At 69.3% G+C, this 115,343-nt stretch carries 93 protein-coding genes, 1 tRNA gene and 1 pseudogene (2 of these 95 cut by a window edge); 55 read left to right on the top strand and 40 right to left on the bottom strand.

Features of this window, described 5'->3' with window-relative positions; all coding sequences use genetic code 11:
- The 4 genes from coaE to HMPREF2833_RS10075 form a co-directional block, all read left to right on the top strand.
- A protein-coding gene (coaE, locus tag HMPREF2833_RS10090; RefSeq protein ID WP_052239262.1) for a dephospho-CoA kinase crosses the window boundary here: on the top strand, window positions 1-355 show its 3' portion. 272 nt of this gene lie to the left of the window's left edge; 355 of the gene's 627 nt are visible here — the last part of the coding sequence; its start codon lies off the left edge, out of view; the stop codon is at window positions 353-355.
- A 175-nt stretch (window positions 356-530) separates the two neighbouring features.
- Window positions 531-2,666, top strand: a complete 2,136-nt coding sequence (uvrB, locus tag HMPREF2833_RS10085) for an excinuclease ABC subunit UvrB (RefSeq protein WP_039101214.1) — start codon at window positions 531-533, stop codon at window positions 2,664-2,666.
- Between the two features lie 107 nt (window positions 2,667-2,773).
- Complete coding sequence (locus HMPREF2833_RS10080) at window positions 2,774-3,988, top strand: TerC family protein (RefSeq protein ID WP_070637881.1); 1,215 nt, start codon at window positions 2,774-2,776, stop codon at window positions 3,986-3,988.
- Between the two features lie 249 nt (window positions 3,989-4,237).
- Window positions 4,238-5,545, top strand: a complete 1,308-nt coding sequence (locus HMPREF2833_RS10075; RefSeq protein ID WP_070637879.1) for a TerC family protein — start codon at window positions 4,238-4,240, stop codon at window positions 5,543-5,545.
- 64 nt (window positions 5,546-5,609) lie between these two features.
- Here HMPREF2833_RS10075 and HMPREF2833_RS10070 read toward each other — a convergent pair whose 3' ends face one another.
- The 5 genes from HMPREF2833_RS10070 to HMPREF2833_RS10050 all read right to left on the bottom strand — a co-directional run bounded on the left by HMPREF2833_RS10070 (window position 5,610) and on the right by HMPREF2833_RS10050 (window position 11,225).
- Entirely contained in the window at window positions 5,610-6,110 is a 501-nt protein-coding gene (locus HMPREF2833_RS10070) for a hypothetical protein (RefSeq protein WP_053069377.1), read from the bottom strand.
- Window positions 6,107-6,835, bottom strand: a complete 729-nt coding sequence (locus tag HMPREF2833_RS10065; protein ID WP_070637877.1) for a transcriptional regulator — start codon at window positions 6,833-6,835, stop codon at window positions 6,107-6,109. Before HMPREF2833_RS10065 ends, HMPREF2833_RS10070 begins: the two co-directional genes overlap by 4 nt.
- A gap of 75 nt (window positions 6,836-6,910) precedes the next feature.
- Window positions 6,911-9,523, bottom strand: a complete 2,613-nt coding sequence (locus HMPREF2833_RS10060) for a DEAD/DEAH box helicase (protein WP_070637874.1) — start codon at window positions 9,521-9,523, stop codon at window positions 6,911-6,913.
- 44 nt (window positions 9,524-9,567) lie between these two features.
- Window positions 9,568-10,572 (bottom strand): bile acid:sodium symporter family protein, encoded by a 1,005-nt coding sequence (locus HMPREF2833_RS10055; RefSeq protein WP_070637870.1) that lies wholly within the window; start codon window positions 10,570-10,572, stop codon window positions 9,568-9,570.
- Complete coding sequence (locus tag HMPREF2833_RS10050) at window positions 10,569-11,225, bottom strand: MBL fold metallo-hydrolase (protein ID WP_070638537.1); 657 nt, start codon at window positions 11,223-11,225, stop codon at window positions 10,569-10,571. Before HMPREF2833_RS10050 ends, HMPREF2833_RS10055 begins: the two co-directional genes overlap by 4 nt.
- A 175-nt stretch (window positions 11,226-11,400) precedes the next feature.
- Here HMPREF2833_RS10050 and HMPREF2833_RS10045 point away from each other — a divergent pair, with 175 nt between their 5' ends.
- The 13 genes from HMPREF2833_RS10045 to secG all read left to right on the top strand — a co-directional run bounded on the left by HMPREF2833_RS10045 (window position 11,401) and on the right by secG (window position 27,336).
- Window positions 11,401-11,940 carry a MarR family winged helix-turn-helix transcriptional regulator gene (locus HMPREF2833_RS10045; RefSeq protein ID WP_019309153.1) on the top strand — a complete coding sequence of 180 codons (540 nt, stop codon included), beginning with the start codon at window positions 11,401-11,403 and terminating at the stop codon, window positions 11,938-11,940.
- The gene (locus tag HMPREF2833_RS10040) at window positions 11,937-13,799 is read left to right on the top strand and encodes an MDR family MFS transporter (RefSeq protein WP_070637867.1); all 1,863 of its coding nucleotides are present in this window, start codon (window positions 11,937-11,939) and stop codon (window positions 13,797-13,799) included. Before HMPREF2833_RS10045 ends, HMPREF2833_RS10040 begins: the two co-directional genes overlap by 4 nt.
- A 182-nt stretch (window positions 13,800-13,981) precedes the next feature.
- Window positions 13,982-16,912, top strand: a complete 2,931-nt coding sequence (uvrA, locus tag HMPREF2833_RS10035) for an excinuclease ABC subunit UvrA (protein WP_371441080.1) — start codon at window positions 13,982-13,984, stop codon at window positions 16,910-16,912.
- Window positions 16,909-17,598 (top strand): HAD hydrolase-like protein, encoded by a 690-nt coding sequence (locus HMPREF2833_RS10030; RefSeq protein WP_223110159.1) that lies wholly within the window; start codon window positions 16,909-16,911, stop codon window positions 17,596-17,598. Before uvrA ends, HMPREF2833_RS10030 begins: the two co-directional genes overlap by 4 nt.
- A gap of 12 nt (window positions 17,599-17,610) precedes the next feature.
- Window positions 17,611-18,300: a lysophospholipid acyltransferase family protein gene (locus tag HMPREF2833_RS10025; RefSeq protein ID WP_059281209.1), complete on the top strand. Its 690-nt coding sequence runs from the start codon at window positions 17,611-17,613 to the stop codon at window positions 18,298-18,300.
- On the top strand, window positions 18,293-20,359 hold the full coding sequence (uvrC, locus tag HMPREF2833_RS10020; RefSeq protein ID WP_059281210.1) for an excinuclease ABC subunit UvrC: 2,067 nt from the start codon (window positions 18,293-18,295) through the stop codon (window positions 20,357-20,359). The genes HMPREF2833_RS10025 and uvrC overlap by 8 nt, the downstream gene beginning before the upstream one ends.
- 57 nt (window positions 20,360-20,416) lie before the next feature.
- The gene (rapZ, locus tag HMPREF2833_RS10015; RefSeq protein WP_019309159.1) at window positions 20,417-21,334 is read left to right on the top strand and encodes an RNase adapter RapZ; all 918 of its coding nucleotides are present in this window, start codon (window positions 20,417-20,419) and stop codon (window positions 21,332-21,334) included.
- A 25-nt stretch (window positions 21,335-21,359) separates the two neighbouring features.
- Window positions 21,360-22,433: a gluconeogenesis factor YvcK family protein gene (gene yvcK / locus HMPREF2833_RS10010; protein ID WP_019309160.1), complete on the top strand. Its 1,074-nt coding sequence runs from the start codon at window positions 21,360-21,362 to the stop codon at window positions 22,431-22,433.
- Window positions 22,434-22,481: 48 nt separating this feature from the next.
- The gene (gene whiA, locus HMPREF2833_RS10005; protein ID WP_047978254.1) at window positions 22,482-23,471 is read left to right on the top strand and encodes a DNA-binding protein WhiA; all 990 of its coding nucleotides are present in this window, start codon (window positions 22,482-22,484) and stop codon (window positions 23,469-23,471) included.
- 237 nt (window positions 23,472-23,708) lie between these two features.
- The gene (gap, locus tag HMPREF2833_RS10000) at window positions 23,709-24,716 is read left to right on the top strand and encodes a type I glyceraldehyde-3-phosphate dehydrogenase (RefSeq protein WP_019309162.1); all 1,008 of its coding nucleotides are present in this window, start codon (window positions 23,709-23,711) and stop codon (window positions 24,714-24,716) included.
- An 88-nt stretch (window positions 24,717-24,804) separates the two neighbouring features.
- Window positions 24,805-26,028, top strand: coding sequence for a phosphoglycerate kinase (gene pgk, locus HMPREF2833_RS09995; protein ID WP_082141990.1), 1,224 nt, complete (start codon window positions 24,805-24,807; stop codon window positions 26,026-26,028).
- Between the two features lie 41 nt (window positions 26,029-26,069).
- A complete protein-coding gene (gene tpiA / locus HMPREF2833_RS09990) occupies window positions 26,070-26,885 on the top strand; it encodes a triose-phosphate isomerase (RefSeq protein WP_047978252.1) in 816 nt (271 codons plus the stop codon).
- A 196-nt stretch (window positions 26,886-27,081) separates the two neighbouring features.
- Window positions 27,082-27,336, top strand: a complete 255-nt coding sequence (gene secG, locus HMPREF2833_RS09985) for a preprotein translocase subunit SecG (RefSeq protein ID WP_039101201.1) — start codon at window positions 27,082-27,084, stop codon at window positions 27,334-27,336.
- Window positions 27,337-27,641: 305 nt separating this feature from the next.
- On the opposite strand, the gene pgl is transcribed toward secG, so the two are convergent.
- The 6 genes and pseudogenes from pgl to tkt form a co-directional block, all read right to left on the bottom strand.
- Entirely contained in the window at window positions 27,642-28,433 is a 792-nt protein-coding gene (gene pgl, locus HMPREF2833_RS09980) for a 6-phosphogluconolactonase (protein ID WP_083311006.1), read from the bottom strand.
- A gap of 191 nt (window positions 28,434-28,624) precedes the next feature.
- Window positions 28,625-29,539 (bottom strand): annotated as a pseudogene (locus tag HMPREF2833_RS09975) (glucose-6-phosphate dehydrogenase assembly protein OpcA); the annotation flags it as partial.
- Complete coding sequence (zwf, locus tag HMPREF2833_RS09970) at window positions 29,536-31,074, bottom strand: glucose-6-phosphate dehydrogenase (RefSeq protein ID WP_019309168.1); 1,539 nt, start codon at window positions 31,072-31,074, stop codon at window positions 29,536-29,538. The pseudogene HMPREF2833_RS09975 and the gene zwf, both read right to left, overlap by 4 nt.
- 36 nt (window positions 31,075-31,110) lie before the next feature.
- Entirely contained in the window at window positions 31,111-32,715 is a 1,605-nt protein-coding gene (locus HMPREF2833_RS09965; protein ID WP_070637860.1) for a glucose-6-phosphate isomerase, read from the bottom strand.
- Window positions 32,716-32,839: 124 nt separating this feature from the next.
- Entirely contained in the window at window positions 32,840-33,946 is a 1,107-nt protein-coding gene (gene tal, locus HMPREF2833_RS09960; RefSeq protein WP_070637858.1) for a transaldolase, read from the bottom strand.
- An 85-nt stretch (window positions 33,947-34,031) separates the two neighbouring features.
- Window positions 34,032-36,143 (bottom strand): transketolase, encoded by a 2,112-nt coding sequence (gene tkt, locus HMPREF2833_RS09955; protein WP_070637856.1) that lies wholly within the window; start codon window positions 36,141-36,143, stop codon window positions 34,032-34,034.
- A gap of 414 nt (window positions 36,144-36,557) precedes the next feature.
- Here tkt and HMPREF2833_RS09950 point away from each other — a divergent pair, with 414 nt between their 5' ends.
- Window positions 36,558-37,454 carry a heme o synthase gene (locus tag HMPREF2833_RS09950; protein WP_070638531.1) on the top strand — a complete coding sequence of 299 codons (897 nt, stop codon included), beginning with the start codon at window positions 36,558-36,560 and terminating at the stop codon, window positions 37,452-37,454.
- A 113-nt stretch (window positions 37,455-37,567) separates the two neighbouring features.
- Window positions 37,568-38,485 carry a dihydrodipicolinate synthase family protein gene (locus HMPREF2833_RS09945; protein WP_039101197.1) on the top strand — a complete coding sequence of 306 codons (918 nt, stop codon included), beginning with the start codon at window positions 37,568-37,570 and terminating at the stop codon, window positions 38,483-38,485.
- A 168-nt stretch (window positions 38,486-38,653) separates the two neighbouring features.
- Here HMPREF2833_RS09945 and HMPREF2833_RS09940 read toward each other — a convergent pair whose 3' ends face one another.
- The 3 genes from HMPREF2833_RS09940 to HMPREF2833_RS09930 all read right to left on the bottom strand — a co-directional run bounded on the left by HMPREF2833_RS09940 (window position 38,654) and on the right by HMPREF2833_RS09930 (window position 41,561).
- Window positions 38,654-39,676 carry a COX15/CtaA family protein gene (locus tag HMPREF2833_RS09940; RefSeq protein ID WP_047978249.1) on the bottom strand — a complete coding sequence of 341 codons (1,023 nt, stop codon included), beginning with the start codon at window positions 39,674-39,676 and terminating at the stop codon, window positions 38,654-38,656.
- Between the two features lie 92 nt (window positions 39,677-39,768).
- A complete protein-coding gene (locus HMPREF2833_RS09935; protein ID WP_047978248.1) occupies window positions 39,769-40,566 on the bottom strand; it encodes an ABC transporter permease in 798 nt (265 codons plus the stop codon).
- The gene (locus HMPREF2833_RS09930) at window positions 40,563-41,561 is read right to left on the bottom strand and encodes an ABC transporter ATP-binding protein (protein WP_059281215.1); all 999 of its coding nucleotides are present in this window, start codon (window positions 41,559-41,561) and stop codon (window positions 40,563-40,565) included. Before HMPREF2833_RS09930 ends, HMPREF2833_RS09935 begins: the two co-directional genes overlap by 4 nt.
- Before the next feature lie 236 nt (window positions 41,562-41,797).
- On the opposite strand from HMPREF2833_RS09930, the gene HMPREF2833_RS09925 reads away from it, so the two are divergent.
- The 6 genes from HMPREF2833_RS09925 to HMPREF2833_RS09900 all read left to right on the top strand — a co-directional run bounded on the left by HMPREF2833_RS09925 (window position 41,798) and on the right by HMPREF2833_RS09900 (window position 48,095).
- A complete protein-coding gene (locus HMPREF2833_RS09925; protein WP_059281216.1) occupies window positions 41,798-42,562 on the top strand; it encodes a helix-turn-helix transcriptional regulator in 765 nt (254 codons plus the stop codon).
- Window positions 42,559-44,034, top strand: a complete 1,476-nt coding sequence (gene sufB / locus HMPREF2833_RS09920) for a Fe-S cluster assembly protein SufB (protein ID WP_039101192.1) — start codon at window positions 42,559-42,561, stop codon at window positions 44,032-44,034. The genes HMPREF2833_RS09925 and sufB overlap by 4 nt, the downstream gene beginning before the upstream one ends.
- A gap of 1 nt (window position 44,035) precedes the next feature.
- The gene (gene sufD / locus HMPREF2833_RS09915; RefSeq protein ID WP_235005059.1) at window positions 44,036-45,337 is read left to right on the top strand and encodes a Fe-S cluster assembly protein SufD; all 1,302 of its coding nucleotides are present in this window, start codon (window positions 44,036-44,038) and stop codon (window positions 45,335-45,337) included.
- 91 nt (window positions 45,338-45,428) lie between these two features.
- Window positions 45,429-46,193 (top strand): Fe-S cluster assembly ATPase SufC, encoded by a 765-nt coding sequence (gene sufC / locus HMPREF2833_RS09910; protein ID WP_047978246.1) that lies wholly within the window; start codon window positions 45,429-45,431, stop codon window positions 46,191-46,193.
- Between the two features lie 32 nt (window positions 46,194-46,225).
- Window positions 46,226-46,585, top strand: a complete 360-nt coding sequence (locus HMPREF2833_RS09905) for a metal-sulfur cluster assembly factor (RefSeq protein WP_019309181.1) — start codon at window positions 46,226-46,228, stop codon at window positions 46,583-46,585.
- Window positions 46,586-46,853: 268 nt separating this feature from the next.
- Entirely contained in the window at window positions 46,854-48,095 is a 1,242-nt protein-coding gene (locus HMPREF2833_RS09900) for an alpha-hydroxy acid oxidase (protein WP_070637855.1), read from the top strand.
- 12 nt (window positions 48,096-48,107) lie between these two features.
- On the opposite strand, the gene HMPREF2833_RS09895 is transcribed toward HMPREF2833_RS09900, so the two are convergent.
- The 4 genes from HMPREF2833_RS09895 to HMPREF2833_RS09880 form a co-directional block, all read right to left on the bottom strand.
- Window positions 48,108-49,016, bottom strand: a complete 909-nt coding sequence (locus HMPREF2833_RS09895; protein WP_070637854.1) for a KPN_02809 family neutral zinc metallopeptidase — start codon at window positions 49,014-49,016, stop codon at window positions 48,108-48,110.
- Between the two features lie 69 nt (window positions 49,017-49,085).
- Window positions 49,086-49,709, bottom strand: a complete 624-nt coding sequence (locus HMPREF2833_RS09890; RefSeq protein ID WP_070637853.1) for an energy-coupling factor transporter transmembrane component T family protein — start codon at window positions 49,707-49,709, stop codon at window positions 49,086-49,088.
- A 46-nt stretch (window positions 49,710-49,755) separates the two neighbouring features.
- Window positions 49,756-50,499, bottom strand: coding sequence for an energy-coupling factor ABC transporter ATP-binding protein (locus HMPREF2833_RS09885; protein WP_082141988.1), 744 nt, complete (start codon window positions 50,497-50,499; stop codon window positions 49,756-49,758).
- The gene (locus HMPREF2833_RS09880) at window positions 50,500-51,132 is read right to left on the bottom strand and encodes a biotin transporter BioY (protein ID WP_070637851.1); all 633 of its coding nucleotides are present in this window, start codon (window positions 51,130-51,132) and stop codon (window positions 50,500-50,502) included.
- A gap of 187 nt (window positions 51,133-51,319) precedes the next feature.
- On the opposite strand from HMPREF2833_RS09880, the gene HMPREF2833_RS09875 reads away from it, so the two are divergent.
- A complete protein-coding gene (locus tag HMPREF2833_RS09875) occupies window positions 51,320-52,918 on the top strand; it encodes an ABC-F family ATP-binding cassette domain-containing protein (RefSeq protein ID WP_070637849.1) in 1,599 nt (532 codons plus the stop codon).
- 175 nt (window positions 52,919-53,093) lie between these two features.
- Here HMPREF2833_RS09875 and HMPREF2833_RS09870 read toward each other — a convergent pair whose 3' ends face one another.
- Genes HMPREF2833_RS09870 through HMPREF2833_RS09855 form a run of 4 tightly spaced genes read right to left on the bottom strand, consistent with a single transcriptional unit; the run spans window position 53,094 to window position 56,052 of the window.
- The gene (locus HMPREF2833_RS09870) at window positions 53,094-54,203 is read right to left on the bottom strand and encodes an alcohol dehydrogenase catalytic domain-containing protein (RefSeq protein WP_070637848.1); all 1,110 of its coding nucleotides are present in this window, start codon (window positions 54,201-54,203) and stop codon (window positions 53,094-53,096) included.
- A gap of 55 nt (window positions 54,204-54,258) precedes the next feature.
- Window positions 54,259-55,233 (bottom strand): SURF1 family cytochrome oxidase biogenesis protein, encoded by a 975-nt coding sequence (locus HMPREF2833_RS09865; RefSeq protein ID WP_070637846.1) that lies wholly within the window; start codon window positions 55,231-55,233, stop codon window positions 54,259-54,261.
- Complete coding sequence (locus HMPREF2833_RS09860; RefSeq protein WP_070637844.1) at window positions 55,233-55,628, bottom strand: hypothetical protein; 396 nt, start codon at window positions 55,626-55,628, stop codon at window positions 55,233-55,235. Before HMPREF2833_RS09860 ends, HMPREF2833_RS09865 begins: the two co-directional genes overlap by 1 nt.
- A gap of 49 nt (window positions 55,629-55,677) precedes the next feature.
- Window positions 55,678-56,052, bottom strand: coding sequence for a DUF3099 domain-containing protein (locus HMPREF2833_RS09855; protein WP_047978240.1), 375 nt, complete (start codon window positions 56,050-56,052; stop codon window positions 55,678-55,680).
- Between the two features lie 263 nt (window positions 56,053-56,315).
- Here HMPREF2833_RS09855 and HMPREF2833_RS09850 point away from each other — a divergent pair, with 263 nt between their 5' ends.
- The 3 genes from HMPREF2833_RS09850 (at window position 56,316) to HMPREF2833_RS09840 (ending at window position 58,115) form a co-directional block, all read left to right on the top strand.
- Complete coding sequence (locus HMPREF2833_RS09850; RefSeq protein ID WP_070637833.1) at window positions 56,316-57,041, top strand: beta-ketoacyl-ACP reductase; 726 nt, start codon at window positions 56,316-56,318, stop codon at window positions 57,039-57,041.
- 47 nt (window positions 57,042-57,088) lie between these two features.
- A complete protein-coding gene (locus HMPREF2833_RS09845; RefSeq protein ID WP_047978238.1) occupies window positions 57,089-57,844 on the top strand; it encodes an SDR family oxidoreductase in 756 nt (251 codons plus the stop codon).
- A 185-nt stretch (window positions 57,845-58,029) separates the two neighbouring features.
- A tRNA-Leu gene (locus tag HMPREF2833_RS09840) sits at window positions 58,030-58,115 on the top strand.
- A gap of 77 nt (window positions 58,116-58,192) precedes the next feature.
- On the opposite strand, the gene HMPREF2833_RS09835 is transcribed toward HMPREF2833_RS09840, so the two are convergent.
- A complete protein-coding gene (locus tag HMPREF2833_RS09835; RefSeq protein ID WP_070637831.1) occupies window positions 58,193-58,966 on the bottom strand; it encodes an Ltp family lipoprotein in 774 nt (257 codons plus the stop codon).
- Between the two features lie 278 nt (window positions 58,967-59,244).
- Here HMPREF2833_RS09835 and HMPREF2833_RS09830 point away from each other — a divergent pair, with 278 nt between their 5' ends.
- From HMPREF2833_RS09830 to HMPREF2833_RS09805, 6 genes are all read left to right on the top strand, one after another.
- Entirely contained in the window at window positions 59,245-61,587 is a 2,343-nt protein-coding gene (locus HMPREF2833_RS09830; RefSeq protein WP_246829114.1) for an MMPL family transporter, read from the top strand.
- 55 nt (window positions 61,588-61,642) lie between these two features.
- Entirely contained in the window at window positions 61,643-62,572 is a 930-nt protein-coding gene (gene serB / locus HMPREF2833_RS09825) for a phosphoserine phosphatase SerB (RefSeq protein ID WP_070637827.1), read from the top strand.
- A 79-nt stretch (window positions 62,573-62,651) separates the two neighbouring features.
- Entirely contained in the window at window positions 62,652-63,434 is a 783-nt protein-coding gene (locus tag HMPREF2833_RS09820; protein ID WP_047978263.1) for an ABC transporter ATP-binding protein, read from the top strand.
- Between the two features lie 7 nt (window positions 63,435-63,441).
- On the top strand, window positions 63,442-64,416 hold the full coding sequence (locus tag HMPREF2833_RS09815; protein WP_070637825.1) for a sulfite exporter TauE/SafE family protein: 975 nt from the start codon (window positions 63,442-63,444) through the stop codon (window positions 64,414-64,416).
- A 135-nt stretch (window positions 64,417-64,551) separates the two neighbouring features.
- Window positions 64,552-65,379, top strand: a complete 828-nt coding sequence (locus HMPREF2833_RS09810; RefSeq protein ID WP_047978235.1) for a TrmH family RNA methyltransferase — start codon at window positions 64,552-64,554, stop codon at window positions 65,377-65,379.
- Window positions 65,380-65,486: 107 nt separating this feature from the next.
- Window positions 65,487-67,607 (top strand): GmrSD restriction endonuclease domain-containing protein, encoded by a 2,121-nt coding sequence (locus HMPREF2833_RS09805; RefSeq protein WP_070637824.1) that lies wholly within the window; start codon window positions 65,487-65,489, stop codon window positions 67,605-67,607.
- A gap of 115 nt (window positions 67,608-67,722) precedes the next feature.
- Here the strand turns inward: HMPREF2833_RS09805 and HMPREF2833_RS09800 are convergent, their stop codons facing one another.
- Window positions 67,723-69,771 carry a S8 family serine peptidase gene (locus HMPREF2833_RS09800; protein ID WP_059281219.1) on the bottom strand — a complete coding sequence of 683 codons (2,049 nt, stop codon included), beginning with the start codon at window positions 69,769-69,771 and terminating at the stop codon, window positions 67,723-67,725.
- A gap of 223 nt (window positions 69,772-69,994) precedes the next feature.
- Window positions 69,995-70,252, bottom strand: a complete 258-nt coding sequence (locus HMPREF2833_RS09795) for a type B 50S ribosomal protein L31 (protein WP_019309201.1) — start codon at window positions 70,250-70,252, stop codon at window positions 69,995-69,997.
- Between the two features lie 237 nt (window positions 70,253-70,489).
- Here HMPREF2833_RS09795 and HMPREF2833_RS09790 point away from each other — a divergent pair, with 237 nt between their 5' ends.
- From HMPREF2833_RS09790 to HMPREF2833_RS09745, 10 genes are all read left to right on the top strand, one after another.
- On the top strand, window positions 70,490-71,554 hold the full coding sequence (locus HMPREF2833_RS09790) for a lipoate-protein ligase LplAB (RefSeq protein ID WP_039101178.1): 1,065 nt from the start codon (window positions 70,490-70,492) through the stop codon (window positions 71,552-71,554).
- A 129-nt stretch (window positions 71,555-71,683) separates the two neighbouring features.
- A complete protein-coding gene (locus HMPREF2833_RS09785) occupies window positions 71,684-72,712 on the top strand; it encodes an LCP family protein (RefSeq protein ID WP_047978233.1) in 1,029 nt (342 codons plus the stop codon).
- A 133-nt stretch (window positions 72,713-72,845) separates the two neighbouring features.
- On the top strand, window positions 72,846-74,291 hold the full coding sequence (locus tag HMPREF2833_RS09780; RefSeq protein WP_246829113.1) for a glycosyltransferase family 4 protein: 1,446 nt from the start codon (window positions 72,846-72,848) through the stop codon (window positions 74,289-74,291).
- Window positions 74,288-76,147, top strand: a complete 1,860-nt coding sequence (locus HMPREF2833_RS09775) for a glycosyltransferase family 4 protein (protein ID WP_070637822.1) — start codon at window positions 74,288-74,290, stop codon at window positions 76,145-76,147. The genes HMPREF2833_RS09780 and HMPREF2833_RS09775 overlap by 4 nt, the downstream gene beginning before the upstream one ends.
- Window positions 76,144-77,070 (top strand): ABC transporter permease, encoded by a 927-nt coding sequence (locus HMPREF2833_RS09770; protein WP_235586626.1) that lies wholly within the window; start codon window positions 76,144-76,146, stop codon window positions 77,068-77,070. The genes HMPREF2833_RS09775 and HMPREF2833_RS09770 overlap by 4 nt, the downstream gene beginning before the upstream one ends.
- A 118-nt stretch (window positions 77,071-77,188) precedes the next feature.
- Window positions 77,189-78,016 (top strand): ABC transporter ATP-binding protein, encoded by an 828-nt coding sequence (locus HMPREF2833_RS09765; protein ID WP_053069489.1) that lies wholly within the window; start codon window positions 77,189-77,191, stop codon window positions 78,014-78,016.
- Window positions 78,013-79,926 carry a glycosyltransferase family protein gene (locus tag HMPREF2833_RS09760; protein WP_070637821.1) on the top strand — a complete coding sequence of 638 codons (1,914 nt, stop codon included), beginning with the start codon at window positions 78,013-78,015 and terminating at the stop codon, window positions 79,924-79,926. The genes HMPREF2833_RS09765 and HMPREF2833_RS09760 overlap by 4 nt, the downstream gene beginning before the upstream one ends.
- A gap of 77 nt (window positions 79,927-80,003) precedes the next feature.
- Complete coding sequence (wecC, locus tag HMPREF2833_RS09755) at window positions 80,004-81,251, top strand: UDP-N-acetyl-D-mannosamine dehydrogenase (protein WP_070637819.1); 1,248 nt, start codon at window positions 80,004-80,006, stop codon at window positions 81,249-81,251.
- A 19-nt stretch (window positions 81,252-81,270) separates the two neighbouring features.
- Window positions 81,271-82,266, top strand: a complete 996-nt coding sequence (locus tag HMPREF2833_RS09750) for a hypothetical protein (RefSeq protein WP_070637814.1) — start codon at window positions 81,271-81,273, stop codon at window positions 82,264-82,266.
- Window positions 82,263-84,488, top strand: a complete 2,226-nt coding sequence (locus HMPREF2833_RS09745) for a glycosyltransferase family protein (protein WP_070637812.1) — start codon at window positions 82,263-82,265, stop codon at window positions 84,486-84,488. Before HMPREF2833_RS09750 ends, HMPREF2833_RS09745 begins: the two co-directional genes overlap by 4 nt.
- Before the next feature lie 70 nt (window positions 84,489-84,558).
- Here HMPREF2833_RS09745 and HMPREF2833_RS09740 read toward each other — a convergent pair whose 3' ends face one another.
- The 4 genes from HMPREF2833_RS09740 to wecB form a co-directional block, all read right to left on the bottom strand.
- Window positions 84,559-85,509 carry a hypothetical protein gene (locus HMPREF2833_RS09740; RefSeq protein WP_141756182.1) on the bottom strand — a complete coding sequence of 317 codons (951 nt, stop codon included), beginning with the start codon at window positions 85,507-85,509 and terminating at the stop codon, window positions 84,559-84,561.
- A 9-nt stretch (window positions 85,510-85,518) separates the two neighbouring features.
- The gene (locus HMPREF2833_RS12415) at window positions 85,519-86,250 is read right to left on the bottom strand and encodes a hypothetical protein (RefSeq protein ID WP_141756181.1); all 732 of its coding nucleotides are present in this window, start codon (window positions 86,248-86,250) and stop codon (window positions 85,519-85,521) included.
- 113 nt (window positions 86,251-86,363) lie between these two features.
- Window positions 86,364-87,710 (bottom strand): UDP-glucose dehydrogenase family protein, encoded by a 1,347-nt coding sequence (locus tag HMPREF2833_RS09735; RefSeq protein ID WP_070637808.1) that lies wholly within the window; start codon window positions 87,708-87,710, stop codon window positions 86,364-86,366.
- A gap of 29 nt (window positions 87,711-87,739) precedes the next feature.
- Entirely contained in the window at window positions 87,740-88,897 is a 1,158-nt protein-coding gene (wecB, locus tag HMPREF2833_RS09730; protein WP_070637807.1) for a non-hydrolyzing UDP-N-acetylglucosamine 2-epimerase, read from the bottom strand.
- Window positions 88,898-89,234: 337 nt separating this feature from the next.
- On the opposite strand from wecB, the gene HMPREF2833_RS09725 reads away from it, so the two are divergent.
- Window positions 89,235-89,990: a hypothetical protein gene (locus HMPREF2833_RS09725; protein WP_070637805.1), complete on the top strand. Its 756-nt coding sequence runs from the start codon at window positions 89,235-89,237 to the stop codon at window positions 89,988-89,990.
- A 172-nt stretch (window positions 89,991-90,162) separates the two neighbouring features.
- Here HMPREF2833_RS09725 and HMPREF2833_RS09720 read toward each other — a convergent pair whose 3' ends face one another.
- From HMPREF2833_RS09720 to glgC, 4 genes are all read right to left on the bottom strand, one after another.
- The gene (locus HMPREF2833_RS09720; RefSeq protein ID WP_070637803.1) at window positions 90,163-91,860 is read right to left on the bottom strand and encodes an ABC1 kinase family protein; all 1,698 of its coding nucleotides are present in this window, start codon (window positions 91,858-91,860) and stop codon (window positions 90,163-90,165) included.
- 17 nt (window positions 91,861-91,877) lie between these two features.
- Window positions 91,878-93,164 (bottom strand): hypothetical protein, encoded by a 1,287-nt coding sequence (locus HMPREF2833_RS09715; protein WP_019309207.1) that lies wholly within the window; start codon window positions 93,162-93,164, stop codon window positions 91,878-91,880.
- Between the two features lie 114 nt (window positions 93,165-93,278).
- A complete protein-coding gene (gene pepN, locus HMPREF2833_RS09710; protein WP_070637801.1) occupies window positions 93,279-96,032 on the bottom strand; it encodes an aminopeptidase N in 2,754 nt (917 codons plus the stop codon).
- 63 nt (window positions 96,033-96,095) lie between these two features.
- Window positions 96,096-97,340, bottom strand: coding sequence for a glucose-1-phosphate adenylyltransferase (glgC, locus tag HMPREF2833_RS09705; RefSeq protein WP_047978853.1), 1,245 nt, complete (start codon window positions 97,338-97,340; stop codon window positions 96,096-96,098).
- Between the two features lie 473 nt (window positions 97,341-97,813).
- Between glgC and glgA the strand changes: the two genes are divergently transcribed.
- Complete coding sequence (gene glgA / locus HMPREF2833_RS09700; protein WP_070638525.1) at window positions 97,814-99,007, top strand: glycogen synthase; 1,194 nt, start codon at window positions 97,814-97,816, stop codon at window positions 99,005-99,007.
- A 204-nt stretch (window positions 99,008-99,211) separates the two neighbouring features.
- Here the strand turns inward: glgA and HMPREF2833_RS09695 are convergent, their stop codons facing one another.
- Window positions 99,212-99,853 carry a TetR/AcrR family transcriptional regulator gene (locus tag HMPREF2833_RS09695; protein WP_235005061.1) on the bottom strand — a complete coding sequence of 214 codons (642 nt, stop codon included), beginning with the start codon at window positions 99,851-99,853 and terminating at the stop codon, window positions 99,212-99,214.
- A gap of 94 nt (window positions 99,854-99,947) precedes the next feature.
- On the opposite strand from HMPREF2833_RS09695, the gene HMPREF2833_RS09690 reads away from it, so the two are divergent.
- From HMPREF2833_RS09690 to HMPREF2833_RS09680, 3 genes are all read left to right on the top strand, one after another.
- A complete protein-coding gene (locus HMPREF2833_RS09690) occupies window positions 99,948-101,078 on the top strand; it encodes a YhgE/Pip domain-containing protein (RefSeq protein ID WP_070637799.1) in 1,131 nt (376 codons plus the stop codon).
- Between the two features lie 968 nt (window positions 101,079-102,046).
- Window positions 102,047-102,487 carry a DUF3054 domain-containing protein gene (locus HMPREF2833_RS09685; protein WP_019309213.1) on the top strand — a complete coding sequence of 147 codons (441 nt, stop codon included), beginning with the start codon at window positions 102,047-102,049 and terminating at the stop codon, window positions 102,485-102,487.
- A 102-nt stretch (window positions 102,488-102,589) separates the two neighbouring features.
- Window positions 102,590-102,871, top strand: a complete 282-nt coding sequence (locus tag HMPREF2833_RS09680; protein WP_029603117.1) for an Lrp/AsnC family transcriptional regulator — start codon at window positions 102,590-102,592, stop codon at window positions 102,869-102,871.
- 85 nt (window positions 102,872-102,956) lie between these two features.
- On the opposite strand, the gene trpD is transcribed toward HMPREF2833_RS09680, so the two are convergent.
- Window positions 102,957-103,958: an anthranilate phosphoribosyltransferase gene (trpD, locus tag HMPREF2833_RS09675; protein ID WP_180956189.1), complete on the bottom strand. Its 1,002-nt coding sequence runs from the start codon at window positions 103,956-103,958 to the stop codon at window positions 102,957-102,959.
- A 236-nt stretch (window positions 103,959-104,194) separates the two neighbouring features.
- Here trpD and HMPREF2833_RS09670 point away from each other — a divergent pair, with 236 nt between their 5' ends.
- Genes HMPREF2833_RS09670 through HMPREF2833_RS09655 form a run of 4 tightly spaced genes read left to right on the top strand, consistent with a single transcriptional unit; the run spans window position 104,195 to window position 108,516 of the window.
- Window positions 104,195-104,833: an aa3-type cytochrome oxidase subunit III gene (locus HMPREF2833_RS09670; RefSeq protein WP_019309216.1), complete on the top strand. Its 639-nt coding sequence runs from the start codon at window positions 104,195-104,197 to the stop codon at window positions 104,831-104,833.
- Between the two features lie 59 nt (window positions 104,834-104,892).
- Window positions 104,893-105,684 carry a cytochrome bc1 complex diheme cytochrome c subunit gene (locus tag HMPREF2833_RS09665; RefSeq protein ID WP_039101168.1) on the top strand — a complete coding sequence of 264 codons (792 nt, stop codon included), beginning with the start codon at window positions 104,893-104,895 and terminating at the stop codon, window positions 105,682-105,684.
- 58 nt (window positions 105,685-105,742) lie between these two features.
- Window positions 105,743-106,849 (top strand): cytochrome bc1 complex Rieske iron-sulfur subunit, encoded by a 1,107-nt coding sequence (locus tag HMPREF2833_RS09660; protein WP_082019268.1) that lies wholly within the window; start codon window positions 105,743-105,745, stop codon window positions 106,847-106,849.
- Window positions 106,849-108,516: a cytochrome bc1 complex cytochrome b subunit gene (locus tag HMPREF2833_RS09655; RefSeq protein WP_019309219.1), complete on the top strand. Its 1,668-nt coding sequence runs from the start codon at window positions 106,849-106,851 to the stop codon at window positions 108,514-108,516. The genes HMPREF2833_RS09660 and HMPREF2833_RS09655 overlap by 1 nt, the downstream gene beginning before the upstream one ends.
- Window positions 108,517-110,015: 1,499 nt before the next feature.
- On the opposite strand, the gene HMPREF2833_RS09650 is transcribed toward HMPREF2833_RS09655, so the two are convergent.
- From HMPREF2833_RS09650 to HMPREF2833_RS09630, 5 genes are all read right to left on the bottom strand, one after another.
- Window positions 110,016-110,420: a cytochrome c oxidase subunit 4 gene (locus HMPREF2833_RS09650; protein ID WP_019309220.1), complete on the bottom strand. Its 405-nt coding sequence runs from the start codon at window positions 110,418-110,420 to the stop codon at window positions 110,016-110,018.
- Window positions 110,417-112,138 (bottom strand): aa3-type cytochrome oxidase subunit I, encoded by a 1,722-nt coding sequence (ctaD, locus tag HMPREF2833_RS09645; protein ID WP_019309221.1) that lies wholly within the window; start codon window positions 112,136-112,138, stop codon window positions 110,417-110,419. Before ctaD ends, HMPREF2833_RS09650 begins: the two co-directional genes overlap by 4 nt.
- Window positions 112,139-112,148: 10 nt before the next feature.
- Complete coding sequence (gene coxB, locus HMPREF2833_RS09640) at window positions 112,149-112,955, bottom strand: aa3-type cytochrome oxidase subunit II (RefSeq protein WP_019309222.1); 807 nt, start codon at window positions 112,953-112,955, stop codon at window positions 112,149-112,151.
- A 395-nt stretch (window positions 112,956-113,350) separates the two neighbouring features.
- On the bottom strand, window positions 113,351-113,719 hold the full coding sequence (locus HMPREF2833_RS09635; protein ID WP_019309223.1) for a HesB/IscA family protein: 369 nt from the start codon (window positions 113,717-113,719) through the stop codon (window positions 113,351-113,353).
- A gap of 84 nt (window positions 113,720-113,803) precedes the next feature.
- Complete coding sequence (locus tag HMPREF2833_RS09630; protein ID WP_019309224.1) at window positions 113,804-115,216, bottom strand: dipeptidase; 1,413 nt, start codon at window positions 115,214-115,216, stop codon at window positions 113,804-113,806.
- A gap of 80 nt (window positions 115,217-115,296) precedes the next feature.
- On the opposite strand from HMPREF2833_RS09630, the gene HMPREF2833_RS09625 reads away from it, so the two are divergent.
- Window positions 115,297-115,343: the beginning of a DUF3043 domain-containing protein gene (locus HMPREF2833_RS09625; protein ID WP_029603120.1), read on the top strand. The gene runs 571 nt beyond the window's last position; only the first 47 of its 618 coding nucleotides appear in the window; its start codon is at window positions 115,297-115,299; its stop codon lies beyond the right edge, outside the window.

The raw sequence follows: 115,343 nt of genomic DNA, 5'->3' as shown, positions 1-115,343 counted from the left end.
TCGGCTCGCGGAGCTCAACGCCATCATGCACCCCCTGGTGCGGGCCGAGGCCGCGCGGCTCGCGGACGCCGTCCCGCCGGGGGGCGTGCTCGTGCAGGACATCCCGCTGCTCGTGGAGACCGGCCAGCACGCGGACATGGACCGCGTGCTGGTGGTTGAGGCCCCCGAGGCCGAGCGGGTCCGGCGCATGGTCGCCGACCGCGGCATGGACCCGGACGACGCACGACGCCGCATCGCCGCCCAGGCCTCGGACGCGCAACGCCGCGCCGTGGCCACCACGGTGTTCGACAACTCCGGTACGCGTGAGGACCTCGTGCGCCAGGTGCACGAGTGGTGGTCGGAGCAGACGGGCTGAGCCGGGGTCCGCACCGCGGTCGCCGCTGTCCCGCCGTGGCCAGGGGTAAGCCGGGCCAACGTGGTGGGCCCGACCGGTGGAGCCCGACCTGTGGTGCACGCCCGGGTGCGGTGGGGCACCCGGGCGGCCCTGCGGCGTCGTCGTGCGTGTCGGAGGGCCCGCGTAGCCTGGTGCCATGTCGCTCGCCCAGAAGATCAACCGTGTGGTCGCGCCGTTCGAGGTCGTGTCCGAGTTCCAGCCCGCCGGGGACCAGCCCAAGGCCATTGCGGAGCTCTCGGAGCGGATCCAGGGCGGGGAGAAGGACGTGGTGCTCATGGGCGCCACGGGCACCGGCAAGTCCGCCACGGCGGCCTGGCTGATCGAGGCCGTGCAGCGGCCCACGCTGCTGCTCGTGCAGAACAAGACGCTCGCGGCGCAGCTGGCCAACGAGCTGCGGGAGCTGCTGCCGAACAACGCCGTGGAGTACTTCGTCTCCTACTACGACTACTACCAGCCCGAGGCCTACGTCCCGCAGACGGACACCTTCATCGAGAAGGACTCCTCCATCAACGAGGAGGTGGAGCGGCTGCGGCACTCCGCCACCAACGCGCTGCTGACCCGCCGGGACACCGTGGTGGTCTCCACCGTGTCCTGCATCTACGGCCTGGGCACGCCCGAGGAGTACGTCAAGCAGATGGTCACCCTGGCCGTGGGCCAGGAGATGGACCGGGACGCCCTGCTGCGCCAGTTCGTGAACATGCAGTACGTGCGCAACGACGTCGACTTCCACCGCGGCACGTTCCGTGTGCGGGGGGACACCGTGGAGATCATCCCCATGTACGAGGAGAACGCCCTGCGCATCGAGTTCTTCGGGGACGAGATCGAGGCCATCTACACCCTGCACCCGCTCACCGGGGAGGTCATCAACGAGGAGCAGGAGATGTACGTGTTCCCGGCCTCCCACTACGTGGCCGGTGCGGAACGGATGGCCACGGCCATCGAGTCCATCCAGAACGAGCTGCAGGAGCGGCTGCAGGAGCTCGAGTCCCAGAACAAGCTTGTGGAGGCCCAGCGGCTGCGCATGCGCACCCAGTACGACCTCGAGATGATGGAGCAGATGGGGTACTGCAACGGCATCGAGAACTATTCGCTGCACATCGACGGCCGTCCGCGCGGGTCCGCCCCCCACTGTCTGCTGGACTACTTCCCGGACGACTTCCTGCTGATCATCGACGAGTCCCACGTGACCGTCCCGCAGATCGGCGGCATGTACGAGGGGGACATGTCCCGCAAGCGCACCCTGGTGGACCACGGCTTCCGGCTGCCCTCCGCCATGGACAACCGCCCGCTGAAGTGGGACGAGTTCCTGGAGCGGATTGGGCAGACCATGTACATGTCCGCCACCCCCGGTCCGTACGAGATGTCCAAGGTGGACTCGGTGGTGGAGCAGATCATCCGCCCCACGGGGCTGGTGGACCCGCAGGTGGTCGTGAAGCCCACCAAGGGCCAGATCGACGACCTCCTGGAGCAGATCGAGCTGCGCGTGGAGCGGGACGAGCGTGTCCTGGTGACCACCCTGACCAAGCGCATGGCCGAGGACCTCACCGAGTACCTCATGGAGCACGGGGTCAAGGTGCAGTACCTGCACTCGGACGTGGACACCCTGCGTCGTGTGGAGCTGCTGCGCGAGCTGCGCATGGGCACGTTCGACGTCCTCGTGGGCATCAACCTGCTGCGTGAGGGCCTGGACCTCCCCGAGGTGTCCCTGGTGGCCATCCTGGACGCGGACAAGGAGGGTTTCCTGCGCTCCACCACCTCCCTGATCCAGACCATCGGTCGCGCGGCCCGCAATGTCTCGGGCGAGGTGCACATGTACGCGGACAAGATCACCCGCTCCATGGACGTGGCCATCGAGGAGACCAACCGGCGCCGCGAGATCCAGGTGGCGTACAACACCGAGCACGGGATCGATCCGCAGCCGCTGCGCAAGAAGATCGCGGACATCACGGACCAGCTGGCCCGCGAGGACGAGGACACCAGGACCCTGCTGGCCCAGCGCTCCGCGGCCAACAACCACACCGCCCCCGTCAAGGGCGGCAAGGGGAAGAACTCGGAGAAGGACCAGGCGGCGGCCGCTGCGGAGTCCAAGCTGCTGCGGGACGGGGTGGCCGCGGCGCCCGCAGAGGACCTCGTCCAGCTCATCGAGGACCTCAGCGAGCAGATGCGCAATGCCGCCGCGGAGCTGAAGTTCGAGCTGGCCGGGCGGCTCCGGGACGAGATCGCGGACCTCAAGAAGGAGCTGCGGCGCATGAAGGACGCCGGGCACGCGTGAGCGGGGCCACGTCCCTCCTGGCCACACCAGGGGGTCGGGTAAACTGGCGGTCCTGTACGGCCCGCACCCGGGTTGTTCCCTGTCGTCTTCTCACCTAAGGGGTACCCGTGGACATCTCCAGTCTGCAGTGGGGTCTCACCATTGCACTGATCGTGGGGCTGCTGGCCTACGACTTCATCTTCCACGCCCGCAAGCCGCACGAGCCGACCGTCAAGGAAGCGGCCATGTGGACGGGGTTGTACGTGTCCCTCGCGCTGCTGTTCGGTCTGCTGATCCTCTTCTGGGACGGGCCCACCTACGCGGCGGAGTACTACGCCGGCTTTGTCACGGAGCAGGCGCTGTCCGTGGACAACCTCTTCGTGTTCCTCATCATCATGGCGTCCTTCAAGGTGCCCCGCGCGGACCAGCAGAAGGTCCTGCTGTTCGGCATCGTGGTGGCGCTGATCGCCCGCACGGTGTTCATCTTCGTGGGCGCGGCCGCCATCAACCGCTGGTCCGCACTGTTCTACGTGTTCGGCCTCTTCCTCATCTACACCGCGGGCAACCTGGTCAAGGGTGAGGTCACGGACTCCGCGGAGGACGACGACGCCAACAACATCATGGTCCGGCTGGCCAAGCGCTTCCTCAAGACCACGGACGAGTACGACGGCGACAAGCTCTTCACCCAGGTCGACGGCAAGCGCGTGATGACGCCCATGCTGCTGGTCATGGTCGCGATCGGTCTCACGGACATCATGTTCGCGCTGGACTCGATCCCGGCGATCTTCGGTCTGACCCAGGAGACCTACATTGTCTTCACGGCCACGGCGTTCTCCCTCATGGGCCTGCGCCAGCTGTACTTCCTCATCGACGGTCTGCTGGACCGGCTCATCTACCTCTCGTGGGGCCTGGCCATCATCTTGGGCTTCATCGGCGTGAAGCTCATCCTGCACGCACTGCACGAGAACACACTGTCGTTCATCAACGACGGTGAGCCGGTGCACGTGGTCGAGGTGACCACCGGGTTCTCCCTGGCCGTGATCGTGGGCGTGCTGGTCCTCACGGTCCTGGCGTCCCTGCTCAGCCCCAAGGGTCGCGCGGTGCGGATCATCAACGGTGCACGCGACTGGTCGGAGCGCTACCTCGAGATGCCGGAGTCGGCGCCCGTGGAGGAGCGCACCAAGGCGGCCGAGAAGATGAAGAAGTACCGCGAGCAGCTGCCCACCGTGAAGGCCAAGTACCGGGACGAGCTCATCGAGTCCGAGGCCCGCTACCACGACCTGCTGGAGCGTGCCCACGGTCTGCGGGAAGAGCGGCTGGCCGAGGCTCACCGCCAGCACTGACCCGTCTGCCTCGACGCCCCTCCGGTACCGTGCCGGAGGGGCGTCGTCGTCTTCCGTCTTCCCCTGTGCCAACGGGCCGGTCACCGGTATGATGAGTGACGATCAAGGGAGTATCCCTCACCTCCGTGCACGTCAGTACGTCCAGCGCCGTCGCTGGGCCGGGCACGGACCACGTTCCTGCCGCCCCCGGGTTGCAGAGCGTGGGGGAGAGACTTGTGCGGTTCACCCCACCCACAAGGAGTTCCCACCGTGGAAATCACCACGCTGCAGTGGTCTGTCACCATTGCTTTCATCCTGGGCCTGCTGGCCTACGACTTCATCTTCCACGTGCGCAAGGCGCACGAGCCCACCATCAAGGAAGCGGCCGTCTGGTCCGCCGTGTACGTGGGCATCGCCCTGCTGTTCGGCCTCGTGATCCTGTGGCTGGACGGCCCCACCATGATGGCCGAGTACTACGGGGGCTACGTCACGGAGAAGGCGCTGTCCGTGGACAACCTCTTCGTGTTCCTGATCATCATGGGCTCGTTCGCGGTGCCCCGGGCGGACCAGCAGAAGGTGCTGCTGTTCGGCATCATCTTCGCGCTCGTGGCCCGCACCGTGTTCATCTTCGCGGGCGCCGCGGCCATCAACGCGTTCTCGTGGGTGTTCTACATCTTCGGCTTCATCCTGGTCTTCACCGCGGGCAACCTCATCAAGGGGGAGATGTCGGAGAACGCCTCCAACGAGGCGGACAACATCGTGGTGCGACTGGCGCGGAAGATGTTCCACACCACGGACTACTACGACGGCGACAAGCTCTTCACCGTGCACAACGGCAAGCGCGCCCTGACCCCCATGCTCCTGGTCATGGTGGCGATCGGCGGGACGGACATCCTCTTCGCCCTGGACTCGATCCCCGCGATCTTCGGGCTCACGCAGGAGCCGTACATCGTGTTCACGGCCACCGCGTTCTCCCTCATGGGTCTGCGCCAGCTGTACTTCCTGATCGACGGTCTGCTGGACCGCCTGATCTACCTGTCGTGGGGTCTGTCGATCATCCTCGCGTTCATCGGCGTGAAGCTCATCCTGCACGCGCTGCACGAGAACACGCTGCCGTTCATCAACAACGGTGAGCACGTGGCCGTGGTGGAGATCGGCATCGGCCTGTCCCTCGCGGTGATCATCACGGTCCTCGTGGTCACGGTCCTGGCGTCCCTCTACAGCCCCAAGGGCCGGGCACTGCGCACGATCCAGAAGACCCAGGACCTCACCGAGCAGTACCTGGCTCTTCCGGCGGACGCCCCTGCGGAGCAGCGCAACCGGATCGACGCCGAGCTCGCCGAGCTGCAGGCCCACTTCCCCAAGATGTCCGAGAAGCACAAGAACGAGCTCATCGAGCACCGGGCCCGGTTCCGGACCATGCTCGAGACCGCCCGCGGCCAGCACCGGGAGTTCGCGGAGACCGGGGCGGTGCAGACACCTTCCCCGGACTTCACTCCGGACGGCGAGCGGCGGGACCGGGGCCACGAGGCATCACCTGCCGATCGCGGGAACGGGACCGGCTCCTCACCCGCCTAGTTCGTGGGCCCCGGCCTGACCCGCCGGGCTCGACGCCGCACGGAGACCTGACCGGGCCCGTTCCCTACCCGGGGAACGGGCCCGGTGGCGTGGTGCACCACAGGGCGGCACCGGCGAACAGCGCGGCCCACAGGAGCGACACGAGCGTGCCGATGATGAACTGCTCCCGCTGCTGCGCGTTGGTGAACTCGCCGTAGCGGGCGAGGCCCTTCACGGCCACGACCACCCCGATGCCCGCGACCATCCCGGTGAGCAGCGAGGCGATGGCGGCGGTGCGTTCCAGCGCACCGATCACGAGGCCGCCGCGCAGAGGCGGATCCACGGGTTCCGCGGCGGCCTCGGAATCCGCCCAGGGACTCTCGGAGGGCTGGGCGCGCACGGCGGAGAGGTCCGCGAAGCGGAAGACGGCACGGACCACGGGGTCCCCGGACAGGGTCCCCGCCACGAGCAGGGCGGGGAAGGCCCACGCACTGGGCACGGTTCCGGCCGCGAGCGTCCACGCGGCGGTGACGAGCACCAGTGCGAGGGGCAGCACCACGGTGGTGAGCGGGCGGATGTGGGTCATGGGCGCGTGCCTCCCTGGGCGGACGATGCGTTGGTGCCCTCGTCGGGGGCGTCCTGTCGCGCGGACCGCCCGTGCCCGCCGGAGGCGGCGGTGGCACGCGGGGAGGCGGTCCGGGTGGGGGAACCTCGGGGCGGTGCCGCGGTGCCGTCCGCGAGTGCCAGCACGGCGGTGAGGGCCTCACGGGCCGCGTGCTCCTGGTGCCACAGGGCGGCGTCCAGGCGCCGGGACACGGAGGACTGCGTGATGCCCAGGTGCTCGGCCATCTGCTGCTGGGTCATCCCGGTCTCGGCCAGGGCCACGGCCGCGGCACCGGAGTCCGTGCGGCGCGCACGCACGGCACACAGCAGACCCAGCAGGGCGCCCGCGCGTTCGGCCCACTCGCCGCCGCGCACGGCGGGGCCACCGGCGTCCTTTGCGGCCTGGACCGCCTCGCGGGCCGCCACGAAGGCCGCCCCGGTGTTCTCCCGCGCCGCGTCGGCGAGCGGACGGTCCACCTCTCCGACGCCGAGTCCCACGTGCCACGAGCCGTCGTCGGCCAGGGTGACGGCGGCCTGCAGGGCGGCCGCGGCATCGTCGTAGAGGGCTTGGAGCTCGTCCCCGGCGGTGATGTCCCACGCCACCAGCGGGCGGGGCAGGTCCCGGCGGCACGCGTCGAGGTGCTCACGCATGTCCAGCCGCTCGGCGTCCGCGCGGGAGTCGCGACGGTCCACGGTCAGTGCAAACACGAGCCGCTCCTCTCGGTCATGCGGTCCCACATGCATAGTAGGTGATGATGCATCTCTGACTGCATGGTTGGGGTGTCAGCGGCCCGTGTCCGTCACCGGACCCACGTTGTCCACGAGTACGGCGGGAAAGCCGTCCTCGTCGGAGGCGGCCAGGTCGATGCGCGCGTTGATGCCCCAGTCGTGGTGGCCGTCGGGGTCGTCGAAGACCTGCACCACGGTCCAGAAGCCCGGCAGACCCTCGGGATGCTCGGTGATGCGGATCAGGGAGGGGCCGCGGGACTGGGCGTCGGTGTAGATGTCCTCGTACTCGTCGAAGTACGCGTCCATGGCGTCCGCCCAGCGGTCGCGGTCCCAGCCGGACTTCTCGTCCAGGGCTCCGAGCACCTTGTCCTTCTCCTGCGCGAAGAGCTCCACGCGCTGGAAGAGCGCGTTGCGCACCATCACACGGAACGCCCGCGGGTTGGAGGTCACGCCCTCGGGCTGCTCCGCGACAAGCTCCGCGAGGGAGTCGGCGCTGGTCCCGGAAGGGGACTCCTCGCCGGAGGCGAGCTTCTCCCACTCGTCCAGCAGGGAGTTGTCGGTCTGGCGGATGCTCTCGCCGAGCCACTCCACGAGGTCCGTGAGGGTCTCGGTGGTGGCATCCACGGGCACCGTCTGGCGAAGGGCCTTGTAGGCGTCCGAGAGGTAGCGCAGCAGGATCCCCTCGGAGCGCGCCAGCCCGTAGTACTGCACGTAGTCCCCGAAAGTCATGGCGCGCTCGTACATGTCCCGCACGATCGACTTGGGGGACAGCTCGAACTGGGACACCCACGGGGCGGAACCCCGGTAGGTCTCGAAGGCCTGGTCCAGCAGCTCCTTCAACGGCTGCGGGTAGGTGATCTCGTCCAGTTCGCGCATGCGCTCCATGTACTCGAGGCCCTCGGCCTTCATGGTGGCCAGCGCCTCGCCCTTGACCTTCTTCTCCTGCATGTTCAGCACCTGGCGGGGCTTCTCCAGGGTGGCCTCCATGACCGAGACCACGTCCAGTGCATAGGTCTCGGACTCGGGGTCCAGCAGGCCCAGGGCCGCGAGCGCAAAGGGGGAGAGGGGCTGGTTGAGCGCGAAGTTCTCCTGCAGCTCCACGGTGAGGCGGTAGCGGCGCCCGGTCTCGTCCGGTTCGGGCAGGCGTACGACCACCCCGGCGCGCAGCAGCTCCTTGAGGATGGACAGGGCGTGGCGCAGCAGGGCGCGCTGCCGGGCGCGGGGCTCGTCCACCGAGGTGAGCAGCCGGTACCCCGCGGCAATGTTGTCCCCGGGGCGCTGCAGCATGTTGAGCACCATGGAGTGCGTGATGGCGAAGGACGAGCTCAGCTGCTCCGGGGTGGCCTCCACGAGGTGGTCGAAGGTCTTGCGGCTCCACGACACGAAGCCCTCGGGCGCCTTTTTTCTGGGGACCTGGCGCAGCTTCTTCTGGTCGTCGCCGTGCTTGGCACGTGCCTTGGCCATGGCGCGCTCGTTCTCGATCACGTGCTCGGGGGCCTGGACCACCACGGTCCCGGCGGTGTCGTAGCCGGCCCGCCCGGCGCGGCCGGCGATCTGGTGGAACTCGCGCGCGCTGAGCCGGCGGGTGCGGCGGCCGTCGTACTTGGACAGCGCGGTGATCAGCACCGTGCGGATGGGCACGTTGATGCCCACGCCCAGGGTGTCCGTGCCGCAGATGACCTTGAGCAGCCCGGTCTGCGCCAGCTGCTCCACGAGCCGGCGGTACTTGGGCAGCATGCCCGCGTGGTGCACGCCGATCCCGTGGCGCACGAGCCGGTTGAGGGTCTTGCCGAAGCCCGCCGAAAAGCGGAAGTCTTTGATCAGCTCCGCGACCTGTTCCTTCTCCGCCTTGCTGAGCACGTCCACGGACATGAGGCTCTGCGCCTGCTCCGCGGCCGCCAGCTGGGAGAAGTGCACCACGTACACGGGAGCCTGGTGTGTGGTGAGCAGCTCCTCCAGCTCCTCGTGGATGGGCCGTTCGGAGTAGTAGAAGTGCAGCGGGATGGGCCGCTCGCCCGAAGAGACCAGGGACGTGGCCCGGCCCGTGGTGTCGGTGAGCCGCTGCTCGATGCGGGTGACGTCCCCCAGGGTGGCGCTCATGAGGAGGAACTGCGCCTGCGGCAGCTCGATGAGCGGCGCCTGCCACGCCCAGCCGCGCTGGGGGTCGGAGTAGAAGTGGAACTCGTCCATGACCACCAGGCCGAGGTCCGCGTCCGGGCCTTCACGCAGCGCCACGTTCGCGAGGATCTCCGCGGTGCAGCACACGATGGGCGCCTCCGCGTTCACGGCGGAGTCCCCGGTGACCATGCCCACGTTCTCCGCCCCGAAGATCTCGCAGAGGTCGAAGAACTTCTCGGACACGAGCGCCTTGATGGGGGCGGTGTAGTAGGAGCGCTGCCCCCGGGCAAGCCCGGCGAAGTGCGCGGCCACGGCCACGGTGGACTTCCCGGAGCCCGTGGGCGTTGCGAGGATCACGTTGGACCCGTTGGCCACCTCCAGCACGGCCTCGTCCTGCGCCGGGTACAGCTCCATGTCCCGGGAGGCGATCCAGCCGAGGAACCCCTCGTAGATCTCGTCCTCGCTCAGCGGGTTGGACGCGAAGTCGCCGCGCAGGTACTGGTGACCGGGGGCGGAGAGGTCTGGTGCCAGGGAGTCGAGGAGTTTCATCCCCGCCAGCCTATCCGCCGCCGGGGACACCCACACGGGACGCGTCAGTCCACGACGACGCCGCGCGCGGCCTTCGCGTCCGCGCGGCGGCACAGCAGCGCGAACACGGCCCCGGAGAGGTTGTGCCAGACCGAGAACACCGCACCGGGCAGGGCGGCGAGCGGGGACATGTACTGGGCGGCCAGCCCGGCGGCGAGCCCCGAGTTCTGCATGCCCACCTCGATCGCGGTGGTGCGTCGGACGGCCGCGGGCTGTCCGGACAAACGCCCCACGAGCCAGCCGAGTGCCATGCCCAGCGCGTTGTGCACCGCCACGGCCACCAGGACAATCAGTCCCGCCTGCAGAATCTTCTCCGCGGACCCGGAGACCACGATGGCCACGATCACCGAGATCGCGAGCACCGAGAGCCACGGCAGCACGGGCAGCAGCCGGGTGATCATCCGGGGCAGCAGGAGACGCACCACCAGGCCGGCGAGCACGGGCAGCAGCACCACCACGGCGATGGAGCGGGCCATGGCCGCCCCGTTCAACGGCATGTACGCGCCGGCGAGCCACAGCGTCAGCAGGGGAGTGAGCAGAGGCGCCAGCAGGGTGGAGATCGAGGTCATGGTCACGGACACCGCCACGTCCCCGCGGGCCAGGTAGGACACCACGTTGGAGGCGGTGCCCCCGGGCGCGCAGCCCACCAGGATGACCCCGGCCGCGATCTCGGGCGGCAGCTGCAGGGCCCACGTGACGAGCACGGCGATCCCGGGCATGAGCACGTACTGCGCCAGGACCCCCAGCACGATCGGCACCGGCCGCCTGGCCACCAGCGCGAAGTCCGCGGGGCGCAGGGTGAGCCCCATCCCGAACATCACGAGTCCGAGCAGGGGGTTGGTCCAGCTCGCGGCCTGGTGGACGGTCGGTGCGAACAGGTACCCGCCCAGTCCGCCCGCGAGCACGAGCAGTGGGAACACCAGGACCGCCACGTAGGCGGCGCGGTCCGCGGAGGACTGCGCGGCGGCGTCGTGGCCGGTGGCATCCGCGGGCGAGGCGGGTGAGCTCACCAGCCGCGCTCTTCCCACTCCCGCAGGTGCGGCCGCTCGGCGCCCAGGGTGGTGGGCTCGCCGTGGCCCGGGTGGATCACGGTGTCGTCGTCGAACCGGTCGAAGATGCGCTCGGTGACGTCCCGGAAGAGCTGGCGGAAGTCCTCGGGGGAGTTCGTCTTCCCCAGCCCGCCGGGGAACAGGGAGTCCCCGGTGAAGATGTGGGCGGGACCCTCGGGATCCCGGTAGACCAGGGCGATCGAGCCGGGGGTGTGCCCGCGCAGCTCGAGAACCTCCAGCTCGATGCCGTCCAGCTCGGCGGTGTCACCGTTCTCGAAGGTGAGGTCCATGGGCACGGCGATGTCGGCCTCGTCCGAGGCGCCGCACGCGGTCATGGCCTCGGCGTGGGTGGCCACGGCCTCCAGCGCGCGCACGTGGTCCCAGTGCGAGTGCGTGGTGACGATCAGCTGCAGGTTGCCCCAGTCCGAGCAGTCCCCGGAGCCGGCGGCGACCATGCCCGCGATTGCACGGGCGTCGTCGGCGGCGTCGATGAGCACCTGGGTGCCCTCGGACTTGGAGGTGAGCAGGTAGACGTTGTTGTCCATCTCGCTCACCGAGATGCGGCGGATGGTGATCCGGGCGAGTTCAATGACCTCGGTCTGCGTGGCGATCATGCCCACGAGTGTAGGCGCCGGGAGCGGTGCGGGCGAATACCACGGGGGCCTGGGAGGCCGCCCGGGGGAGGGGGGAACACGGTGGACAGCGTGCGGCGGAATATATATAGTTGAGTGAAGCAAATAATTGATGGGGAGTGGTGCGCCCACCGGCCAACTCCCGGAGGGGACAGGCATGGGCGTCTCGCACAAAACCGCCGAGGACCTGGTCCGCGACCTGCTGGAGCTGCAGCGGGCCACCCGAAGGGTGGTCAAGGCCACCGAGGCCCACCGGGGGCTGAGCGTGGTGCAGACCAACATCCTCACGCTGCTCAGCTGCGTGCCCGGACGGCGCGCCAAGGACATCGTGGCGGAGTCCACGCTCGGCGCCTCGGGGCTGAGCCGACACCTCGCCACCCTCGAGCAGCTCGGCCTCGTGTCCCGCGCTCCGGACCCCGAGGACGGACGCGCGCAGATCGTGTCCATCACGGAGGCGGGCCGGCACGCGCTGGACACCAACCTGCGGGCGGACGCGGAGAACCTCGTGTCGCGCCTCGGGGACCTCAGCGAGGAGGAGGCGGCGCGCGCGAGCGCGTCCCTGAACCGGATCACCGAGCTGTTCCTCGACTCGCTCGGGATGTCCCGGATGACCTCGCCGCCGTGGTCCGACCGCCCCCGAACCCCACAGACCAGCGCGCCCCGCGGCACCGGGTGCGGAGAGGAGCCCACCCCGTGACGCCACCCCACGACACCGCGCCCAGCACGCGCCCGGCACGCACGAGCCAGCAGGAGCACCGAGACGTCCTGCGGGCGCTGACCGGCATCCTGTCCGCCTTCTTCATGGCCATGGTCACGCTGACGATCATCGGCACCGCCCTGCCCGTGATCATGGCGGACCTGGGCGGGGACCAGACGGCGCTGTCCTGGACGGTGACCGGAACCCTGCTGGCCAACGCGGTCACCACGCCCATGTGGGGCAAGCTCGCGGATCTCTTCGACAAGAAGAAGCTCCTGCTGATGGCCATCGTGATCTTCGTGATCGGCTCCGGCGCGGCGGGTCTGGCACCGAGCATCGGCATGCTCGTGGTGGCCCGTGTGATCCAGGGTGTGGGGATGGGTGGGCTGATGGCTCTGGCCCAGACCATCCTGGGCACCATCATCCCGCCGCGTGAGCGCGGTCGCTACGCCGGGTACATGGGCGCCGTCATGGCCGTGGCCACGTCCGTGGGTCCGCTGCTGGGCGGGCTCATCGTGGACGCCTTCGGGTGGCGGTGGTGCTTCCTCATCCCGGTTCCCCTGTCCATCCTCGCGGCCATCCTGATCGTGAAGACCCTGCACCTGCCCGAGGTCACCCGGGACCGCACGCCCCAGGTGGACTTCCTGGGCATGGGGCTGCTCGCCGTGGCCACGTCCGCGCTGCTGCTGTGGGTCTCGTTCGCCGGGAAGCTCTTCGACTGGGGCTCGTGGGAGTCCGTCCTCCTGGCTGTCGTGGCGGTGCTGGGCGCTGTCGCGTTCGTGGCGGTCGAGCGCCGCGCGAGCGAACCCACCATGCCTCTGCACGTGATCACGGAGCGCACCACGGTGCTCGCGATCATCGCGGCGATCGCCACGGGTGCCGCGATGTTCGCCTCCACCACGTACCTGGGCCAGTACTTCCAGCTCGGCCAGGGGTACAGCCCCACCGAGTCGGGTCTGCTCACGCTCCCGCAGGTCGTGGGGTCCTTCCTGGGCTCGATGGTCGCCGGGCAGCTGATCTCCCGCTTCGGGCGGTGGAAGCGGATCCTCGTGATCGGCGCCGTGGTCCTGGCCGTGGGCCTGTTCCTCGGCTCGCAGCTGACCCACACCACCCCCGCGTGGCTCGTGGGCGTCTACATCTGCCTGGTGGGCCTGGGTGTGGGCACGCTCAACCAGAACCTCGTGCTCGCCGTCCAGAACACCGTGGGCCTCAAGGACATGGGCTCCGCGTCCTCCGCCGTGGCCTTCTTCCGCACCGTGGGCGGCGCCGTGGCCGTCTCGCTGTTCGGTGCGCTGCTCACGCGCCACCTCACCACGGAGATGGCCGGCTTCGCCGCCGAGCACGGCATCGACGCCTCGGCCGCGCCCGACGCCGCGTCGATCGACTTCGCGGGTCTGCCCCCTTCCGCCCTCGAGGCCGTGCGCGAGGCGTACGGCACGGGCACCGGGCTGCTGTTCCTGGTGGCGGGCATCGCCTCGCTCGTGACCCTGCTGTGCGTGCTCCTCATGAAGGAGGTCCCGCTGCGCACCACCGTGGACGTGGCGGAGGTGGACCCGGACACGGGCGAGATCACCGTGGTGACCCGGCAGGTGGACCCGGTGGAGGCCGCCGGGCTGCGCATGCAGCGTGCGGAGACGGGGCAGATCCCCGTGATCGACCCGGACGCCACGGGTCTGCGCCGCGGCCGCGGCGAGCAGCACGTGGGCCCCGCGCGGGCGCCCCGGGCGGCGTCGGCCGCGGAGGAGGTGGCCGTTGAGAACCCGGCGCCGGAGCACTCGGGCCCCGGGCGTCACGCGCAGGGCGGGGTGGCCGACGACGCCGCCGGTCGTCCCACGGGCCGGGCTCGCCACCGCGCGTGAACCCGCACCGGGGCCGGGCGGCTGCTGCCGTGTCGGGGCCGGGTACTAGAGTTGCAGCCGTGTCAGAGCGAACCCACGAAACGTCCAGCGAACGCCCCTCCACGTCCGTTCTCGCGGAACGGACCGCGCAGGAGCACGCCCCCGCCACCCGCGCCTCAGGGGTCTCCGACCTCACGGAGATCGTGGTCCAGGGTGCCCGCGAGCACAACCTCAAGAACGTGGACCTCACCATTCCGCGGGACTCCATGGTGGTGTTCACGGGTCTGTCCGGATCCGGGAAGTCCTCCCTCGCGTTCGACACCATCTTCGCGGAGGGCCAGCGGCGCTACGTGGAGTCCCTGTCCTCCTACGCCCGCATGTTCCTGGGCCGGGTGGACAAGCCGGACGTCGACTTCATCGAGGGGCTGTCCCCGGCGGTGTCGATCGACCAGAAGTCCACGTCTCGCAACCCGCGCTCCACGGTGGGCACCATCACCGAGATCTACGACTACATGCGCCTGCTCTGGGCCCGCATCGGCCGGGCCCACTGCCCGGTGTGCGGCGAGCCCATCACCCGGCAGACCCCCCAGCAGATCGTGGACCAGCTGCTCGAGCTGCCGGAGCGCACCCGCTTCATGGTGCTGGCGCCCGTGGTCAAGGGCCGCAAGGGCGAGTTCCAGGACCTCTTCCAGCAGCTGAGCCAGCAGGGCTACGCGCGGGCCGTCGTGGACGGCGAGACCGTGCAGCTCGAGGACGCCCCGAAGCTCAAGAAGCAGTACAAGCACACCATCGACGTGGTGGTGGACCGCCTCACCGCCAAGCCGGATGCCCGCCAGCGGCTCACGGACTCCGTGGAGACCGCGCTGAACCTCGCGGACGGCCGCGTGGTCGTGGAGCTCGTGACCCGCGAGGGGGAGGAGTCCCCGTGGCAGGACGTGCGGCGCACGTTCTCCGAGAACCTCGCGTGCCCCAACGAGCACGAGCTGCAGACGGACGAGATCGAGCCCCGCTCGTTCTCCTTCAACGCGCCCTTCGGCGCGTGCCCCGAGTGCGACGGCATCGGCTCGCGGCTCGAGGTGGACGAGGACCTCGTGGTGCCCAACCCGGATCTCTCCCTCGTGGAGGGCGCCATCGCCCCGTGGTCCCTCGGCAAGGCCACGAGCGAGTACTGGAACCGGCTGCTCGCGGGCCTCGGCAAGGAGGTGGGCTTCGACATGGTCACACCGTGGAAGGATCTTCCCGCCAAGGCGCGCAGGGCCGTGCTCGAGGGCAAGGACCACAAGGTCACCGTGGCCTACCGCAACCGGTGGGGCCGCGAGCGCAAGTACTCGCAGGGCTTCGAGGGCGTGTACGGCTACATCAAGCGCAAGCACGAGGAGACCGAGTCCGACCACGCCAAGGACCGCTACGAGCAGTACATGCGCCAGGTGGCGTGCCCCGCGTGCGGCGGTGCCCGGCTGAACCCCACCATTCTGGGCGTGACCGTGGGCGGGAAGAGCATTGCGGAGGCCACCCGGCTGCCCATGCGGGAGTCACTCACGTTCTTCGAGGAGCTCGAGCTCAGCGACCGTGACGCGCAGATCGGCGACCAGGTGCTCAAGGAGATCGTCGCGCGCCTGACGTTCCTGATCGACGTGGGGCTCGACTACCTCAACCTCGAGCGCGCGGCGGCCACGCTGTCCGGCGGCGAGGCGCAGCGCATCCGCCTGGCCACGCAGATCGGTGCGGGACTCGTCGGGGTGCTCTACGTCCTGGACGAGCCCTCGATCGGTCTGCACCAGCGTGACAACCGCCGCCTCATCGACACCCTCCTGCGGCTGCGGGACATGGGGAACACGCTCATCGTGGTCGAGCACGACGAGGACACCATGCGCGAGGCCGACTGGATCGTGGACGTGGGCCCGGGTGCGGGCATCCACGGCGGCGACGTGGTGCACTCCGGGACCTACGAGCAGCTTCTCGAGAACCGGAAGTCGATCACCGCGGACTACCTCACCGGCCGGTCACTGATCGAGGTGCCCGCCCGGCGTCGTCCGGTGGACCGCAAGCGGCAGCTCACCGTGGTGGGGGCCAAGGAGAACAACCTCCAGAACCTCACGGTGGACTTCCCCCTGGGCGTCTTCGTGGCGGTCACCGGAGTCTCCGGGTCCGGCAAGTCCACGCTGGTCAACGACATCCTCTACACCAGCCTGGCCAACCAGCTCAACGGCGCCAAGCAGGTGCCCGGGCGGCACCGGCGCATCGACGGCCTGGAGCACCTGGACAAGGTGGTGCACGTGGACCAGAGCCCGATCGGGCGCACCCCGCGCTCCAACCCCGCCACCTACACCGGGGTGTTCGACCGGATCCGCAAGCTGTTCGCGGAGACCCAGGAGGCCAAGGTGCGCGGCTACCAGCAGGGCCGCTTCTCCTTCAACGTCAAGGGCGGGCGCTGCGAGGCGTGCTCCGGGGACGGCACCCTGAAGATCGAGATGAACTTCCTCCCGGACGTCTACGTGCCCTGCGAGGTGTGCAAGGGCGCCCGGTACAACCGGGAGACCCTGGAGGTGCACTACAAGGGCAAGAACATCGCCGAGGTGCTCGACATGCCCATCGAGGAGGCCGCGGAGTTCTTCGCGCCCTTCACCGCGATCGCGCGCTACCTCAACACCCTCGTGGAGGTGGGTCTGGGCTACGTGCGCCTCGGCCAGCCCGCCACCACGCTCTCCGGCGGTGAGGCGCAGCGAGTGAAGCTCGCCGCCGAGCTGCAGAAGCGCTCCAACGGCCGCACCATCTACGTGCTGGACGAGCCCACCACGGGGCTGCACTTCGAGGACATCCGCAAGCTGCTGAAGGTGCTGCAGAGCCTCGTGGACAAGGGCAACAGCGTGATGACCATCGAGCACAACCTGGACGTGGTGAAATCCGCGGACTGGATCGTGGACCTCGGACCGAACGGCGGTTCCGGGGGCGGCACCGTGGTGGCGCAGGGCACCCCGGAGGAGGTGGCCGAGAACGAGGACAGCTTCACCGGGCAGTTCCTGCGCGAGGTGCTGGAGAACTCGGCGGCCCGTGAGAGCGCCCACCGGGCCGGCTCCCCGGAACCCGTGGCGGCCGCCACGGGGCAGGGCGGGGCCCACGGGGCGTCGTCGTGAGCGGTCAGCGTCCCGTGGTGCTGTGGGACCTGGACGGAACGGTCCTGGACCCGGCCGGCGCCATCACGGAGGGCATCGCCGAGGCGCTGTGGGCGTGCGGCTTCGAGGCGCCCGAGAACCTGGAGCGGTTCGTGGGCCCGCCCATCGGAGAGTCGCTGCGGCGCTTCACGGACGTCCCCGAGGAGCAGATCCCCCAGGTGGTCTCCGTCTACCGTTCCGGCTACCTCACGGAGGGGCTCGAACGGACACGCATCTATCCGGGGATCGGGGAGATCCTGCAGTCGCTGCACGCGAGCGGGGTGCGCCAGGCCGTGGCGACCCAGAAGCCGGAGCACATCGCGGTGGAGGTCGTGTCCAGGTTCGGGCTGGGGGAGTACTTCGAGACCGTGAGCGGCGCCTCGGACGACCTCGCCCCGCCCACGAGCGGTGCCGGGCAGATGCACGACAAGCCCGCCATCGTGGGTGAGGCCCTGCGTCGGCTGGGTGCCCTGCCGCCGGATCCGGCGCGCACGGTCATGATCGGTGACCGCAGCTACGACGCCGACGGCGCGCGCAGCCACGGCATCGACTGCCTGGGCGCGGGGTGGGGTTTCGCACAGCCCGGCGAGCTGGACACGGGGTGTGCCGCGCTCGCCCGTGAGCCTGGTGATTTGGCACACTTGCTCAGTCGGTACACGGACCTCTAGGGAGCACGGGCAATGATCACCAAGTACGACCTGACCAAGGCCACGGTGGCGCGGGCCCTGCGTGTCGTGTGCCGCCCCGTGGTCACCGGCCTGGACCGGCTGCCCGAGACCGGCCCCGTGATCATCGCGTCCAACCACCTCACCTTTCTGGACTCGGTCATCATCTCGGCGTTCATGCCGCGGCGCGTGAAGTTCATCGCCAAGGCGGAGTACGTCAACAGCCCCGGGATCAAGGGGAAGTTGATGCGCGAGGCCTTCGAGTTCATAGACATCATCCCCGTGGCCCGCGGCCAGCAGAGCGAGTCCGTGGCGGCCCTGCAGCCCGCGGTGGAGCACCTGCGGGAGGGCAAGGTCTTCGGCATCTACCCCGAGGGCACCCGCTCGCGGGACGGCTACCTGTACCGCGGCCACTCCGGGGTGGCGTACCTGGCCTACCTCACGGGCGCCCCCGTGGTCCCCGTGGGAATGATCGGGACCCAGCGGCTGCAGCCGCCGGGCGCCACGATGATCCGCCCCGCCAAGTTCGAGATGCACGTGGGCGAACCCATCACGGTGGCCCACGCGGGGGAGCAGCAGACGGGCAGGATGCGCAAGGAGCTCGTGGCGCAGGTCATGGACACGATCGCGGAGCTCTCCGGCCAGCCCCGCAAGGACGTGTACAACGTCTCGCCGTCCGCGGGGAGGGATCTGGGGCGTGGCTGACCCGGCCAGCTACCGGCCGGCGCGCCAGGACATCCCCACCAACCCGGGGGTGTACCGCTTCCGCGACGAGCACGGCCGCGTGATCTACGTGGGCAAGGCCAAGAACCTGCGCAACAGGCTGTCCTCGTACTTCGCGCCGCTGCACCAGCTCGCTCCCAAGACCCGTGCCATGGTCACCACGGCCGCCGCGGTGCAGTGGACCGTGGTGGGCTCCGAGTTCGAGTCCCTGCAGCTCGAGTACACGTGGATCAAGGAGTTCGCCCCGCGGTTCAACATCGCCTACCGGGACGACAAGTCCTATCCGTACCTTGCGGTCACCATGTCCGAGGACGTGCCGCGCGCCATGGTGACGCGCGGTGAGAAGAAGCCCGGCAACCGCTACTTCGGCCCGTACTCCCAGGCGTGGGCCATCCGGGACTCCCTCGACGCCCTGCTGCGGGTGTTTCCCGTGCGCACGTGCACCAAGGGCGTGTACCAGCGTGCCGAGCGCAGCGGCCGGCCGTGCCTGCTGGGCTACATCGACAAGTGCTCCGCGCCGTGCGTGGGCGAGATCTCCCAGGAGGACCACCGGGCCCTCGCGGACGACCTCTGCCGCTTCATGGCCGGGCACGCCAAGCCGTACATCCGGGAGCTCACCCGTCAGATGAACGAGGCCGCCGAGGCCATGGACTTCGAGACCGCCGCGGCGCGCCGCGACGACATCGGGGCGCTCGAGCGGGTGTTCGAGCGCAACACGGTGGTGCTGCCCGACTCCACGGACGCGGACTTCTTCGCGATCGCGGAGGATGAGCTGGAGGCCGCCGTGCAGGTGTTCCACGTCCGCGGGGGACGCATCCGGGGCCAGCGCGGCTGGATCACGGAGAAGGTGGAGGACGTCACCACCCCCCAGCTGATGACCCACCTGCTGCGGCAGGTCTACGGCGAGGTGCACTCGGAACTGGCCCCGGCGGCGTCGGGCCGCAGACGGAGCGCGCGGCAGGGCAGCGAGGACGTGGTGGGTCAGCACCGGCGCACCTCGGAGCTCGCGTACCGCCAGGACACCGTCCCGCGCGCTGTCCACGTGAGCGTGGAGCCGGACGAGGCGGACGAGATCGCCGGGTGGCTCAGCGAGCTGCGCGGCTCCCAGGTCACGGTGCAGCGCCCGCAGCGCGGGGACAAGGCGCAGCTGCTCGAGACGGTCGCGGAGAACGCCCGGCAGGCGCTGACCCTGCACAAGTCCCGCCGGGCCGGGGACCTGACCACGCGCTCGGCGTCCCTGCAGCAGCTGCAGGAGGCCCTGGACCTCCCGGACGCCCTCATGCGCATCGAGTGCTACGACATCTCCCACGTGCAGGGCACCAACGTGGTGGCGTCCATGGTGGTGTTCGAGGACGGGCTGCCGCGCAAGTCCGAGTACCGCAAGTTCTCGATCACCGGGGACGCCGCCCGGGACGACACAGCCTCCATGTACGACGTGATCCACCGGCGCTTCTCGCGCCACGTGGAGCAGCAGAAGCGTGCGGCGGAGAAGGGCGTGAGCACGGGGGAGGTGGCCGCCCAGGAGGAGGAGCCCACGTCCCGCGCGTTCGCGTACCCGCCCAACCTGGTGGTGGTGGACGGCGGCCCTCCCCAGGTGGCCGCGGCGCAGCGTGCGCTGGACGACCTCGGCGTCACGGACGTCCACGTGGTGGGCCTGGCGAAGCGCCTCGAGGAGGTCTGGATCCCGGACGACGAGTTCCCCGTGATCCTGCCCCGCGCCTCCGAGGGCCTGTTCCTCATGCAGCGCATCCGGGACGAGGCCCACCGCTTCGCCATCACTTTCCACCGGCAGAAGCGCTCCAAGGCCATGACCGTCTCCGCGCTGGACGAGATCCCCGGACTGGGCCCCGCCAAGCAGAGGGCGCTGCTCAAGCACTTCGGCTCCGTCAAGAAGCTGCGGGCCGCCGCACCGGAGGACATGCTCGCGGTCAAGGGCGTGGGACCGGCACTGGCCGTCAAGGTGGCGCAGGCCCTGGGAGGGCAGGCGGCGGCGTCGTCCGGGCCCGCGGTCGACACGGAGACGGGCGAACTGCTCGACTGATCTGGTCTACCCTGGAGGGGAACCTTGCAGTCGGCAGATCAGGCGGTCCGTCACCCCATGAGCACCCCACCCCCGGATGCCTCGGCCCCCGCGCTGGAGCCGGTGAAGCCCCCCACGGCCGAGCTGCTGATCGTTACGGGGATGTCCGGTGCCGGCCGCTCCACCGCGGCCCATGCCCTGGAAGACCTCGGGTGGTACGTGGTGGACAACCTGCCGCCGCAGATGCTGGGGACCCTCGCGGACCTGGCCTCCCGCACCCCGCAGACGCTGCCCAAGCTCGCCGTGGTGATCGACGTGCGAGGCAAGGCCCTGTTCAACGACATGCGCGAGACGCTGGCCGCCCTGGAGACCTCGGGCGTGGACTTCTCGGTGCTGTTCCTGGAGGCCTCGGACGAGGTCCTGGTGTCCCGCTACGAGCTCCAGCGCCGCCCGCACCCGCTGCAGGCCGGCGGGCGGATCCTGGACGGCATCAAGGCGGAGCGGGAGCTGCTGCGCGATCTGCGCGAGACCGCGGACTCCGTGCTGGACACCACGTCCTTCAACGTCCACGCCCTGACCAAGGCCGTGGCGGACATGTTCTCCACGAGCGGGCCCGTGGTGCTGCGCCTCACCGTGATGAGCTTCGGCTTCAAGTACGGAGTGCCGGCGGACGCCAACTACGTGGCGGACGTCCGCTTCATCCCCAACCCGCACTGGGTGCCCGCCCTGCGCCCACGCACGGGCAAGGACCCCGAGGTGCGGGACTACGTCTTCGGCAACGACGGCGCGCGGACGTTCGTGGACCGCTTCGTGTCCATGCTCGAACCGGTCTTCGCCGGCTACCGCAACGAGAGCAAGCACTACGCCACCATCGCCATCGGGTGCACGGGCGGCAAGCACCGCTCCGTGGCCATCACCGAGGAGGTCGCCCGGCGGCTCAGCAAGTCGCCCCGGGTGACCGTCAACATCCAGCACCGGGACATGGGCCGCGAGTAGCCTGCCCCCAGACATGACGGAATCGATGAGTTCACTTCCCACCACGGGTGCCCTGCCCCGGTTGCCGCTGAGCAGCCGGCGTGACGTGGACCCCTACCACTCCCTGGACCCCTCCGCCCGGGACGCTCTGACCGACGCGGACTCGGTGGTGGCCCTCGGCGGCGGCCACGGGCTCTCCGCGAGCCTCTCCGCGCTGCGGCTGCTGGCCCCCGCCCTGACCGCCGTGGTCACGGTCGCGGACGACGGCGGGTCGTCCGGTCGGCTGCGCAACGACCTCGGCGTGCTGCCGCCGGGCGATCTGCGGATGGCGCTGGCGGCCCTGTGCGACGACTCCCAGTGGGGCCGCACCTGGAGCGACGTGATGCAGCACCGCTTCAGCATCGAGGGGCACCCGGACGAGGGACTGGATAACCACGCCCTGGGCAACCTGCTTATCGTGACCCTGTGGGAGCTGCTGGGAGACCCCGTGGAGGGACTGCGCTGGGCGGGGGCCCTGCTCGGGGCACGCGGTCAGGTGCTGCCCATGAGCTGCACTCCGCTCGTGATCGAGGGGGACGTCTCCCCGGGCAGCAGCCCCACGGTCGCCTGCCCGCCCGAGGCCGTCACGCGCACGGTCACGGGGCAGGCGCGCCTCGCCAAGGAGGCGGACGTGTGCAACGTGCGTCTCTGCCCGGCAGACGCCGAGGCGTGCCCGGAGGCCGTCACCGCGATCGAGGAGGCGGCCTGGGTGGTGCTCGGCCCCGGCTCGTGGCACACGTCCGTGCTTCCGCACCTGCTGCTGCCTCAGCTGCGGGATGCCATCTGTGCTTCTCCCGCCAAACGGCTGGTCACGCTCAACCTCTCCCGCGACTCGGAGACCCTCAGCATGGGCTCGGGGGACCAGCTGCGGGTCCTCAAACGCTACGCCCCGGAGCTGCGCCTGGACGTGGTGCTCGCGGACCCGTCCGCGGCCGAGTCCCCCAAGGACGTGGAGGCCGCCGCGGCGCAGCTCGGCGCGGTGGTGCACTGGGACTCCCTCCGGGACAAGGACGGCGGCTCGGTGCACAACCCCTTCAAACTGGCCGCGGCCTACCAGCAGATCATGAACGCGGAGCACTGACCGGGGCAGCCCCGGCCCCGCCCGAGCACGACAAGGAGATCGACGTCTATGGCATTGACCGCCTCGGTCAAGGAAGAACTCGCCCACCTGCAGGTGCGCAAGTCCGCGGTGCGCGCGGCGGAGCTGTCGGCCCTGCTGCGCTTCGCGGGCGGGCTGCACATCGTGGGCGGGCGAATCGTGGTGGAGGCGGAGCTGGACACGGAGTCCGTGGCACGCCGCGCAGCACGCACGGTGGGGGAGGTCTTCGGCCACGACTGCGAGCTCGGGGTGATCAGCGGCGGCGGTCTGCGCCGGGACCGCACCTGGGTGGTGCGGGTCGCCCGCGACGGCGAGGCCCTCGCCCGGCGCACGGGACTGCTGGACGCCCACGGCCGGCCCGTGCGCGGGCTGCCCCCCACGGTGGTCAACGGCAGCGTGGAGGAGTCCGCGGCCGTGATCCGCGGCGCGTTCCTGGCGCACGGCTCCCTCACGGAGCCCGGTCGCGCGGCCGCCATGGAGTTCACGTGCCCGGGACCGGAGGCGGCCCTCGCGCTCGTGGGCTCCGCGCGCCGTCTGGACGTCCTCGCCAAGGCGCGGCAGGTGCGCGGCGTGGACCGCGTCGTCGTGCGCGACGGCGACACGATCGCCGCGCTGCTCACGCGCCTGGGCGCCCACCGCGCCCTGCTCCAGTGGGAGGACCGGCGCATGCGAAAGGAGGTGCGGGCCACGGCCAACCGGCTCGCGAACTTCGACGACGCCAACCTGCGGCGTTCCGCGCAGGCCGCCGTCACGGCGGGAGCCAAGGTGGAGCGCGCCCTCGACATCCTGGGCGAGGACGCCCCCGAGCACCTGCGCGCGGCCGGGCGGCTGCGCGTGGCCAACAAGCAGGCGAGCCTGGACGAGCTGGGCCGGCTTTCAGACCCGCCGCTGACCAAGGACGCGATCGCGGGCCGGATCCGCCGGCTGCTGGCCATGGCCGACCGCCGCGCGGAGGAGCTCGGCGTGGCCACCACCACGGAGTTCGCGGCCCAGGCGGGCGGGGAGCGGCGGCGCGGATAGTACCAGCCGCCCGTGACCCCGCAGTGAATGTTGGTTCATGTGGGGTTTGCGAACAAGTGGCGCGTCGGTCCCCGCAGCACTGTCCTCGCGACGCCGGACGCGCTAGAATGGACACGGAAGAGCAGGTGGGCCCGTTGGTCGCCGAGCACTCCGGGTGTGGGAATCATGCCGAATGGTTTTGATCCCACATCCAGGCGATCACCGTCCGCCGCACACCCACACGCAGAGGAGAACGCAGTGACAGTCAAGGTTGCCATCAACGGATTCGGACGCATCGGCCGTTGCTTCGCGCGGGCCCTGTACACCCACCACGGCCACGACATCGAGCTGGTGGCCGTGAACGACCTCACCGCCCCGGAGACCTTGAAGCACCTGTTCGAGTTCGACTCCGTCATGGGTCGGCTGGGCTCCAAGGTCACCCTGGACGGTGACGTGATGTCGGTGGACGGCCACCAGGTGAAGTTCTTCGCCGAGGCCGATCCCTCCAAGCTGCCGTGGGGCGAGCTCGGGGTGGACATCGTGGTCGAGTCCACGGGCAAGTTCACCACCGGCCCCAAGATGCAGGCCCACCTGGACGCCGGCGCCAAGAAGGTCGTCCTCTCCGCCCCGGGCAAGGAGGTGGACGGCACCTTCGTGTACGGCGTGAACCACGAGAGCTACGATCCCGCCACCATGAACCTGGTGTCCGCGGCGTCCTGCACCACCAACTGCCTGGCCCCGCTGGCCAAGGTCATCAACGACGAGTTCGGCATCGAGCGCGGCCTGATGACCACCATTCACGCGTACACCGGCGACCAGCGCCTGCACGACGCCCCGCACAAGGACCTGCGCCGCGCCCGCGCCGCGGCCCTGAGCATGATTCCCACCACCACCGGTGCCGCCGCGGCCGTGGGCCTCGTGCTCCCGGAGCTCAAGGGCAAGCTGGACGGCTTCGCCGTGCGCGTCCCGGTCCCCACGGGCTCGCTCGTGGACCTCACCGTGGACGTCCGCGAGGACGTCACGGTCGAGTCCGTGAACGCCGCCGTCAAGAAGGCCGCGGAGGGCCCCTTCCAGGGCATCATCGAGTACTCCGAGGAAGCGCTGGTGTCCAAGGACATCGAGGGCTACGACGTCTCCACCGTGTTCGACGCGCCGCTGACCAAGGTGATCGACAACCAGGTCAAGGTCATCGCGTGGTACGACAACGAGTGGGGCTACACCATCCGCCTCGTGGACTTCGTGTCCTACGTGGCCGATAAGCTCTGAGACAGACCGCTCAGTGGCGCCGGTGCCCCGAGGGTGCCGGCGCCATTGTCGTCAGCAAGCGTTCACCACAGGGAAAGGGATGACAGACATGGCCAAGTCTTTGGACGATCTCATTGCGGAGGGGGTCGCGGGTCGCCGCGTCCTGGTGCGTTCGGACCTCAACGTCCCGCTGGACGGCTCCACCGTGACGGACGACGGTCGCGTGCGGGCCTCGCTGCCGGTGCTGGAGAAGCTCGCCGACGCCGGGGCGCGGGTCATCGTCATGGCCCACCTCGGCCGCCCCAAGGGCACCGTGGACCCCAAGTACTCGATCAAGCCGGCCGCGGACCGTCTCGCTGAGCTCTCCGAGGCGCCGGTTCTGGTGGCCGCCGACGTGGTGGGCGAGGACGCCCGGGCCAAGGCGGAAGCGCTGCAGGACGGTCAGATCCTCGTGTTGGAGAACGTCCGCTACGATCCCCGCGAGACCTCCAAGGACGACGCCGAACGGGGCGAGTTCGCGGCCGAGCTCGCGGCCCTGACCGGTGAAAACGGCGCCTACGTGGACGACGCCTTCGGGGCGGTTCACCGCAAGCACGCCTCCGTGTACGACATCGCGCAGAAGCTCCCGGGCTACCTGGGTGACCTCGTCAAGACCGAGGTGGACGTGCTGAGCAAGGTGATCTCCGATCCCGAGCGCCCGTTCGTGGTGGTAATGGGCGGTTCCAAGGTCTCCGACAAGCTCGCGGTGATCGACAACCTGATCGGCAAGGCGGACTCCCTGCTGATCGGCGGCGGCATGGTGTTCACGTTCCTCGCCGCCCAGGGCCACGCCGTGGGGTCCTCCCTGCTGGAGAAGGACCAGATCGAGACGGTCAAGGGCTACCTGGACCGGGCCGAGAGCGCGGGCACCGAGATCGTGCTGCCGGTCGACGTCGTCTACGCCTCCCGCTTCGCCGAGGACGCCGAGCACGAGGTGCGCCCCGTGGCGGACATCGAGGGTGGCTCGATCGGCGACTCCGGACTGGGTCTGGACATCGGGCCCGAGTCCGCCAAGCTCTTCGCAGAGCGGATCGGGCAGGCCAGGACCGTGTTCTGGAACGGTCCCGTGGGCGTGTTCGAGATGGCGGCGTTCGCCGGAGGCACCAAGGCCGTGGCCGAGGCGCTGGCCACCTCGGACGCCATGAGCGTGATCGGCGGCGGCGACTCCGCCTCCGCCGTGCGCAACCTGGGGTACCGGGACGAGCAGTTCGGTCACATCTCCACCGGGGGCGGCGCCTCCCTGGAGTTTATCGAGGGCAAGGAGCTGCCGGGCGTCGTCGCGCTCGGAGCCTGAGCACCCCTCGGCGGTCCGTCCCACAGCGAAGGAGAACCAGCATGACCACGCAGACCAACGGTGCTTTCGACCGCACGCCCCTGATCGCGGGCAACTGGAAGATGAACATGGACCACACGCAGGGCATCGCCCTGCTGCAGAAGCTCGCCTGGACGCTCAAGGACGCCAAGCACGACTTCTCGCGCGTGGAGGTGGCGGTGTTCCCGCCCTTCACGGACCTGCGCTCGGTGCAGTCCGTGGTGGAGGGGGACGGGCTGCAGGTCCGCTACGGTGCCCAGGACCTCTCGGACCAGGACTCCGGCGCCTACACGGGTGACGTGTCCGGGCAGTTCCTGGCCAAGCTCGGGTGCACCTACGCCCTCGTGGGCCACTCGGAGCGCCGGGCCATCCACGAGGAGTCGGACGAGACGTGCCGGGACAAGGTCCGCGCGGCCATCCGCCACGGGCTGACCCCGGTGCTGTGCGTGGGGGAGGGCCTCGAGGAGCGCCAGGCCGGTAACCACGTGTCCTACACCCTCGAGCAGCTGCGCGGGAGCCTTGCCGAGCTCTCGGAGGGTGAGCTCGAGGGTCTCGTGGTGGCGTACGAGCCCGTGTGGGCCATCGGTACCGGGGAGGTGGCCGGGCCGGAGGACGCGCAGGAGATGTGCCACGCCATCCGTGACGAGCTGAGCTCGCTGCACAGCAAGGGCTTTTCCGACGCCACGCGCATCCTGTACGGGGGGTCGGTCAAGTCCTCCAACGTGGCGTCCATCCTCTCCGGCGCGGACGTGGACGGTGCCCTGGTGGGCGGCGCGAGCCTCGACGCGGAGGAGTTCGCCAAGATCGCGCGCTTCGAGCAGCACCTGGTCACCGGCTGACCGGCGCGCGGGCGGACCAGGGAGGAAGCTCTTCCCGGGGCCGGTTCGGCACCCCTCGTGCTCGCGCGAGGGGTTTCCCAGTGTCCGTCTGTAAACTGTCCCGAGAATCCGTGTCTGTGCCCCGGGCCGGAAGTCGCTCACGCGGCCGCGGGGGCACCCGCGCAGCAGTCCCAGCCATCGTGAAGTGAGGCAATTCGTGGAGATCCTCCAGATCGCCCTGCAGGTCGTCATCGTGGTGACCAGCATCCTGTGCATCATGTTCGTCCTGCTCAACAAGGGCAAGGGAGGCGGGCTCTCCGACATGTTCGGTGGCGGCATGACGCAGTCCCTGAACACCTCGGGCGCCGCCCAGAAGAACGTGGTGCGCATCACCACGGTGCTCGCCATCGTGTGGGCCCTGTCGATCGTGTGCTACGCGCTCGTGCTGCGCTTCGGCCCTCCGGCCGCCTGAGCACGGCGCACCGCACGCGGGCCGGCAACCGGCCACGCCCGGCGCGGCGCCCCGGGGTGGAACGACCCGGCAACGCGGTCGAGGTGGACGCACTTATGACGAAGGCCCGGACCTGAGGTCCGGGCCTTCGTCGTGCTCGGGGGTTCTGCCCCACACGGCCCGGGTCTCAGGACTGGCGCAGCTCGGACCGCACCGCGCTGTGTTCCTCACGGCCGGGGAGTGACGACGTGGGGATCACGGACTGCGGGTGACGAGCTGCGGCGGTGCACCGGCCTGGCCGGCCGCCGCCGGAGCCGCCTGCACTGTCAGCCGATGTCCTCCGCAGGATCCTGCGGGACACCTGGCAGCGCGTCCTCCGTGACCAGCCACAGGGTCTCGTGCATGCCCCGCACGGCGCTCCCGGGCGCGGCCACCGGCGAGGTCCCACGGCGGATGTGCGCGAGCGCGTCCGCCTTGGCGGCACCGGAGACGAGGAGCCACACACGGTCCGCCGAGTTGATGGTGGCCAACGACATGGTCACCCGCTCGGGCGGGGGCTTGGGGGAGTCCGTCACGGCGAACACCGGTTCGTCGTGGCGCAGCACGTCCTGCCGTCCGGGGAACAGAGACGCCACGTGGGTGTCCGGGCCCAGGCTCAGCAGCGCGAGGTCGACGTACGGCAACCCGGTGAGCGAGTCCTCCGCGGCGGCTGCCGCCGCCAGCTCGTCCCGGTAGTCCGCGGCCGCGGCATCCACCGTGTCGATCTCGTCCGCACCGGCCACCGGGTGGACACGGTCCCACGTCAGCGCAAGGGACTCGTTCCACGCGTCGGCGGCCTGCACGCCGTTGCGCTCGGGATCGGTGCCCGGCAGGAAACGCTCGTCCGACCACCACACGTTCACGCGTGACCAGTCGACGAGCTGGGCGTCCGGGTGCGTGGCAACCTCCCGGATCACCCGGGTTCCCATTCCTCCGCCCGTCAGGGCGATCGTTGCCTCACCCCGTTCGTCCTGGGCCCGTTCCAGCACCTCCAGGATCCGCCGGGCGGTGTCCTCGGCCAGACGGTCGTCGTCCGCGTGGGGCACGAGCCGGGGGACCGGCCGGTCGTGCGCCCTCACGACCGTTCCCCTGCGCCGGTGGTCCGAGTTCCTGACCCGGGGTCCCCGGCGGGCGAGGTCCCCGGCGCCGACAACGCGGGCGCGCCGTCGGTCTCGTCCGGAACCGTGGCCGATTCGCCGGTGTCGTCCGCCTCGGCCATGGCCTCGTCGAGCGGGTCCTCCACGCCGGGCTCGTCCGACGAGCGCGTGGTGATCCGAGCCCTGGACAGGCCCTGAGTGATGACCTCTCCGTAGATCTCGTCCGCGTCCAGGCGGCGCAGCTCCTCGGCCAGGCACGCGTTCAGGTCGCGGACGGGCATGGCGATCTGCTGCTGCGGCTGACCCGGCTGGGTCAGGACGGCCACGGTGCGCCCCGGGCGGTCGAGCTCCACGGGCCCGTGCTCGGTGACCAGGCACACCCGGTCGAGGGCACGGCGGGAGTCGTCGCTCACGATCGTGGCGGGCGCGTCCAGCCGGCACGAGAGCCACACACCGAGCAGCACCATGGACGGGGCCACCGCGGCGCCCTCGAGGATGATCTCCCGCACGTCCACGGGGCCCACCTGGTCGAGCACGGCGGCGAGCTGGACGCGCCAGTTGGTGATGCGCGTCCACGCGAGATCCGTGTCCCCGGGGGTGTACTGCCGGGACAGCTGCTCGAGCGACTCGAACGGCTCATCGGCCCGGGACGAGTCCGTGATGCGGCGGTGGGCGATCCGCCCGATCGAGCTGCCGCTCGGGTTCGCCGGGAAGTCGTGCGGCCACCACGCGACGATCGGGGCGTCGGGCAGCAGCAGGGCGGAGACCAGGGTCTCCGTGGGCTCCGCGAGCTCGCCGTAGCCGTGCATGAGGATGACCTCCGAGGCACCGGCGTCACCGCCCATGCGCAGCTGGGCGTCCAACCGGGTCTCGTCCGAGGAGGAGTGCGCCACGTGCACGATGATCCGGCAGGGGTGCTCGTGGCTCGCGTAGTTGGCCGCCTCGATGGCCATCTCCGAGTGCCCCGCCTGCGCCAGGATCACGAGGGTGAGCACGCGCCCGAGGGTCACCACGCCGTTCTCGTCCCGCAGCTCGTTGAGCTTCTTCTCGATGCTCGCGGCGGTGGTGTTCTCCATGTCAACTATCACGGTCGCCTCCAGACGCGTCCGTCACGAGCCATGAGCTCGTGCGCCGATGCGGGGCCCCAGGAGCCCGGTTCGTAGGGCTCAGGGGTCACCCGGTGCTCGCTCCAGTACTGCTCGAAGGGGTCCAGGATCTTCCAGGACTGCTCCACCTCCGAGTGGTCGGGGAACAGCGGCGGCTCCCCGAGCAGGACGTCGAAGATCAGCCGTTCGTAGGCCTCGGGGCTCGACTCCGTGAACGCGTGTCCGTAGCCGAAGTCCATGGTCACGTCCCGGATCTCCGACTGCGTGCCGGGGACCTTGGAGCCGAAGCGGATGGTCACGCCCTCGTCCGGCTGGATCCTGATCACGATGGCGTTCTGGCCGAACTCCTCGTGGTCCGTGTCCCGGAACAGCAGGTTGGGGGACTTCTTGAACGCCACGGCGATCTCCGTGACCCTGCGGCCCAGCCGTTTGCCGGCCCGCAGGTAGAAGGGCACCCCGGCCCAGCGGCGATTGTTGATGTCCACGCGCAGGGCAGCGAACGTCTCCGTCCGCGAGTCCGCCGGGATGTCCGACTCCTCGTGGAAGCCCTTGACGAACTCCCCGCCCTGCAGCCCCGAGGTGTACTGGCCCAGGGCCGAGTGCTCGCCGAGGTCCTCGGGCAGCACCACCGACTCCAGCACCTTGGCCTTCTCCCGCCTCAGGTGGCTGGCGCTGAACGAGGCGGGCTCCTCCATGGCGGTCAGGGCGAGCAGCTGGAGCAGGTGGTTCTGGATCACGTCCCGGGCCGCGCCCACGCCGTCGTAGTACCCCGCACGGGAACCGATCCCGATCTCCTCGGCCATGGTGATCTGCACGTGGTCCACGGAACGGGCGTCCCACAGCGGCTCGAACATCTGGTTGGCGAAGCGCAGCGCCAGGATGTTCTGCACCGTCTCCTTGCCCAGGTAGTGGTCGATGCGGAAGACGCTGTCCGCGCGGAACACGCGTTCCACGATCGCGTTGAGCTCGCGCGCGGACTCGAGGTCGTGACCGAACGGCTTCTCGATGACCACACGGCGCCAGCCCGTGCTGTTCTCGCTGTCCGCGAGGTCCCGGTCCGCGAGCTGCTGGCACACCGTCTCGAAGGCCTTGGGCGGGATCGAGAGGTAGAACGCGTGGTTGCCGCGGGTGCCCCGGTCCCGGTCCAGCTCCTCGAGGGTCTGCGCGAGACGGTCGTAGGCGTCGTCGTCGTCGAACTCACCCTGCACGAACCGCAGGCCGGAGGCGAACTGGTTCCACAGGTCCTCGTTGTACGGCGTGCGGGCGTGCTGCGTGACGTTCTCCTTGACGTACTCCGCGAACTGGGCGTCGTCCCAGTCCCGCCGCCCGAAGCCCACGAGCGAGAACGCCGGGGGCAGCAGGCTGCGGTTCGCGAGGTCGTACATCGCGGGCAGCAGCTTCTTCTTGGCGAGATCGCCGGTCACGCCGAACAGCACGAGGGCCGACGGCGCCGCCACGCGCGTGAGCCGCCGGTCGCGCGGGTCCCGCAGGGGGTTGGGATTCTTGGTGTCAGGCACGGGACTTCCTGTCCGGTCGCTGGTGGGTGGCGGGTGTCAGAGAGCCGACGCCGCCTCGAGCAGCTGGGCCACTCCCGCCGCGCGGTCGGTGAGACGCAGCCGCAGGACAGGGCGGTCGTGCTCGCCCAGCACGGCCGCGTCCCCGTCCGCCTGGGCGCTGATGAGCTCTCCGAACGTGAAGGGGATCCCGGGGATGTCCACGTCCGTGCCGGTGGCCGCCGTGATCTGCAGGTACACGCCCTGGGCGGGCCCACCCTTGTGGTACTGCCCGGTGGAGTGCAGGAAGCGCGGACCCCAGCCGAACGTCACGGGACGGCCGGTGTGCCGCGCCAGCTGGTCACGGATAGCCTCGAGCTGCGTCCACTGCAGGCGGTCGAAGTAGGCCTGCACGCTCACGTAGCCGTCCTCGGGGAGCTGCTCGAGCAGAGCCGTGAGCGCGTCCTGCACGGTGGTGGCGCCGTGGAGCAGGGACTCGTCGCCCCGGATCTCCACGTTCCCGTCCGTGGCCACGGCCGGGGAGGGCTCGGGGGAGGAGGCCAGCAGCTCGCGCGTGGCGGCCTTGGCGGACTCCACGTCCGGCTGGTTGTAGGGGTCGATGCCGAGCAGGCGCCCGGCCACGGCGGTGGCCACCTCGAAGGTCAGCATGAGCCCGCTGAGAGAACCGGCCACGCGCACGCCGTCACCGGAGCCGGTCTCCACGGACTCCTCGTCCACGAGGGACACCACCAGCACGTCCTGCGCACCGGAGGTCAGTTCGGGTGCGGCCTCGTCCACCACCACGGGCAGGACACCGGTGCCCGACTTGCCGGTGGACTCCGCGATCAGCTGCTCGGCCCAGTCCGCGAATCCCACGAACGGTGCGCCCTGGTTCACCAGGACGATCTTGTCGCGCAGCGGATCGGTTCCGCCGAGCGCCGCGCCCAGCTGCAGGCCGATGTTGTTCTCGTCGTCCTCGCGCAGCATCTCCGCGGCCTCCTCGGCGTCGTCGAGCAGCGCGGCGACGTCCACCCCGGCGAGCCCCGAGGGAACCAGCCCGAAGGCGGTGAGCGCGGAGAAGCGGCCGCCCACGTTCGGATCGGCGTTGAAGGTCTTGCGGTAGCCGGCCTCGCGCGAGGCCGAGTCCATGGGGGAGCCCGGGTCGGTGACCACCACGACGCGCGACGGGCCGTCGATGCCGGCCCGTTCGAACGCCTCGAGGAACACGCGGCGGGCGGAGTCCGTCTCCACGGTGGAACCTGACTTCGAGGAGACCACCAGGGCGGTGTGCTCGAGGTCCTGGAGGGCCGTGGAGACCATCTCGGGATCGGTGGAGTCCAGCACGAACAGCTCCACACCGGCGCTGCGCGTGATGACCTCGGGGGCCAGCGAGGAGCCGCCCATGCCGGCGAGCACGAAGCGGGTGACGCCCTCGCGGGCGAAGTCGTCGCGCAGCTCCATGATCTCCGGGATCAGGGGACGGGAGACGGTTGCGGCGTCCGTCCATCCCAGCCGGACCGCAGCCTCCTCCTCTGCCGCGGCACCCCAGAGCGTGGGATCCTGCGCGAAGAGCTTGGAGGCGAAGTTGTCGGCGACGAGACGGGGCACGTGGGTGTCCACGGCGTCGCGCGCGGATCCTGCGGCCTGCAATGACAATGAGCTCACGGGGAGCCTCCTCGGACTGGTCGAGCTGGCGGTGTGGTGGATCGTGGGACCGTCCGCCGCGCCCTGCCGGGGAACCCGACGGGACGCGGCGCACGGGCAGGCCCGGCCGCTGCCGGGCGGGGACTCAGCGGGCGTCGTCGAGCGCGGTGCGCACGGTGGCGAGCAGCTCGTCCCAGGACGCGTCGAACTTCTGGAGACCCTCGGTCTCCAGCTGCTCCACGACCTCCTGGTAGGAGACGCCCAGCGCGCCGATCTCGTCGAGGATCCGGGACGACTCCTCGTACGTGGCGGTCACGGTGTCCGCGGTGACCTCCGCGTGGTCGAACGTGGCGTCCAGGGTCTTCTCCGGCATGGTGTTCACGGTGTTCGGCGCCACCAGCTCGGTCACGTAGAGGGTGTCGGGCAGCTCAGGGTCCTTGACTCCCGTGGAGGCCCACAGCGGGCGCTGCGGGTTGGCGCCCGCGGCCGCGAGACGCTTCCAGCGCTCCGTGTCCAGGGACTGCTCGTAGACCTGGTAGGCGAGGCGGGCGTTGGCGAGCCCCGCCTTCCCCTTCAGTGCCGCAGCTTCACTCGAGCCGACGGCGTCCAGGCGCTTGTCGATCTCCGTGTCCACGCGGGACACGAAGAAGGACGCCACGGAGTGGATGGTGGAGAGGTCCTTGCCGTTCTCGAGAGCCTTCTCCAGCCCCTCCATGTAGGCGTTGATGACGTTGCGGTAGCGCTCGAGCGAGAAGATCAGGGTCACGTTGACCGAGATGCCCTCGGCGATCGTGGCCGCGATCGAGGGCAGGCCCTTCTCCGTGGCCGGGATCTTGATGAGCGCGTTCGGCCGGTCGATCGTCTGCGAGAGCTTCTGGGCCATGGTCGAGGTCGCGTCGGCGTCCTGGGCGAGCCGCGGGTCCACCTCGATGGACACGCGCCCGTCCTGGCCCTGCGTGGCCTCGGCGATCGGGGCGAAGAGGTCGCACGCGTCACGGACGTCGTCGGTGGTGATGCGGAACACGGCGTCGTCCACCGAGGTGCCGGCCGCGGCGAGCTCGGCCACCTGCTCGCGGTAGGACTCGCCGTCGGCGAGGGCCGCCGCGAAGATCGTGGGGTTGGTGGTCACGCCCACCACGTTCTTGGTGTCGATCAGCTCTCGCAGGTTGCCGCTCGTGAGCCGCTGGCGGGAGAGGTCGTCCAGCCAGATGGAGACGCCGGCGTCCGAGAGCTTCTGAGTGGGAGTGGTCATGTCTGTGTCCTCCGGTCGCGTGGGAAATCTGGGGCCGTTGCGGGCGGCGGGTCCGCCGCCCGCAACGGGTGCAGGGGTGTGGGGCTCAGCGCGCGGCGGCGATGGAGTCCAGGGCGGCCTCCGTCACGGCCTCTGCGGTGATGCCGAACTCGCGGTAGAGCGTCTCGTAGTCCGCGGACTCGCCGAAGTGCTCCAGGGAGACGGCCCGCCCGGCATCGCCGAGGAGGTCGTTCCAGGACATCCGGATGCCGGCCTCGACCGTGACCCGGGCCTTGACGCCCGCGGGGACCACGGACTCGCGGTACTGCGCGTCCTGGGCGTCGAACCACTCGCGGCACGGCATGGAGACCACGCGGGCGGACACGCCCTGTGCCTTGAGCTGCTCGCGGGCCTGCAGTGCGAGCTGCACCTCCGAGCCGGTGCCGATCAGCACCACGTCCGGCGTGCCCTCGCTGTCGGCCAGCACGTAGCCGCCGCGCGCCACGCCCTCGGCGGAGGCGAACTTCTCGCCCTCCGCGTCCGGGTGCAGGTCCTCACGGGCCAGCGTGGGCAGGTCCTGGCGCGTGAGCGCGATGCCCGCCGGGTGCTCGTGGCTCTCCAGGATGGTCCGCCACGCCACCGCGGTCTCGTTGGCGTCCGCGGGGCGCACGACGTCGAGTCCCGGGATCGCGCGCAGCGAGGACAGCTGCTCCACGGGCTGGTGCGTGGGTCCGTCCTCGCCCAGACCGATGGAGTCGTGGGTCCAGACGTAGATGGAGGGCACCTTCATGAGCGCACCCAGGCGCACGGCCGGGCGCTGGTAGTCGGAGAAGATGAGGAACGTCCCCGAGAAGGCGCGGGTCTGGCTGCTCATCACGATGCCGTTGACGATCGCCGCCGCCGCGTGCTCACGGATGCCGAAGTGCAGCACCCGGCCGTACGGGGAGCCCGTCCACTTCTCGGTGGAGCGCTTCTCCGGGATGAAGGACGGGGCGGAGTCGATCGTGGTGTTGTTGGAGCCCGCGAGGTCCGCGGAGCCGCCCCACAGCTCGGGGAAGGTGTCCGCGATCGCGTTGATGACCTGCCCGGAGGCCTTGCGGGTGGCCATGGCCTTGCCCGCCGGGAACGTGGGGAACGCCGCGCGGTAGTCCTCGGGCAGCTCCTGGTTCTTGATGCGGTCGTAGAGGGCCGCCTTGTCCGGGTGGGCGCTGCGCCACTGCTCGAAGGACTTCTCCCACTCGGCGCGCTCGGCCTTGCCGCGCTGGGCGACCTCGCGCACGTGGTCCATGATCTCGGGCTCGATCTGGAAGGACTTCTCGGGATCGAAGCCCAGGATCTTCTTGGTCGCGGCGACCTCGTCCGCGCCGAGCGCGGAGCCGTGGATGCCGCCGGTGTTCTGCTTGGTGGGGGAGGGCCAGCCGATGATGGTGCTGAGCGCGATCAGGGACGGCTTGTCCGTGACCTTGGTGGCGGCCACGATCGCGTCGTAGAGGCCCTGGACGTCCTCCTGGTACTGCCCGCCGTTGCGCCAGTCCACGCGGGTGGTGTCCCAGCCGTAGGCCTCGTAGCGGGCCAGCACGTCCTCGTTGAACGCCACGTTGGTGTCGTCCTCGATGGAGATCTTGTTGTCGTCGTAGATCACCACCAGGTTGCCCAGCTCCTGGGTGCCGGCCAGGGACGAGGCCTCGGAGGTGATGCCCTCCTGGAGGTCCCCGTCCGAGGCGATCACGAACACGTGGTGGTCGAACGGGGAGGTGCCCTGGGCGGCGTCGGCGTCGAAGAGCCCGCGCGTGTAGCGCTGGGCGTACGCGAAGCCCACGGAGGAGGCGAGCCCCTGGCCCAGCGGTCCGGTGGTGATCTCCACGCCCGTGGTGTGCCGGTACTCGGGGTGGCCCGGGACCTTGGAGCCCCACGTGCGCAGCGACTCCAGGTCCGACATCTCCAGGCCGTAGCCCGAGAAGAAGAGCTGCAGGTAGAGCGTCAGCGAGGTGTGCCCGGGGGAGAGGATGAACCGGTCGCGCCCGGTCCAGCGGTCGTCCGAGGGGTCGTGGCGCATGACCTTCTGGAACAGCAGGTAGGCCACGGGTGCCAGGGACATGGCCGTGCCGGGGTGGCCGTTGCCGACCTTCTGCACGGCGTCCGCCGCGAGGACACGCGCGGTGTCCACGGCGCGGGCATCCTGTTCGGTCCAGTTCAGCGGTTGATCGAGGTTCGGCACGGTGGCGCGCCCCTTTCCTGTGGGGATGTGCGATGCGAACCGCCGCCCGACCGGCCGCAAGGCCTCCGGGTGCCGCGGAACGCGAGTTCCGCGCTCAACCTTAGTCCCGAGAGGCCGTGCCCGTCAGGGACGTACGCTGTGAGCGCGAACGGCCACCGGGCACCGGGTCGGGCGCCATCCGGGTGTCAATCCCGGCGGCTATACTGTTGACCGGGTGTCCCCGCGCGCAGTGCCGCGCCGGGCACCGCAGGACTCCCGCCCGTGCGGGCCGCACACGTTCTTTGGAGCATCGATTCCGTGAATCACCTCGATACCGCGACGCACCCGGATTCCTCGGGATCCCCCGCGACGCAAGGACACGGAGTGACCGGGACCCGCATCGGGGAGGTCGCCCCGGTGGGGTACCAGGGCCCGATGACCGCGCGCCGCAAGCTCAAGGCGTACGTGGCGCTCACCAAGCCCCGGATCATCGAGCTGCTCCTCGTGGCCACCGTGCCCACCATGTTCTTCGCCCAGCAGGGCGTCCCTGATTTCTGGCTCGTGCTCAACACCCTGGTGGGTGGCACCCTCGCGGCGGGCGCCGCGGGAGCCTTCAACTGCTACATCGACCGCAACGAGGACCGTCTCATGCGGCGCACGGCCAAGCGCCCCCTGGTCACCGGAGAGGTCAGCGACCGTGAGGCCCTGGTGTTCGCGTGGCTGCTGTCCGCGGTGGCCGTGGCCTGGCTGACCCTCGGGGTGAGCGTGCTGTGCGGTGTGCTGGGCGTGGTGGCCATCGCCCTCTACGCCGTCTTCTACTCGATCATCCTCAAGCGCCGCACCGCGCAGAACATCGTGTGGGGCGGGATCGCCGGGTGCATGCCCGTGCTGATCGGCTGGGCCGCGGTGCGCGGCACGCTCGAGTGGCCCGCGTTCGTGCTCTTCGCGTTCATCTTCCTGTGGACCCCGCCGCACTACTGGCCGCTGTCCATGAAGTACGCGGAGGACTACTCCCGCGCGGGGGTTCCCATGCTGGGCGCGGTGGACACTGCGCGGACCGTGGGTGCGCAGGTGGTGCTGTACGCGTGGGCCACCGTGATCTGCTCGTTGCTGCTGATCCCCGTGGGCGGTGCGGGCTGGGTCTACGGGATCATCGCGCTGCTCTCCGGCGCGTGGTTCACCTACCACTGCCACAAGCTCTACGGCCTGGCCCGGGCCGGGCGGCCCACGCTCAAGCAGGCCATGTACGTCTTCCACGGCTCGATCGCCTACATCACGTTCGTGTTCGTGGGCGTGGCCCTGGATCCGTTCCTCGGCGGTCCCATTCTCTGACCGGCGTGTCCGGTCCGTTGCCTCCTGTGCGTCCCGTCCACCGGCCGTCTTGCGGTGCCCGGGGACGACGCCGCTCGGCCGGCTCGGTCGCGGTGCTCGCCTAAACTGGGCCCATGCTCTCGATGGACTTCTCCGGTGTGATCGCCTACCCCGTGACTCCGCTGCATCCCGGCGGAGCCCTGGACCTGGATTCCCTGGAGAGCAGCATCGCCCGGCTGGCACGCAGCGGTGTGGACGGGATCGTGGTGCTCGGCACCTCGGGACTGTTCGCCTACCTCGACGCCGCCGAGCGGTCCGAGGTGGTGCGCACCGCCGTCCGCGCGGCCTCCGGCTCGGGAACCCCCGTGGGAGTCGGCATCTCGGCCATCACCACGCGTGAGGTTCTCCAGCACGCCTACGCCGCGGAGAACAACGGCGCGGACGGGCTCGTGCTCAGCCCCGTGAGCTACATCCCGCTCGTGTCGCAGGAGATCGCGGACCAGGTGGAGACGGTGTCCTCGGCCGTGTCGCTGCCCGTGTGCCTCTACAACAACCCCTCCACCACCGGGTTCACGTACCCGGTGGAGCTCGCGGCGGAGCTGTCCTGGCTGGACACCGTGGTGGCGTTCAAGGATACGGCGAGCTCCGGGCGGCTGTTCCACTCACGCCAGCTGCTGTTCGCCCAGCAGGCGGAACCCGGCACGGTCCACGGTGTGAGCCGGGACCAGCTGATCGTGGAGGAGTACCCACCGGCGGCGTGGCACAGCGGGATGGCCGCCCTGCTCGCTCCGGAGTTCGTGGAGTTCCACCGGGCGGTGAGAGAGGGCCGGGCGGAGGATGCGGCGGCCTGGAGCTCCGCGCTGCGCCCCCTCATGCAGCTCATGGGGCACGAACGTCCCCTGTCCGTGCTGTACGCCCTCGCGGAGGTCTGCGGCGTGCGCACGAGCGCACCGCGGCGTCCGCTGCTGCCCATTCCCTCGAGCGGCAAGCGCGCACTCGCGGACGCCGTGGCACAGCTGCGCGGCCGGCCCGCGGCGCCGTCGGATGCCTGAGCGACTGCGCCACGGGACGTCGTCGGGGGCATGAGCACCCGCGTGGCCGCGAGCCTGAGGTCCAGCTGCGCCGGGCGGCGTCGGGAGCCCGTGCACCAGCGGCACAGGACGGAAAAACGTCTGCCCCCGGGATGACCGGGGGCAGACGGCGTACGGGGAGGCGCGCGGTCAGCGCACCGGCTGTGCGGGCGCGGAGGCGGGTGAAGCCTCGCCCAGGTCCACGGGCGCCGCGTGCTCGTGGTGGTCGTCCGCGAGGTAGAAGCTGATGGAGACCACGCGGGTGGCCGCCCAGATCAGCACTGCCGAGAGCACCATGTGCAGGGACACGGCGGCCTCCGGAACGCCGTTGAAGTACTGGTAGTAGCCCACGGCGCCCTGGGCCATGATCACCAGGATCATGATGGCGTACGCGTTGCGCAGCACACGGGGCAGGGACTTCACCGTGGTCACCACGATGCCCGTCACGGCCGTGAGGGTGAGCAGGTAGACGGGGACCGCGTGGGCGCGGGCGATGACCACGGAGTCGAAGGCCAGCCGCGCGCTGTCCTGGTCCCCGGCGTGGGGGCCGGTGCCGGTCACCAGGGTGCCGAGGTAGAGCACCACGGCCGCGATAACGCCCGTGGCGACCGCGAGGCCGCGCACCAGGGTGGTGTGGCCGTGCAGCTGGCCGGGGCGCTGGTCGTGGGCCACTCGCGAGAGGCCCTCGCGCCGGGTGTTGAGCACCAGCAGCGTGGACAGCGCGATCATGATGGCTGAGAGGAAGTAGTGCGCACCCACGAGCAGCGGGTGCAGCTCCAGGTGCACCAGCACGCCGCCCACCACGGCCTGCACGGGGATCCCGAGCAGCAGGAGCAGCGCCAGCCGGAACAGCTTGGGGTGCTCTTCGCGCAGCTTCAGCACGGACAGGAACGTCAGGACCGCCACCACGGTGAGTACGAACGTGAGCAGGCGGTTGCCGAACTCGATGATCCCGTGCACACCCATCTCCGCCGTGTTCGTCCAGGAGTCGGGCGTACAGCGGGGCCACGTGGGGCACCCCAGGCCGGAACCGGTCAGCCGGACGAGACCGCCCGTGAAGATCAGCAGCGCGTTGGCCACCAGGGACGCCACCGCGAGGAAGCGCACCCAGGGGGTCACGGTGCTGGGCCACCAGAACGAATCGACGGCGGTGCGGGGAGCGGTGTCAGACATGGCGGGGCATCCAGGGGCAGAGGGGACGGGTCCCCCTCAGTGTAGCGATCCCGCGGTGGGAGCATCCTGGACGGGACCGCGCGCTCAGGGGGTCAGACCCACTTGAACCACCGCGCGGTGGCCGCCCAGCTCGCCACCGCCCATGCGGCGAGGACCAGCAGGGGAGCGGCACTCACCCGGCCGTGCAGGAAGCACTCCCGCAGCACCTCACCCGCGGCCGAGGAGGGCAGCCAGGACACGATCCCGGCGAGCCAGCCGGGCAGCGCGGACGCGGGGAAGAGCACACCACCGCCCGCGGCGAGCGCCACCCACACCACGTTGAGCACCGCCAGGGTGGCCTCGGCGCGCAGGGTTCCGGCGATCAGCAGGCCCAGCCCGGTGAACGCCACGGCGACCAGCACGAGCAGGGGGAGGGAGCCGAGCACGGAGGCCACGGTGGGGTGCCAGCCCAGCCAGAGGGCCACGGCCGCCACGATCACGTACTGCACGGCGAGCACGGCCAGCACGGCGAGCAGCTTGCCCGCGATCAGACCGGAGCGTCCCAGGGGAGTGGTCGAGAGCTGGCGCAGCACCCCGTAGCGGCGGTCGAAGCCGGTCTGGATGCCCTGCCCCGAGAAGGCGCTGGAGAGCACGCACAGCACCAGGATGCCGGGCACGGCCACGTCCGCACGGGAGGCCCCGTCCACGCGGTAGGGGTCCAGCAGGTCGGTCATGGTCAGGGCCACGAGTGCCATGACGGGCAGGATCACGAGCAGCAGCAGCTGCTCCCCGTTGCGCAGCATCGTGGTGGCCTCGAAGCGCGCCTGGGACACCACGCGCCGGGGCAGGGACGCGGCACGACGCCGCCCGTCCGGGTGGGGTGCCGAGGTGACGGCGTCTGCGGGGGTCACCGGGCATCCCTCCCGGCCACGTCCAGGAACACGTCTTCGAGGGAACGGGGTTGCACGCTCAGCGCCTCCGGCAGGGTGTCGTTGCGGGTGGCCCACGCGGTCAGCTCACGGACGCGGGTGGCGTCGAGCGGGCCGGTAAGGGTGACGGTGCGGTCCTTGACGACCCAGCGGACGTCGTCGTAGTCGGGGCGGCGCCAGGGCGGGTCCGCGCGCAGCACGGGACGCTGCTCCGGCGTGACGGTGATGGTCATGACCAGGGACGAGTCCCGGCCGGTGCGCACGAGGTCGGCCACGGTGCCCTGGGCGGCCACCGTGCCGTGGTCCACGATGTACACGTAGTCGGCGAGCCGGGCGGCGTCGTCCATGAGGTGCGTGGTGAGGATGATGCAGGTTCCCTGGTCCCGCAGGCGCTGGACCACGTCGAACACGAGCTGGCGCGAGCGCGGGTCCAGCCCGGCGGACGGCTCGTCCAGGAACAGCACGTCCGGGCGGCCCACGAGCGCCGCCGCGAGCGCCACGCGCTGGCGCTGGCCGCCGGAGAGCCGACGGACGGGCGTGTGGAGGAAGGACCGGATGCCGAGGCGCTCCACCAGCTCGGTCACGGGGACCGGGTCCGCGTAGAGGTTGCTGAGGTGGCGCAGCAGCTCTGCGGGTCGCACGGCCTGCGGGAGCCCGCCGTCCTGGAGCATGACGCCCACGCGGGCGCGCAGCTCCGGGGAGGCCCGCCAGGGGTCCTGGCCGAGCAGGCGGACCGTGCCCGAGGTGGGCTGCTGGAGGCCCTGGGCGCACTGCAGCGTGGTGGTCTTGCCCGCGCCGTTGGCCCCGAGCAGGGCCGTGACGCGCCCGGCGTGGGCCGCCATGCTGAGACCGCGGACCGCGCGGACGGGCTCACCGCGCCCGGGGAACGTCTTGACCAGGTCGCTGATGTGCAGGGCCGCGGTCCCCGGATCGGGGGCGGCAGCGGGGACTGAGGAAAATTCTGGGGGCGTCTGCACCCGGACAGTCTAGGACGGCCCGTGCCGTGACGCCCGGTGGGGGACTCCCGCCCGCGCCTCCGTGGGCGCCTCCCCGGGGCGTGCTCCGGGCGTTTGTCGGGGAATGGATTACCGCATACCCTCGTTATGTATTGCGTGCCTCACCGGTGAACCCAGTTCCCGTGGGGCCCGGGCCGCACGGAGCTGCACCGGCTCGGCCACCTCCCCGACTCGCCGCGAAGGATGTTGCACCCAGCATGAGTTCACCGGCCACGGACCGCACGAGCGCGGTGCGCACGGACCAGGATGACACCACCCGCTCGCGGGTGCTCTCGCTGGTGCTCGCCCACGGGCCCATCTCCGCCGCGCAGATCGCCAAGGACCTCGGCCTCACGCCCGCCGCCGTCCGGCGTCACCTGGACGCCCTGGAGTCCGAGCAGTTCGTGGAGGTTTCCATGGTGCGCAGCACCGCCTCGGGAGCTGGTCGGCCGGCGCGTCGCTACGTGGTGGCACCGGGCGGGCACGAGCAGCTGGCGCAGGACTACCGGGGGCTTGCCAGCCGTGCGCTGGCCACCATGGCCCGGGTGGGTGGTGAGGATCTCGTGCACGGGTTCGTGACCGAGGAGGTCGAGCGGTGGCGTGAGCGCTACCGGCCCAGCGTGGAGGCCGCGGGTCCGGACGTGGAGGACCGCCTCAACGCGCTGACCGCCGCCATGAGCCACGACGGCTTCGTGGCGTCCCACACCACGGTCACCCCCCGTGGTCCCAAGGGCGTGACTCTGCGCTCCGCCCAGCTGTGCCAGGGCCACTGCCCCATCCAGGACATCGCGAACGAGTACCCCGAGTTCTGCGAGCAGGAGACCGCCATGATCGCCGAGCTGCTGGACGTCGACGTCCGCAGGCTCTCCACCATGGCCGCGGGCGCCCACGTCTGCACCACACACGTCCCGCTGCAGCTGCGCGCGGCGGGTTCCAAGAACTCCACCAACCACACAACCGCACGACAGGGAGGGTTGTCATGACCGAGCGCATCGAACCCGCGGACACCGCGGGCACCATGACAGGCGACACCACGATTTCCGAGATCCTGGAGATGAACCCGGAGCTCGAGGGGATCGGCCAGTACCAGTACGGCTGGGCCGACAAGAACGACGCCGGCGCCTCGGCGCGCCGCGGCGTGAACGAAGAGGTGGTCCGGGACATCTCGGCCAAGAAGAGCGAGCCGGACTGGATGACGCAGCTGCGTCTGAAGGGCCTGAAGTTCTTCGACCGCAAGCCCATGCCCACGTGGGGCGCGGACCTGTCGGGCATCGACTTCGACAACATCAAGTACTTCGTGCGCTCCACGGAGCAGCAGGCGGGCTCCTGGGAGGAGCTGCCCGAGGACATCCGCAACACGTACGAGAAGCTCGGCATCCCCGAGGCTGAGCGCAACCGCCTGGTGGCCGGTGTGGCCGCGCAGTACGAGTCCGAGGTGGTCTACCACCAGATCCGCGAGGACCTCGAGGCCCAGGGCGTGATCTTCATGGACACGGACACCGCCCTGAAGGAGCACCCCGAGTTCTTCGAGGAGTACTTCGGCACCGTGATCCCCGTGGGCGACAACAAGTTCGCCGCGCTGAACACGGCCGTGTGGTCCGGCGGCTCGTTCGTGTACGTCCCCAAGGGTGTGCACGTGGACATCCCGCTGCAGGCGTACTTCCGCATCAACACCGAGAACATGGGCCAGTTCGAGCGCACGCTGATCATCGCGGACGAGGACTCCTACGTCCACTACATCGAGGGCTGCACCGCGCCGATCTACAAGACCGACTCGCTGCACTCCGCCGTGGTGGAGATCATCTGCAAGAAGAACGCCCGGGTGCGCTACACGACCATCCAGAACTGGTCCAACAACGTGTACAACCTGGTGACCAAGCGCGCCATCGCCCACGAGGGCGCCACCATGGAGTGGGTGGACGGCAACATCGGCTCCAAGGTCACCCAGAAGTACCCCGCGGTCTACATGACCGGCGAGCACGCGCGCGGTGAGACCCTGTCCATCGCCTTCGCGGGCGAGGGCCAGCACCAGGACACCGGGTCCAAGATGGTGCACATCGCCCCGAACACGTCCTCGTCGATCGTGTCGAAGTCGGTGGCCCGCAACGGCGGCCGCTCCGCCTACCGCGGCCTCGTGCAGGTGCGCGAGGGCGCCACGCACTCCAAGTCCAACGTGGTGTGCGACGCCCTGCTGGTGGACACGATCTCCCGCTCGGACACGTACCCCTACGTGGACATCCGCGAGGACGACGTCACCATGGGCCACGAGGCCACTGTTTCCCGCGTGTCCGAGGAGCAGCTGTTCTACCTCATGCAGCGCGGCATGCCCGAGGAGGAGGCCATGGCCATGATCGTGCGCGGCTTCGTGGAGCCGATCGCGCGTGAGCTGCCCATGGAGTACGCGCTCGAGCTCAACCGTCTCATCGAACTGCAAATGGAAGGATCCGTTGGCTGATATGTCCACCACTGATCAGACCGCCCGTGCCGCACAGGACGCCGACGAGCAGGTGAACGGAGTGCCCACCGGCGAGGACCGCGTCGCCATCCCGGGCATGAGCCAGGAGGGCGAGACCCTGCAGGAGGGCCGCAATCAGGCCGGTGAGCCCGAGATCCGCCACACCCAGCACGGGGACATCTCCGGCGTGCCGGACTCCTCCCGCGCGGGCCGCACCACGTCCTACGACGTGGCCGACTTCCCGCCGCTGAGCAGCAAGCTCGAGGACTGGCGCTTCACGCCCATCAAGCGGCTGCGCGGGCTCGACGACGCCGCCCTGCAGGGCCCCGCGCCCGCCGTCTCCGTCTCGGGGGACGACGCCGTGCAGATCACCTCCGTGGGCCGCGACGACTCCCGCGTGGGCTCGGCCGGCATCCCGGAGGACCGGGTCTCGGCGAACGCGTGGTCCTCGTTCCGCGAGGCCACCGTGATCTCCGTGCCGCGCGACGCCCAGGTGGCGGAGCCCGTGATCGTGACGCTCACCGGTGAGTCCGAGGAACCCGCGGCTCAGCACATCGTGGTGGACGCCGGGGCGAACTCCAAGGCGCTCGTGGTGCTGCGCCACGTGGGCACCGCCGTGCTGGCCCAGAACATCGAGTTCTCGGTGGCGGACGGCGCCAACCTCACCGTGGTCTCGCTGCAGGAGTGGACGGACGACTCCGTGCACGCGTCCTCGCAGCAGGCCAAGCTGGGCCGCGACGCCACGTTCAAGCATGTGCTCGTGAGCCTGGGCGGTGACCTGGTGCGCGTCACCCCGTCCACCCGCTTCACCGCTCCCGGCGGCGACGTGGAGATGTACGGCCTCACGTTCGTGGACGACGGCCAGCACCTGGAGTCCCGGCTGTTCGTGGACCACTCCGTGCCGCGCTGCCGGTCGCGCGTGAACTACAAGTCCGCGCTGCAGGGCGAGAACGCCCACGGTGTGTGGGTGGGCGACGTCCTGATCCGCGCCGAGGCCGAGGGCACGGACACCTACGAGCTCAACCGCAACCTGATCCTCAACGACGGTCCGCGCATGGACTCCGTGCCGAACCTGGAGATCGAGACCGGCCTGATCGCCGGTGCAGGTCACGCCTCCACCACGGGGCAGCTGGACGACGAGCACCTGTACTACCTCATGTCCCGCGGCATCCCGGAGGACCAGGCACGCCGCCTGGTGGTCCGCGGATTCCTGTTCGAGATCATCCAGCAGGTGGGCGTGGAGGCCCTCGAGGAGCAGCTGCGCGCTTCCCTGGAGGACGAGCTCGCCCGCACCGACAGCTGAGACCCCGGCCCAGCGCCGTCGTCAGACCCGAGAATTCCGCACCGCGCCCGAGAGCGGGCCGGTGCCCACGAGACCCAAGGAGAAACACCGCATGTCAACTCTGGAGATCAAGGACCTCCACGCGTCCGTCATCCTGGACGACGAGAGCACCAAGCCCATCCTCAAGGGCGTGAACCTGACCATCAACTCCGGTGAGGTGCACGCGATCATGGGCCCCAACGGCTCGGGCAAGTCCACGCTGGCGTCCACGATCGCCGGCCACCCCAAGTACCAGGTGGACTCCGGCTCCGTGACCCTGGACGGGCAGGACGTGCTGGAGATGTCCGTGGACGAGCGCGCCCGCGCCGGTCTCTTCCTGGCCATGCAGTACCCGGTGGAGATCCCCGGCGTGACCACCTCCAACTTCCTGCGCTCCGCGAAGACCGCGATCGACGGCGAGGCACCCTCCCTGCGCACGTGGACCAAGGACGTCCGCACCGCCATGGACAAGCTGAAGATCGACAACGACATGCTCCTGCGCAACGTCAACGAGGGCTTCTCCGGCGGCGAGAAGAAGCGCCACGAGATCCTGCAGCTGGAGATCCTCAAGCCGAAGATCGCCCTGCTGGACGAGACGGACTCCGGCCTGGACGTGGACGCGCTGAAGATCGTGTCCGAGGGTGTGAACCGCGCGCTGTCCGAGGACAACACGGGCATCATGCTGATCACGCACTACACGCGCATCCTGCGCTACATCAAGCCGCAGTTCGTGCACGTGTTCTCCGACGGCCGCGTGGTGGACCAGGGCGGTCCGGAGCTCGCGGAGCAGCTGGAGAACGAGGGCTACGACCGCTACGTCCAGGCCGCTGCCAAGTAGACACCGGCGCACCACTTCCTGAGGAGGTCGCCATGAGCGAATCCACCGGCACCGCCGCGGCGGAGACCACCGGGCCCAACGGCCAGGCCTCAGTCGAGGAGATCACGGACCTGCTGAAGAACGTGATCGACCCCGAGCTGGGCGTGAACATCGTGGACCTGGGCCTGCTCTACGGCCTGGAGTACCAGGACGACGCCTCCCTGCGCCTGGACATGACGCTCACCACGGCGGCGTGCCCGCTGCAGGACGTCATCGAGGAGCAGGTCTCCCAGAACCTCTCGCCCGCCGTGGACGAGTGGCACGTGAACTGGATCTGGATGCCCCCGTGGGGTCCGGAGCGGATCACGGAGGACGGCCGGGACCAGATGAGGGCCCTGGGCTTCAACATCTGATCCCACCGGGTCCGCCACGCGCGGGTCACGGTGGCCGCCGTTCTGGAAACGGGGCACGGGAAGGGCACGATCCACAGGGATCGTGCCCTTCCTGCCGTTCGCCGAGGGGACAGACGCCCCCTGCAGACGCCGGAGCGTGCGGCGGCGTCCGTGCGCACCGGACGTGACGGCACGCGGGCCGACCGTGGGGGCGGACGCGGGGGCCCTGCGGAACCTGGTCTGGGTGCCCTGGTAGTTTCGAGCGAGAATCCGCGACCGGGAGGACCCCATGGAACGCCATCTGCCGCAACTGTCCGAACTCACACCGCTCATGAAGTTCGGCTCCTTCAATCCGGACCGGCGCACCGCGAGGCTCGCGAAGGCCGCGGACGTGGAGGCGCTGCGGCGGATCGCGCGGCGTCGTACGCCCCGCCCGGCCTTCGACTACGTGGACGGCGCGGCCGGGCAGGAGATCACCCACCGGCGCAACCGGGAGGCGTTCGAGTCCGTGGAGCTGCTGCCGCGGATCCTGCACGGCACGGACACCGCGGACCTGAGCACGGAGATCGCGGGTGCCCGCAGCGCTCTGCCGTTCGGGATCGCCCCCACGGGATTCACCCGCTTCATGCACTCGGAGGGCGAGATCGGGGGAGTGCGCGCCGCTCGGCGCGCCGGCATCCCGTTCTCCCTGTCCACCATGGGCACCCGCTCCATCGAGGAGGTCCGGGACGCCGCTCCGGACGCCCAGAGATGGTTTCAGCTCTACCTCTGGCGTGAGCACGATGCGTCCCTGGACCTGCTGCGGCGCGCCAAGGCCGCGGGCACGACCACGCTGCTGGTCACGGTGGACACACCCGTGCCCGGTCAGCGGCTGCGGGACACCCGCAACGGCATGACCATCCCGCCCAGGATCACGCCGAAGACCGTTCTGGACGCCTCCTACCGCCCGGAGTGGTGGTTCAACTTCCTGACCACGGACTCGCTGAAGTTCGCGTCGCTCTCGGACACCTCCGGTGCCCTGGCGGAGCTGATCTCCACGATGTTCGACCCCGGACTGAACCTGGAGCACCTCGCGTGGATCCGGGAGAACTGGGACGGGCAGCTGTTCGTCAAGGGCATCCTCACGCGCGAGGATGCCCGGCGCGCCCTGAGCATTGGCGCGGACGGGCTGGTGGTCTCCAACCACGGCGGGCGTCAGCTGGACCGCGCACCGGTCTCCCTCACCGCGCTGCCGGAGATCCGCGACGAGGTGGGTCCGGACGTTCCCCTGGTCCTGGACTCCGGGGTGATGTCCGGCGCGGACGTGGTGACGGCCCTGTGCGCGGGCGCGGACTTCGTGCTGATCGGTCGCGCGTACCTCTACGGCCTCATGGCCGGGGGAGAGCAGGGGGTGTCACGGGTCATCGAGCTGCTCGAGGAACAGATCCGCACCACCATGCTGCTCATGGGCGCCGGATCGGTGGCGGAGCTGGGCCCGCACGCCATGCGGGCCCCGTGGCTGCCGCGCGCGGAGTACGCGCGGCGCCACTGACTGCCACGGGCGTCAGGCCAGGGCGTCCGGGTGGTCCAGGTCCTCGGCGGAGAACGTGCTGCACGCGCGGATCTCGCCGGTCTGGTAGCCGCTCAGGAACCAGGCCTGGCGCTGGGCGGACGTCCCGTGCGTGAAGGACTCCGGGTTGGCCCGCCCCTGGGCGGCCTCCTGGATCCTGTCGTCGCCGATCGCGCCGGCCGCCTCGATCGCGTCCGAGAGCTGGGCGCGCGTGATGGGCTGCAGCTGCACGGCTCCGCCCGGCTCCACGGCGTGGTGGGCCCACAGTCCGCCGTAGCAGTCCGCCTGCAGCTCGGTCCGCACGGCCGCGGACGCCGCACCGTGGGGATCGCGCTGGGCGCGCCCCAGGGTTCCCTGCAGGTTCTGCACGTGGTGCCCCACCTCGTGGGCCATCACGTACTCCTGGGCCAGGGCGTCCGCGTCCGCACCGAAGTCCTTGCGCAGCTGCTCGAAGAACCCGGTGTCCAGGTACACGGTCTGGTCCGGCGGGCAGTAGAACGGACCCGTGGCGGAGGACGCCTGCCCGCAGGACGTGCCCGCCGAGCCCGCGAAGAGCATGACCTCGGGCAGCACGTACCGCTCACCCGTGGCCTGCGGGTAGTACTCGCCCCAGAACTGGTCCAGGGACTGCACGGTGGCCACCATGCGGCACTGGGGGTCGGAGTTCGCGTCCGCTCCGGTGCGGCAGCGATCCTCCAGCCCGGAGTCGACCTGCTGCGTCCCTGTGGTCTGCGCCTGGGTGCCGCCCGTCACGGCGTCGATCCCGTCCTGGCCGAAGAACAGTCCCGCGAGCAGCAGCAGGACGACGCCGCCCAGCCCGCCTCCCACGGCGATGCCGCGTCCGCCACCACCGCCGGTGCGGACCCGTCCGGCGTCCAGCTGTGAGTTGTCGTTGAAGCTCATGAGCGCATCATAGGTCCACGCTGACGGTCCTGGGCCCCCGGGTGCCTCGGTGTCACTCGTGTCTGCGCGTCACTCCAGTCCGCGCGCCACGAGGGCCTCGCCCGTGCGGTGGGCGTAGTCCACGGTGGCGATCACCGCCGGGGTGACCAGCTGAACGGGGCGGGGGCGCACGGTGCGCGCCGCGGCGGCGTCCCGCAGGGAGGAGAGCACGCCGAAGAGCCAGGGGACGGAGCGGATCATGAGGGAGACCGCCAGCCCGATGCGCTCGGGGTCGACGCCCACGCGGCGCAGCGGGGAGCACAGCCGGACCAGCCCGTCGATGAGCCGGGGCAGCTCCGTGGTGGTCAGCAGCAGGCGGGTCAGGGTCACGACCGCCAGCAGGGACAGCACCACGTCCGCTGCCCGGGCGGGACCGGTGACCAGCACGTGGTAGACGGTCAGGAGCAGCACCAGGAACCACAGGGGGCGCAGGGAGGCCACCCAGCGGCGCACCCCCAGACCGGTCGTGGCGGAGATCAGGGCGGTGAGGGCCAGCGCGGTCAGGGACACCGGCCACGAGCGCAGCAGCATCACGGCGAGGCAGGAACCCAGCACCAGGGCGGCCTTGAGCCCCAGGGGACAGCGGTGCAGCCACGAGGTGCCGGGAACGTAGGTGCCCAGCAGGTCGTCGCGGCGGGCGGCGGTCCCGCTCACCGGGCGCGGTCCACGGACAGCACGGCACCTCGGCCGGGACAGGGGCTCACGCGGCTTCCCCCGGGAATCCCGTCTCGCACCACGCGCGGTAGCGGGGGATGACCTCCTCCGGCGGGCCCTGGGCGATGATGCCCGCACCGTGGACCACCGCCACGTGCTGGGCGGTGGACGCCAGCTCCAGGTCGTGAGTGCTGATGAGCTGCTGCTGGGGCAGTCCGTCCAGCAGCTCCCGCAGCCGCAGCCGGTTGCGCAGGTCCAGCAGGGTGGTGGGCTCGTCCAGGACCAGCACGCGGGGGTCCACGGCGAGCACCGCGGCCAGGGCCACGAGCTGGCGCTCACCGCCCGAGAGGTCGAACACCGAGTGGTGCGCGCGGTCCGCCAGGCCCACGCGCCGCAGCCACTGCACGGCCTGCTCCTCGCGTTCCGTACGGTCGCGGACGCGGCGGCGCAGGGACAGCTCGATGTCCTCCACGGGGGTGGGCATGAGGATCTGTGACGCGGGGTCCGTGAAGACGAACCCCACCCGGGACCGGGCGTCCTTGGGGGAGGCCACCGGGTCCACGCCGTGCGTGCGCACCGCACCCGAGGACGGCGTCACCAGCGCGTTGAACAGGCGCAGCAGGGTGGACTTGCCGGAGCCGTTGAGCCCGATCACGGCGGTGCGCCGCGCGGTGAACTCGCACGTGACCCGGTCCAGGACGGTCACGGGACCGCGGGGTCCCTCCATGGTGACGGTCACGTCCGCGCAGGACAGGGACTCGTGCTGCGCGGAGCGTGGCTCACCGTCCACTCAGAGAACCGCCCCGGCCATGCGGGGGAACGCGCGGTGCACGGCCACGGCGATCAGCGCGGCCACGACCACCTTGAGCACGTCACCGGGGACGTACGCGAGGTCCGCGACCACGGCGGCCTGCAGCGCGAGCCCACCGTTGACCATCATGCCCACGATGCCCATCACGTGGGAGAGCACCAGGCCCGCGAGACCGGCGAGGAACAGCTTCAGGCCGAGGGCGCTGCGGCGGTCGGGGTCCACGGCGGAGGATCCCTCGCGGCGGGTCACGCGTTCCACGCGCACGAAGTAGTGGGACATCCAGCCCACGAGGCCCGCCACGAACGGGAAGGACAGCAGGTAGCCCGCGGACGGGCCGGCCAGCACCGCGGGACCACCCGTGAACCCGGCGAACACCGGGACGCCCAGCAGACCGACCACCACGTACAGGGCGAGGGCCAGGAAGCCGCGCCAGCCGCCCAGGACCATGCCGGTGAGGAACACCGCGAGCGTCTGCAACGTGATGGGCACTCCCAGAGGACCCACGGGGATCGCGGGGACCAGGGCGAGCACGCACGTCAGCGCGGCGAACACGGCGATGTTTGCGAGGTCGAAGGAGGTCACGGTGCGGGTGGCGCGGGCGGCTTCTGTCATGGGCTGCAGTCTAGTTGCTGGTCCCGGGGGAACGGCCCAGGCCACGATTTGCGCGAGCGGATAGACTGGTGCGGTTCCCCGCTCCCACGGGGCGACCGCATGCCCGGAGCTCTTCCGGGCCCCGCACCGTCCGCCCACGCCACCTCGCGTGCGCGCGCGGCACCGTCCCACGAAAGGCCTTGCTCCGTTGATCACCGTGACCGACCTCGAACTGCGCGCCGGAGCGCGTCTGCTCATGGACGAGGTGAACTTCCGCGTGGACAAGGGCGACAAGGTGGGTCTGGTGGGCCGCAACGGCGCCGGGAAGACCACCATGACCAAGGTGCTGGCCGGGCTCACCCTGCCCGCCGCGGGTGAGGTCACACGCTCGGGTTCCATCGGCTACCTGCCGCAGGACCCCAAGGTGGACGACATGGACCAGCTGGCCCGGGACCGCATCCTCTCCGCGCGCAACCTCGCCGGGGTGATCACCAAGCTGCGGCGCACCGAGGAGGAGATGGCCTCGGAGGACGACGCCGTCCGCACCAAGGCCATGCGCCGCTACGACCGCCTGGAGTCCGAGTTCCTGGCCGGCGGCGGCTACGCGGCGGAGTCCGAGGCCGCCACCATCACCAACAACCTCAACCTCCCGCCGCGCGTGCTGGAGCAGCCGCTGCACACGCTCTCGGGTGGTCAGCGCCGGCGCGTGGAGCTCGCGCGGATCCTGTTCGCGGACGCGGACACCATGCTCCTGGACGAGCCCACCAACCACCTGGACCACGACTCCGTGGTGTGGCTGCGCGAGTTCCTGCGCTCCTACCAGGGCGGGCTGCTCATGATCTCCCACGACGTGGAGCTCATGGAGATGGTGGTCAACAAGGTGCTGTACCTGGACGCCAACCGCTGCGTGGTGGACGTCTACAACATGACCTGGAAGAACTACCTGCAGCAGCGCGAGCAGGACCAGGCCCGCCGCAAGCGCGAGCGCGCGAACGCGGAGAAGAAGGCCGGGGTGCTCATGGACCAGGCCAACAAGATGCGCGCCAAGGCCACCAAGGCCTCCGCCGCCCAGCAGATGATCCGCCGCGCGGAGCGCCTCATGGCGGGCATCGAGGGCGAGCGGGTGCAGGACAAGGTCGCGGCCATCCGCTTCCCGAAGCCCGCGGACTGCGGCAAGACCCCGCTCACCGCGCAGGGGCTGTCCAAGTCCTACGGCTCGCTTGAGATCTTCACGGACGTGGACCTCGCGATCGACCGGGGCTCCCGCGTGGTGGTGCTCGGGCTCAACGGTGCGGGCAAGACCACTCTGCTGCGGATGCTCGCGGGCCAGGCCGAGCCGGACACCGGTGAGGTGGTCGCGGGCCACGGGCTCAAGCTCGGCTACTTCGCCCAGGAGCACGACACCCTGGACACGGACCGTACGGTGCTGGAGAACATGAAGTCCGCCGCGCCCGATCTCGCGGACACCCAGGTTCGCACCATCCTGGGCTCGTTCCTGTTCCAGGGCGACGACGTGGACAAGCCCGCCGGGGTGCTCTCCGGCGGCGAGAAGACGCGACTGGCGCTGGCAACCCTCGTGGCGTCGTCGGCGAACGTGCTGCTGCTGGACGAGCCCACCAACAATCTGGACCCGGCTTCGCGCCACGAGATCCTCAACGCGCTGCGCACGTACGAGGGCGCCGTGGTGCTCGTCTCACACGACGAGGGCGCCGTGGAGGCGCTCGAGCCCGAGCGCGTGGTCATGCTCCCGGACGGCGTGGAGGACCTGTGGAGCCAGGAGTACCAGGACCTCATCAGCCTGGCCTGAGCGCCGTCCTGCGCGCGGCCGACGCCGCTGCAGAGCCGGGCAGGTGCCCGTCATCACCGCGCTGCGCATCTACCCGGGCGGTGCGGGTGGGCGATTCGGGGCCGACCCAGACCTGAGACCCAGTTTGCCGCGCGCAGGGCCGTTGCGTGCCGTCACGGCACGGCTGCGGCGGGTGTCAGTCCTCGAACAGGATGACCTGGCGCACGGCACGGCCGTCCGCGAGCCGGTCGAAGCTCTCGTTGACGTCCGCGAGCGCCACCCGCTCGGAGATCAGCTCTTCGATGGGCAGCTTGCCCGCGCGCCACAGGTCCAGGTACACGGGGATGTCCCGGGCGGGAACCGCTGAGCCCAGGTAGGAGCCCACGATCGTGCGGGCCTCCGCCGTGAGCCCCAGCGGGGCAATGGTGGAGCGGGCGTCGGGGGAGGGCAGGCCCACCGTCACGGTGATGCCCCCGGGTGCCGTGGCGGCCACCGCGGTCTCGAACGCGCGCGGGTGCCCTGCGGCCTCGATGACCACCTCGGCCCGCACGCCGTTCTCCGCGAGCTCGTCCGGGGAGTGCACGGCCGTGGCGCCCAGTTCGGTGGCCCTCGCGAGCTTCTCCGGGTTTGCGTCCACGCCGATCACGGGACCCTTCTCCAGCGACAGCGCGGTGAGCAGCGCGGCCATGCCCACGCCTCCCAGGCCCACGACCATCACGGTGTCCCCGTCCGAGGGGCGCCCCGCGTTGAGCACGGCACCGCCTCCGGTGAGCACGGCGCAGCCCACCACGGCGGCGATCTCGGCGGGTACGTCCGCCCCCACGGGCACGACCGACTGGCGGCTCACCACGGCGTGGGACGAGAAGCCGGAGACCCCCACGTGGTGGTGCACGTCCTGCCCGTCCCGGTGCAGCCGCAGGGCCGAGCCGGGCAGCAGCCCGGCGCTGTTGGTCTCGGTGCCCGGGGTGCACGGCAGCTTGCCGTCCGTGGCGCAGTTCTCGCACTGCTCGCAGCGCGGCAGGAACACGGTGGTCACCTGGTCCCCGGGGGCCACGTCCGTGACGCCCCCGCCCACCTGTTCCACGATGCCCGAGGCCTCGTGGCCCAGCACCATGGGCATGGGGCGGGGCCGGTTGCCGTCCACCACGGAGAGGTCCGAGTGGCACACGCCTGCCGCACGGATCCGCACGAGCAGCTCGCCCGGCCCGGGGCCGTCCAGCTCCAGCTCCTGCACGGACAGTGGACGGGACTCGGCGTACGGACGGGACAGCCCGATCTCGTCCAGCACAGCGGCGGTGATCTTCACGGCAACTCCTTTGCGGGTGTGGTGGGCACGGGGCGGACGACGCCGCCCGCTCGCCTCACCGGCGGTTCTGCGCCTCGAGCGCGTCCAGCAGGGCGTCCTCCTCGTCCTCCGCGGTGGGGACGGACGACGCTCGCGTGCGCTTGGGTCGGTAGAGCGACTTCAGGTGGGCGGGCATGTCGTCCGCCATCTGCAGCTGGCGGATCACCAGGGACTCGTCCACGTCCCCGATGTAGTTGCCCTCGGCGTCGTAGTAGCGGGCCAGCTGCCGCTCGACCTCCGCCGCGTAGGCGCGGTCCCACTCCTCGTTCTTCACGTGCTGGCGCGCCGAGTAGCCGTAGGCCACGAACACCAGGACGGCGAAGGCGTACCACTGCATGGAGTAGGACAGGTGCGGTCCGTAGTCCACCTCGGGGCGCTCCGCGGCCTGGGGGGTGTTCGCGGCGGGGGGCTCCTCGGAGACGAGCTCTCCGTAGCCCTCCGTGGCCACGTCCCCGCCCCACTGGGTGCCGAGCACCGGGAGGTCGATGGACGCGGACTGGCCCTCGGGCGCCCCGCGGTCCACGGTGCCCTCGGAGGGCCGCAGCCGGACCGTGACGCTCACCGTGCCGCCGGGCGGCGGGGGCACGGCGGAGGGCATGCCGTTCGCGGAGTTGTCGGTGGGGATCCAGCCACGGTCCACCGCCACCACCGTGCCCTCGCCGGTGCGGAACGGGACCACCACGTCGTAGCCCACCCGGCCGTCGTGGGGGCGGTTGCGGATCAGCACGGTGTCCTCGGGCACGTAGCTGCCCTCCAGGGTCACGGGGTGCCACGTCTTCGACTCGTCGTAGTCCGCGAACAGCGGGGTGCCCTGCGCGGCGTCGTACGGCGCGGCGTCGTAGTTCTCGGTGATCCTGGTGTTCTCCGCCACGAGGTGGTCGTTGCGGGACATCTGCCACTGCGCCAGGTAGAGGCACACCACGGCGGCCACGCACGTGAGCGCGAACCACCCGATCCAGGCGGGGGAGGTCAGAAAGGAGTACTTGCGCATCAGTCCAGCCGCTCCGTCCCCGCGGGGCCGATGCCGCCCGCGCCCTCGGTGGGTTCCGGGGCGGTCTCACGGGGGACCTCGTCCCGCGCGGTGGTCGGCGCGCCGGGCTCGACGCCGCCGGTCGGCTGCTGCTCGAACGGCTCCACGTCCTGGAGGAAGCCGCGCTGGCCCAGGAAGTCCGCGAGGTGCTCCCGGTGCTCGTCGCACGCGAGCCACGTCTTGCGCCGCTCGGGGGTGTGCACCCGGGGGTTGTTCCACACCAGGCTCCAGCGTGCGGCGGCACGGCAGCCGCGACGGGAGCACACCGCGTGAGGTGTGCTGTCCGCGGGGCCGGACGCGGCGGCGTCGTGCCCCGTGGAGCCAGGGGCCAGCGAGCCGAGCAGATCGAAGTCCACGGTGAGATGTTCCTCCGGGTTTCCTGTGGTGGGCAGGGCGCACTCCACCCTAGTTGCGCCGCGTGGCCGAGGGGTCGGGGCCCGGCAGCTGCCGGGGTGCGTGGTGCACCGTGTACTCGCCGTCCACCACCACGTCCCCGGCCTCGGGGGAGACGTCCCGCGTCTCGGCCACGGTCGGCAGCTCCGTGCGCGTGGGGGGCCGGTACGCGGAGCCGGTGCGCTGCGACCGGTCTGCCCCGCGGTTCGCGAGCATCACCGCGAGCCACGGCAGCACCGCGGCCCCCAGGATCAGCAGGACGCGCACGGTGAGGTTGTCGATCAGGAAGACCCCGATGATGCAGGCCACGCGCAGGGCCATCTGCACGCCGTAGACCTTCATGCGGTGCGACATGTCCGTGGTGTGCGCGTCCGCCGCCGAGGTGATCGAGTGGACCTCGGTGGAGCCGTGCGTGGGGTGCTGGGAACGTGTGATGGGAACCGGTCCTTCGGCGGATGTCCTGGGGGATGTCCCCGGGGGTCACGCTTCCACCTCTGACTGGGAGCGTGCTGACCATTGTGGCACCGTTGCGGTACGGTCCCAAGTGGGGGGAGCCCACCAGGTCAGGGGACGGTTAGGATGCTGTGACGTCCTGATCCCCCCTGGATGCGGTGACCCGGCCGCGTCCTCCCTCCACGGAAGGTTCCACCATGTCTGAGAAGCCCTCAACCGCGCGCACCGTGCTCGTCACGGGAGGCAACCGCGGCATCGGACGCGCCATCGCGGAGGCCTTCGTGGCGGCCGGGGACAACGTGGTCATCACCTCCCGCTCCGGCGGTGACGGGCCGGAGGGCGCCTACACGGTGGCCGCGGACGTGACGGACTCCGCCTCCGTGGACGCGGCCTTCAAGGAGGTCGAGGCCAAATTCGGACCCGTGGAGGTGCTCGTGGCGAACGCCGGCATCACCAAGGACAACCTGCTGGTGCGCATGAAGGAAGCCGACTTCCAGGACGTCATCGACACCAACCTCACCGGGGCCTTCCGCGTGGTGCAGCGCGCCACCAAGGGCTTCATGCGCCTGAAGAGGGGCCGCGTGGTCTTCATCTCCTCCGTGGTGGGGTACACCGGGGCTCCCGGGCAGACCAACTACGCGGCGTCCAAGGCCGGGCTCGTCGGCATGGCCCGGGCCATCACCCGGGAGCTCAGCTCCCGCGGGGTCACGGCCAACGTGGTGGCTCCCGGGTACATCCACACCGCCATGACGGACGAGCTCTCCGACGAAGTAACGGAGAACTACCTCTCGATGATCCCCGCCGGCCGCTTCGGAGAGGTGGAGGAGGTGGCCAAGGCCGTGACATTCCTGGCCTCGGACGACGCCCGCTACATCTCCGGCGCTATCATCCCCGTAGACGGCGGGCTCGGAGTGGGTCACTGATCCACCGCACCGGGCCCCACGAATCCACCCCGCTAAGGAGTCACAGCATGAGCTCAGTCGCCGGCAAGACCATCATCATCACCGGGTCGTCGCGAGGGGTGGGCGCGGACACGGCCAAGATCCTCGCGTCCCAGGGCGCCAACGTGGTGATCAACTACCGCCAGAAGGCTCCGCGCGCCACCAAGGTGGTCAAGGAGATCACCGAGGCGGGCGGCCGCGCGATCGCCGTGCAGGCGGACATCACGGACCCCGAGTCCCGCGGCGGGCTCTTCCGCGCGGCGCAGGACGAGTTCGGCGGCGTGGACGTGCTGATCCTCAACGCCTCCGGCGGCATGGAGACGGAGCTCGGCGAGGGCTACGCGCTGAAGCTCAACCGGGACGCCCAGAACGACACCCTCACCGAGGCGCTGGAGCTGCTGCCCCGGGGCGGTCGTGTGGTGTTCGTGACGAGCCACCAGGCCCACTTCATCAACGAGGTGGAGACCATGCCGGAGTACGAGGCCGTGGCGAAGTCCAAGCGGGCCGGCGAGGACACTCTCACCGCGCGCGTCCCGGAGATGGCCGAGAAGGGCGTGAGCTTCGTGGTGGTCTCCGCGGACATGATCGAGGGCACCGTCACCGCCACCCTGCTCAACCGCGCCCGCCCGGGTGCCCTGGACGAGCGTCGAGCGGCTGCGGGCAAGCTCTACACCGTCAACGAGTTCGCGCAGGAGATCGCGAAGATGGTCACCGCGGACGTGGAGTCCGGGCACGTTGAGCTCGTGGGCGGGGCCGAGGACTTCCTGGCCCAGGCCGGGAAGTGACCCGCACCGCAGCACTCGTCGGCTGAGCTCTGCGGACCACGACGCCGCACGCGCACCCCGCGTGCGGCGTCGTCCCGTTTCCGGGCGGGCCCGGTTCGAACGGCCCCGCGAACTGTGGTAGGTTTTCTGTCGTTGCCGAGGGCCACGGAGGTTCTGTTCGCAGGATCTCACCGGCCCAGACACCTGCGCGGGTGGCGGAATAGGCAGACGCGCTAGCTTGAGGTGCTAGTCCTCGTATTAGAGGGTGGGGGTTCAAGTCCCCCCTCGCGCACAGAGAAGAACCCCGTTCGACCACTGGTCGAACGGGGTTCTTTCGCTGGGTGCTCCTCTGCAGGCCGGTGCCCGGACTCAGAGCCCGTTCGCGGTGGCTCCGTGGGCCGCCTGCTCGGGGGTGAAGCCCTCGAAGACGAGCTGGTCGATCAGCGCGGAGCGCGAGAAGCCGGACATGTCCAGGTACTGCTTGCCCTTCTTGGCCGCCTGCGCCATGTAGTCCGGGTTGGTGGTGTCCACGCCGTAGGCGGCCTGCTCGGTGGTGAAGCCCTCGAACTCGAGCTGTTCGATCAGTCCGCTCCGGGAGAACGCAGACGTCCGGAGGTAGTCCTTGGCCTTCTTGGCGGCCTGCTCGTTGTAGTTGGTGGCCAGGCTGTCCACCGCGGCTGTGGCCTCCTGGGTGGTGAAGCCCTCGTACTCCAGCTGCTCGATCAGACCGCTCCGGGAGAAAGCCATGAACGCGAGGTAGTCGGAGGCCTTCCGGGTGGCGCTGTCCTGCGACACGCCGCCCTTGGCCGTGGCGCCGCTCGTGCCGGACGCCGCTTCGTCACTGCTCTGGGAGCCCGAACCGGTCGTGTCCTTGGCAGGGCTCGGTGTGGGCATTTCCGGGGCGGGAGTCTCCGCTTCCGCCATGTACGAGGTGCTCTCCTCGGCCGGCGTCTGGCCCGCGTCCGTGGGCTGGGGCGCTTCGAAGGACGGCGCTGTGACCGTCTCGGTGGACGAGCTGGACGCGGGGGAGCTCTCCTTCGGAGCCGGCTCCGCAGAGGTCGTGGTGGATCCACACCCGGACAGCAGTGCGAGCGCCACGGCGCCACCGGTGAGCAGGAGAACGGGGGAGGGTCGCTGAGCCATGGCTGGCCTTTCGAGAAGGGATGTGCCGAGAGGGCACATCGAATGCATGAGCATGTATTTGCTTTCATACATAGTGACACCCGGGCGCCCCGGTGGATGCCCCCACTACGGCCCACACGGACTGTTTCGCAACCAGGGGCTCGGATACCCGGGCAGGGCCCGGCTGTACCCGTAGCATGAGGGGCAGTGACCCGCGGCACGCAGCGCCGCGGCGTCGTCGTCAGGGCCGGAGCGCAGCGCGCGAACGGTCGTCCGTGCATCGAGACCCCAGGTGAGACATGCCGAGCAGCCCCCAGCCGCCCAGAGAGCCGAGCAGCAGGACGGGCCATCCGCTGTCCGCAACGGAGGACGCCACCGCGCGGGTGGGTGATGAGGGCGCGCAGAACGCGGGCAACGGCCTTGCCGCCGGCCCGGCGGAGCGATCCGCACCGGAACGCGGCGTCGGCCGCGCACGGGGTGGCACCGGCGTACCGGGGTGGCTGCGGTGGCTGATCCCCGTGGTGCTCGTGCTCGCGTGGTTGGGCGTCATGGGCGTGGGCGGACCCACGTTCGGGAAGCTCTCGGACGTGACCTCCAACTCGCAGGCGGACTTCCTGCCCGTGGACTCGCAGGCCACACAGGTGCAGGACCGGCTGGGGGAGTTCCGCGACTCGGACGGCATCCCCGCCATCGTGGTCATGGAGTCGCAGGGTGAGATCACCCGGGCGCAGCTGGGGACGATCGGCACGGCCACCCAGGACCTCGCGGGCGTGCCGGACGTCCTGGAGGTCTCACCGCCCATCCCGTCCGAGGACGGGCGCGCGGTGGAGGTGGTCGTGCTCGTGGATGCCGAGGCGGAGACGGGCGACGTGGTCGCCGAGCTGCGCGACGAGCTCGCCCAGAACACCCCGGAGGGACTCACCGTGGCCGTGACCGGCCCGGCGGGTCTCGTGGCGGACCTGTCCGAGGCGTTCGCTGGCATCGATGGGCTGCTGCTGGGGGTGGCGCTGCTCGCGGTGCTGGTGATCCTGGTGATTGTCTACCGCTCGCCCCTGCTCCCGTTCCTGGTGCTGCTCACGAGCGTGGCCGCGCTGTGCGGCGCGATCCTCGCGGTGTACTTCCTCGCGGAGCGCGGGCTGATCGCCCTGAGCGGGCAGACGCAGGGCATCATGTCGATCATCGTGATCGGCGCGGCCACCGACTACGGACTGCTCTACACCGCCCGTTTCCGTGAAGCACTGCACACCACGCCGTCCCGATGGACCGCCACGCGGATCGCGTGGAAGGGCACGGTCCCCGCAGTGCTGGCTTCCGGGACCACCGTGATCGCCGGCCTGCTGTGCCTGCTGTTCTCGGAGCTCACCTCCAACCGCGGGGTGGGTCCCGCCACCGCCATCGGCGTGGTCTTCGCGATCCTCGCCGGGCTGACCCTGCTTCCGGCGCTGCTCGCGATCTTCGGCCGCATTGCCCTGTGGCCCAGGATGCCGCGCGTGGACGAGCACCCCGAGGCGCACGAGCAGGCCATAGACCCCTACTCCCACCAGGGTCTGTGGCCCGCTGTGGCCCGACTGGTGGACCGGAAGTCACGGGCGGTGTGGATCGTGTGCACCGTGCTGCTCGGTGTAGCCGCGCTGGGGGCCACCCAGCTGGATGCGGGCGGCGTACCAGAGTCCGAGTTCGTGCTGGGGGAGTCCGAGGCCCGGGACGGCACCGCCGTCCTGGAGCAGCACTTCCCGGGCGGCTCAGGGGACCCTGTGTACGTCATCGCCCCGCAGTCCGAGGCCGACGAGGTGGCCCAGCACCTTGCCGGGGACGACGACGTCGCCTCGGTGGCCTTCGCGGCGAACGACTCTCCGAGCGGAACGCTTCCGTACCCCGCTCCGCAGGGCGGTCCGTTCGCGGGGGTGGAGCCCACCGTGAGCCAGGGGGACGTGCTGATCCAGGCCACCCTGACCTCCGCCTCGGACTCCGAGGAGGCCCAGGCGGCGGTGCAGCGGCTGCGCGGGGAGCTCGCCGGGATCACTCCGGAGGCCGCCGTGGGAGGCACCACCGCGGTCCAGGTGGACACCATTGCGGCCTCGGAACGGGACCGTGCGGTGATCATCCCCATCATCCTGGTGGTCATCCTGCTGATCCTTATGGTGCTGCTGCGCAGCGTGATGATGCCCGTGCTGCTGATCGCCACCACGGTGCTGTCCTTCCTGGCGGCACTGGGCATCTCCACCCTGGTGTTCGAGCTGCTGGACCTCAACCAGGCGGATCCCACGGTGCCGCTGTTCGGGTTCGTGTTCCTGGTGGCGCTGGGGATCGACTACAACATCTTCCTCATGAGCCGCGTGCGCGAGGAGGTGGTGACCGCGGGGCACCGCGCGGGCGTGCTGGCCGGGCTCATCACCACGGGCGGGGTCATCACGTCCGCGGGCATCGTGCTCGCCGCCACGTTCGCCGCCCTGGCGGTTCTGCCCATCCTGTTCCTGGTGCAGCTCGCGGTCATCGTCACGGTCGGGGTGCTGCTGGACACCGTGGTGGTGCGCTCCCTGCTGGTGCCCGCCCTGGTGCTGGACATCGGGCCCCGGTCCTGGTGGCCCTCCCGGGTGGGAACCCCCGGCCGGCACCGGGCAGGGGAGGGGCACCAGGCCTGAGCAGCGCCCCCCGCGGTCTTTGTGCGCCCTGCCGGGTGGCCGATACACTGCGGCCATGCCCCAGAACTGTGCCGTCGTCGCCCTTGCCGTGTCCCCGGACGATGAAGCCACGCAGGCCGTGGTGGACCTCCTGCAGCGCGCCGGAGTGACCGTGGACTCACCCACCTGGGTGCGTGTCACCGGCACCGCGTCCGACGACCGGGCCGCGGACGTGGAGGGGTACAACGCCCTGACCATCCCGGTGGAGACCGAGGACCTGGCCGCCCTGCGGCGCGCCCTGCAGCCGGATCCGCGTCGGCAGAGCGTCCCCGGGGTGGACCTCAACGTGGTGGAGGCCCGGTGGACGGAGCAGTCCCGCCGCAAGCTCGTGGTCCTGGACGTGGACTCCACGCTGATCCGCCAGGAGGTCATCGAACTGCTCGCCGCCCATGCCGGGCGCGAGGCGGAGGTCGCGGAGATCACCGAGCGCGCCATGCGCGGGGAGATCGACTTCGAGCAGTCCCTGCGGGAACGGGTGGCCGTCCTGGCGGGCCTGTCCGCAGAGGTGATCGACGACGTTGCCGGTGCCGTGCGGCTGTCCCCGGGGGCCCAGGCGCTCGTGCGCACGCTGCTGCGGGAGGGGCACGCGGTGGCCGCCGTGTCCGGAGGCTTCCGGCAGGTGCTCGCGCCGCTCGCCTCCTCCCTGGAGCTGACGCGCTGGGCCGCGAACGGCCTCGAGGTGGAGGACGGGCAGCTGACGGGGCGCGTCGGCGGGCCGGTGGTGGACCGCGCCGCCAAGGCGGAGATCGTCGCACAGTGGGCCCGTGAACTGGAGATCGCCCCCGAGGACGTCCTGGTGGTGGGCGACGGCGCCAACGACGTGGACATGGCCCGTGCGGCCGGACTCTCCGTGGCCTACCGTGCCAAGCCGGCCCTGCAGGACGTGGCGGACGCGCAGATCAACATCCCCAACCTGGACGCCCTGCGCTTCTTCCTGGACCTGTGAGCCGCACGTCCTGTCCGGTGGCCCCGCGCCGGTGCGCCGCTCTGGGGACGCGCTGGTCACGGGCACTAGAGTGGCCGTCATGAGCTCAGTTCTTGAAGTGGCGGACGTCTCGGTGGTCCGCGGTGCGAAGACCCTGCTGGATTCCGTGAACTGGACCGTGCAGGACGGCGAGCGCTGGGTCATCCTGGGCCCCAACGGGGCGGGCAAGTCCACGCTGCTGTCGATCGCCGCGGCCCGGCTGCACCCCACCACCGGCATGGTGGACATCCTGGACGAGATCCTGGGCGCGGTGGACGTGTTCGAGCTGCGTCCGCGCATCGGCCTGAGCTCCGCCCCGCTGGCCGGCCAGATCCCGCACGCCGAGACCGTGGGGGACGTCATCCTCACCGCGGCCTACGGGGTCACCGGGCGCTGGCGCGAGGAGTACGACGACGCCGACGTCCAGCGCGCCGAGGACCTGCTCGCCACGTGGGGACTCACAGAGTTGCGGGAGCGCAGCTACGGCACGCTTTCCGAGGGGGAGCGCAAGCGCGTGCTGATCGCCCGGGCGCTGATGACGGACCCGGAGCTGCTGCTGCTGGACGAGCCCGCCGCCGGGCTGGACGTGGGCGGGCGCGAGAAGCTCGTGCAGCGCCTGGACGAGCTGGCCCGGGACGAGGCCGCGCCGGCCATGGTCATGGTGACCCACCACCTCGAGGAGGTTCCGGACGGGTTCACGCACGCGCTGCTGCTGCGCGAGGGCCGGGTGGTGGCCGCGGGGCCCGTGGGCCGCGTGATGACGCAGAAGAACCTGTCCGAGACGTTCGACATGCCGCTCAAGCTCGTCAAGGTGGGCGACCGGTACGCGGCGTTCGCCCGCTGAGCCGCTCGTGATCGCGCTGTCAGCCGCGTCCGTGCCGGCCGAGGTCTTCGGCGTCGGCGGAACCGTGGGCTTCGAGTGGTGGCAGGTCCTGCTCATCCTCGTCGCCGGTTTGTGGGCCGGGACGATCAACACGATCGTGGGCTCCGGCACCCTCGTGACGTTCCCCGTGCTCGTGACCATGGGGGTTCCCCCGGTCACGGCGTCCATGTCCAACGCCATGGGCCTGATCGCGGGCAACCTCACCGGGGCGTGGAGCTACCGCAGCGAGCTGCGCGGGCTCAAGCGCACGCTGCTCAAGCTCCTGCCGTGCTCGGTGGTGGGCGGCGTGATCGGCGCCGTGCTGCTGCTGCACCTGCCCGAAGAGGTCTTCGAGGTGGTCGCCCCGGTCCTGATCGTGGTGGCCCTGCTGTTCGTGGTCTTCCAGCCGCGGCTGCAAGCCGTGGTGCGCGCCCGCAAGGAGCGCCAGGCGAGCACGTCGGGGGCCGCTCAGGGCGCCCCGGAGCACGACGCCGCTGTGCCCGCCGAGAGGGGCACGGCGGCATCGTCGGCCCAATCCGACGGCGCTGTCCCCGCCCAGGCGGGCACGGCGGCGTCGTCCGTGCAGGTGGACGGCTCCCGGCAGCCCGCGGTCCTGTACGTGCTCGTGTTCCTGGCCGGGATCTACGGCGGGTACTTCGTGGCCGCGCAGGGCGTGCTGCTCGTGGGCATCCTGGGCGTGTTCCTGCTCGCGCCGCTGCAGTCTGCGAACGCCGTGAAGAACGCCCTGGTGGCCGCAGTCAACATCGTGGCCGCGATCTCCTACGTCCTGCTCGCGTTCGACCGCATCAACTGGTGGGTCGTGCTGCTCATTGCCGTGAGCTCCACCGTGGGCTCGTGGCTGGGGGCGAAGATCGGCAAGCGGATGTCCCCGGTGGTGCTGCGCACGGTGATCGTGGTCCTGGGGCTCGTGGCCCTGGCGAACATGGTGTCCAACCTGCTCTGACGCACCCCCGACCGTACTCTGAGCCCGCCGCGTCGGGTCGGCCCGTCTCAGGCCCTCCCGGATCCCACGCACCGTCCAGGTGCACGCGCGGCACGCACTGGAACGAACCTCGACCCCGACACCCCAGGAAGACCCGTGACCTCACCCGCACCCCTGTCCGAGCGTCTCGTCCAGCTGAGCGACCCCGCCGATCCCCGCGTGGCCGACTACACGAGCCTCACGGACGTGTCCCTGCGCCGAAAACTGGAGCCCGAGCGTGGGCTGTACCTCGCGGAGTCCTCCAAGGTGCTGCGCCGTGCCCTGGACGCCGGACACCGGCCACGCTCCTTTTTCATGGCGGAGAAGTGGGTGGACGGGCTCCGTGACGTGCTCGAGGCTCACGACGTGCCCGTCTACGTGGGCACGGACGAGGTGCTCGAGCAGATCACCGGCTTCCACCTGCACCGCGGGGCAATGGCGGCCATGCACCGGCCGGCGCCGCTGCCCCTGGAGAACGTGCTGGCGTCGGCGCGACGCGTGGCCATCCTGGAGGACATCGTGGACCACACGAACGTGGGCGCGATCTTCCGCTCCGCCGCGGCCCTGGACGTCGACGCCGTGCTCGTCACCCCGCGCTGCGCAGATCCCCTGTACCGACGAGCGGTGCGGGTCTCCATGGGCACCGTGTTCCAGGTCCCGTGGGTGCGCCTGGAGCACTGGACCGCGGACCTGCAGCGGGTCAAGGACGCCGGGTTCCTCACCGCGGCGCTGGCCCTGAGCGAGGACGCCGTCACGGTGGACACCCTGGCCGCGGAGCATCCGGAGAAGCTGGCGCTGATCTTGGGCACCGAGGGCCAGGGCCTGGGCGCCGCAACCCTGCACCACGCGGACCGTCACGTGGTCATTCCCATGAGCCACGGCGTGGACTCCCTCAACGTGGCCGCCGCGAGCGCGGTGGCGTTCTGGGAGACGCGGCCGCGCTGACGTGCAACGTGGCGTCTCACTGGAAGTGCGCCACGAGACACGGAGAACATCGGTCCAGGTCGGGATAGGGTTCTGAGTTCAGATGCTAGGAAACCGACAGGAGCACCGTGTCCGCAATCTTCAAAACCGTTTCGTGGCCGGTCGAGCAGCTGGTCTCTGGAGTCCAGCAAGGATCCATCAGCCTCCCGGATCTCCAGCGCCCGTTCGTGTGGCCCGCCACGAAAGTACGGGATCTCTTCGACTCCATGTACCGCGGATACCCCGTGGGCACCCTCATGTTCTGGGATGTGGCGGCGCAAGATTCCAGCCGGGCGATCTCAGGTGAGTCCACGGTTTCCGCGGTCTACCAGATAGTTGACGGCCAGCAGCGTCTGACCAGCCTCTACGCGGCGATGAAGGGGCTGGAGGTTCAGGACAGCAACTACCAGCGAAAGTCCATCACGATATCGTTCCATCCATTCACCGAGCGGTTCGAAGTGGCCACGGCCGCCACGATGCGTTCTCTCGAGTGGATTCACGACATCGCCAGCGTCTTCCATTCTCCATACGACGCGCAGGAGGACTTCATGGAGGGGCTTGAGGCCGCGGGAAGAGAGCTGGACAGAGCACGCAGGCGCAAGCTTCGTGAGGTGTTCGCCCGACTCGAGAGGTTGCGTCAGTACCAGTTCGAGGTGGTTCACATCCAGAACGACGTGGACAAGCGACTGGTCGCAGACATCTTCGTTCGCATCAACTCCGAGGGTATGAACCTCAAGTCCTACGACTACATTCTCACGTGGCTCAGCGTGTTCTGGCCTCAAGGGCGTGATGTCATCGAGGACTTCGCGCGCGGATCACGGATGTCGCCAGAACGGTCGTCGGAGCTCACGGGCAAGAGGGTTGACTGGACCGCGAAGAATCCTTATATGGATGTGTCCACGGGACACGTGGTGCGTGCCATGGTGGCTCTGGGCCAGAACCGGGCGAAGCTGCTGGATGCGTACGCAAACCTGCAGGCGAAAGACCGGGCAACGGGACAGGTGGACGGGGCCAAGCAGGAGAGGGAGCTGGATAAGCTGCGCCAGGCCCTGCCAATCGTCACTGACCGCCTCAACTGGACCGAGTTCATCCGATCCATTCAGGTTGCCGGGTTCCGGTCCCAATCGGGCATGACCTCAACCATGAATCTGGTGGCGAGCTATGTGATCTTTCTCCTGGGCCGCACCCGCTTCAAGGCGGAATTGCCACGGTTGCGCATCCTCGTGGCACGGTGGTTCTTCATGTCACAGCTGACCGGCCGGTACACGGGATCCAGCGAATCCCAGATCCAGAAGGATCTCGACATGTTCGCCACAGTCGAGAAGCACGATGCTGACGAGTTTGCCAGACTCGTGGACCACACCATTGACATCACGCTCACCAACGACTTCTGGAAGTTCAACGCCCCGCAGTCGCTGGTGTCCTCCAGCCACAACCTCTCGCCGGTCTACCAGTGCTATCTTGCGGCCTTGAACCTGCTGGACGCGGACATGTTCATGCTGCCCGTGAAAGTCCGGGAATGGATGGACCCGTCGCTGCCGTCGGTCAAGGGCATGGAGGGACATCATCTGTTCCCGCGGAACTACCAGGAGTCTGTCCTGGGGACGACTGATACCAAGCGCATCAACCAGGTGGCCAACTTCGCCCCCACCGACTGGCACACCAATCTGCGGATCTCAGACCGGGCGCCGTCGGAGTACTGGCCGGAGCTCGTGAGCACTCGAGGCAACGACCGTCAGTGGCTCAGGCAGCAGATGTACTGGCACGCACTGCCACAGAACTGGCACGAAATGCCCTACGACGAGTTCCTTGTGGAGAGGCGAAAGCTGATCGCCGCCGTGACTCGGGACGCGTTCGATGCCCTGGGGCGAACCGGGCGCGGAGGTGCTCCTGAGTCGTCCGAGGGTCAGTTCACGATTTGCGATGAATCGGAGACACGCACCAAATCATTGCTTGAGCTGTTTCACGAGGGCTACTTGTTGCCCGGAGACCAATTGGATCCGGTGGATCCAGAGTGGGTGGTGGATGCGGTGGTCACCCCAGACGGTACGGTGCAGATCGACGGCGTGCATGAATTCGACTCACTGGACGATGCCGCCCACTTCTTGAAGGTCGACAACGTGCCCGGGTTCGAGTTCTGGGCTCTCGAACAGGACGGCGGTCTAGCCTCTTTGAACGAAGTGCTGGCAGGTGGGCCCCGTGGCGCGTAGATCATAGGTGCCCGGCCTTTCGAAGCGGCCGAGCGACTCCTGACACGCCGACGGGCGGCTCCCCTGAGGGGAACCGCCCGTCGTTCGTGTCAGCGCAGCTGCAGCGAGGGCACCGTCAGCGCGTGGTCCACACTCCGCGCTGTGGGGTCCAGTGGGCGGTCACGCCGTTGGAGAAGCGCTGGTGGACCACACCGTTGGAGGTGTACTCGTCCGTGGCGGGCCAGCCCCAGCCGCGTTCGAGTCCGGCGCGCTTCCAGGCCTTGCCGATGGCGCCGGTCTCCTTCACGGCGTGGGCGCCCGTGGAGGGGCTCCACAGCACCTTGGTCTGCGCGGAGCCCTTGCGGTGCACCTGGTAGGCGCCGCCGGAGATGCGGATCTCGTCGGTGCTGGGGTAGCCGTAGCCGCGCTCCCGGCCGGCGGAGATGAACTTCTTGCCCACCAGGGTGGCGTTCTCCAGGATGTGGGCGCCGGTGGCCGAGCTCCAGTAGATGGTGGTCTTGCGACCGTTCTTGGAGAACTCCTGGTAGCGCCCGCCGTTGGCGGCGTCCGCCTCGCTCGAGACCGGGTTGCCCCATTTGGCGGCGCCGCCCGTGGAGCGCCACTTGGCGCCGATGCCACCGGAGGTGGTGTAGCCACCGGCGGGGGCGACCGCGCGGACGGCGGCGGCCGGGTTCAGGTTCAGGGATCCCATCCGGCCGCTCGCGGTAGACTTCAGGATCTGCTCCACGCGGGCGGGCGTGATCGAGGGGTCGCGCTGCTTCATCAGGGCCACGGTGCCGGAGACCAGCGGGGTGGCCATGGAGGTGCCCATCATGTTGCCGTACGTGGCGTCCGCCGGTCCGCGTGTGCCCGAGTTGACCGTGGAGAGCATGGGGTACTGGCTGGTGCCGCCCGGTGCCAGCACGTCGACGACGGCGCCCGTGTTCGAGTAGCTGGCGGTGTTGCCGTTGTTGTCGGCGGCGCCCACCACGATCGTGTTGGCGCAGTTCGCCGGGGCGGTGCCGCCGGCGTTGATCGCCGAGTTGCCGGCGGCGGCCACCACCGGCACGCGCCGGTTCACGGCGGTGTTGATGGCGTTCTGCATGGTGGCACCGCACTGGTCGGGGTAGTTCAGGGACAGGTTGATGACCGTGGCGGGGTTCGGGTTGGCGGGCTCTCCGGCCACCGGGGCACCCGCAGACCATGCGACGGCGTCGGCGATGTCCGAGACCCACCCGTTGGTGCACTTGCCCAGCACGCGCACCGGCTGGATCCTGGCACCCGGTGCGGCGCCGGTGATGCCGGTGCCGTTGTTGGACTGCCCGGCGGCAAGGCCGGCCACGTGGGTGCCGTGCCAGGACGAGTTCCTCGCGGACTGCGAGCACTCACCCGCGCCGCTCCAGTCGCCCTCGTCACGGGGATTGGAGTCACGGTAGTTGCCGTCGCGCGAGAGGCTGGTGTCGTTCACGAAGTCGCGGCCGGGCACCACCTTCCCGTTGAGGTCACCGTGGGAGGTGATGCCGGTGTCCAGCACCGCGATGGTCTGGCCGTTGCCGCGGGACATGTCCCACGCCTGGGTGAAGTTCACGCCGCCCTGGTGGGGCCACAGGCTCCACTGGTAGTTCGTGTACACGTCGTTGGGAACCCACGAGGTGGACGCCAGGCGGTCGGCCTCCGCGTACTCCACGGCCGGGTCCGCCTCGATCTGCGCCACGAGCTCCTTCTGCTCGGCCTCGTCCAGCTCACGGTCCAGCTCCAGCACGTCCGCCTGGGCCACGGTGGTCTTGACCCGCTGGGTGACGTCCGGGGACTTCGCACCGTCGAGGGCCTCCTCGGAGGCGGCCTCCACAACCTGCTCCTTGCTGGCCTCGGGGGCCGCGGTGTCCTTGAACTTCACGATCACACGGTCGGAGTCGGTGGGGGGATCCGAGGGCACGGTCGTGGTGGGGGAGTCCGGCCCGGAGGCAGGCTCGGCGGGGGCCGCGCTGGCCGGCTGCGCGGTGAGCACGAGAGCGGCCGTGACCGCGAGCGGCAGGACGGTGCGGCGCGCGGCGGCTCCGAGCACACCGAACGGCGACGCCGCGGCGTCGGCACCGTGCTTCGCGGCACGGGACGCGCCGGGAACGTGGGAGGTGACGGGGGGAACGCGGCGCTCAGGGCGCACACGGGAGTGACGTGACGTCATGGGTGGGGGGAACCTTTCGGTGACCGCGGCACGGGATCAGGGGGGATGTGCCGGGGCCTGGGGGGACAAGAGCCAGGCCCATCCTATGGGGAGGGTCACGAAATGGTGACGATTGTTCCGCGAGTGTCGTCATCCGCTGCGCCGGGCCAGGCACTGGCCCGCACAGCACGACGCCCGGCCCACCGTGCGGTGGACCGGGCGTCGACGGGGGAGTGTCCCTGGGTTACTTGGACTTCCCGAAGTTCGCGAACCGCTGGTTGAAGCGCTCCACGCGGCCGGCGGAGTCCATGATGCGCTGCTTGCCCGTGTAGAACGGGTGGGACTCGGAGGAGATCTCGACCTCGATGATCGGGTACTCGTTGCCGTCCTCCCACGTCTCCGTCTTGGAGGAGGTGGCGGTGGAACGAGTCAGGATGACCTTGCCGGAAGCGAGGTCACGGAAGAGAACCGGGTGGTAATCCGGGTGGATGTCAGCCTTCATGGTGTCAACCTTCTGTAGGTGCCTGGATTTTGCCAGGCACGGCGTTGCTCGGACGCGGCGCGCTCGAGAGTGAGCACACCAACCGCCCATGGTACGCCTCCGGCCCACGTCGGTCGATTCGACCCACGCGTGCATACCATCAGGAGAGGAATCCACGGGCAACGGGTTGAGGCGCCCCACAAGAGCGCAACACCCGGCACCACACCCCGTGCCACCACTCGCAGCGGAGGTCAGTGAATGAGCACGTCACGCGCACACGGAGAGTACAAGGTCCCCGGCGGGAAGCTGGTGGTCGCGGACTTCACCGTCCAGGACCACCGGCTGGCCGAGGTCTCCGTCAACGGCGACTTCTTCCTGGAGCCCGACGAGGCGCTCGCCGACATCAACGCCGCCCTCACCGGTCTGCACGAGGACACCGATCCGCAGGAGATGACGGCAAGGATCGAGGCGGCCCTGCCGCGCGACGCCGTGCTGTTCGGCTTCGACGCCCGCTCCGTGGTGATTGCCGTGCGCCGCGCGCTGGCCAAGGCCACGAGCTGGAGCGACCACGAGTGGCAGGTGGTCCCCGCGCAGGTGCGCCCCACCCTGGAGAACCTGGCCCTGGACGAGGTCCTCGCCAGGGAGGTGGGAGCCGGCCACCGTCCGCCCACGCTGCGGTTCTGGGACTGGGACGAGCCCGCGGTGGTCATCGGCTCGTTCCAGTCCGTGCGCAACGAGGTGGACGCGGAGGGGGCGCGGCGCCACGGGGTGCAGGTGGTCCGCCGCGTCTCCGGCGGCGGGGCCATGTTCATGGAGGCGGGCAACTGCATCACGTACTCCCTCTACATCCCCCAGACCCTGGTGGACGGGATGAGCTTCGCGGAGTCCTACCCGTTCCTGGACGCGTGGGTCATGCAGGGGTTCGCGGACCTCGGGGTGGAGGCGTTCTACGTGCCCCTCAACGACATCGCCACGCCGCAGGGCAAGATCGGGGGAGCGGCCCAGAAACGCTTCGCCAACGGCGGGATGGTCCACCACGTGACCATGAGCTACGACATCGACGCGGACAAGATGACGGACGTGCTGCGGATCGGCAAGGAGAAGATCTCGGACAAGGGCATCCGTTCCGCCAAGAAGCGCGTGGACCCGCTGCGACGCCAGACCGGCATGGCTCGTGGGGATGTGATCTCGGCCCTGACCCGCACGTTCGCGGAACGCTACGGGGCCCAGGTTGGTAAGGTCTCAGACAGCGAACTCGCCACGGCCCGGAATCTCGTGGAGCACAAGTTCGGCACGGAGGAGTGGATCCACAGGGTGCCGTAGCTAGGATGTGCGAAAGCACTCACCGCACCGCGCCAGCCCCCGGTAGGACGCGCCCCGTCCCACGGGGGCGCGGCACCGGTTCCCGGTGGGTCTCGCGCGAGTCATGTCCCCCCAGCCTCGGAGAGCCACGTGTCCACACATCCGGTCGAGTTCGACGACGACCAGCCCACCCCCCGCAAGAAGCACACCGGGAGGAACATCCTCCTGGTGCTCCTCGGCATCGTCCTGGTGATCGGCGTGGTCGCGGGGTTCTTCGTGTGGAACCTCGCCCGCAACTTCGACAACGGCGCGCAGAACCTGGAATCGGCGTTCCCCGAGGAGTCCAGCCGCCCCGCCAAGGGCTCCTCCGAGGACGCGGGCACCACCGTGCTGCTGCTCGGCTCCGACAAGCGGCCCGAGGGCCAGGACCCCACCGTCACGGGCTCCCGCGCGGACTCCATCATGCTGCTGCACATCCCCGAGGACGGCGGCGAGATGTACGTGATGTCCATCATGCGCGACACCTGGGTGGACATCCCCGGCCACGGTGAGGCCAAGATCAACTCGGCCCTGGACGTGGGCGGGATGCCCACCATGGTGAGCACCATCGAGCAGAACTTCGACACCCGCGTGGACGAGGTGGCGCTCGTGGACTTCGCCGGGTTCGAGGGACTCACCGACGCCCTGGGCGGTGTCACGGTGGACGTCCCCGTGTCCTTCACCACCCAGGACGGCCACCAGTTCCAGAAGGGGCCCCAGGAGATGAACGGTGAGGAGGCGCTCGCCTTCGTGCGGGAGCGCTACGCCTTCCCGGACGGCGACTACCAGCGCGTGCGCAACCAGCGTGCATACCTGGAGGGGCTGATCAACGAGCTCGTCAGCGCCGGCACCCTGACCAACCCGATGAAGCTCAACGAGGTGGTCAAGCAGATCTCCCCGTACCTCACGGTCAGTGACGGCCTCACGGCCGGGTGGATCGCGCAGCAGGCCCCCAAGATGGTGGGGATGAGCAGCAGTGACATCCACATGTTCACCGTGCCCAACCAGGGCCTGGGCACCTCCGCGGACGGCCAGTCCATCATCATCGCGGACGAGGCCGCCATGAAGGAGATCGGCAAGGCCATCTCGGGCGGCACCCTGGACCAGTACGCCAAGTCCGTGGGGCAGTCGGGCCAGTGATCCCGCGCGCCGGGTGGGGATGCTTCCCCGCCCGGCCACCCTCGCGTGCCCTCCTGGCCCGCGCCCCCTCTGGTCCGTGATCATCCCCGACGCGTGACCCCCTCCCACCTCGTGACCCCCACGCGAGAGGCCCATGAACACGACCGCGCCCCCGGCGTCCGCCCCCGGACCGCACGAGTCCGCTCAACCTGCCGGCACCCCGGCGGAGCTCTCCCCGCTGCGGATGCTCCTCATGGCCAGCTCCTACTGGCCCGAGCACTCCCCGCCGCAGCGGCGCTGGTACTCCCTGCTGAGCCACCTCCGTGACCGGGGGTGGACCGTGTCCGTGGTGTGTCCCGTGGCCCACTACGGGGCCGGCCCGGACTACTCGGCGGAAACGCGCGGGCGCGCGTGGCGGCGTCAGGCGGGGTTCCTGGGGGAGCGCATCCACCGGGTGCCCTACCTGTTCCTGGGGGACCACCGCACGGGCAAGCTCCTGGACCAGCTGGTCAGCGCGGCGGCGTCCGCCGTGCGGGGCTGCTTCACGGGGCGCCAGGACGTGGTGGTGGTGACCGCTCCCTCGCTTCCCCTCCTCGCCTCGGCACTCGTGGTGGCTCGTCTCAAGAGCATTCCGCTGATCGTGGAGATGCGTGATGCCTGGCCCAACCTGGCGGAGGACGCGTCCCTGGTGCGCGGGGGCTCGAAGTCTCTCATCAACCTGGCCGTGGAGCACGTGCAGAACCGCGCGGACCTCGTGGTCACGGTCACCGAGGGCTTTGCCCGCACCCTGCGGGAACGGGGCGTGCGCAACGTGGTGACGGTGCGCAACGGCATCCTGCTGGAACGCACCCCCCAGCTGCCGCCCCCGCCGGCGGAACGGGACGCGCTGAACGTCCTCTACCTGGGCAACCACGGAGAGTCCCAGTCCCTGGACCGCCTCGTCCATGCGGCGCACCTCGCCGGGGAGGCCGTGGAGCTGACGCTCGTGGGCCACGGGAGCCAGAAGCCTGAGCTGGTGAGACTGGCGCGAACGCTCGGCGCGCGCGTCACCTTTCTCCCGCCCGAGTACCGGGAGCGGGTCTTCGACCGCTACCGGGACGCGGACACCGTGGTGATCTCCCTGCGGGACGACTGGAAGTCGTTCGAGGACACCATTCCGTCCAAGACCTACGAGGTGCTCGCCGTGGGGCGTCACATCACTGCCGTGGTGCGGGGGGAGGCGGCCCACGTGCTCACGGAGGCGGGGGAGGGGGACATCGTGGCCTCGGACCCGGAGGAGATCGCCGCACTCTGGCGTGCCCTCGCCGAAGACCGCTCGCGCCTGGTCACCCGTGGCGCCGGCCGGGAGTGGGTGCGTCAGCACGCGGACTACGCGGACCTCTCCGTTCACTACGACCAGCACCTGCGCGCCACCGTGCGGGAGTTCAGCCGCCCCTGCGGGATCGGGGTGCTGCCCCGGACCGCCCGCGCGGCCCGCCTGCTCACCCGTGGTGCGCGCGCCCTGCGCACACCGGACACCCCGCCCATCGGCCCGGAGCACCCTCCGATCGTGTCCTCCCCGTCGGCCCGACGAGCTGAGTCGAACGGGCCGACCGCATGAGCCCTCGACCGACCAGCCGCCTCGGAGAGATCACCACGAACCTCCAACTCACCGCACGCACCGTGGCGCAGCACGTGACGGACGATCCCGTGGTCTTCTGGCTGCAGGTCTCCCGGCGGCTGCCGCGCCGCTGGGTGGCTCCACTCGCGCGCCTGGCCTACCACACGCGTGGTGTCCGTCTCCTGCCCGTCCGCGCCACAGCCCTGCACATCCTGGGCCGGGACGACGACGCCCGCGCCCTGCTGCGGCGAGCGCTGGGTGACGCGCGGGGCGAGGGCGCGGCGGCGTCGTCGTACCGCGCACTGCGGCGCGGCGCGGAGGTGGCGCTGGCCATGGGGGATCCCGAGCTCGCCGAGACGCTGCTGGCCAGGTTGCCCGCGCAGCAGCGCGGCGCCGCGGCGACCCACGCCCGGCTGAGATGGTTCCACGGGGACGTGGACAGGGCCGTGGCTGTCCTCGAAGAGGCGCGCCTGGCGGGACGCACCACCCGCGGTGAGCAGGACCTGGAACGAAGACTCGGCGCGGAGCGGGAGCTTCTGGGAGACTTCGCACCACGGCTCGAGCGGGTGGGCGACTACCGGGCGGAACCCCGCACCGTGCTGTACGCCGTGACCAACTCGCTGCCCCACACCGCGAGCGGCTACGCCCAGCGCTCACACTCCTACCTGACCGCCCTGGCGGACGAGGGATGGACCGTGCACGCCGTGACCCGCCCCGGCTACCCGGTCCAGGTGGGCAAGATCCTCGCGCGGCACGAAGACACCGTGGACGGCATCACCCACCACCGGATCCTGCCGGCGCGCCTGGCACCCACAGCCACGGGACGGGTCCAGCAGCACGCCGAGGCCCTGCTGGAGCTCGCACTGCGCACCCGACCAGCGGTGCTGCACACCACGAGCCACTACGTCAACGCACTGGCCGTGGCCGCCGTGGCGGACGCCCTGGGCATCCCGTGGGTGTACGAGGTCCGGGGACTGCTCGCGGACACCTGGGCCGCCACGCGCTCGCCGCTGGCGCTGGACTCGGCGCGCTACAAGCGGTTCCAGCGGCGGGAGGCGTGGGCGGTGACGGCCTCGGACCGTGCCGTGACCCTCGGCTCCGAGATGGCCGAGCGGCTCCGGGCGCTGTGCACCGCGAACGCAGCCCACGGCGGGGAGGTGCGGGTGGACCTCGCGCCGAACGGTGTGGGAGGAGCATTCCTGGACGCCGTCCCCACCCGTGCGGCGGCTCGATCCTCCCTGGGGCTCGCCCCCGGCGCGTTCGTGGTGGGCACCGTGACCTCGGTGGTGGACTACGAGGGCATCGACGACCTGCTGCGCGCCGCGGCTCTGCTGCGGCCGGACGTTCCCTCCCTCGCGGTGCGCGTGGTGGGCGACGGCGTGGCGCGGCCCGGTCTGGAACGGCTTGCCCACGATCTCGGGATCGAGGATCTGGTGACGTTCGTGGGTCGGGTGGAGCGTTCCGCCGCGGTCGTGCACATGGCCGCGCTGGACGCCTTCGTGATCCCGCGCAAGGACCGTTCGGTGACGCGTGCGGTGACCCCGTTGAAGCCCGTGGAGGCCATGGCTGCGGGAACCACCGTGGTGGCCAGCGACCTCCCCGCGCTCCGGGAGAGCGTGGAGCACGGCCGAACCGGGCTGCTGACTCCCCCCGAGGATCCCCACGCTCTGGCGCAGACCCTCCACCGGTTCGCCGCAGATCCCGGGCTCGCCACCCGGTTGGCCACGGCCGGCCAGGACTGGGTGCTCGCGCACCGGACCTGGCGGGTCGTCGCCCGGCAGGCCACCGCGCGGTACTGTGAACTGACTGAATGCGTCCCCAGGACAGCCCACACCAACGAGGAGAACCGCGCATGACCAGTACCGCCGCCCAGAGCTCCGGGGACCCGCATCCCGGAAGCGGCGAGGGGTACTCGGGGGCTCCTCGAGCCACCGTGGAGACGTTCGACCCCTCGGTCATGCAGGCCGTGGGGGCCCGGCCACCGCTGCGCAGGTACATCCGCGACCTGTGGGGATCGCGGCACTTCATCATGTACGACGCCCACGTGCGACTGGCCGTCAGCCAGGACCACACGTTCCTGGGCAAGGCGTGGATCGTGCTCAACCCCGTACTCATGGGGCTGACGTTCTACGTGATCTTCGGGCTGCTCCTCGACACGGGACGCGGGATCGACAACTTCGTGGCGTTCATCGTGCTGGGCCTCACCATGTTCATGTACAGCTCCCGCTCCGTGGTGACCCTGTCCCGGTCCATGATCTCGGGCAAGGCCCTGGTTCGGGGATTCATGTTTCCCCGGGCGGCGCTGACTCTGTCCATCGTGGCGCGTGATGCGCTCACGCAGTTCTACGCGATCATCTCCATCCTGTTCTTCCTGCTCCTGGTCCCCCCGCTGGAGCCCGTGTCCTGGACGTGGCTGCTGCTGGTTCCCGTGTTCCTGCTGCAGACCGTCTTCAACTGGGGCCTGGGCATGCTCCTGGCACCCGCGGTATATAAGATCCCTGACCTCGCCAACATGCTGTCCTTCGTCATGAGGCTGTGGATGTACTCGTCCGGGATCTTCTACGACCCCTCCAGGTTCGTGAGCGATCCGCGGATCCTCGCGCTCTTCCACTTCAACCCGCTCTACCAGGTGCTCTCCATGAGCCGAGATCTGGTGCTGCGCGCGCAGGTGCCTTCCTGGTCCTCCTGGGCCGTGCTGACGGGCTCATCGGTTCTCGTGCTGGCCGTGGGGTTCCTGGTGTTCTGGTACAACGAGGAGAGCTACGCGGATGAGCGCTGAGAAACCGACTCCACCGCAGACACCGCAGGGGCAGCGCGTGCGAGGGCGTCGCAGGGCTGGCGGCATGCTCCACGCGCGGGCGACGTCGCCCGCATCCGTCGGGGCGGCGCAGCCGGCCGTGGTCATGGACCGCGTGAGCATGGTCTACAACGTCACCTCCACGGGCGGCGGAGACGAGGTCCCCGTGGCCGCCCCAGTGCGGTGGGCGCGCAAGGCGCTCGGGCGGCCCCCGGTGGTGCGCAACCGAGCGGTCAACGATGTGACCTTGGCGGTGCACCAGGGCGAGTTCGTGGGCTTCATCGGGCGCAACGGCTCCGGGAAGTCCACGCTCATGAACATCGTGGCGGGTCAGATGAACCCCACCACCGGCCGTGTCTACGCCACGGACACTCCCGTGAAGCTGGGGGTGAACGTGTCCCTGGTGCCGGCGCTGTCCGGTGAGAAGAACATCCGCCTGGGGTGCCTGGCCCAGGGCATGGACCCGCGCCACGTGGAGGAGATCCTCCCCGATCTGGTGGAGATCGCCGCCCTCGGAAAGGCCATCCACTGGCCCATGAAGGCGTACTCCTCCGGCATGGCCGCACGGCTGCGCTTCGCCGTGGCCACGGCCACCGACCCGCACATCCTCATCCTGGACGAGGCGCTGTCCACCGGCGACGCCCAGTTCCGGGAACGGGGTCAGGCGCGCATGGCGCAGATCCGTGAGCAGGCAGGCTGCGTGCTGTTCGTGTCCCACTCCATGGCGGAGGTCCGCGAGATGTGCACCCGGGTGGTGTGGCTGGACCAGGGGGACCTGCTCATGGACGGAGATCCAGGGGACGTCACGCGGGAGTACGAGGCATTCATGAAGGAGCTCGCGGCCGGCAACAACCGGGCCGCCGAGCGGGTCAAGGAGCAGCTGATGGGCGATCTGGTGCGGACCGAGCTGCGTGAGGTGCGCGCATGACCCCGCGGCCGCAGGCAGCAGACCTGAGGGCGCAGCTGTGGCACCTGCGCCACGGGGGAGTCTCGCAGTGGCGCACGTACCGGCGACGGGCGAGCCTTCCCGCAGGGACGTCCGCGGGCGCCGTCGTCGCGGGGAACCGCGCGGTGGCGCCGCAGGAGGACGGGGACGGCACCGTGAGCTTCGCTCCCCAGGCGTGGCCGGACCGTGAACCCGTGCGCGCGGACATCACCGCCGCGGTGGTCCTGGACGACTTCTCGCTGCGGGCGTTCCAGTACGAGTGGAACCAGGTGGAGCTGACGCGCGCGAACTGGCGGGCGGAACTGGATGCCCAGCCCGTGGATCTGCTGTTCGTGGAGTCCGCGTGGCACGGCAACCACGACGAGTGGCAGTACCAGTTGACGGGCACCTCGGGAGTCAAGGACTCCGTACGGGAGCTTGTGGCCCACTGCCGTGAGCGCGGGGTTCCCACGGTGTTCTGGAACAAGGAGGACCCGCCGCACTACGACGACTTCCTGGAGTGCGCGCGGCTCTTCGACGTGGTGTTCACCACGGACATCAACAAGGTCCCGGACTACCACCGGGACCTCGGCCACGAGCGCGTGGGCGTTCTGCCGTTCGCCGCCCAGCCCGCGGTCCACAACCCGGCGCGACCCAAGAAGGGCTTCCACTCCCGGGACGTGGCCTTCGGTGGAATGTACTTCGCCCACAAGTTCCCCGAGCGCCGCGAGCAGATGGACATGCTGCTGGGAGGTGCGCACGACGTCTCCCGCAAGCTGGACACCGGTCTGGAGATCTTCTCCCGGTACCTGGGACAGGATGAGCGCTACCAGTTCCCGGCGCCGCTGGACCGCCACGTGGTCGGCTCCCTGGACTACGAGCAGATGCTCACCGCGTACCGCGCGTACAAGGTGTTCCTCAACGTGAACTCCGTGGTGGACTCGCCGTCCATGTGTGCGCGGCGAACCTTCGAGATCACGGCGTGCGGCACCGCGGTGGTGTCCACTCCCTCCGAGGCCGTCCGGCGCTACTTCTCACAGGACCAGCTCTCCGTGGTGTCAGACCGGCAGCACGCGGCGGACGTGATCCGGGCGCTCGTGCGCAGCCCGGAACTGGCGGACCGCATGGTGCACCGCGCACAGCGGGAGATCTGGGCGAAGCACACGTACACGCACCGTGTGGAGACGGTCGTGGAACTCGCGGCCCCGCACCTGGCCAGGGCGCGGACTCGACCCACCGTCACCGCTCTGCTCTGCACCAACCGCCCGCAGCGGGTGGCCCCGGCGTTGCGGGGCATCGCGGCCCAGGAGGACGTCCAGCTGGACGTGGTGCTTGTCACGCACGGCTTCGACCCGTGGTCAGCCCCCGTGGCCGATGCCGTTCACGGGTCCGGGCTGCAGGTGACCACCGTGTTCGCGGACGCCGCGTTGACGCTGGGGGAGTGTCTCAACCTGGCGGTGGAGCATGCCACCGGGGATGTGCTCTCCAAGATGGACGACGACGACTACTACGCGCCGCGCTACCTGGCGGACCTCCTGGATGCCATGACCTACGCGAACGCGGACATCGTGGGCAAGCAGGCCCACTACATGCGGGTGGAGGCGCAGGATGCGACGCTGCTGCGATTCCCGCACCGGGAGCACCGCTACACGGACTTCGTCATGGGCCCCACGATCACCGGGCGTCGGGAGGTCTTCCACCAGATTCCGTTCCAGCGCCGCAGCACGGGGGAGGACACCTCGTTCCTGGCGGCGGTGCGGCAGGCAGGCTTCACGATCTACTCTGCGGACCGCTTCAACTTCGTCCAGTTCCGCGGGGCCCACGGACACACGTGGCAGGTGTCCGACGCCGCAGCACTCGCCTCCGGCACCGTGGCCCTCTTTGGGGACAATCGAGCCCACGTGACGGTATGATCCGTGGTGGACCAAATATTTGCAAAGGAAAAAGGTGGCTCCGTCTTCAGGCGCCACCCGTTGTGTGAGGTGCGTAGATGAGCAAGCCGCTGGAAGTCGTGTTCGTGGGCCTGGGGTACATCGGACTCCCCACCGCCGTGGTGATGGCCAATCACGGTGTGCGTGTGCACGGCGTGGACGTGAACGCCTCCGCGGTGGAGCGCATCCAGCGTGGTGAGGTCACCATCGTGGAGCCCGGGCTGGAGGAGGAGCTGCAGAAGGCTGTCAACAGCGGCCAGCTCACCGCCACCACGGAGATGCAGCACGGGGACGCGTTCGTGATCGCCGTGCCCACGCCCTTCAAGGAGAACTACGAGGGCGATCTCTCCTACATCATGTCCGCGGCCGAGTCGATCGCCCCGCAGCTGCACGGTGACGAGACCGTGATCCTGGAGTCCACCTCCCCGCCGCGCACCACCCAGAAGCTCGCCGCCAAGATCATGGAGCTGCGCCCGGATCTTTCCCTGGACGGGGAGGACGGCAAGCCCGTGGTGCACTTCGCCTACTGCCCCGAGCGCATCCTGCCCGGCAAGGCGCTCGAGGAGCTCATCACCAACGACCGCATCATCGGCGGCCGCACCCCGGAGGCCGCACGCCGCGCCCGCGAGGTGTACGCGTCTTTCTGCAAGGGCGAGCTGCTGGAAACGGACGACGTCACGGCGGAGATGTCCAAGCTCACGGAGAACAGCTTCCGGGACGTGAACATTGCCTTCGCCAACGAGCTCTCGCTGATCGCCGACAACCTGGGGATCGACGTGTGGGAACTCATCGAGCTCGCCAACCACCACCCCCGCGTGAACATCCTGCAGCCGGGCCCCGGCGTGGGCGGGCACTGCATCGCGGTGGACCCCTGGTTCATCGTGGCGGCGGACCGCGAGAACTCCAACCTGATCCGCACCGCGCGCGAGGTCAACGACGGCAAGCCCAAGTGGGTCATCGGCCAGGTCGAGGAGGCCTGCTCGCACATCGACTCCCCGGTGATCGCGGCTCTCGGCCTCGCGTTCAAGGCAAACATTGACGACCTGCGCGAGTCCCCTGCCATGAACATCACCAAGGACCTCGCGGAGCACGTCAGCCACGCGACCGTCCTCGCGGTGGAGCCGAACGTCTCCGAGCTGCCCAAGGCCCTCCAGGGCCTGTCCAACGTGGAGTTCGCCGAGTACCAGGACGCCATCGAGCGCGCGGACGTGGTCCTGCTGCTCGTGGACCACGACGAGTTCAAGGCACTGCCGGCCACCGCTCTGAAGGGCAAGGCCGTGGTGGACACCAAGGGGCTGTGGCGCTGAGCGCCACAAGGGAGTGAACATGCGCATCCGCCGGCACGGTTACCGCCGCCAACTGGTCGTACTGGGGTTCATCGCCTACCTGCTGGGGCTGGTGGCCCTGTCTTTCACGACGGACATCGGGACGGTCCTCGCTACGGCGCTTGTGTCGGCGGGTGTGTGCCTCGTGGTTTCCGCTGTAACGCTCTCCAGTACGCAGGAGCGGCCCGCGAGTCCGGTCTCGGTCGAACCCCCAGTCTTTACCCAGGACGATAAGTACAAATTGCTTCGGTACACGAGCACTACTGAGTACCGGACGCGCGATGATGGGAGGCGCGAATCTGCCCTGGTGCGCACGCGCGACCTTCAGCCCGTGATCCGAGAGATTTCTCGAGCGCGTGAGGCACTCGAGAGTCTCCAGGTCAGTCAGCAGCAACTCGAGGGTGTTCCCAACGCCCCCACGCGAAGCAGTCTGGAACTGCACCGTCCCAACGGCATCGCTGCAACCGCCCAGTCGGCATCCAGGGGCGCAGCTATAGGCCGCTACGCGGCTTCGGTCGAAAGCGACCCTCGGCGGGAGCATCTTCTGGCCCAGCTCCTCACGCCGGACGAGCACGCTCTCCCGCCCTTGGCGCACGTCATCGGGTCCGACCAGTTGCTCAAGCACCTGCGTCACGTGTGCACCGTGTCGCCCATGTCCCCCTCCCACCTCACAGTGGCGCCGGAGGCCTCGTGGTTCATCATGGAGACGAGCCAGTTCCACTGCGGCGCGTGGGATCTTGCTCTCACGGCAGCCAGCACCCGAAGGTACGACGCCCTCCGTCATCTTCTGCGGCAGGCGCACTCCAACGGGACAGTGCTCGTGCTCCTTGCTGACGACCACTGTCAGGCCATCTTCAGCAACGATCTCGCTGCCCTGTGCGATGTGGTCATCGATCAGAGCTCCGCGTCGAGTGCGCTGTTCGGTTGGACCGGTGACGAAAATCTACCAGTTATTGCACGGCTAAACGCTTACATGAGAGAGCGCACAAACGCATGAGCATTCAGGGCACCGCGATCTTGTACGGTGATGTTTCCCCCAACATCGTCGACGGCTCCTCCATCTGGCTGATCTCGATGGCTGAAACGTTGAGCCGCATATTCAGCCGCGTGATTGTTCCCTTGAAGGACGAACCCCGCGACCAGCGTCTGTATAATCGACTGCAGAGCCTCACTGGGGTAATCACGGTCATTCCGGAGACCGCCGATGAGAAGTCTTTACCACTCTCTCCGGACGATGCCGTTAGGACCATTGTTGACCTCACCGCGGAGTACGCCCCCGACGTCATTGTCGTGCGTGGCGGGGAAGCGTGCTTCCGCGCCATCTACCACCCGACAGTGGCGAACAGGCTCTGGGCATACGTTACCGACCTGCCGTATCCCCTGACGAAAATATCTAAGACCTCCCTCGACCGACTTCAGCAGATTTCCCGACGGTGCATGCGTCTCTTCTGCCAGACGGAGGAGTCTCGTTCCTACCTGGAAGCCATTGCACCGGAGGCGGCTGGAAAGTGTGTCCTACTTAATCCCATGATTCCCGACGAGTTCTTCGCCGAGGATGAATCGGGGCACCCCGTGAAGCGGGACGGAGAGATCACCCACGTGGTCTACAACGGGAAGTTCGCAAAGCCGTGGCTCACCCGAGAGATGATCGCGTTGCCTTCGCGACTGCGAGAGCGCGGGATTACTGCCGACTTGCGGATGATCGGAGACAAGTTCCAGAAAGACCATTCGGACGCTGCATGGCATGTGCGCATGCGATACGACTTGGAGGAGGCTGCGAACGCCCCCGCCTCAGGGGTCGAGTGGCTCGGGGGCATGACACGCGACGCCGCTCTTGAAGCGGTGGCATCCGCTGACTACGGGCTGGGATGGCGTACACGCGAGTTGAATGCGTCCCTGGAGCTGTCCACCAAGCTCCTTGAATACTGCGCTGTGGGCGTTCTCCCAGTGGTCAACCGCAACGCCATCCACGAGGAACTGCTCGGTCAGGACTACCCCCTATTTCTCGAGGACTCCACTGTCGATGAGGTCGTCCGTGCGATCACGAAGTTCGAGAGCAACGGGGACCGCCCGGCCACGGTGCAACGGGTGCGCGCCGCGGCCGGCCACTATTCCGTGTCGGCAACTGTCGAGCGTCTCTCCAGGGCGTTTGGCCGTGCTGGCGTTCTGCGTCCAGCTGAGGCGAGCGGGGTTGGGGGAGCATCGGACCAGCGGACTCGAGTGGTTGTAGCATCTCACGACTTCAAGTTCATGGGGGAGATCCTCTCCCAGCTGCGCTCAGACGCCCGTTTCGAGGTGCAGCTAGACGTTTGGAGAACGCTGCATACGCACGACGAGAAGCGCAGCAAGCAATTGCTGGAGTGGGCGGACGTCATCCTATGCGAGTGGTGTGGGCCTAATGTCGAGTGGTACAGCCACAACAAGCGGAACGACCAGAAGCTCGTGGTTCGCCTGCACCGTTTCGAGGTCAACGGCGCGTGGATGCCACGGATTGACTACACCGCCATCAACACCATGATCTACGTGTCAGATCTGCAGCGCGAGGATTCCGAGCGGATCGTACCCGCTCTGCGCTCAACACCGGCCCGGATCATCCCCAATACGCTCGACTGCGCAGACCTCCACCGGGCCAAGTTTTCGGGATCGCAGTTCCATCTCGGCGTCCTGGGCATCGTCCCCTTCGTCAAGCGACCCGACCGCGCTCTTGATCTTCTGGAGGATCTTCGAGCCACTGACGAGCGGTACGTCCTGCACCTGCGAGGACGGATGCCGTGGGAGTATCCCCACGAGTGGAAGAAACCTCTTCAGCAGCAACTGTACCTGGACTTCTTCCGGCGCATTCGGGAATCGGAGTCGCTGAGACGCGGTGTGGTCTTCGAGCCCTTCGGCGCCGACATTGGCTCTTGGCTCAGGAAAATCGGCGTCATCCTCTCGCCCAGTGCCTTCGAGAGCTTCCACCTGGCCTGCGCCGAGGGCATGGCCTCCGGGTCTGTGCCCGTGGTCTGGTCACGAGCCGGTGCCGACGCCATTTTCGGCGCAGAGAACATCTATGCATCTGGTGCCCCCATGCGCGACGCGGTCATGGCGTTGCAGGACCCGGCCGTTCGAGCGGAACAGTCGGGGGCCGCCATGAGCAGGGCCAGAGGATGGGACATCATGACGGTCTATCCGCAGTGGCAGGAGGTGCTGACCGACAGTCGGGGGACCGCAACGGTTTGACGACGACGCCACCGGTTCCATGGAGCCGGTGAGATCAGATGCTCCGCCACAAGGACTGCCGCCTCGCGGGTCAGGGTGAGGCCTGTGGGACAATCCCATCCAGCACAGCGAGGGATTCGGACCGGTGGGGTTCATCGAACCTCAGTGTGTGGTCCATTGACTCCTCCTCGCAGTGCTGTGCCGCCAGGGATCCGTTGAGCAGACGAACCGTGGTCTTCCTGTCCAGTGGGTTGTGGCCAGCTATCGCATCCGTGTAGACGCGGATGAGGAAGTTCTTCGACAGTTCGGGGTGACGCCGGATGAAGTCGCGAATCTGCGGCAGATCAACGGTCCGGTCGTGCCGAGACTCGATATTCACCCAGTACTCGAGGTTCTGAGGATGGCCGCGTTCCACGATTGCGTCCAGAAAGTTTGCCCGCGTGGCGAGCTTCGTTCTGATCGTCTTGGGATACATTCCGCCGAACAATCTCTGCGTGGCGAGTTTGACCGCGGGTGCCATCCACCGGGTCCAATCTACCTGCGCATTGTTCACCACGGCCCGAGCGCCTATATCGTGCACGGCCATCTGGGTGGCTAAAAAGCCTCCGGCGGATGAACCGAAGTACGTCCTGCCCTCAGGGCCCTGAACACCCAACGACTCGGACATCACCCGGAGCGCGTGAAGCACGTCCGGAACAATCCAGTTCCCCGTGTCAACCTGCCCCCATGCCAGTGGGAGCGCGTTAGGCCCCACGGTGCCAGGATCGCAGACGTTCACCACGTGGACCGGAAAATCCTCGGCCCACGTGGAGCGCTGGAACACGGGTCGGCCACCGCTGACCGACAGATCCACTGCCCCGTTCAGCAGCACGAGGAGCTGGGCGGGGGAACCGAGCAGATCACCTTTCGGGTGCAGATACAGCGGGATCACACCACTGGCGGCACGCACCCATACCTCCGCGCCTCCTGAGGCGGCGATTCGTTGCATGGGCAACGATCCGGTGCCCTGCGCGTCAGTGATGAAACGGGGGGTGTGGTGCACTAGATGGGTTCACTTTTCCTGAAGAGTTGCAGAGTTGGGAAGAGTACTTCGGTCACGATGTCCCGGGGCAATGCTGCGTGCCCCTTGACGCGTTGGGTGACGATGAGTTCGCCGAACCCCGTGCGGGGGGGGGGTGGAGAGTTCGGCTAGTTCTCTGAAGAACTGGGTTTGTTTGCCAAACTGACTGTCGAATGTGTTCGTCACCAGAAAAAATTGCGGAACGTGGCCACTGTGTTTGATCCTGGCGAGCAGATTCAGACGCTCTGGGAACTTCTGGCGCAGAGAGGCAAGAGAGTCACCCAGAATGATGTCCTCGATTGCTTGTATGGACTCGGGCACCCAGTCACCCACGTCTACCTGGGGCACCTCGGCGACTGCCTGTGAACCAGGGATTCGACTTGCGACGGCAATGGCACCAAAGCCACCAAGCGACGACCCGTAGAAGAAGATGTCATCCTCGTTGATCCCGCGGCTGGCGGCTGTTTTTGTCACGAAGTTGGCTATCAAGTGCACCACGTCAATGTTCGGATGCACGAACCATGCGCCTGTAATGCCTGGATGGTCGGGCAGTGCCGGGTCGAGAAGGGCCAAGACATCGTGACGTGGAAAGTCGTCAGCCCACGAGAATCGGCTGAACGTTCTCATACCAGTAGCCCGTCGTGCTGCTGTCACTGCCGAGGGCATGAACACGATGAGTCCCTCTGGATTGTCGCGCTGCGCATGCTGGAAAGTGATGGGCATGCTGCGCAGGCTTCTATCTGTCTGCACGGAATTCACTGGTGGTCTCCATGGAGTCGAGGGGAAAGGGACGGATCCCGCAACGGTCGCGGGCGGTCAGCCGAGGGCCCAGCTCACTAGCCCCGCCGCCCCAGCGCCAGATACCGCCACCCGGCATCCCGCCAGGCGTCGGGATCCAGCACGTTTCGCCCATCGACGACCGTGGGTGTTGCCACAAGCGAGGCGACACGGAGGGGGTCCATGTCCCTGAACTCCCGCCACTCGGTGAGCAGCAGGGTCACCTGCGCGCCGGCCACGGCGGCGTCGAGCGAGTCGACGTAGTCCAGGCGGGGGTAGCGCTGGGCGGCGTTGGCGTTGGCCTGGGGGTCGTAGAGGCGCACGTCCGCACCCATGGAGTGCAGGCGGGCGGCGATGTCCAGGGCGGGGGAGTCCCGGACGTCGTCGGACTCGGGTTTGAAAGCGGCTCCGAGCACTGCGATCCGCGCGCCGTGCACCGATCCGCCGCACTCCTGCACGGCCAGCTGCACGGTGTGCTCGCGGCGGCGCAGGTTGATGTCGTCCACCTCCGCCAGGAACCGCAGTGACTGGTCCAGCCCCAGCTCCGAGGCCCGGGCACGCAGCGCGCGGATGTCCTTGGGCAGGCACCCACCGCCGAAGCCCACCCCGGCGTTGAGGAACTTGCGTCCGATGCGGTCGTCCAGCCCGATGGCGTCAGCCAGCGTGCGGATGTCCCCGCCCACGGTCTCCGTGATCTCGGACAGCGCGTTGATGAAGCTGATCTTCGTGGCCAGGAAGCTGTTGGCCGCCACCTTCACGAGCTCCGCCGTCTGGTAGTCGGTCACGATGAACGGTGTGTCCGCGGCCAGCTGCTGCGCGTAGGCCTCGCGCAGAGCGGTCTCGGCGCGTTCGGCACCCGGGGTGGGCCGGCCGGCGTCATCGTGCTCCACGCCCAGCACCATGCGGTCCGGGCGCAGAGTGTCCTCCACCGCGTGCCCCTCGCGCAGGAACTCCGGGTTCCAGGCGAGATCCACCGTCACCCCGGAGCGCGACGCCGCCCGGGCCGCCTCCTGCAGGCGCCCCGCCGATCCGACCGGAACGGTGGACTTGCCCGCGATCACGCAGTCGTGGTCCGCGGCCCGCGCGATCTGCTCCACAGCGGCGTCCACGTAGGTCATGTCCGCCGCGTGACCGGTGCGCTTCTGCGGAGTGCCCACCCCGATGAAGTGGACGTCCCCGAACGCCCCGGCCTCCTCGTAGGAGGTGGTGAAGCGCACCGCGCCCGTGGCCACGTGCTTCCTCAGCAGCTCTGGCAGACCTGGTTCGTGGAACGGGACCTCACCGGCCGCGAGCTTGTCGATCTTGGCGCGGTCCACGTCCACGCCCAGCACCTCGTGGCCCAGCTCCGCCATGGCCACCGCGTGCGTTGCGCCCAGGTAGCCCGTGCCGATCACCGTCATGCGCATGGAGCAGTCCTTTCGGAGGGAGGGGCGGCTCAGGCCTGCGAGTCGAAGTCCGCGATCCGCTGCCCCACGCCGAACATCTGCTCGATCGCGGCCAGGGTGCGCTCGGCGGCCCTGCCGTCACCGTAGGGGTTCACGGCGTTGGCCATCGCGCGGTAGGCGGCGTCGTCGTTGAGCAGCCGGTCCACCTCGGTGACGATCCGCTCCTCGTCCGTGCCGATGAGCGTGACGGTCCCGGCGGTCACGGCCTCGGGGCGCTCGGTGTTCTCGCGCATCACGAGCACGGGCTTGCCCAGGGACGGCGCCTCCTCCTGGACCCCGCCGGAGTCCGTGAGGACCACGTGGGCCACGGAGAGCATGCGGGTGAACTCGCCGTAGGCCAGCGGTTCGGTGACCACCACGTTGGGCAGCCCCTCGATGGCGGGCAGCACGGCCTCGCGCACCACGGGATTGCGGTGCACGGGCAGCACGATGGTCAGCTCCGGCTCCGCCTGCGCGATCCTGGCCAGTGCGCGCCCGACGCCGCGCATCGCCTCGCCCTGGTTCTCACGACGGTGCGTGGTCACCAGCAGCACGCGCCGGCCGGAGGAGGCAATCTCCTCGAGCTGCGGGTCCGAGAACGGAAGCTTCTGCTCCACGGTGTGCAGCAGCGCGTCGATGACGGTGTTGCCCGTGACCACGATGTCCTCCTCAGGCAGCGCCTCCCGCAGCAGGTTCTCCTTGGAAGTGCTGGTGGGGGCCAGGTGCAGGGAGGTGATCTGGGAGGTCATCTTGCGGTTGGCCTCCTCCGGGAAGGGGGAGAAGAGGTCGAAGGACCGCAGCCCGGCCTCGGCGTGGATCACGGGAATGCCGCGGTAGAAAGCGGCGATCGCACCCGCGGTGGAGGTGGTGGTGTCTCCCTGGACCACCACGGCGTCAGGGGCGTTCTCCGCGAAGATCGCGTCCAGGCCCTCCACGGTGCGGGTCAGCACGCCGTTGAGGGTTTGGCGCGGCTGGATGATGTTCAGGTCGTGGTCAGGGGTGATGTCGAAGATATCGTTGACCTGGTCCAGCATCTCGCGGTGCTGACCGGTCACGGTGACCACGCACTCGAACTGCGGGCTGGCCTGCAGGGCCTTGACGATCGGCGCCATCTTGATGGCCTCCGGGCGGGTGCCGTAGATCGGCATGATCGTGAACACGCAATACATCCTTTGCTGGATCCCGTGGACGAGACGGGACCCGCCGTGAGGCGCCGGTGCCCGTTCTTCCCCTACGTTCCGACAGTCTATGGGAGCAGGGCGACCATCCCCGGCAGCATCTGGGTGGACGTGTCCCCCTTAGAGGGTACAGATGTACGCGCGGGTAGGAGAGATGGGTAAGCCGTGCTGGAATACACTTTTGTGCATACGAATGCAGGTTCGTACGACGTGGTAACTCCCGACTTTTCTCCACGCCACCCGTGACACATTCACCCGAATATCACGAGCGCAATTAGATTGCGCAAAACCTACTTTACGCGAACAGGCGAGTTCGAGGAGAGAAACAGTGGCACCACCACTTCCGGGATCAGTACCCCCCAATGCGCAGATCCCGGTCCTCATCACCTACAGCACCGCCGGTGGACTGCAGCTGCCGCTGCCCCAGGCCACCATGCGGGAGAGCTTCACGGGACTGCAGATGCTGTCCCACCAGATGTTCGAGCCATCGGCCACCGCCCTGGAGGGCTACCAGCACGATTTCACCATCATGCAGATGGGCCCCTCCGCCTTCGAGATCGAGGTCCGGGCCTCGGTGTCACGCTCCACCCGGATGCGTGGCCGCACGGCGGCCAAGAACCACCTCAGGACGGCCGCCGTCCTGGAGCGCCTCGTGGACATGATGATCAGCGTCGGGGAGCTGGCGTGCTTCATCGCCAACCACCCGGAGCTCGAGGTGCGCTACGTGAGCGGCTGCTCCGGGCAGTACTACGAGTTCCTGGTGGCCGGGCAGGTGCTGCGGGCCGTGGAGGCCCGGGCCGTGGAGATCCTCCCCACGCTTCCCCTGCAGGAGTCCATACGGGCCATCCTGGCCAACCTGAAGCAGCCCGGGGTGGCGTACTGCACGCTGGAGAAGCGGATCGCCGGAGTGGACTACATGCGGCGCGTGGTCATTCCGTCCTCGGACCACCTCCGGCGCTTCGCGGACGGCGGCCCGTTCTACCTGACCACGGAGGACCTGGAGCGGGCCCGCGCCCGCGTGGATCCCGCGCGCGCCGAGCAGTGGGAGGTCGTGCCCTCGTCCAAGAACGCCTACGCGGTCTAGGACCTCATCTGAGCCACGCCCGGCGGGAGCCCTGCCGGACGCGCAGCGCCCGGGATGGCGACGCCGGGCACGCACCTCGCGGAGCGGGGGCACCACGCCGGTGGGCCGCCACCCCATCTCTGTTCGGACCGCACGCAGAGCATGGACGACGCCGGACGGGCGCCCCCCGCGCTCAGCGCACCGTGCTCTTCTTGCGGTTGCCGCGCAGCAGCCGGGCCAGGTGGCGAACCCGGTCCACGTTGGAGGACACCGCCAGGTAGCCGCTGAGCACCCCCACGGTGGACATGCCTCCCACGATGAGGGGAGTGTGGTACTTCTTCCACCGTTCCGGGTCCGAGGCGATGATGTGCGCCGTGCCGTTGATGGTTGCGGCGATCACGCCGCCGGCCACCACCTGGTGGCTGATCTTGGTGCCGTTCTTGAACAGCGGTTCCAGCTCGTCGGTGCGCAGGTGCACGTCGAACCCGCCGCGCTCGAGCACCACGATCAGCCGGCGCACGTACTCGGGGACGTCCACCCCCATCTGCACGGCGTCCTCCACCGTGGCGCGCAGCCGGTTGAGCAGCATCTCGGGGGAGAGGCGGTGCATGATGAACCGCTCCGCGTACGGCTGCACCGAGGAGACCAGGTCGAACTCCGGGTCCAGGCCCGTGCCCATGGACTCCGCGGTCACGAGCATGCGCAGCAGCAGCGCCGACTGCCGCGGCAGCTGCAGCTTGTGGTGGCGCAGCACGGAGATCAGGTCCGCCATGAGTGCCCCCACCCGCACCTCCTGCAGGGGCTTGTTGGCGTAGCGGCGCATCATGACCGCCACGTCCTTCTCGATCTCCCGCTTGGAGATGTCGTGGGTGCCGCTGTCCGTGAGTCCCAGCAGCCCGGTGGCCGCGCGCCGCGGGTTGTCCTGCACCACGCCCAGCAGAAGGGTGATCAGGTGGTCGCGGAACTCCTCGGTGAGGTTGCCCACCATGCCGAAGTCGATGATCGCGATCCGGCCGTCCGGCTCCACGAACAGGTTCCCGGGGTGCGGGTCCGCGTGGAAGAAGCCGTCCTCGAACACCATCTTGCAGATGGCGTCCGTGGCCTCCTTGGCCAGCAGGTGCCGGTCGATGCCCTCGGCCTCGAGCGCGGCGTAGTCGTTGATCTTGACGCCGAACATCCGCTCCATGGTGAGCACCCGGGAGGTGCTGGCCTCCCAGAAGATCTCCGGGATGTGGATCTGCGGGTGGCCCGTGAAGTTCTCGGCCATGCGCTGGGAGTTCTTGGCCTCCTGCAGGAAGTCCAGCTCGTCGCACAGGGACGTGCTGAACTCCTCCACGATGCCCTCGAGGTCGTAGTCCTGGGCCGCGGTCCAGTAGCGGGAGACCCACTTGGCCATGTCCTGCAGGATCTCCAGGTCCCGGTTGACCTCGTCCGTGACCCCGGGGCGGCGCACCTTCACGATCACCTGGTGGCCCTGGTAGGTGGCCGCGTGGGCCTGGCCGATGGATCCCGTGGCCACCGGGTCCGGGTCCATGTGGGTGAGGATCTCCTCCGCCTGGGTGTCCGGCTCGGCCTCGATCATGGCGCGGATCTGCTCCACGGGGATGGGCGGGGTGTTGTCCTGGAGCTTGAGCAGCTCCTCCGCGTAGCCCGGCGGCAGCAGGTCCGGGCGGGTGGAGGTCAGCTGGCCCAGCTTCACGAAGGTGGGCCCCAGCTCCTCCAGCGCCATGCGCAGGTGCTCGGGCTGCGAGTGGACGGTCTGCGGGTCGATGAGCTTCACCCGCGCGAGCGGAGCCCGCCACTGGGGCTTGAGCCCGCCCAGGGCGAAGCCGAAGCCGTGCTTGGTGAGGACCTCGATGATCTGGAGGAACCGTTCGCGGCGGGAAATCATACGGGTGGACGAGCCCCTTACAGCGTTCTGTGGAGGTACATGGCCATGAATCCGGTGGCCACGGCCACGATCAGGACGAGCGTGGTGACCAATGGTTCCACACCCAGCATGAAGATCCCCAGGAGAACCAGGACCGCGGTGAGCACGAGCAGCGCGGTGACCACGGGTTTCAGTCCACTCACCAGCCGCGACGCCGCACCGCTGGCGGGTCGGGGGGCGCGTGGCGAGTCCTCGGTGCGCACCGGGGACGGGGAGACCTCGGCGGGCCCGCCGTCCGCGCGCACGGGGGCGGCGTCGTCAGGGGCAGTCGTGGTGGCCGCGCGCGTGGCCTCGGCCCGTCCGGCGTCACCGCGCAGACGCGCGGCAAATCCGCGAGCCGCGGCGGCCGCGGAGCTGGAGCCCGCGGCCTCCGGGTGGGCCGCGGTGAAGCCCCGGCGCCACTTCTTGGAGTTGCGCCCGTGGTCGGACTCCACGGCCACATAGGCCGGCGGGACCTCGTACTCCTCGGCGTCGGGCAGCAGCTCGGGAACGTCGTTGGGCAGCTCCGTGAACCACTGGGCCGGGACCTCGGAGGCGCGCGCGGCCTGCAGGGTCATGGACACCTCGAACGAGGACCCTCGGATGGTGCCCCACACCGCGGTGAGCAGGTCGTGGTCGAAGGCGTGGTTGATGATCGGGATGAACTGCTGGGACATCTGCGTGGAGAGCCGCCCCACCTGCTTGCGCTCGTAGAGCACGTCCACGGTGTCCACGGTGACGCCGTGGGAGTTGCGCACCTTGTTGACCTCCAGCGTGAGGATCACGCGGCCCTCGCCGGAGGCGGGCACGATCGAGTGCAGGTACTCCGCGAAGTCCTGCTCGTCCAGCACCTTGATCGAGGAGCCCTGGGGCAGCACGGCCGCCTGGGCGGGGGCGGTGTTCAGGGGGAACAGCAGGTCCGGGGGAGCGATGTCGATCACCGCACGCGCGTCCACCTCCGCCACGCCGTCCTGACGCAGCAGCTCCGCCTCAAGGTGCAGGGGAACCACGGGGGTGTAGCCGGAGGCGATCACGCGGGAGAGCGGGTGCCAGTAGCGGTGCGCGTCCTCCGAGGACAGGTGGGCCACCTTGTTCTCGCCCACGCGCACGGACACGGTGCGCGGGTCGAAGGGGTTGTCCGGCTCCGGCACGAGGGCGGCCATGCCGTTCCACGTCTGCGCGCGACCCGCGGAGAGACCCCCGAACACCCTCATGATCTCGGTGTCGTAGAAGTTCTCGGTGACGACGTCCAAGGACCCCCGGTCGTTGAGCGCGTAATCGGTCATGGTCTCCCTCGCTGTAGCACTGGCAGATCCTCCGCCGCAGGATCTGCCCTCATGCTATCCGTTGATCCAGGTGCATCGATGTTCATCCACTCGGTGGACATGGCCGGTCCCGGCTCAGCGGGACAGGTACATCAGCTGCAGGGTCACCGCGCGCTGGGCGTCGTCGAGCAGCTCGGTGACGATGCGCCGCAGGGCCGCGGGAGCGTCGTCGTGCGCGTCCAGCCACGTGCGGGCGGCACGGACCACGGGATGCTGCGCGGCCGCCTCCGCCGGGTCCCCGGTGGGAGTCCCCGCCGCGCCCGACGACGCCGCCTGGGCGTCCACCGCGCGCGGGAACAGCCCGCGGACCATGCGGGTGGCGATCTCCATGGAGTGCCCGGCCCACCACGCGGTGAGCTGCTCGAAGTAGACGTCCTCGTAGCGGCGCAGCACGGTGGGCGCCGCGAGCTGGAAGCCGGCAATGGTGGCGCTGAGCTCGTCGTTGGACAGCGTCCCGGAGACGATCCGCTCCCACGCCTGCTGCTTGGAACGGTCCGAGCGCATGGCCGCGACCGCCTCGAGGTATCCCAGGTGACCGTCCCGCGTGGGGTCCTGGGCGTGCTCGGACTCCAGCTCGGACACGGTGCTGTGCCCGGTGGCGGTCACCGCGGTGAGCATGCTCCAGCGCAGCTGCGGGGTGAGCTCCAGACCGGGGACGGTGTGCACACCGCCCAGCCACTCCTGGATGGGCCGGGCGTACTTCCCGTCCCGTGCGGCCTCCCGGGCGAAGGAGCGCGCCAGGATCAGCTGCGCGTCCGAGCCGGGCTCCGCGGCCAGCATGGAGGAGCCCAGGGCGTCGAGCAGCGCCCGGCGCGTGGCGGTGCGGTGCGTGACGGGCACGTACTGGCCCAGGGCCTGGCGGGCGTGGTCCAGGACCGTGGTGAGGATCGCGGCGTGGGACTCGGTGGTGCAGCGGCGGACCACCATGAGCACGTACTCGCGCGGGCACAGCCGCCCGTCCCGCACCGCGGCCCACAGCTGCGAGTGCGCCACGGCGCGGGCCAGGGGATCGGTGATCTCACCCACGAGCTCCACCAGCCCGGCCAGGGACGCCGGATCCGGGTGGGCCAGGCAGTAGGTGAGGTCGGTGTCGTTGACCAGCAGCACGGCGTCGGTCGTCCCACCCGCAGGCTCGCCGGTGGGACCGGTGCCGACAGGCATCGTGGACTCGGCGGCAGCGCCACTGGCACGGGCGTCGCCAGCTGCCGCGTCGCCCGCCGCGGCATCGGTGGCCCACGGGCCGGTCACCCCGGTGAGCTCGGTGGGCCGGTCCTCGGCGGGCACGCGCACCTCCGCGCGCGCGGTGTTCTCCACCGCACCCTCGGCGGTGCGGGCGTAGGTCCCCACGGTCAGCACGTGGGGGCGCAGGGGCTCGGCGCGCTGGGTGAGCGTGGCGGGGGAGCCCGCGGCGGCGTCGTCTGGCGCGGTGACCGCGAGCACCGGAACACCCGTGGTGCGCAGCCACTGGTCCGCCCACGCGCGGACGTCGTGCTCGCACGCCTCGTCCAGGACCGCGAGGAAGTCGTCCAGGCTGGTGTTGCCGAACGCGAAACGGCGGAAGTAGGCGCGGCACGCGTCCATGAACGCGTCCTCGCCCACGAAGGCCACCAGCTGCTTGAGCACCGAGGCGCCCTTGGCGTAGGTGATGCCGTCGAAGTTCTGGCGGGCGGCCTCCAGGTCCACGATGTCCGCGACGATCGGGTGCGTGGTGCGCAGCTGGTCCTGGCGGTACGCCCACTCCTTGCGCGCCAGCGCGAACGTGACCCACGCGTCCGTGTACTGCGTGGCGTGCACGCACGCGTACGCGCCCATGAACTCCGCGAAGGACTCCTTCAGCCACAGGTCGTCCCACCACTGCATGGTGACCAGGTCCCCGAACCACATGTGGGACATCTCGTGCATCAGGGTGTTGGCGCGCCCCGCGAGCTGGGCGCGCGTGGCACCGGACGGGAACAGGTAGTCCTCCGTGAACGTGACCATCCCCGGGTTCTCCATGGCCCCCAGGTTGTACTCAGGGACGAACGCCTGCTCGTACTTGCCCCACGGGTACGCAAAGCCGAACAGCTCCGGGAAGAAGTCCAGGCCCTGCTTGGTGAGCGTGAACAGCTCCTCGGCGTCCATGTGCTCGGCGAGCGCCCGCCGGCAGTGCAGCGCCAGCGGAACGGTCACGGGCTCGCCGTGGGGATCAGTGCCGCGCCACTCGTCCGTGACCGTGGCGTACGGTCCCGCCAGGATGGTGGTGATGTAGGAGGAGATCCGCAGCGTGGGCGCGAACTCGTGGCTCACGGCACCCGGGACGTCGCCGTCCTCGGTGGGGGTGGAGGCCACCAGCTCCCCGTTCGACGCCGCGATCCAGTCCCGCGGGGTGAGCACCGTGAAGGTGAAGGCGGCCTTGAGGTCCGGCTGCTCGAACACCGCGAACACCCGGCGGCAGTCCGCGGGCTCGTACTGCGTGTAGATGTACACCTCGCTGTCCTGCGGGTCGATGTAGCGGTGCAGGCCCTCGCCCGAGCGCGAGTAGAGCGCGCGGCCGACCACGCGCAGCTCGTTGGCCTGGCCCAGCTCGGGCAGCCGGATCCGGTCCCCGTCCACCACGTCGTCCACGTCCAGGAGCGCACCGTTGAGCTCCACCTCCGTGACCGTGTCGTGGATGAAGTCGATGAACGTCTCCGCGCCCTCCTCGGCGGTGAACCGCACCGTGACCTCCGAGCCGAAGGTCGTGCTCTCGGGGTTCGGCGCCCCCGAGAGGTCCACCGTGACCCGGTAGTCCTCCACCCGGATCTGCTCGGCACGCGTGGCTGCTTCTTCTCTGGTCAGGCTGGCTCCCATGCCCCCAGTGTAGGCACGGGGCGGTGTCGCCGGTCACACGGCTACACCGCCCGCCCTGTGCGCCTACTTCTCGAAGCGGTAGTTCTTGGGAGCGATCGTGAGACCGGACTCCGTGACCGTGAGCCCGCGCGCGAGGTCCTGCTCCCGGTCCAGGCCCACGGTGAACCCCGGGGGGACCACCACGTTCTTGTCCAGGATGCAGCGGTGCACGGTGGCACCGGCACCGATCTGCACGTTCTGCATCAGCACGGACTCGGTGACACGGGCGTCGTGCTCCACCTTGACCTTGGGGGAGAGCACGGAGGAGCCCACGTGCCCGCCGGTGATCAGCACGCCGGGGGAGACGATGGAGTCGAACGCCACGCCCGCCTGGCCGTTGGGTCCGCGCACCGTCCTGGCGGGAGGCGCCATGATCTGGTGCGTGTAGATGGGCCAGTCGTAGTTGTAGAGGTTGAACACCGGCAGCGGGCGGATCAGGTCCATGTGGGACTCGTAGTAGGAGTCCAGGGTGCCCACGTCCCGCCAGTACTGCCGGTCCCGCTCCGTGGAGCCCGGGACGTCGTTGTGCGTGAAGTCGTAGACCACGGCCTCCCCGCGCTGCGAGAAGTACGGCATGATGTCCCCGCCCATGTCGTGGTGGGTGTCCGCCTTCTCGTTGTCCGTGCGCAGCGCCTCCACGAGGGCGTCCCGGTCGAACACGTAGTTGCCCATCGAGGCCAGGAACGAGTCGGGATCGTCCGGCAGGGGAGCGGTGGTGTCCGGCTTCTCCACGAAGCGCGCGATCTTCGCGGGATCGTGCGGGTCCGTCTCGATCACGCCGAAGGACTTGACCATCTCCATGGGCTGGCGCACGGCGGCCACCGTGGCCTTGGCCCCGGACTCGATGTGCTTCTCCACCATGTCCGCGAAGTCCATGCGGTACACGTGGTCCGCGCCCACCACCACCACGATGTCCGGATCGGCGTCGTCGATCAGGTTCATGGACTGGTAGATGGCGTTGGCCGAGCCCAGGAACCAGTCCTTGCCGCGGCGCTGCTGCGCCGGCACGGACGTCACGTAGTTGCCCAGCTGCGTGGACAGCCGCCACGTCTCGGACAGGTGGCGGTCCAGGGAGTGGGACTTGTACTGCGTGAGCACCACGATCTGCAGGTACCCCGAGTTCACCAGGTTGGACAGGGCGAAGTCGATCAGCCGGTAGCCTCCCGCGAACGGCACGGCGGGCTTGGCGCGGTCCTCCGTGAGCGGCATCAGGCGCTTGCCCTCACCGCCGGCCAGCACGATCGCCAGGACCTTCTTCTGTCGTGACATACGTAGCACTCCACTTCCCGAGACGGTCAGGGCCCGCGGGCCGCGACGCGGCGTCGACGTCATCTGGTCTTCACCGTCATTGTGTCCCACTCCACCTGGGCTGACACAACACCGACCCGAGCTCGTGGCAACTTTTCACCCCCGCCGGGCACCAGTCGCCCGTCTCCACGGCACCGGCTGCCCGGGGTGGCACGACGACGACGCCCGTGCCCCTCGCGCACACCACCCCCTGCGGGGGTGAGGACCGGGGTCGCTCGGCCGCGGACGGGAGTGCGGGGCGGGGCCGGGTGGTCTCGGACCGGCATGCGGGGCGGACCCCGGCGACACGGGCCGTCGTCATGCGACCATCGTCGCGCAGACCGGGGCGCACGGACCGCGGGCGCAGCGACGGCGCACGCGCGGTGCCGTGGCGACCGGCGGCGTCGCCCGAGGGACACCTGTGGTGCGCGGGAGCCGTGCAGTACGCTCGCACTGTGCGAGTAGACATCCTGAGCAAAGAGTTCCCGCCGGCCATCTACGGGGGAGCGGGGGTGCACGTGGCCGAGCTGTCCCGCGTGCTCGCACCGCTCGTGGACCTCAACGTCCGCTGCTTCGGTGAACCCCGGGAGCCGGACTTCCACGGGGCACGGGTCACGGCGTACCCGGTGCCCGCTGAGCTCGGTGACGCGAACGCCGCCGTGCAGACCCTGGGCGTGGACCTCACCATGGTCCAGGACGTCGCCGGCGCGGACCTCGTGCACTCCCACACGTGGTACGCCAACATGGGCGGGCACCTCTCCTCCCTGATGTACGACATCCCGCACGTGCTCTCCGCCCACTCCCTGGAGCCCCTGCGCCCGTGGAAGGCCGAGCAGCTCGGCGGTGGCTACCGCGTGTCCTCCTTCGCGGAGAAGACCTCCTACGAGGCCGCCGCCGCGATCATCGCCGTGTCCGAGGGGATGCGCCAGGACATCCTGCGCTCCTACCCCGCCGTGGACCCCGAGCGCGTGCGCACCGTGCACAACGGCATCGACGTCACCCAGTGGAACAGGGACGAGGCCACGGACGTGCTCGAGGAGTACGGCATCGACCCCGCCCGGCCCTCCGTCGCGTTCGTGGGCCGCGTGACCCGTCAGAAGGGTGTGCCCTACCTGCTGCGCGCCGCCCTGCAGCTGCCGCCCGAGGTGCAGCTCGTGCTGTGCGCCGGAGCCGCCGACACCCCCGAGCTCGGCGCCGAGGTCAACGCCCTGATCGAGCAGCTCAAGAGCGAACGGGACGGCGTGGTGCTCATCGAGAAGATGCTGCCGCGCCGCGAGGTCATCCAGATCCTCTCCCACGCCACCGCCTTCGCATGCCCCTCCGTGTACGAGCCCCTGGGCATCGTCAACCTCGAGGCCATGGCGTGCGGCGCGGCCGTGGTCGCCTCCGCCACGGGCGGCATCCCCGAGGTCGTCGCCGACGGCGAGACCGGAACCCTGGTCCCCATCGAGCAGGTCACCGACGGCACCGGAACGCCCCTGGACCCCCAGAAGTTCGTGGACGACTTCGCCGCCGCCCTCACGGACATGGTCTCCGACCCCGAGCGCGCTCGCCGCATGGGCCAGGCCGGGCGACGCCGCGTGGAGGAGCACTTCTCGTGGGAGTCCATCGCCCAGCAGACCCTGGAGGTCTACCGCTCGGTGCTCTGACGCCCACCCCGGCACGGGAGACCCGCACCTCGCGTCCCCCGGCTCGGACCCCGGCACCCTCGGACCGCATGGTCCCTGGGCGCCGGGGTCCGTTCATGTCCGGGACGCAGGGCCCACCGGGCAGCTCGGGGGGGGGTTCTTCACCCGGCGACAGGTTCGGTGCGTGGGGACTGCCGTGCCAGGACGTCCTGCCCCGCGGGCTCGTCAGCCCATGGCGGGCGCGGAGTCCTGGCCCGGCTGGGCCAGAACACCGCTCAACAGGTGCTCGACCGCCTGCACGTAGGCCTCGTGCGTCTGCTTCGGATCCTCTGAGAGGCTCACCTGCACCATGTAGCCCTGGACCAGCCCGATGAAAGCGGGACGGAGGCGGTCGGCCAGCCGATCGGCGTCGTCCTCCACCAGGCCGCGCTCGCTGCGCAGCCACGCGCTCAGGTAGCGGCGCAGGTGGCTGCCCGCCTCCGCGAGGATGCCGCGCGCCGCCACCTGCAGCTCGGGGCGGCGGACCGACTCGCCCCACACCTGCAGGGGCAGACCGGGGAACGTGGCGCCCTCCGGCAGGTCCGTGACCACCATGGCCATGGCGCGCGCCGGGTGGGGGAGCGGGCTCTGGGAGTGCAGGCGGTCCAGAGCCCCCAGCCGGTCGCGCATCACGCCGCGGCTCGCGTCCAGGAAGAGGTCGTCCTTGCCCCGGTAGTAGACGTACACGGCGCCGGCCGAGAGGCCCGACTCCGCGATGATGTCCGCCATGGACACCGCCGAGAAGCCCTTGCGCCCGATGCAGACCAGGGCGGCGTCCTGAATCCGACGCCGCATCTGCTCCTTGTGCTCTTCCGTGACCTTGGGCACGTCCACCTCCAAAAACGAATGATCGTTCTTGACAGCCTAGCCGAGCGGGTCCACACTTTCCAAGAACAATCATTCCTTTTGAAAGGGGTGGGTCATGTCCCACGTCCAGACCCCGCAGCCGCGACGGCGCCCCGACTGGCTCAAGAGCGTCAGAGCGGCCCTGATCGCCTCGGGCGTGGTGGCCGTCGTGCTGCTCGCCTTCGCCTGGCCCACGATGACCTCGACCACCGCGAACCTGCCCGTGGCGATCGTCGGCACGCAGGAGCAGATCGACGCCGTGACCGAGAAGATGCCGGAGAACGTGCTGGACCTGCACCCGGTGGCCCACCGGGAGGACGCCGTCAACGGGATCAGGACCCGCGAGGTGTACGGCGGGATCGTGCTGGGGGAGCAGCCCGAGTTCCTCACGGCCAGCGCGGCGAGCCCCGTGGCGTCACAGATGCTCAGCGGCATGGCCACGACCGTGCAGCGCGGCATCGACCAGCAGGTCATCGAGGGAACCACGGAGGCGCTCGAGAAGGTCGAGGAGGCCGCGACCAAGGGGCCCGCGGGCATGGCGGCACTGAGCCAGCAGACACCGCAGCAGCAGGCTGGCACTCCGCCCACGGTGACCACCACGGGCGTGGTCCCGCTGTCCGAGGACGACCCGAAGGGGAGTGGGCTGGCCATCGCAGGGCTGCCCCTGACCATGGGCGGAATGATCGGCGGCATCCTGATCTCCACGCTGGTGACCGGGGTGCGCAAGCACCTGCTGGCACTGGGGCTGTACGGAGTCATCGGAGGTTTCGTGCTGGCCGCCATCCTGCAGGGGCTGTTCGGAATCCTGCAGGCCAACTTCCTGGCCAACTGGGCCGCCATCGGGCTGGGGATCACCGCCACCGCCTCGGTGATCGTGGGGTTGAGCTCACTCATCGGACGAGCGGGGCTGGCCGTGGGTGCGATCCTCACGATGTTCATCGGCAACCCGATCTCGGCGCTGACCTCACCCAAGGAGTTCATCCTGGCGCCGTTCGGGGAGATCGGGCAGTGGCTGGTGCCGGGCCTGTCCGGAACACTGCTGCGGGATCTCTCGTACTTCCCGGAGGCGAACATCGCCGCTCAGGTGTGGGCACTGATTGCCTGGGTGACTCTGGGGATCGTGCTGACATTCCTGGGCCACCACAGGAACGAGTCGTCGCTCACGGGCAAGGAAGGGGCGTCGGAACCGGTGGTGGCTGCGGCCTGAGAGGCACTGGGTCACCCTCAGGGAAACACTCCGAGGGCGACCGCCGCGAATGGCTGCCCGTCGGTGACTACGCTGACCACGCTGACCACGGTGATCAACCGGGAGCCTGCAGCTGAGCATTGTGCTCCGAGGCGGGCGGCCAGAGCGGGTGGTCTGCGGCCGACGGGACGTGATCGGGCGGACAGAGGATGAACGCAGAGGACGAAGGGGAGTCATCGGGCGACGGTTCCCCTTCGTCCGTTCCGCGGTACTTTACATAATGTACATTATCGGCTGTACGGGTGCAGCGTGAGATCTCGGGTCACAGCCCAGAACGACGACCCATTGGACGCCACCTGGAGCCCCCGTGGTGAGGCCCGTCGCATGCGGCACCACGCCGGCCCAGCATTCCGCAACCGTGCGCCGGTTTCGCCCGTCGGCCCTTCGAGCCACAGGCGACGGCGCACTCACGCGCGCTGCCGACCGCCCGCGGTGCCCCATCACCGCAGGACTGGTACAAACCGTCAGTCGCCACCGTGGCGCACCATGGACCCAGTGGTCGGCACTGCATCTCGGCGAGGAATCCAGGACCCTGCGTCCCACTGCGCGTCCCACCACATGGCCGGCGTCACAGTCTCGTGGATGCGGCGTCGCGCCGCCCCGCAGCACACCGATTACCACGGCACACCGGCTGAGAGGCTTCCACTGTGACCCATTGCATGATCACCGTCTTCCACGCCCAGGGCCCCCAGGCCGCCGATGCGGTCTACTCGTCACCCAACACCGCGCAGCGTGCAGCACAGGCGTCTGCTCCGTGCGGACGGCGCGCGGAGCTCCGGGCCCTCGAGGGCTAGGCGGTTGGTGCGACTCCCCCAATGTCCCGTCCTGCACAGGCACGCCATTTCTTCGTGTCTCACGTGAGCCTTGCACCTTTTGATTTGAGTTTCACTGCAGACTTGACTTAGTGAGCGGGCGATAGCATCGACATCATGGACACCGACTCGCCCCACAGCACCGCCGACCGATCCCTCACCACGTCCCCGACCTCCTCCGGTCCCGAGATGCACCGCTCGGGCGAACGGTGGCCCGCGTACCTGGCCACTGACCTCCTGCTGGTCATCGTGTTCGCCGGGATCGGCCGCACGAGCCACGGCGAGAGCCTCTCGGGAATCCTTGTGACCGCGTGGCCGTTCCTCGTGGGCGCGCTCCTCGGCTGGCTGGCCTGCAGAGGAACCCGTCACCCCGCTGCGGTGATCCCCACGGGCCTCTCGGTGTGGCTGTGCGCCGAGGTGGGCGGCATGGTGCTGCGCACCCTCACCGGCCAGGGCACGGCGCTGCCGTTCGTGGTGGTGAGCCTGCTGACGCTGGCGGTGCTCCTCATCGGCTACCGGCTGGTGCTGGCGCTGCTCCACCACCTGCGCTCCCGCTGACACCTCACTCCATGCGTCCCGTCGGCATCCGCGGTGCCCGCACGGGCGCGTTTCGGCCGCACGGCCCAGCTAGGCTGGGACGACCCCGTGGAAAGGAACCCCATGTTCACCGCCATCGTCCTGATCAAGACCTCCTCGGACCGCATTCCCGAGGTCGCGCAGGAGGTCTCCGACATCCGCGGGGTCTCCGAGGTCTACTCCGTGACCGGTGAGTGGGACCTCATCGCCATGGTGCGGGTGGACCGCCACGAGCAGCTGGCCGACGTCATCGCGGACGAGCTCTCCAAGGTGCCGGGCGTGGTCTCCACCAGCACCAACATCGCCTTCCGCACCTACAGCACGCACGACCTCGACGCCGCATTCTCTCTCGGCATCGACGACTGAGACTCACCCGCACGCAAACGCCGCCCACCCGTGTCAGGGGTGGGCGGCGTCGTCGTTCCGGGGCGGCGCACTCCCCCGGGCCGGGTCACTCGGCGGCGAACGCCACCCAGCGCGCCAGGACGTCCCGGGCCGCGCCGGAGTCCACGGCCTCCTCTGCACGGCGCAGCGCACTCGCGAACCGGTCCATGAACGACCCCTCGGCCGACTCCTCCGCGGCCACGAGCCCTGCCGCCGCGTTGAGCAGCACGGCGTGCCGCACGTGTCCCGGGGCCCCGTCCAGCACATCGCGCACCACACCGGCGTTGTAGATGGCGTCCCGGCCCCGCAGGTCCTCCACGGTGGCGCGGGGCATGTCCAGGTCCAGGGGGTCCAGCGAGTGCTCCTGGATCTCACCGTCGCGCACCTCCCACACGTCCGACGGCGCGGTGACCGTGAGCTCGTCGAGCCCGTCGCCTCCGCGGAACACCAGGGCACGGTCGCCACGGTTGCGGAACACGCCGGCCATCAGGGGTGCCAGAGCGGCGTCGGCCACCCCGATCGCGGACGACCGCACCCGCGCGGGGTTCGTGAGGGGGCCCAGGAAGTTGAAGGCGGTGGCCACGCCCAGGGACTTGCGGGCCGTGGCCGCGAAGCGCATCGAGGGGTGGAAGGTCTGGGCGAAGAGGAAGGTGATGCCCACCTCGGTGGCCGCGCGGCGCACCCGGTCCAGGGGCATGTCCAGCTGCACGCCCAGCACCTCCAGCACGTCTGCGGAGCCGGACTTGGACGACGACGCACGGTTGCCGTGCTTGACCACCCGCGCGCCCGCGCCGGCGCACACCAGGGCCGCCATCGTGGAGATGTTGACGCTCGAGAGCCTGTCCCCGCCCGTTCCCACGATGTCCAGGGACGGCCCCGGCACCGAGATGGGGTGGGCGCGAGCCACCATGGCGTCCGCCAATCCGTTGAGCTCGGCGACACTCTCCCCCTTGGTCCGCAGCGCCATGAGGAAGCCCGCGATCACGGCGTCGGGGACCTCCCCCGCCATGATGCGGTCCATGGCCCAGTAGGCCTGGTCCCAGGAGAGGTCCCTGCCCTGGGACAGCATGGTGAGGAGATCGGGCCACTGGGCGGGTGTCACGGTGCTGCTGGAGGTAGTCACGCGTTCGACTCTACCGTTCTGCGGACCGCGCTCCGCCGCCCGGTGGGGACCCGCAATCTGTGCGGTGGCGCGGTGCAGCGGGCCCCCGACCGTCCTCCCCCGCCGGCCCGAAGCTGCGACACGGTGGAGCCCCGAGGCCCAGATGGTTGGTCCGCCGGAAGTTTTGGCGACATAATGTCTCTGTGACAACTGCGACTCATACCCCAGCCAAACCGGTGGGTGCGAGCATCACTCGCCCCAACCTCACCTCCGTGGGCACCATCGTGTGGTTGTCCTCCGAAGTGATGTTCTTCGCCGGACTCTTTGCCATGTACTTCACGCTGCGCGCCACCTCACCCGAGGTGTGGGCGGAGAACACCGAAGTGCTCAACGTCCCCATGGCGTCGGTCAACACCCTGATCCTCGTGCTCAGTTCCGTGACGTGCCAGTTCGGCGTGTTCGCTGCCGAGCGGCTCCAGCCCCGGCGCACCGGCGGCCTGTTCCAGTTCTCCAAGTGGGGACTCACCGAGTGGTTCGCGCTGACCTTCCTCATGGGCGCCGTCTTCGTGTCCGTCCAGGTCTACGAGTACGCCTCCCTGGTGGCCGAGGGCGTCACCATCTCGGCCAGCGCCTACGGCTCTGCCTTCTACATCACCACCGGCTTCCACGCGCTCCACGTGACCGGCGGTCTGATTGCATTCCTCTTCATCATCGGCCGCGCCTTCGTCGCCAAGCGCTTCGGCCACTACGAGGCCACCTCGGCCATCGTGGTGTCCTACTACTGGCACTTCGTCGACGTGGTCTGGATCGTCCTCTTCTTCCTGGTCTACTTCATCAAGTAGTCCATCACCGGACCATCCGCCCCTCCCTGATCTAGAACCGAGTAAAAGGAACGTTTGACGTGAAGGCACTCTCACAAAAGCGCCGCCATCCTCTGGCAGCCCTCGCGCTGCTGGTCATGGCTTTGCTTCTGACCGGTGGACTCTACGCAGTTGCCACAACCACCAATGAAGCCAAGGCCGAGACCACCAGCTACTCGGCTCAGGACGTCCAGGAGGGCGAGAAGCTCTTCCAGGCCAACTGCTCCACGTGCCACGGCATGCAGGCCCAGGGCAGCGACACCGGCCCGTCCCTGATCGGCGTCGGCGCCGCCGCCGTCGACTTCCAGGTGGGCACCGGGCGCATGCCCATGCAGATGCAGGGCCCCCAGGCCCCGGTCAAGCCCGAGCAGTTCAGCCAGGAGCAGACCGACCAGCTTGCGGCGTACGTCGCGTCCCTCGGTGCGGGCCCCACGGTTCCCGAGGAGGAGTACCTCGACATCGCCGAGGGCGACTCCGCCAACGGAGCCAAGGTGTTCCTCGCCAACTGCGCCATGTGCCACAACGCGGCGGGCCAGGGCGGCGCGCTGACGCGCGGCAAGTACGCTCCCTCCCTCATGGGCGTCAGCGAGAAGCACATCTACGAGGCCATGCAGACCGGCCCGCAGAACATGCCCGTCTTCAACGACGCCAACATCACCCCCGAGGAGAAGCAGGACGTCATCACGTACCTCAAGACCCTCGACAACAACACCACGGTGGGCGGCTTCAGCCTCGGCTCGCTGGGCCCCGTCTCCGAGGGCCTCTTCATCTGGACCATTGGCCTGGTCGTGGTGATCGGCTTCACCGTCTGGCTGACCTCCCGCTCCGCCTGAGAGCACCCGTCGGCCACCGGCCGGCACCCAAGACACTATTCACAGCACCAAGAGAAGAATGAGGGACCACATGGGCGACCATCGTGATGGCACTCCCCACGACAGCGGGGCGGTAGTCACCTCGGACGGCGCGGACCAGGACCGCTTTCACAATCCGGGGCTTCCGCCGCACCGTCCGCGGGTGACGGACGTCGACCCCAAGGCGGCCAAGCGGGCAGAGCACCAGGTGGTGCTGCTGTTCCTGCTCTCCATCATCGGATCCGTGATCTTCTTCGTGGGGTACTTCGGCGTCCGCGTGGACGGCCCGCTCTACGATGCGGTCAACACCGAGCCCACTTCCCAGCTGCGCCTGCAGAACCTTCTGCTGGGCCTGGGCATCGCACTCGGAATGTTCGGCATCGGCATCGGCGTGGTCCACTGGGCCCGCACCCTGATGCCTGACCACGAGATCGTGGAGATGCGTCACGACATCCGCACCGAGGAGCAGCGCGCTGACGCGCAGAGCATCCTCAACACGATCTACGACGAGTCCGGCGTGAAGCGTCGTCCGCTGCTGCGCAACACCCTGATCGGTGCGGCCGTCCTGATGCCCCTCCCCTTCGTGGGGCTGCTCAAGGACCTCGGCCCGACCGACCTCAAGGTGCTGCGCCACACCATGTGGGACGAGGGCGTCCGCCTGGTGCGTGACCCCTCCGGGACCCCCATCAAGGCCTCGGACGTCACCCTGGGCTCCGCGTTCCACGTGATCCCCGAGAACCTCACGAGCCTCGGCCACGAAGAGGGCTACCTCGACGAGAAGGCCAAGGCCGTGGTGCTCCTCATGCGTCTGGACCCGGACCAGGTCAACGTGTCCGAGGACCGCAAGGACTGGAACGTGGACGGCATCTTCGCCTACTCCAAGGTCTGCACGCACGTGGGCTGCCCCATCGCCCTGTACGAGCAGCACACGCACCACCTGCTGTGCCCGTGCCACCAGTCCACGTTCGACCTCACGAACGAGTGTGAGGTCATCTTCGGCCCGGCATCCCGCCCCCTGCCGCAGCTGCCCATTTCCGTTGATTCCGACGGCTACCTCGTTGCCCGTAGCGACTTCCACGAACCCGTGGGACCCACCTACTCCCAGCGTGGTTTCGCCGTCCAAGACATGCAGGATGAGGCGAACTGATGTCCACATCTACTGACTTCGAATACCGGCCCACCACGCGCACCGGACGCATTGCCAACTTCGTGGACACTCGCGTGGGCGGGTCCTCCATCGTGAAGGAGTTCGGGCGCAAGGTCTTCCCCGACCACTGGTCCTTCATGTTCGGCGAGGTGGCGCTGTACAGCTTCGTGATCCTGCTGCTGTCAGGCACCTTCCTGGCCCTGTGGTTCGACCCGACCATGACGTCCACGGAGTACACCGGAAGCTACGTGCCCATGCAGGGCGTGGAGATGTCCGGCGCCTACGCCTCCACCCTGGACATCTCCTTCGACATCCGCGGTGGGCTCTTCCTGCGTCAGCTGCACCACTGGTCCGCGTTGCTCTTCGTCATGGCGCTCTCCGTGCACATGCTGCGCGTGTTCTTCACCGGCGCGTTCCGCCGCCCCCGTGAGCTGAACTGGGTCGTGGGCTGCGTGCTGTTCATCCTGGCGATTGTGGCCGGCTTCTCCGGCTACTCCCTGCCGGACGACGTGCTCTCCGGCAACGGCCTGCGCATCGCGGACGCCATCGCGAAGTCCATCCCCGTGGTGGGCACCTACATCTCGATGTTCATGTTCGGCGGCGAGTTCCCGGGTGACGCGATCATCGGTCGCCTGTACATCGTCCACGTGCTGATCATCCCCGCGCTGATCCTCATGATGATCGTGGTCCACCTCTTCATGGTGGTCGTGCACAAGCACACCCAGTTCCCTGGCCCGGGCCGCACCGAGGACAACGTGGTCGGCTTCCCCGTGGGCCCCGTGTACGCAGCCAAGGCCGGTGGGTTCTTCTTCATCGTCTTCGGCATCCTGGCGCTGATGGCCGGCACCACCACGATCAATGCGATCTGGAACTACGGTCCCTACGATCCCTCCCCCGTGCAGGCGGGCTCTCAGCCCGACTGGTACATGGGCTTCTCGGACGGCGGCCTGCGGCTCATGCCCGGCTCGTGGCCCTTCTCGTGGGAGGTGGACATCTTCGGGATCGTCCTCCCCCTGGCCATCCTGCTGCCGCTGATCCCCATGGCCGCGATGTTCGGCGCCATGTTCGCCTGGCCCTGGATCGAGCGTTGGGTGACCCGCGACGACCGCGTGCACAACGTTCTGGACCGCCCCCGCAACGCGCCGTTCCGCACGGCCGTGGGCGCCGCTGGCGTGACCTTCTACGCCGTTCAGATGATTGCCGCCTCCGGCGACCTCATCGCGACCCACTTCCACGTGGCCGTGAACGACGTCATCTACTGGCTGCGCGCGCTGTACTTCCTCGGCCCCATCCTGGCGTTCATCATCGTGCGCCGATTCTGCCTGTCGTTGCAGCGCAAGGACCGCGAGATCGTCCTGCACGGCCGCGAGTCCGGTCGAATCCAGGCGCTGCCCCACGGTGAATTCGTGGAGGTCCACGAGCCGCTCGACGAGTACCGCCGCTACAAGCTGGTGGACTTCGAGGACCGACAGGTGCAGCCTGCGCGGGCGAACGCCAAGGGCAAGATCACGTCCTCCGAGAAGATGCGCGGCCGACTGAGCCAGTTCTTCTTCGAGGACCGTGTGGCCCCCGTGACCCCGGCGGAGCTCGAAGCCGCGCACGGTCACCACGGTGCGGAGCCTGTCGCCGTGGGCGCCGGGTCGCACTCGGCGCAGATCGAGAAGTAGCCGCGCACGGGTTAGCAGCCGTTTGGCCGTGGGCCCGTGGAGATCTTCGGATCCCCACGGGCCCACTTTTCATCTGCACTCCTTGAGATGGCCCCGCGGAGGCCAGGCGCTGGTCTGGTCAACGAGGATGTCTGCCGGCGAGGCCTCCTGCCGCGGCCAGAAGAACCCGGGGCCGCGGAGCGCGGGGGCATCATCAGGTGCCATCTTCCCTCGCTCTGACACCGCGTCCGGGCTGGATACCACTACGCGCCCCTGGCCGGACACCACCACGCGCGCCGGTCGGGACACAACCGGCAGCCTCGGCTCGGAGACAACAAGGCGCCCCAGCGCGGATGCCATGTCTCGCACACGCGGTACTGTCGGATGAACGCGCACATGACAGGCATCCTCCATGCATCCTCAATGCTGGCCCTCGCGTCGTTGAGGAGGACAGCGGGCATTCCCGTTCACCGGAGCTGGCCCTCACGTCGTGACGTTGCACCTGCCGGCCACAGGGCCGGTCCCGCACAACCACGGCCTCTCTCCCTCCCCGCTCCTGGCGACCCACCCCCGCCAGTCGGGCAGAGTTTACGTGGCTCAGGGGTCCGCAGACGCACTCAGGGGTCAACGGAGGGCACACATGAACACCTGGGACGGGCCCTCCCCGCAGCAGTTCCACCACCGGTCGTGTGCTGACGCGCCTCCCCCGCTCGGCGCCGCAGGTCGTGGAAGATCCTGCTCCGCGGTAATTTGGTCGTCTGCACGCCGTCGCCCAGGAACACCGGCCGCGGACGGAGCGCAGCGCTTTCAGCGTGCTACAGGGGCAGCAGAAGCCGGTAGAGAGCCAGGCCCACCCCCGTGAGTGTCGGAGGGAACAGATCCGTCACTACTGGTCTGCCGGAGTACCTACTTACCCGTCTTCCAGGCCTTCCGGGCCTTCCGGGCTTTTCGGACCTGCTGAACCTGCTGAGCCTGCTGAGCCTGCCGAGCCTGCTGAGCCTGCTGAGCCTGCTGAGCCTGCCGAGCCTGCCGAGGGAGATTGTGCACCGCCCGACGGGCTGTCTGGTGCACGCGGTTGCGGGGCGCAACAACATCCTACGAACGTGGATTCAGGGAGGCGATCTTCGGGACCACCGCCCGCAGTCGCGGGATGGGGCCCACGGAGCAACGCCGGCCGTCGCAGGACACCCGGTGCAGGCCCGGGGACCCGCTGAGGTTCCACCCGGGCACGCGGCCGCTGTACGGGCCTCTCTGTGAGGGCCCTGCCATCCGGGGCCCCGTTACAGGCGCAGGGGGCTCACACGGCCTCGTCCCCGGGTGGGGCTTGGAGGATGGCTCGGTACCGGTGCCGGTGCGCCTCGCCCGTACTCGGTGCTGGTCCTGACATCACGGGGCCCGCCCCTGAGATCAGGCGGCGGACATCTCGGATGTCGAAGTTCGGACGCCACCGCTGGACATGAAGGAGCCCGCACCGTCCGGGGACAGTGCGGGCTCCTTGAGTAGACCTCAGACGCGTGCCGTCAGTGGGCGTGGTCTCCACGGCTGTGCTCGAACACGAGGCCGAGCAGACCGAGCAGCGCCACGGGAACAGCGAGCCCCACGATCCACCAGTCGATGGCCAGAGCAGTCACGAACAGTGCGCAACCGAGACCGAGAAGCAGCGGCCACCAGCTCCACGGGGAGAAGGCGCCGTACTCGCCCGACATCTCCACGATCTCGCCGTCCTCGCGGTCCTCCGGGAGGGTGCCCCCGGTGGAGCGCTGGACGAGCCAGAGGTACACCACGAGCATGAAGCTCATGGCCGCGACCGCCAGCAGAGCCGGGAAGCCCGCGAGCTCCTGGAAGTCCGTCACGTAGCCGTATACGAACCCGACCACGGTGCAGAAGACACCGAGCATCAGGAAGGTCTTGATAGTGGTGCTCATCGTCCGTTCCTTCCGCTGCCGCCGACCAGGGGGGTCTCGGCATCATACTGCTGGCTCGAGAACGCGGAGAGCTCCGGGTGGTGGAGATCCAGCGCGGGGCGCTCGGAACGGATCCGAGGCAGGGAGGTGAAGTTGTGGCGCGGGGGCGGGCAGGAGGTCGCCCACTCGAGAGAACCGCCGAAGCCCCAGGGATCGTCCACCTCCACCTTCTTGGCATTGCGGTGGGTGGTGTACACATTCCAGAAGAACGGGATCATGGACACGCCCAGCAGCATGGAGCCAATGGTGGAGAACTGGTTCATCCAGGTGAACCCGTCCTCGGGCAGGTAGTCCGCGTACCGGCGGGGCATGCCGTCCACGCCCAGCCAGTGCTGGATCAGGAAGGTCATGTGGAAGCCCACGAACAGCAGCCAGAAGTGGATCTTGCCGATTCGCTCGTTGAGCATCTTGCCGGTGAACTTGGGCCACCAGAAGTAGAAGCCGGCGAACATGCCGAACACGATGGTTCCGAAGATCACGTAGTGGAAGTGCGCGACTACGAAGTAGGTGTCAGACACGTGGAAGTCCAGCGGCGGGGTGGCCAGGATGATGCCGGTCAGACCACCGAACAGGAACGTGAACAGGAAGCCCAGCACCCACAGGATGGGCGTCTCGAAAGTGAGCGAGCCCTGCCACATGGTGCCGATCCAGTTGAAGAACTTCACGCCGGTGGGGACCGCGATCATCATGGTCATGAAGGAGAAGAAGCCGAGGGCCACAGCACCGGTGACGTACATGTGGTGCGCCCACACGGTCACGGACAGGGCCGCGATGGCGATGGTCGCGAAGACCAGGCCCTTGTACCCGAAGATCGGCTTGCGGGAGAACACCGGAATGATCTCCGAGACGATGCCGAAGAACGGCAGGGCGAGCACGTAGACCTCGGGGTGACCGAAGAACCAGAAGAGGTGCTGCCACAGGATGGCGCCACCGTTCTCCGGGTCGAAGATGTGACCACCCAGGCGACGGTCCATGCCCAGCGCGAACAGCGCGGAGGCCAGCGGCGGGAAGACCATGATGACCAGCATGGAGGTGATCAGCGTGGTCCAGGTGAACACGGACATGCGCCACATGGTCATGCCGGGCGCGCGCATGCACACGATGGTGGTGATGAAGTTGACCGCACCGAGGATGGTGCCGAAGCCCTGCAGTCCGAGGCCGAAGACCCAGAGGTCACCACCGACACCCGGACTGAACGTGGTGCTGTTCAAGGGCGCGTAGGCGAACCAGCCGAAGGAGGCGGCGCCCTGCGGGGAGAGGAAGCCCGACACCGCGATCAGCGAGCCGAACAGGAAGAACCAGAACGACAGCGCGTTCAGACGCGGGAACGCGACATCCGGTGCGCCGAGCTGCAGGGGCACGATGACGTTGGCGAAACCGATGAACAGCGGGGTGCCGAACATCAGCAGCATGATCGTGCCGTGCATGGTGAACAGCTGGTTGTACTGTTCCTTGGTCTCCAGGATCTGCATGCCGGGCTGAAAGAGCTCGGCACGGATGAGCAGCGCCATGACGCCGCCCGCGCAGAAGAAGATGAACGAGGAGATCAGGTACATGTACCCGATCGTCTTGTGGTCCGTGGAGGTGAGCCAGTTGACGATCACCCGGCCCTTGGAGCGTGGCACAACGCGGGGTGCGGCTGCTGCCGCGTCGTCCCGCGAATATTCGAGCGTAGACATTGCCTATCCCCTAGTTGTTGGAGGTTTCGTTCTGATTGGGATTGCGGTTGTACTCGTCGCCCACGAGGCCGGTGTTGCCCTCGTCGCGCAGCTTCTGCATCTGGGCGTCGTACTCCTCCTGGCTCACGACGGCCACGTTGAAGAGCATCTCCGAGTGGTATTCACCGCACAGCTCCGCGCACTTGCCGGCGAAGGTGCCTTCGTGACCGGTGGTGAAGCTCATGTAGTTGGTGCGGCCCGGGATCATGTCGATCTTCTCCAGGAATGCCGGAACCCAGAACGAGTGGATGACGTCACGGGAGGTGATCTCCAGCTCCACCTCGCTGTTGGCGGGGAGGTAGAGGGTGGGCAGCGTCTCCTCGACGCCCGGCTCACCGGTGAGGTGTGCCTGGACGCCCTGGTAGTGGACGTCGTCGTCCACGTAGTTGAAGTCCCACGCCCACTGCTTGCCGTAGACCTGGATCTTGGTGTCCGGGTTCTCGAAGCGGTCCGTGATCTCGGTCTGGGCGCGGAAGGAGAAGAAGAACAGGGTCACGATCATGGCGATCGGGACGATGGTGTAGAAGATCTCCAGCGGTGCGTTGTACGCGAGCTGGCGAGGGTAGCCCGTCTCGTTCTTGCGCCGGCGGTAGGCCACCATGCACCAGAGCATGAGGCCCCACACCAGGAGACCGACGGCGAGGGCCGCGACCCACGAGCCGATCCACAGGTCCATGATCAGATCGGCGTTGTCGGTGGTGCCACGTTCGGTGGGCAGGAAGCCCACCTCGACCTGCTCCGAGCACGCGGTGAGCGAGATCGTCGCCAGGACTGCCACTGCCGAGAGCTTCAGCTTCCGACCGCGGCGGCTGCCGGTTCGAGTTTGCGAACTCACAGACGGCCCTTCCTCTTCTGTACGTGGGCTCGGCGTCGGTCCTGCGCGTGGGCACAGAGGACACGTTGCCCGTTAATGGTTCTCCCTCGGAAGCTTACCCCTCACCCCCTCGATGTGCTGACACTGTGTCAGCGCGCCGTGTCGTGCCCGCCCACGGGGCGGTGTCCCGCTCCCCCGGACCACGCGGCGGCGCCGTGCGCGTGCGGGGGCAGGGCTTCGCTCGCCCGGTGGAGCCGGCGCGGGGGCGTCACGGGGTGGCGCGGCCGAGGTGTGCGGGCACGGAAAAGGGGTGCGCCGGGCCCGTCAGGCCCTGCGCACCCCTTCGCGACGGCGTGGTCCTAGTGGAAGCTGTCCCCGCACGCGCAGGAACCCTGCGCGTTGGGGTTGTCGATCGAGAAGCCCTGCTTGGAGATGGTGTCCTCGAAGTCCACGGTGGAGCCGCTGAGGTACGGGACGCTCATCTTGTCCACGATGACCTCCACGCCGCCGAAGTCGCGGACGTGGTCCCCGTCCAGGACCCGCTCGTCGAAGTACAGCTGGTAGATCAGCCCGGAGCAGCCGCCGGGCTGCACCGCGACGCGCAGGCGCAGGTCCGTGCGGCCCTCCTGCTCGAGGAGGTCCCGGACCTTCTGGGCGGCGTTGTCGGTGAGCAGGACCTCGTGGGCGGGCAGGTCCTGGGTGGTCTCGTTGTCCGTGGTGACGCTCATGGTGCTCGCTTTCTGTGCGACCCGGGGGCCTGCCCCTGAGTGCGGTTCAACGGTTCTGCGGGTGGAACGCGGTGGTGCGCGGAATCATTCCGCGGCGCCACGCCCCTGTTCGGCGAGGGCGGTGAGGACCAGGGCCTCGGCCGTCACGGCGTGCAGGAAGTCCCCGATGTGCAGGGACTCGTTGGCGCTGTGGGCGCGCGTGTCCGGGTCCTCGATGCCGGTGATCAGGATCTGCGCGTCCGGGTAGGCCTCCGTGAGCGTGGCGGTGAATGGAATCGACCCGCCCATCCCGGCGGTCACGGCCGGACGTCCCCAGGCCTGCTCGAAGGCCCACAGCGCGATCTGCGAGCTCACGGCGGTGTCGTCCGCGCGGAACGACGGCCCGGCCTCCTCGACCTCGAACGTCACGTGCGCACCGAGCGGGGCGTGATCCAGCACGTGCGTGCGCAGCGCCTCGGCGGCCTCCTTGGGGTCCTGCCCGGGGGCCACGCGCAGGCTGAGCTTGGCTCGGGCACTGGCGGCGATGGTGTTGGAGGCGTGGTCCACGTCCGTGACGTCGATGCCGGTCACGGAGATGGCGGGCTGGGTCCAGATCCGGGAGGAGATGGAGCCGCGCCCGGCCAGCTGCACGCCGTCGAGCACGCCGGCGTCCGCGCGGAAGCGGGCCTCGTCGTAGTCCACGTCCGTGGCGTCCTCGCTCAGCAGCCCGGCCACGGCCACGGCACCGTCGTCGTCGTGCAGCGTGGCGATCAGTCGGGACAGCAGCGTGGGCGCATCCAGGACGGGACCGCCGAACATGCCGGAGTGCACCGCGTGGTCCAGCGCGCTGATCTCCACGATCCCACCGACGACGCCGCGCAGCGTGGTGGTCAGGGCGGGGACGCCGACCTCCCAGTTGGCGGAGTCCGCGATCACGATGACGTCCGCGGCGAGCTTGTCCTTGTGGGCCGCCAGGAAGGCCTCGAAACCGGGCGAGCCGGCCTCCTCCTCACCCTCGACGAACACGGTGATTCCCAGTCCGGGCTCCTCACCGTGGTGCTCGAAGAACGCCCGGAGCGCTCCGACGTGGGCCATCACTCCGGCCTTGTCGTCGGCCGCGCCGCGACCCCACAGACGTCCGTCCTTCTCCACGGCCTCGAAGGGCTCGGTGTTCCACAGCTCCCGCCTGCCCGGGGGCTGCACGTCGTGGTGGGCGTACAGCAGGATCGTGGGGTGCCCCGGAGCCGCGGCCCGGCGCGCGACGACGGCCGGGTGGCCCGCGTCGTCCGGCGACGGCACGCGCAGCACCTCCACGCTGTCGAACGGCAGACCGCGCAGGAGGGCTGCGACGGCCTCGGCGCTGCGGTCCAGGTCGGCGGCGTCGAACGAGTCCCAGGCGATGCCGGGAATCGCGACGAGTTCACCGAGCTCGCCGAGCAGCGTGGCGCGGGAGCTCTCCACGCTCGCCCGGAGGGCCTCGACGGTGTCGGAACTGGGACGTGTGAAGTCTGTGCTCATGGGCCCAGCCTAACGGCGCCGACCGCGAGGTGGCAGGTCGCACGCGCGGAGCCCGCCCGGGACTCCGTTAGGCTGGTCGGGTGTTTGGACGCAGGAAGACAGAAGAATCCACGGGTTCCACCGCCGT

This window comes from Kocuria sp. HMSC066H03 (genome assembly GCF_001812045.1).
Lineage (GTDB): Bacteria > Actinomycetota > Actinomycetes > Actinomycetales > Micrococcaceae > Kocuria > Kocuria rhizophila.
Note: the sequence above shows the minus strand (reverse complement) of the source record. Positions and strands in the feature narration are given on the sequence as shown.

Excerpts from the sequence above, each read along its gene's own strand:
- HMPREF2833_RS09795 (WP_019309201.1), bottom strand. The coding sequence starts at position 70,252 with ATGAAGGCTGACATCCACCCGGATTACCACCCGGTTCTCTTCCGTGAC.
- HMPREF2833_RS09880 (WP_070637851.1), bottom strand. The coding sequence starts at position 51,132 with ATGACAGAAGCCGCCCGCGCCACCCGCACCGTGACCTCCTTCGACCTC.
- yvcK (WP_019309160.1), top strand. The coding sequence starts at position 21,360 with ATGAGTTCACTTCCCACCACGGGTGCCCTGCCCCGGTTGCCGCTGAGC.
- HMPREF2833_RS12415 (WP_141756181.1), bottom strand. The coding sequence starts at position 86,250 with ATGCCCATCACTTTCCAGCATGCGCAGCGCGACAATCCAGAGGGACTC.
- wecB (WP_070637807.1), bottom strand. The coding sequence starts at position 88,897 with ATGTATTGCGTGTTCACGATCATGCCGATCTACGGCACCCGCCCGGAG.
- whiA (WP_047978254.1), top strand. The coding sequence starts at position 22,482 with ATGGCATTGACCGCCTCGGTCAAGGAAGAACTCGCCCACCTGCAGGTG.
- HMPREF2833_RS09650 (WP_019309220.1), bottom strand. The coding sequence starts at position 110,420 with ATGAGCACCACTATCAAGACCTTCCTGATGCTCGGTGTCTTCTGCACC.
- tpiA (WP_047978252.1), top strand. The coding sequence starts at position 26,070 with ATGACCACGCAGACCAACGGTGCTTTCGACCGCACGCCCCTGATCGCG.
- HMPREF2833_RS09950 (WP_070638531.1), top strand. The coding sequence starts at position 36,558 with ATGACCGCGCGCCGCAAGCTCAAGGCGTACGTGGCGCTCACCAAGCCC.
- HMPREF2833_RS09865 (WP_070637846.1), bottom strand. The coding sequence starts at position 55,233 with ATGCGCAAGTACTCCTTTCTGACCTCCCCCGCCTGGATCGGGTGGTTC.
- HMPREF2833_RS09850 (WP_070637833.1), top strand. The coding sequence starts at position 56,316 with ATGTCTGAGAAGCCCTCAACCGCGCGCACCGTGCTCGTCACGGGAGGC.
- HMPREF2833_RS09760 (WP_070637821.1), top strand. The coding sequence starts at position 78,013 with ATGACCCCGCGGCCGCAGGCAGCAGACCTGAGGGCGCAGCTGTGGCAC.
- HMPREF2833_RS09635 (WP_019309223.1), bottom strand. The coding sequence starts at position 113,719 with ATGAGCGTCACCACGGACAACGAGACCACCCAGGACCTGCCCGCCCAC.
- HMPREF2833_RS10070 (WP_053069377.1), bottom strand. The coding sequence starts at position 6,110 with ATGACCCACATCCGCCCGCTCACCACCGTGGTGCTGCCCCTCGCACTG.
- HMPREF2833_RS09835 (WP_070637831.1), bottom strand. The coding sequence starts at position 58,966 with ATGGCTCAGCGACCCTCCCCCGTTCTCCTGCTCACCGGTGGCGCCGTG.
- HMPREF2833_RS09750 (WP_070637814.1), top strand. The coding sequence starts at position 81,271 with ATGCGCATCCGCCGGCACGGTTACCGCCGCCAACTGGTCGTACTGGGG.
- HMPREF2833_RS09775 (WP_070637822.1), top strand. The coding sequence starts at position 74,288 with ATGAGCCCTCGACCGACCAGCCGCCTCGGAGAGATCACCACGAACCTC.
- HMPREF2833_RS09690 (WP_070637799.1), top strand. The coding sequence starts at position 99,948 with ATGTCCCACGTCCAGACCCCGCAGCCGCGACGGCGCCCCGACTGGCTC.
- HMPREF2833_RS09830 (WP_246829114.1), top strand. The coding sequence starts at position 59,245 with ATGCCGAGCAGCCCCCAGCCGCCCAGAGAGCCGAGCAGCAGGACGGGC.
- trpD (WP_180956189.1), bottom strand. The coding sequence starts at position 103,958 with ATGCTGTCCCAGGGCAGGGACCTCTCCTGGGACCAGGCCTACTGGGCC.
- wecC (WP_070637819.1), top strand. The coding sequence starts at position 80,004 with ATGAGCAAGCCGCTGGAAGTCGTGTTCGTGGGCCTGGGGTACATCGGA.
- ctaD (WP_019309221.1), bottom strand. The coding sequence starts at position 112,138 with ATGTCTACGCTCGAATATTCGCGGGACGACGCGGCAGCAGCCGCACCC.
- HMPREF2833_RS09940 (WP_047978249.1), bottom strand. The coding sequence starts at position 39,676 with ATGTCTGACACCGCTCCCCGCACCGCCGTCGATTCGTTCTGGTGGCCC.
- serB (WP_070637827.1), top strand. The coding sequence starts at position 61,643 with ATGCCCCAGAACTGTGCCGTCGTCGCCCTTGCCGTGTCCCCGGACGAT.
- sufB (WP_039101192.1), top strand. The coding sequence starts at position 42,559 with ATGACCGAGCGCATCGAACCCGCGGACACCGCGGGCACCATGACAGGC.
- HMPREF2833_RS09655 (WP_019309219.1), top strand. The coding sequence starts at position 106,849 with ATGTCCACATCTACTGACTTCGAATACCGGCCCACCACGCGCACCGGA.
- sufD (WP_235005059.1), top strand. The coding sequence starts at position 44,036 with ATGTCCACCACTGATCAGACCGCCCGTGCCGCACAGGACGCCGACGAG.
- pepN (WP_070637801.1), bottom strand. The coding sequence starts at position 96,032 with ATGGGAGCCAGCCTGACCAGAGAAGAAGCAGCCACGCGTGCCGAGCAG.
- HMPREF2833_RS09660 (WP_082019268.1), top strand. The coding sequence starts at position 105,743 with ATGAGGGACCACATGGGCGACCATCGTGATGGCACTCCCCACGACAGC.
- HMPREF2833_RS09630 (WP_019309224.1), bottom strand. The coding sequence starts at position 115,216 with ATGAGCACAGACTTCACACGTCCCAGTTCCGACACCGTCGAGGCCCTC.
- HMPREF2833_RS09820 (WP_047978263.1), top strand. The coding sequence starts at position 62,652 with ATGAGCTCAGTTCTTGAAGTGGCGGACGTCTCGGTGGTCCGCGGTGCG.
- HMPREF2833_RS09745 (WP_070637812.1), top strand. The coding sequence starts at position 82,263 with ATGAGCATTCAGGGCACCGCGATCTTGTACGGTGATGTTTCCCCCAAC.
- HMPREF2833_RS09685 (WP_019309213.1), top strand. The coding sequence starts at position 102,047 with ATGGACACCGACTCGCCCCACAGCACCGCCGACCGATCCCTCACCACG.
- glgC (WP_047978853.1), bottom strand. The coding sequence starts at position 97,340 with ATGTCACGACAGAAGAAGGTCCTGGCGATCGTGCTGGCCGGCGGTGAG.
- HMPREF2833_RS09800 (WP_059281219.1), bottom strand. The coding sequence starts at position 69,771 with ATGACGTCACGTCACTCCCGTGTGCGCCCTGAGCGCCGCGTTCCCCCC.
- HMPREF2833_RS09780 (WP_246829113.1), top strand. The coding sequence starts at position 72,846 with ATGAACACGACCGCGCCCCCGGCGTCCGCCCCCGGACCGCACGAGTCC.
- HMPREF2833_RS09945 (WP_039101197.1), top strand. The coding sequence starts at position 37,568 with ATGCTCTCGATGGACTTCTCCGGTGTGATCGCCTACCCCGTGACTCCG.
- HMPREF2833_RS09845 (WP_047978238.1), top strand. The coding sequence starts at position 57,089 with ATGAGCTCAGTCGCCGGCAAGACCATCATCATCACCGGGTCGTCGCGA.
- HMPREF2833_RS09905 (WP_019309181.1), top strand. The coding sequence starts at position 46,226 with ATGAGCGAATCCACCGGCACCGCCGCGGCGGAGACCACCGGGCCCAAC.
- HMPREF2833_RS10045 (WP_019309153.1), top strand. The coding sequence starts at position 11,401 with ATGGGCGTCTCGCACAAAACCGCCGAGGACCTGGTCCGCGACCTGCTG.
- HMPREF2833_RS09715 (WP_019309207.1), bottom strand. The coding sequence starts at position 93,164 with ATGACCGATTACGCGCTCAACGACCGGGGGTCCTTGGACGTCGTCACC.
- HMPREF2833_RS09900 (WP_070637855.1), top strand. The coding sequence starts at position 46,854 with ATGGAACGCCATCTGCCGCAACTGTCCGAACTCACACCGCTCATGAAG.
- HMPREF2833_RS09925 (WP_059281216.1), top strand. The coding sequence starts at position 41,798 with ATGAGTTCACCGGCCACGGACCGCACGAGCGCGGTGCGCACGGACCAG.
- HMPREF2833_RS10025 (WP_059281209.1), top strand. The coding sequence starts at position 17,611 with ATGATCACCAAGTACGACCTGACCAAGGCCACGGTGGCGCGGGCCCTG.
- HMPREF2833_RS10050 (WP_070638537.1), bottom strand. The coding sequence starts at position 11,225 with ATGATCGCCACGCAGACCGAGGTCATTGAACTCGCCCGGATCACCATC.
- HMPREF2833_RS09895 (WP_070637854.1), bottom strand. The coding sequence starts at position 49,016 with ATGAGCTTCAACGACAACTCACAGCTGGACGCCGGACGGGTCCGCACC.
- HMPREF2833_RS09680 (WP_029603117.1), top strand. The coding sequence starts at position 102,590 with ATGTTCACCGCCATCGTCCTGATCAAGACCTCCTCGGACCGCATTCCC.
- sufC (WP_047978246.1), top strand. The coding sequence starts at position 45,429 with ATGTCAACTCTGGAGATCAAGGACCTCCACGCGTCCGTCATCCTGGAC.
- HMPREF2833_RS09790 (WP_039101178.1), top strand. The coding sequence starts at position 70,490 with ATGAGCACGTCACGCGCACACGGAGAGTACAAGGTCCCCGGCGGGAAG.
- HMPREF2833_RS10060 (WP_070637874.1), bottom strand. The coding sequence starts at position 9,523 with ATGAAACTCCTCGACTCCCTGGCACCAGACCTCTCCGCCCCCGGTCAC.
- tal (WP_070637858.1), bottom strand. The coding sequence starts at position 33,946 with ATGACCACTCCCACTCAGAAGCTCTCGGACGCCGGCGTCTCCATCTGG.
- HMPREF2833_RS09770 (WP_235586626.1), top strand. The coding sequence starts at position 76,144 with ATGACCAGTACCGCCGCCCAGAGCTCCGGGGACCCGCATCCCGGAAGC.
- HMPREF2833_RS09735 (WP_070637808.1), bottom strand. The coding sequence starts at position 87,710 with ATGCGCATGACGGTGATCGGCACGGGCTACCTGGGCGCAACGCACGCG.
- HMPREF2833_RS09720 (WP_070637803.1), bottom strand. The coding sequence starts at position 91,860 with ATGATTTCCCGCCGCGAACGGTTCCTCCAGATCATCGAGGTCCTCACC.
- uvrB (WP_039101214.1), top strand. The coding sequence starts at position 531 with ATGTCGCTCGCCCAGAAGATCAACCGTGTGGTCGCGCCGTTCGAGGTC.
- pgk (WP_082141990.1), top strand. The coding sequence starts at position 24,805 with ATGGCCAAGTCTTTGGACGATCTCATTGCGGAGGGGGTCGCGGGTCGC.
- rapZ (WP_019309159.1), top strand. The coding sequence starts at position 20,417 with ATGAGCACCCCACCCCCGGATGCCTCGGCCCCCGCGCTGGAGCCGGTG.